Raw genomic sequence first — 115,343 nt, 5'->3', positions numbered from 1 at the left:
GTTAACTTAATAAAATATAGCACGCTTGAGTCTAAGCGAAAAATGCTTCCTAATCAAGTTTACAAACAAGTATTTCAGTTTAGTGATACCATTAATACGCCTTTTTTTAAAGGTAGAGTCTTGTTAAATGGAAATCCGATAAACTTTAATAAACCCTATTACGTTCAGTTTAAAAGTTTTTTTTCAACAGTAAAGCGTTACCAGAATATTGATATTAGAACTGAATCTAAAGGTTCTTCTATCATTAACTTGAGCCTTACAGGTCAAAATAAGGCTGAATTAGTAGATTATCTCAACACAACTGTTAAAGTTTTAAGTCAGGATGCTCTAGAACGGAAAAACTTATTTGCCACTAAAACAATCCGATTTGTTGATAGTATTTTGACTGAAAAGTCTAAAGAACTGTCGGATGTAGAAAGAGAGTTAAATCAATTTAAAATTGAAAATGATATTATTGATTTAACAGAAGAGAGTGCCAATTTAAAATCGAAACTAAGAGAATACGATAACGAGATTATTGCACTTGAACGCCAATTAGATTATTATGATGATCTCGAAACCTACCTAGTTAAACGCACCGATTATTCTAATTTGCCAGCACCTTCAGTCGCTGGGATTGAAGAATCTAGCATTAGTGAGGCAGTCGGGAAAATTGTTGAATTATCATTAAAAAGAGGAAGTTATAGTTATGGCTTAAAATCTAAAATGCCTAATTTCGCTGATATCGATCGAAACATTGATGCATTAAAACGGGTGATTCTTGAAAACTTGAGCTCTTCTAGAAATTTACTACGTAAACAGCGTCGAGATTTGCAAACTAAAATTGCACAGATAGAAGCTGAAGTCCGTGAATTACCTAAAGACCAGCAAGAATTGCTAAAAATAGAGCGACGCTTCCAAATCAGTCAAAATACTTATACTATTTTCCTTCAAAAAAGGAATGAAGCAAGTCTGATTAAAGCGGCTAATGTCAGTGACATTAAAATTATTGATGAAGCCAAAGATACTGGTGGTGGTAAAATTGGCCCCAACACCCAGCTTAATTATGTTATGGCTATCTTGTTAGGTTCACTAATTCCTTTAGTTTTTGTATTTATAATTGTTTTGTTAGATAACAAGATATCAAACCCAACTGATATCGAGAAGTTATCACAAATCCCGGTTATTGGCTTAATTGGTAAAAGTACGCTGGACTCTAATCTTGCTGTTTTAAGTAAACCTAGATCTTCAATTTCAGAAAGCTTTAGAGGTATTCGCGCGAGTTTACAATTTTTATATAAGCAACAAAAGTCTTCAGATCAAACCACTAAAACCACCTTAGTTACCTCATCTGTTAGTGGTGAAGGAAAAACTTTTACGGCCATCAATTTAGCTTCAGTGTTTGCTTTGAGTGGTAAAAAAACCATTTTGGTAGGTTTAGATTTACGTAAACCTAAAATTTTTGATGACTTCAATTTAACGAATGATACAGGCGTTGTAAATTATCTGATAGGGCAAAAGTCTCTTGATGAAGTTATTCAACAGACAGATTTTGATAACTTTGATTTATTAGTCTCTGGTCCGGTCCCACCAAACCCTTCAGAATTATTAATGGGTGAAACAATGGATGCTTTTATCGATGAACTTAAAAAGCGTTATGACCATATCGTACTTGATACACCGCCAATAGGTCTTGTTTCAGATGCTGTTAATCTTTTTAAATATAGCGATGCCAATTTGTACCTTGTGCGCCAAAACTATACCAAAAATGGCATGCTAGGTTTAATCAACGAGAAGTACCAAAAAGGCGAAGTAAGCAATATTAGTTTTGTACTTAATTACTTTGAGCATAAAGCCAAATATGGCTACGGCTATGGTTACGGTTATGGCTACGGCTACGGTTATGGTGGTTATGGTTATGGGCGTTATGGCAACGGCTATCATGAGCTCGAAAAAACCTATTCTTGGCGTAAAAAAATTAAGCGAAAAATTAAAAAACGTCTCCGAAAACTATTTAAATAAAATTAACCAAAATGAAAAAACAACCCTGTATTGCAATTATTGGCTTAGGCTATGTCGGTTTACCTTTGGCGGTAGCTTTTGCTGAACAATTTAAAGTTATTGGTTTTGATATTAATAAAGCACGTGTAGATGAGTTAAACCAAGGTCACGATCATACTTTAGAAGTTGAAGATCACTTGTTGCAATCGGTTTTGAAAGAAGATGAAATAAGTGGTTTAACTATTACCGCTTCGGCTGAAGTTTTATCACAAGCAGACATTCATATCGTTACCGTACCTACACCAACTGATAAAAATAGACAACCTGTTTTAACACCACTCATCAAGGCTAGTGAAACCATTGGTCAAGTTCTTAAAAAAGGAGATATTGTGGTTTATGAGTCTACCGTTTATCCTGGTGTAACCGAAGAAGTTTGTGTGCCAGTGCTTGAACAATCTTCTGGTTTAGTATTTAATACCGATTTTTATGCTGGCTATTCACCTGAGCGCATTAATCCAGGTGATAAAACCCATACCGTTACTAAAATTTTAAAAGTTACCTCAGGTTCAACGCCAGAGGTTGCCCAATACATCGATCATCTTTATGCTAAAGTGATTACTGCAGGTACTCACTTAGCGCCAAGCATTAAAGTTGCTGAAGCCGCTAAAGTGATCGAAAATTCACAACGAGATATCAATATTGCTTTTGTTAATGAACTTTCAAAAATATTTAGACTCTTAGATATAGATACTGATGATGTTCTAGAAGCGGCTGCAACAAAGTGGAATTTTATAAAATACACACCAGGTTTAGTTGGTGGACATTGCATCGGTGTAGATCCTTATTATTTAGCTCAAAAAGCAATAGAAGTTGGTTACAATCCTGAAATTATTTTATCTGGCCGACGAATGAATGATGGTATGGGGCGTTATGTTGCCTCTGAAGTGATTAAACTCATGCTCAATAAAGAAGCTAAGGTTAAAAATGGAAAAGCTTTAGTTTTAGGGATTACATTTAAAGAAAACTGTCCTGATACCCGAAATACTAAAGCCATTGATGTGATAGAGGAGTTGAAGGCCTACAACATGCAAGTTGATGTTTGTGATCCTTGGGCTGATAAAGCAGAAGTGAAGTCATTATTTGATATTGATTTACTTAGACTAGATGAAGTTTCATCAACTTATGATGCGGTTGTTCTAGCGGTTTCACATCAGCAATTTTTAGAGCTTGATTTGTCAAATTATCAAAACAAAAACTCTGTTTTATTCGATGTTAAATCTTGCTTGCCTAAAGCGCAGGTGGATGGTCGTTTATAAGCCTTTTTAACAAGATTATATTTTAAAAAAGAGAACATTTGTTGATGTTCTCTTTTTTTATTTTGACGCTTTTTGCCTTTATATACGCTTTTTGTTTTAATACTTAAGCCATACTTAAGCTATACTTAAAGTATGACTTAGCTATGCTTAAGTGTCAACTTCCATTTGCTGTTTATAGTGACATTTCAAAAGCTTGGATCTTTTAAAATACAACTTAACGAAAATGCAAATCCTCAAAAAGCCGTAAGCTATAAGCCGAAAGCCATAATCCAACTCTACTCTTCACGATTCACTGACAACAGACAACCGATTTTACTATTACACTATTATTCAACTACACCATTACATCATTACACGAATCTACAAAAAGCTATATGCTATAAGCCGTAAAAGCCTTAAGTAAAAAATCTTAGAGTCTAGAGCGTAGTGCTTAGAGCTAACAAGCCGATTCACGGTTCACTGATAACAGTCAACAGTCTACAGTCTACAGTCAACAGAAAACACCTTTTTAGCTCCAGTCAACTAGTCAACCATTCACTGAAAACCGATAACCGATTTTACTATTATACTATTATTCCATTACACGACTCACAGCTCACGCTTCACTATTCACGAATCACTGATAACAGTCAACAGTCTACAGTCTACAGTCAACAGAAAACACCTTTTTAGCTCCAGTCAACTAGTCAACCATTCACTGAAAACCGCTTAACCCAAAATAAGATTTTTGCGTTTCATAAATAAAACTTAATTTTACCCTCCAATCTAAATGACTACAAGTGAGTAAAGAACCTTCAACCGTTGCAGAGCAGCAAGACTGGCTCTATGAAATAAGTCCGCATAAACCTTTGCTTGATTTCAATTTTAAAGAAATTTGGCGTTACCGCGATTTGTTGATTTTGTTTGTAAAACGTGACATTGTTACGGTCTATAAACAAACCATCTTGGGACCTTTGTGGTTTTTAATTCAGCCGCTGTTTACCTCGGTTATTTTTACCTTAATTTTTAATAATGTGGCCAATGTAAGTACAGGTTCGGTGCCTAATTTTTTATTTAACCTCGCTGGTATTTCAGCTTGGGGCTATTTTAAACAGTGCTTAACGGGTTCTTCAGGAACTTTTACTAAAAATGCGAACATCTTTGGGAAGGTTTATTTTCCGCGGGTGATTATGCCGCTATCCATCACCATTTCAAATTTAGTGAAGTTCGGGATTCAGCTGAGTATCTTTGTGGGCTTTTATGTATTTTATGTGAGTTCGGGCGCTTCAGTTAGTCCTAATAGTAACTTACTGCTGTTTCCGGTTTATGTGTTAATGATGGCCTTATCTGGTTTAGGTTTAGGGATGATTATTTCCGCCTTCACCACAAAGTATCGTGATTTAACCCAATTATTAACTTTTGCTGTGCAATTGTTGATGTACCTTTCGGCAGTGCCGTTTCCGATGAGTAAAGTAAAGAATGATTTACCTGAATATTACTGGGCATTTAAATATAATCCGTTGGCACAAATTATTGAAGGTTTTCGTTATATGACGATGGACGTTGGCTTATTTTCTTGGCTGAGTTTTGGTTATGCCTTAGGTTTTTCAGTCGTGGTCTTTCTTGTCGGTTTGGTGATTTTTAACCGGACTGAGAAGAGTTTTATTGATACGGTTTAGTGTAATGGAAGAATGGTGTAATGGTGGAGTTGAGAAGTGGTTTAATGGTGTAATGGTTGAATGGTGTAGTGGTTTAATTGTGTAATTTTGTTATGGAATATTGGTGCTAAAAATTCGATTCTATCTATTTTTCAGGCTCGAGCTGTTCATCTTTGTTTGAGGTTCGAGCGGAGTCGAGAACCAGTAATCAATGAAATAGATAAATCAATAAAAAATAAAGTATAGTCAGAATAAGTGTAGATTATGGGACATAAAGATTTGGATGTATGGAAAGAGTCGATGGTTTTGGTCAAGATGATTTATAAAATGAGTTCTCAGTTTCCGAAATCTGAAGCATATGGATTAACTTCACAGTTAAGAAGAGCTGCTGTTTCGATACCTACTAATATTGCTGAAGGTAGTGCTAGAAATGGCTTAAAAGAACTTCATCAATTTATTGGAATTGCAATGGGTTCAGCAAGTGAAGTGGATACCCTTGTCATCATTGCTAAAAATTTAGATTATACTGCAAATGATATTGAGCCTATTGAAAAACAATTAAATTTGGTTAGAAAATTATTAATAGGTTACAAAAAATATATTAAAACGAAGATTTGAAGATGGTTGAGTTGAAGAATAGTGTAATAGAGTAATAGAAGATTTGTGTAGTGGAGGAATAGTAGAATGGAGGAATGGTAGAATGGAGTAGTAGTGTAGTAGTGTAATGGAATAATTGAGTAATAGAGGAATAGTCTGATAGTGTAATGGAAGAATGGTATAATTGTGTAATGGAAAAATGCAGAAATTGTAGAGAAAAAAATAGTAATTGATTGATCATGGAGAAAGAAAATTTATCTTACCACTACACCACTACACCACTACACCACTACACCACTACACCACTACACCACTACACCACTATACCACTAAACCACTATACTACACTGAAAAGAAATAATGATGAGTAAAACAATACTAACCGCTAAAAACATCTCTAAACAATACCGCTTAGGTTTGGTAGGGACGGGCACTTTGGGTCACGACCTCAACCGTTGGTGGCACCGCGTACGCGGGAAAGATGATCCATACTTGAAAATTGGCGCTGAAAACGACCGCTCTAAAAAAGCTGAAAGCGACTATGTTTGGGCCTTGCGGGATATCAATTTTGATGTGCAAGAAGGCGAAGTTCTGGGGATTATTGGGAAGAACGGCGCCGGTAAATCAACCTTATTAAAAATTTTATCGCGGGTCACCATGCCCACCACAGGTAGCATTAAAACCAAAGGCCGTATTGCTTCACTGCTAGAAGTAGGTACTGGCTTTCACCCAGAACTCACAGGAAGAGAAAATATTTACCTCAATGGTGCTATTTTAGGCATGACCAAAAGTGAAATTAAAGCCAAGGAAGACGAGATTATTGACTTCTCCGGTTGTGCCATGTATGTAGATACACCTGTGAAGCGGTATTCTTCCGGAATGCGTGTACGTTTAGCCTTTGCGGTGGCGGCGCATTTAGAACCTGATATTTTAGTGGTTGATGAAGTTTTAGCCGTAGGCGATGCCGAATTCCAAAAAAAAGCAATTGGTAAAATGAAAGACATTTCTGGCACTGGCGGTCGCACGGTCTTATTTGTGAGTCATAATATGGCAGCTGTGAAGAGTTTATGTACAAGAGGCGTTGTGCTTGAAAATGGGACTTCTGTATTTGAAGGGACAGCGGAGGAAAGTGTGGATTATTATTTGTCGAGTTCTAAAAAAGAGAGGTTTAAAAAATTAAAAGATAGAGAAGATAGAACAGGAGGGAATATTTTTAAGTTTACAGATATTCAAATTAACTCTGAGAATAAGAAAGAATTAAAAAATTTACTTTCTGGTGAAAAGTACTATTTTAAGATAGGGTTTACTTCAAAAAAAGATATTAAAAAAGTTGCTTTTAGATTACGATTTATAGATTCCAACCAGAATATTAGATTTTTATGTAATAATTTTTTTCAAGATGATTTTTTTGACATTAAACATACGATGAACGATTACATTATTCTTGAGATACCTAATTTTCCTCTACCAATAGGCGAATATAATATTCAATTAAGCTGTTTTTACGAAAACGGCATACTTGATGATATTGAACAAGCTTTTGAATTTACGGTAGTTGGTGGTGATTTTTATTCAACTGGCAGAGAACAAATATCAAAAGAAGGCGTTTTAATTGATTACAAATTTTCAAGATATGATAGTTAATCATAAGTATAAGTTCATCTTTATTAAGACCCAAAAAACAGCGAGTACCACACTAGAAATCGCTTTGAGTCAATTATGTGATGAAAACGATATCATCACGCCTATAACTTCTTCTGATGAAGAGTATCGCAAAAAATTAGGTTATCAGAGTGCAATTAATTACAACATACCTTTTTCTAAATACAACAAAAAAGATTTCTTAAAATTTTTATGTACAGGAAAGAGAAAGCGATTTTACAATCATATGTCATCTTCTGAGATTAAAAGGTACCTAGGTAAAGATATCTATGATAGTTATTATAAGTTTTGTTTTGAGCGTAACCCATATGATAAATTAGTTTCTTTGTTTTATCATCATGGTGGTTTTCAAAAATATAGTTCTTTATTAGAGTTTATTAATAAAGGAGAACTTGAAATTATTAAAGGATTTGATCAATATACTATAGGAAAAAATATTGCTGTTGATGACATTTTTAAATTTGAAAACTTAGATGAATCTATTATGATAATTTCTGATAAGTTAAATTTAGATAATCCATTAAAGTTGCCACCTAAAAAATTAAAATCTCAATTTAGAGAAAAAAATACACACTATAGCAAATTAATTAATCAACAAGTTAAAAGAAAAATTGACATTATTTGGGCTCGAGAATTAAAAATGATGAACTATGATTTTTAATTTTTTTAAAAAAGACTTATTGAAAGTTTATTCGCATCCAAGGTCTGGGACACATTTTTTAGAAGCTTTTTTAGCTAAAAATTTTTATCAAGATAAAGATCTGTCTTTAGATCAAGTTGCTTGGGGACATTGGTCTAACCGCAAAGTTAAAGAAGATGGTAATTCTTACGGGAAACTTTTTGGGCATCATTTCTTCCCTAGTATTAAGAATTTTAAAAGTCCAGGTATTTATATAATTAGAGATGGTAGAGCAGTAGCCTATTCAATTTGGAAAACACCTAATTTTTTACATAAAGATATTGATGAAACCATTTCATTTTCAGATTTTTTAAACACACCATTAGATTGGACAGGCAGCCCATCTAAAAAAACAAATGAAAAGCTTACCATTTTTGAGCATTGGGCTAAACACTGTGATGAATGGATTAAATTTTCAGAGCAAGAAAAAAAAATATTGATTGTACATTATGAAGACTTAATAAAAAATCCGTACAAAACATATTTAAAAATTAAAAGGTTTAATTTTAAGTTTAAACCAAAATTATCAAAATCTAAGTTAAATATTATAAAAAAGCCTACAGGATTGTTACCTAATAAAGCTAAAGTTAATTCTTGGTCAGGGCAATACACCGAATCTGAACTTAAATTGTTCAAAGAATACATAAATATCAATTCTACTTTAGTTAAATATTATGGCTGAAGAGACAAAAGACATATTACTTTTTAAAAAAGGGAGTGATGTAATAGTTATAACATTTGGAGGTATAAAAATGGGTATAGGCATGCCAAGATTTGAATTTAAAAATATACTTATAAAATATAATTGTGATCAAGCTTTTATAATAGACCCCAATCAATCATGGTATCAAGACGGTATAAATTCAAAGCCTAATTTTGAAAGCTTGAAATCCGAGATTGAAAATATAATTAGAGATTATAAAAAAGTTATATTCATAGGTAACTCAATGGGTGGTTTTGCCGCAATTATGTTTGGTGCTTTGTTAAATGTTGATCGAGTTATATCATTTTCTCCACAAACATTTATATCTAGATACAGAAGAGCGTATTATGGTGATAAACGTTGGTCTGACCAGATAAATAGTATTGTATCAAAAAATTATTTAAATCTTAAAAGACTTCTATTAAAAACAAAGTCAAAAAATAGTACTATTTATTCAATTTATTATTCCACAACCGATAAATTGGATAAAATTCATTCAGAAAGGCTAAGTAAATTAAAATCATGTAATCTTTATTCTTACAGTTTTGGTGGTCATAATCTCGTAAAATCATTAAAAGATAAAGGCATATTAACTGAAATCCTTAATGAAAATTTACTTTAAACTCAAATCCTTTCCTCAAATTTCAGAAACTTTTATTGTTTCTAATTTGGTATATGCCAAGCAAAAAGGTTTTAATATTAAGATTTATACTGATAAGTATTTGGGTTTAGAAAACTCTTCACAAGCCCAACTTTTAAAAACCAATCATATAGAAGAAGATCTTGTACAACCTTTTCATTTTTCAAAAAATAAATTCAAGAAACTTGTACAAATTGGTTTGGCCTTGTTAAATTTTAAAATTCTTCGTTCAATCTATCCTTATTACAAACTCAAACGGAAAAAAAACTTATCGCCTTTAGCCACCTTAATTCAGTATAAAAATTTTAAAAAAGGTCTTCTGCACGTCCATTTTAATAATGCTTTGTACCCAACAATAGTACAGCTTTCCAAAATAAAATATATGAACCCTAAATGTATCGTTACCTATCATGGTTACGATGCTTTTTTAGATACACAACAAAGCTTTCAATCGAAATACGCAGAATTTTATAAAAAGCACGTAGTGGCGGTTACCACTAACTCCAATTATTTAAAGCAAGAAGTCATAAAACTTGGTGTAGAAGCATCTCTTATTCATGTGATTCCTATTGGGATAGATGTTAATCAATTTAAAGGACAAGTTAAAACCATCAATAGCAATTCAGAAATTCAGCTCATCACCGTCGGGCGTTTAGTGCAATTAAAAGGACAAATTTATGCCGTTAGAGCAGTAAAAGAATTAATTAGTCTTGGCTATAACATTAAATACACTTTAATAGGTGAAGGTAATTACAGGCCTATTTTAGAAGCTGAGGTAAAGAAACTCAATTTATGCGAACACGTCATTTTTGAAGGTTCAAAATCACAAGATGAAATTATTTCATATTTACAAGACTCAGATGTATTTATGATGCCATCAACTTATGATGATGTAAATGGTAGGCGAGAAGCCTTTGGTTTAGTGTCTTTAGAAGCACAAGCGTCTGGTTTACCAGTTATTGGCTTTCAATCAGGTGGTTTTCCAGATACGATTGTTGAAGGTGAAACAGGTTATGCTGTAGAAGATCGCAATCACATTGCATTAGCAGAAAAAGTAAAATACATAATCGAAAATAAAGACGTCTATCAGACAATGTCAAGTGCTGCTATTGAACATGCATCAACATTTGATTTTAAACATACCACACACAAATATTTAGATTTATATAGAAAATATGGTGAGTAGTCTTTAATTAATAGTCAACAGTCCCTAGTCTACAGTCTATAGTCCACAGACTTTAATTGAAAGTCAAGAAAAGAGTTTTAACGACTCACTCGCGACGAATCACGCTTCACTAATCACGGTTAACTGAAAACTGAAAACCGATTTTACTACTACACCACTATACGATTACACTATTACACAATTCACGAATCACGATTCACTGAAAACAGATTTTACTACTACACCACTATACGATTACACTATTACACTATTATTCGACTATACTATTATTCCATTACACTATTCACGAATCACGATTCACTGAAAACTGAAAACCGATTTTACTACTACACCACTATACGATTACACTATTACACAATTCACAATTCACGACTCACTGAAAACTGAAAACCGATTTTACTACTACACCACTATACGATTACACTATTACACAATTCACGAATCACTGAAAACCGACAAACGATTTTACTACTACACCACTATACGATTACACTATTACACTATTATTCGACTATACTATTATTCCATTACACAATTCACGAATCACGCTTCACTGAAAACTGAAAACCGATTTTACTACTACACCACTATACGATTACACTATTACACAATTCACGAATCACGATTCACTGAAAACTGAAAACCGATTTTACTACTACACCACTATACGATTACACTATTACACAATTTACGATTCACGACTCACTGAAAACTGAAAACCGATTTTACTATTACACAATTACACCATTATACCATTACACAATTTATGAATCACGATTCACTGAAAATCGACAACAGACATCCGACAACCGATTTTACTATTATTCGACTACACAATTACACCATTTCACAAATCACGAATCACTGAAAACCGACAAACGATTTTACTACTACACCACTATACGATTACACTATTACACTATTCACGAATCACGATTCACTGAAAACTGAAAACCGATTTTACTACTACACCACTATACGATTACACTATTACACAATTTACGATTCACGACTCACTGAAAATCGACAACAGACATCCGACAATGGATTTTACTATTATTCGACTACAATTACACTATTAAAACATTACACGATTTATGAATCACGATTCACTGAAAACTGACAACTGACTATGAATGTCCTTTCATTTTTTAGTTCACCTTAGTCGTAGTTGTGTTAAGTGTTCATGAATCTCGTTCCTCGATTTCCATTGATGAAAAAACGAAACAAATCCCGAAGCATCGGGACTAGGCTTATGAAAACTAAGCTAAATTTATAGTTCGGCTTCTAAATTTCAGAAACTCATTCCATTTTACAAATGGAACTCAAACAGTCTGAAATTTCACGAACCCATCACGTCAAATTTTACGCTGATTTTTCAGTAGGCCGTTTTAAGGTTTAAGTTGTGTTGTGGTTTTAGAGCTTAATTAAATGAATACACAAAAAATGAGAATCTGCGAATGTGCAAATAACCGACGTCTCGCGTATATGGTTTGTGGTGGGGGAAAACAACCGCTCGACTTTCTGATTAAACTTTTAATTTTTTAAAATACTATAATTTTCGTTTCAGTACAAATCAGCCATAAATATATACGCTGTTGTACCACGCACTTTTATCCTTTGTGTTCTAAGAAGTCAGTAAAGTTCATGATTTTAGTTCTCTCAATTTTCTTTAAAACTAATAAATCATTATCTCCAGTTATTAGGTAATCAGCTTTAGAGTCAATCGATAGATTAAGCAAAAAATTATCTTTTTCGTCACGACAAATTTTGATGTCAGATTTTACTTTTACCAGTTTTCCATATTGGTCAAAATAGTCAAGAATTTTCTCAATATCATTTTTTGAAAAATATTTTTTGAATTTAGGTCGATTTACTACTTCTACAAATTCACTTATTAATTCATCTGAAAAAATTAACGTAATCTTATTGTTTTCAATCAGTTTGTCAATAGAATTGAATTTTTTTGATATGAGAAAGCTAATCCAAAGATTCGTATCTAGGATTATTTTTTTACTTCTCATATCGCGAACTTCTCACTTTCTCAACTTCGTCAGTTATTTCGTCAAGTGTAATTTCATCAGATGATTTGGATCTAAGTTTTTGTAGAAAATCTGAAAAGTCAGATTTATTTTTAGTTTTATTAATCTTTATCAAATTCAAGTCAGCTAAATTTCTTAGTAGCTTTTTCGCCTTTGGATTAAGTATATCAATTTGTATCGTTTCCATTTAGAATTTTTTTTATAAAATTAAGGAATTTAATTCAATTGCGGAATTTTTTCAGTATGTAGTACAACAGCCGCTAAATGATAATCGACAACTGTAAACAGACTAAAATTCTAGGTTTAACATCGAGCGGAGTCGAGATGTCTTTTTTGCTACATGCTGATCACTATCGTGATGCACTTTGGCAAAAGCCACAGGTATTTCTTGAAATTAGTCGGCTAAGTTTATATTGATGTTTTTAGTTAAGTATAAGCACTTCGGCTTCGCTCAGTGCCAGCGAACCAGAACCCATCACGTCAAATTTTACGCTGATTTTTCAGTAGGCCGTTTTGGGTTTAAGTTGTGTTGAGGTTTTGGATTAACTAGAACAGAGAACTATTACACAACTATACCATTATTCCATTACACGATTCACTATTCACTATTCACGGTTCTCTGATACCGATTCACGTTTAACTGATAACTAATTAATTTCTTTTCATTTTGCCTTGACGCAATCCCGAAGTTTCGGGAGAAACAATCCCGCCCCGATGTTTCGGGACTCGGGACTAGGCTGACGATACAAAATCTAAATTGTAGGTTCATTGGCTAAATTTTAGAAACTCGACTTCTTTCATCAGTCTCAAACAGTCTAAAATTAAACACCAATTTCGCTGTCAATTTTACGCTTTCGTCTCGATAGGCCGTTTTAAGATTTAAGTTGTGTTGAGGTTTTAGAAGAATTAAATAAAATGCGAATCTGCGAATAAGTAAAAAAGCCTAAAGTCTATTGCCTAAAGCTTTGAGCTAACAAAAGAATTACGAATCACTGGTTACTGATAACTGAAGACAGAAAACAGAAAACCGATTTTACTACTACACCACTATACGATTACACTATTACACAATTCACGATTCACGACTCACTGAAAACCGACAACCGACAATCGATTTTACTGTTACACAATTACACCACGAAACAAGTTGATTGCCGATATATATAGAAGTATGGGGCTTATAGAAAAATATGGCTCAGGCATAAAGCGTATTATTAATTATTGTTCTGAAGCAGGACTGCCAAAGCCCAATTTTCAAAACCAAAGCAATGGTTTTTTAGTTAAGATATATGGTAAAAAAACAGAAAATGTCATAGAAAATGTCATAGAAAATGTCGTAGAAAATGTCGCAGAAAATGAAAAAAAGATAGTGGAGTTTATCAGAAGTAACCCCAAATACTCTGCCAAGCAAATGTCAGGTTTACTGGGTCTTACACAAAAAACTGTGCAAAGATACCTCAAGGAACTGCAATACAAAAACATAATCAAAAGAATCGGCCCCGCTAATGGTGGCTATTGGCAAATCAATAAAAAAAAGGCTTAACCAAATGAACAAGTTTAAACTTAGAGCAGGAAACCGTTGCCAGTTAACCCATAACCGAAAACAGGAAACCGAAAACCGTCAACAGACATCCGACAACCGATTTTACTGTTACACAATTACACCATTATTCTATTACACGATTTACGACTCACGATTTACTAATCACTGAAGACCGACAACTGAAGACTATTACAAGGAATTTTTATAGGTATTTTTATAGGTATTTTGTGTTTGGATTCTTTTTGTTTGCAAATAAGGAAACAATTTCAACTGAATTTTTATTGATTCTATAATAAAGGTTATTATGCTTTTCAATAACAGCTTTTCGGATGTGTTTTTTATGAAGTGATTCTGGAAATAGTTCAGGCATTTTTGAAATGAGTTCAACTGTATGATCTAGTTTAGCGGCAAAGGCCTTCAACTCTTTTTCAGACCAGTTGTTTTCTAGGTATTCAGTAGTTTCTTTAAGTTCGGCTATGGCATTTTCAGTCCATAGTATTTTATAACCACTTTTCATAAATTCCCTTCACTTTTGAGTGAGAGGTTAATTTTTTATGGTTAGCTTCTTGAATTCCTTTTTCAATGGACGCTCTTTCATCTGCTGAAATTTCGTTCCACCACTCTGCTTTTTCTTTTTCTCTCAACTTCATTAATTGGTCAATCAAAGAAGTATCGTTCAATGTAGATAACCATTGAATGAGTTCAATTTTTTTATGTTCTAAGCTTAAATCCATAGCATCAAATTTACAAAATTAAATTAGTTGTAAGATTTTAATGATCTGTTTTAACTATTTTGGATGCTATAACAAGCTAAACTAGTTCTATACTTTTTTGTTTAAAAATTGAACTGTAAAATTAACATCAATTGAGAAGATAAAACTGATTTTATTATGATTTGATTGTATGATTTTACAACTCAACATTCACTATTCATTGAAAGCTGAGAACAGACAACTGAAAACAGAAAACCGATTTTACTACTACACCACTATACGATTACACTATTACACAATTCACAATTCACGACTCACTGACAACTGATAACAGACATCCGACAACCGATTTTACTATTACACAACTATACTATTATACCATTACACAATTTACGATTCACGCTTCACTGATAACTATTAACTGAAATTTTTGTAATATTGCGTTAACTAACCAAACCATACACATGCGAGAACAACCACTGGTCTCAATTATTATTCCGACTTATAATCGCGCACATCTCATTGGCGAGACGCTGGATTCTGTATTAGCACAAACCTACCACAATTGGGAATGCATTGTGGTTGATGATGGCTCAACCGATCATACAGATGAAGTTGTAGGAGCGTATGTAAAAAAAGATGCACGGTTTAAATATTATCACCGACCTGAAGAACACTTGCCAGGTGGGAATGGCGCGCGGAACTATGGGTTTAAAATGAGTCAAGGGGAATATGTGAATTGGTTGGATAGTGATGATTTATTTTCTCCATATTTTTTATCAAATAAAGAACTTGAGTTTTTAAACGGGAATTTTGATGCTATTGTTTCCCTGAGTCAAACTTTTAATAAAATTTCTGGAGATGGTTCAATTTTGTGGAATATTCTACCTGATAATAAAGATCAATTACAATTAAATAACTTAGTAAATGATTTTCTGAAACAAAATATGCTATGGCCACCGATAGCAATAGTTTGGAAAAAAACGTTTTTCTATAAAAAAAAGGAGCTATGGAATGAACATTTGAAATCTTGGCAAGACTGGGAATTCCATATTAAAATGCTCTTAGAAAAACCAAGTCTTCATTTTAAATCTTGTGATATTGATACCTTTTATCGCATTGATAGTAGCGATAAAATTTCAACTAAGGCAAAGGATAAACAATTTTTCATAAATCTTAAAAAAAGTATTGACGCTGTTATTTCACTCATAAAAAGTAAAGCTTTAATAGTTACTTTCTCTTCTGAAATTAAGAATCTCATCGCAAGGGTATTAATAAGGCTGCCAATTCAAAATGGCTACTATAACTTTTCACTACTAAGTGCTTTAAAGTATACATTTACCTTAAAATCTTTATTTCCTATAAAATCATTTATTTTAGAATTAGCTAGACAATATTTTATCTTTAGAAAAATAAGCAGTTTTCTTTATCAACCTTACAAAGAAAAAATCAAGTTTGATACTACATTTATGAAATTAACCAAAGAGAATTTAAAATAATGAACGGTATTTCAGTCATTATATGTTGCTATAATTCAGAACAAAGAATTAAACCAACGCTTGAGCACCTTAACTTACAGCAAACTAATTTTCCATGGGAGTTGATTATTGTTGATAATAATTGTTCAGATAAAACGGTACAAACAGTTAACGACTGTATACAACAAATGCATCAACTTAATGGGCGTACAAGCATTGTTAAAGAAAGTAAGCCAGGTTTAAATTATGCTAGATCAAGAGGTGCAAATACAGCAAAATATGATTTAATTCTATTCTGCGATGATGACAATTGGTTGAATGAAAGTTACCTTCAAAAAGCTTATGATTTCCTTAGTGATAATCCTGACTTCGGGATTGTGGGTGGAAACGGAGTAGAAAAGTGTGAAATTGACCCACCAAAATGGTTTGATAAGCATAAATCGATCTACGCAATAGGCTGTAGGAAAGATGGTGATGTGTCTAATGTGTATGGCGCTGGTATGTTATTACATAAAAAATTTATTGAAGGTGCTTGTTTTTCTATGTCAGATCGAAAAGGAAATTCCTTAGCATCAGGAGGCGATTCAGAAATTTGCCAAATAGTTCGAAAAAAGGGATTTAAGATTAGGCAATTATGCAGTAATACATTTTATCACTATCTTCCTAAAGAACGCTTAACTTATTCTTATATTATGCGTATGGCAAGAGCTTCTGGAAAAACCAAAGCAGAGTTATATTTACTTAATAATCCAAAATGGAAAGGATTAGGTTATCGCTTTAAAACAGATATATTATTACTTATCACTAAACTTTTTAAAAGTGACTTTTTTAGTTTTAAATATGCACTTAATCGCACAACAAGTTATTGGACCACAAGATTTTTAAAAAATTAAACCAATGAAAAAAATTCTCCTATTCTCACCATTATGTAAACCTAAAAAGGTACTAGAAGTTACGTTACCTTCTATGCTAAAACAGTTACCTGATGGCTTTAAGATAGATGTGCTCTTTTATAACGATAACAACACCAAAGAAGCAGAAGATTATGTAGACAGTTTGCACCAACCCGACCATAATATAATTGTAGAAAAAAATTGGATAGATTCTACCTCAAGCTATAAAAAGCACAATTGGACAGAAGAAAAAGTTGACCGAATTATTTTTATAAAAAATAAAGCCATTACACTAGCTAAAGAAAACAAGTATGATGTCTTATTTTTAGTCGATGCAGACTTGGTATTAAATCCTAATACACTTGCTCACTTAAATACACTTAACAAAGATTTCGTATTTGAATTGTTTTGGACTTTATTTACTGATCAAACCTTCGTAAAGCCTAATTGCTGGGATGTGCATTCTTGGTCTTATACTAACCCAAACACCATTCTTCAGCTACAAAATCCTGGTACTTATAAAGTTGGTGCAGGTGGCGCTTGTACATTAATCTCTAAAAAAGCGCTCGATGCTGGCGTTAATTTTTCAAGAATATCTAATTTAGGTTTTAATGGTGAAGATCGGCATATCTGTACCCGAGCTGAATGTTTAGGTTTCGATATTTTTATCGATACTCATTATCCAGCTTATCACATTCATAATCCAAAAAATGTTGATGAAGCAAGAAGTTGGTATAAAAATGGCGCCAAGCGAGACTTTTTTGATGCTTGGTTAGGTAAAGATTGGGAAAATAAGGTTAACCAATTATGTGCCAAAAAAGAAAAGTATAAGCCAAAAACAAAGATAGAGTTGTACCGCACTGCATTGTATAAAGCAAAACAAGCTTATAAAAACTATCTAAGATATAATTCAATCTAAATGAAAATTCTCATCTGTTTTGGCACTCGCCCAGAAGCCATAAAAATGGCACCTTTGGTAAAAAGATGTAAAGAAAATCAAGCAGTTGAAACTTTGGTTTGTGTAACAGCACAACATCGGGAAATGCTAGACCAAGTCCTAGACTTTTTTCAAATCATACCTGATATTGATTTGAATTTAATGCAAGCCAATCAAACTTTAAACCAATTAAGTGCTCGAATAATTTCTACCATAGATGAGGTGCTTTTAAAAGAGCAACCCGATTGGGTTTTGGTGCATGGTGACACTACAACCTCCAGCATGGTGGCTTTAGCCGCTTTTCATCGAGGAATTAGGGTTGGTCACGTTGAGGCTGGTTTAAGAACTTACAATAAATATTCGCCCTTTCCTGAAGAAATCAATCGGCAACTCACAGGTAGAATTGCTAATGCCCATTTTGCGCCAACCCAAAAGGCTTACGATTGTTTGATAAATGAAGGTGTTAAAAAAGAAGAATGTATTATTACGGGAAATACAGTGGTAGATGCATTGCAATGGGGACTTAATATCACCAAACACAATGAGCCCAAAGAACTAGAGCAAATTTTAAATAAAATTGAGATAGGCCAAAAAATAATCTTAGTTACAGGGCATCGAAGAGAAAATTTTGGGGATGGCTTTATACAACTCTGTAAGGCTTTAGCTCAGCTAGCCAAACGCTCAGATGTTGAAATTTTATATCCTGTACATCTAAATCCCAATGTAAAAGATGTTGTGCAACAAGGGCTTGGCAACTTACCAAATATACACCTTATAGCTCCTGTAAGTTATCCTGTGATGATTGGCTTACTTAAAGCCTGTGATTTAATTATTTCTGATTCAGGTGGCATTCAAGAAGAAGCGCCAAGTTTAGGTAAAATGGTATTAGTTACTAGAGCAACTTCCGAGCGCATGGAAGGCATTGAGCAAGGTTTTGCTGAGTTAGTTGGTACAGATGCACCTAAAATTATTAGTAAAGCAACGCAATACCTAGATCAACCTAAAACTTTAAGCAAAGAACAAAACCCTTATGGGGCAGGAAAAGCAGCTGAGCAAATTTTAAATTTTTTACTGAAGAAATGAGTAATCAAGTAAAGAAAATCCTTATGCTGATTGAAAGCATCAACCCCAACGATTCAAGCGGTGTTAAAGGTCGTTTAGCCTTAATTCATAACTTAATTAAAATTGGGCATGAAGTTAAAGTGCTGCACTTAGATCAAAACTATACAGAACAACCAAGCTTTAAAACTGAAGTAGTCAAGCGGTATAAAACTTCTAAATATTATTGGTTAAGCAAACTCAATACTTTTTTAAAGAAATTTGGGATTAAGCTTAATCAACGAGTAGAAGCTAAACTAGGTTTTTCATTTTCTCATTTTGAAGATGTTAATCGATTTAAAAAATCACTACAACAAGAACATCCTGAAGCTTACGATATTGTACTTACTTGTAGCAAAGCAGCCAGTTTTAGGCCGCATAAAGCCGTATTAGAAAGTCCTCGATGGCATAGCAAATGGTACGCTTATATTCATGACCCATATCCGATGTATGCTTATCCTAGGCCTTATGATTGGGCTGAGCCTGGATCTTTACAAAAAAGAGCGTTTTTTTTAGAATTATATGCCAAGGCAGCTAAATTAGTTTACCCAAGTGAATTGCTTGCCCAATGGATGGAATCATATTACCCCAATAATGAGCATAAGCGCTTAATTATACCACATCAAATTACAACCCATTTAAAAACCAATAATCACAACACAATTAAGTTACCATCTTTTTTTGATGAAAATAATTTTAACTTGTTACATGCGGGTAGCTTAATGAAACAGAGGCCACCTTTTGTTTTGATGAAGGCTTTTAATAAGTTTTTAAGTAATAACTCATCAGCAAAAGAAAATGCTAGATTAATATTTATTGGTGGAGCTTTCGAAGGACATAAAAATAAAATGCATGTTTTAAAAAATGACAACATCATCAATCACGATGCTTATATACAATTTAATATTGTTTTTCAACTTCAGAAATTAGCAAGTGTTAATGTAGTTATTGAAGCCGATACTTGGTTGAGTCCATTTTTACCTGGTAAAATACCACATTTAGTAGTGGCTAATAAGCCCATTTTACATATAGGGCCAACAACTAGTGAAACAATGCGTTTGCTAGGTAAAAACCATGAACTCCATACGCCAAATAATGAAAAAAGTATAAACTGTTTAGCAAAAAAAATTGAAGCCATGTATAAGCTTTGGGAAACCGAACAAGAGCTAGTATTAAATCGAAAAGATTTAGAAAACTATTTAATGAATTTAAGCTTATAGATAAAAACAGGTCGAATTATTAATTTTAAATTGACAGTTGATATAAAAGATGAATTTTTTATTAAAAATTGAAGTTTGAAAATTAGCATTTTATACGCTTATCGAAATAGAGAAAAACAACGTATTGAAAACTCGTTGAAGTCACTAGTAAACCAAAATGAAAGTAACTTTGAAGTGGTCTTTGTTGATTATGGTAGTGATGATGCTTTCGCAACTCGTATTCAAAAGGTAATTGAAGGTTTTTCTTTTGCTTCCTATCATTATATGGCACATCCAGGTTTGTTGTGGAATAAAAGTAAAGCGCTTAATTATGCCGCTTCAAAAGCCAAAGGAGAATTTGTTTTTGTAGCTGATGTCGATATTTGTTTTGATATTAACGCCGTCAGTAAGATGACTAACCTTGCAAAAGCCAATATGTTTTCACTTTTCAAGCTCTCATATCTTAAACAAGAAATAACTCAACAAGAGATTACTAAAGGGAAATTTAATGCAAATCAAATCAAGCATCACGGTGATGTTAATGGTATGGTTTTGGTGAGTAGAGAAAACTTTTTGAGGATTGAAGGTTACGATGAATTTTATCACTTTTACGGTTCTGAAGATATCGATTTTTACGAGCGTTTAAAAAATGCGGGAATACAAAAAGAGAAAAATTCAGACACCTTGTTTTTTCATCAATGGCATCCCATTTATAATGCAATTAATGACGCTGTTTTAGAAGTTACTCCCAGGTTTTTTAATATTAAAAAAATAAATCAGCAGCATTTTTTGTTTCAGCAAAAGCAAAAAGCGGTAAAACCTATTTTACATCAAAAAATAAATCAATATACTTGGGAGAAAAACAATCAACTCCTTACAAGTGATGCTACAAAAAGTATAATAATCAACAATGACCATGCAAAAGTTTGGCACTTATTTAAAGTAGTGCTTCCTACGCTTAAAAAAGATATTGTTCATATAAGAATTGAAGATGATAATTACTTTTCTTCATTGAAGTATCGCCTAAAAAAGCAATTAAAGAAACCAGACCGCTTACCAATGCCAATGAAAGCGGTAAACGATTTAATGCTTGAAGAAATCGTATTGAAGTATAGGCATCATAATTACACCTTTAAAATAGGGGAAGACTTGAAATCAATAACTCTTATAATTCAATTGTAAAAATGGCTTTAAGAACAGTTCAAAAAAAAATAGAACGCCAATACTTTAATTGGAAGATTGAATTAAAGCCAGAACAAAACATTTTGTTTTTCGGAGATCCTCGTGGTGGTACCACTTGGATGGGAGAGACTTTATCTCAGCTGTTCGATTTACCTCTTTTGTGGGAACCCATGCTAGCTCGTAAAGACTCAAGATTTTCAAAATTTAATTTTGCTGCAAGACCATATTTGCCAGAAGATTTAAATGAGCAAGCTATTAAAAAGGCATTTTCAGATTTGTTTGACGGTAAAAATATAGACCATTGGGAAATACAGCATACAACGCCAAAAAAGCTTGCAAAAAGAAAAGCTGCTTTAATTAAATTTACTAGGGGCAATATGTTATTACCCTACCTAACGGCCAATTTTCACTTTGAAAAAAAACCAATTTACATGTTACGTAATCCGTTTGCGGTTGTAGCATCCCAATTAAAGCATTTTGGTTGGCAAAATATGCATCCTCGATTTCAAATTCCTAGACCACCATACAATCAATTACATCAGCCACATCATAAATTTCTTAAAACTTTAAATACTAAACATGAAGTACTTTTGGCACATTGGGTTATCGCCAATCAATATGTATTAAATCACCCAAGGAATAATATAGATTGGATTAGTATTAATTACGAAGAGACTTTAAAAAATCCTCAAGATATACTCCAACATGTTTTTAAACGTTGGTGTATCTCAGAAATCGATTTTAGTCAAGTTAATTTTTCCAAAAAAAGCAGGACAAGCCTTACAAAGAAAGAAGTCACTATTGATGAACAACTATCGAACTGGAAAAAGTCATTTACGTCTAAAGAAATCAACCAAATGGAAAACGTACTTAACTACTTTAATTTTAGATATGCAGACGACTAACCAACTTATCAAGAAGAAACTGGGGCTTTACAAATTAAAACGAAATTTGATTGTCAAATCAAATAAAGTAGTCGTCAATCAAAATATAGTCATGTTTCATACAGGGCGATGCGGAAGTACCGTTTTAGGTAAAACACTCAACCAACACCCTAAAATAACATGGGATGGCGAGCCATTTGAGCCCTACATGAATAAAGATAAATTTATAGATAACTTTAAATCGGTGATTGTTAATTCAAGAACTAGAAAAGTAGCACCTAATTCTATAATTGCGATAAAGCATCTAGACCAGTTGCACTTAGGCTCACATTGTTTAAATATGACAAAAGCTGAAGTTATCGAGAAAGCACAACAGCTTAAAGGTCCTAAATTTATTTTGTTAGAACGAAAAAACTATTTAAGGCGAGCCGTGTCTGCTGAAGTAGCCAGAACTAAAAAGCAATGGCATTCTAAGAAACAAGACCATTATAAAACATCAAAAATTAAACTAGACGTAGAAAATTTTAAAACAGGCCATACATTTCAGCCATTAATTAGCTTGTTTAATTCTATGGAAGAAAGCTATAAAATACTTAAAAATGAACTTGCTAGCATAGATTATTTAGACTTAACCTATGAAGATGACATATCTGAATCGCCTTTAAAAGCAACCAACAAAGTAATTAAATTTTTAAATTTAGGTCAATTTGATGCAAAAGTTACTTTGAAAAAAACTAATCCAAAACCACTGTCTGAAATAATAACAAATTACAACGAGGTCTGTAATTACTTTAAAGGGACAAAATATGAATGGATGTTAGAGTGAAATTGTTTATTTAAACCGCTACAAAATATTTTAGATGATTAATAAATTAATCAAAAAGGTAATATTTAAAATTATACTATACTTATCAAATAACAGCATTCGTGTTTTTATTTATAAACATTATTTTAAATACGATATAGGTGCAAATGTTAAAATAGGTAAATCTGTTATTAATTGTAAAAAAGTTACTTTAGAAGATGATGTAATTATTGGGGATGCAAATTTTATCAGTTGTAGAAGCTTAACTTTACTCAACAAATCAAGAATACTAAGCCATAATACAATTATAGGTGGTTCTAATTTAAAAATGGGAGAAAATTCTAGAATAATTTATAACCACAAAATAGATTTAGCAAATGAAGTAAGTATTGGTGAAAATTCATGGTTAGCAGGAGATTATAGTCAAATTTGGACACATGGTTCATTAAAGACTAAATTAGGAAAAGATTTATCAGTGAATATAGGCAATAATGTATATTTGGGTTCTGGCGTGTTAATTGCTCCTGGTGTAAAGATTAATTCCAATAATTTAGTTGGTCTTGGTAGCGTAGTATTATCATCCATCAAAGAACAATCATGTGTAGTTTCAGGAAATCCTGCCAAAATTGTGAAAGAAAATGTGAATTGGAGAGAGAATTGGTAAAAATCAAAAAACAATAAGATATAATATTTATAAGATAATTTACTTATGCCAAAAAGAAAAATCTGCGTAGTAGTCACTGCTCGACCATCCTATTCCAGAATTAAAACCGCTCTAAAAGCCATCCAAAAGCATCCTGATTTAGAATTGCAATTAGTGGTAGCGGCTTCGGCTTTATTAGAACGCTACGGCACAGCGGTTAATTATATCAAAGCCGATGGTTTTCATATCGATGCCAAAGTCTTTAATGTATTAGAAGGCGAAAATCTCACAGCTGCCGCCAAAACCACAGGCATTGGTATTTTAGAGTTATCAAGTGTATTCGAAAACCTACAGCCCGATATTGTAGTTACTGTCGCTGATCGATTTGAAACCATGGCAACGGCCATTGCTGCTTCCTATATGAATATTCCTTTAGCCCATATCCAAGGCGGTGAAGTAACCGGCAACATCGACGAGAAAGTGCGCCATAGCATTACCAAATTAGCCGATTATCATTTAGTCGCTTCAAAAGATGCGGAAGAACGTGTACTTCAATTAGGAGAAGAACAAAACTCAGTGTTCAATACAGGTTGTCCTTCCATCGATTTAGCCAAAGAAGTTCAGGGGCTCAACCAACTGAGTTTTGAACCCTATAAAACATATGGCGGTGTAGGAGCGCAACCTGATTTAAGTCAATCTTATTGGGTCGTAATGCAGCATCCAGTGACTAACGAATACCAAAACTCACGAAAACATGTAGAAACCACTTTAGAGGCGATTCGCCAGCAAACCGATGTTCCTGTGTTGTGGTTTTGGCCAAATGTAGATGCAGGTTCAGACGGTACATCTTCAGGTATTCGCGCTTTTAGAGAAAAACACGACTTAAGTCACGTCCATTTTTTTAAAAACATGCAAGGCAATGATTTCTTAAACTTACTGGATCAATCTAAGGGTCTAATCGGTAATTCTTCCGTAGGAATAAGAGAGTGCGCTTATTTAGGAGTTCCAGTTATTAATATTGGGAGTCGCCAAAATCGACGTCAACGCGGTAAAAATGTAATTGATGTAGATTACAGCACAAAATCCATAACCGAAGCCATGCAACAAATTGAAAAGCAACCTAGACCAACATCTACAAATATTTATGGCAATGGAGAAGCTGGTAAAAAAATAGCTGAGGTTTTAACACAAGTAGAGTTGAAGTTTCATAAGACGATAGTGTATTAGTAATTTAGTCGTCAGTCGTCAGTCGTCAGTCGTCAGTCGTCAGTCGTCAGTTGTCTGTAGACCGAAGACAGTAGACCGAAGACAGTTGACAAAAGAAAGAAAATGGATTACAAGAAATTAAATGTTTGGAAAGAGTCGATTGAATTAGTTAAACAGATTTATTTAGTAACGGCGAATTTTCCAAAAGAAGAGAAATATGGATTGATAAGTCAATTAAGACGTGCATCTGTTTCAATTCCATCTAATATAGCTGAAGGTAATAGTCGGAGCTCAGACAGAGATTATAAAAGATTTGTCGAAATAGCATACGGTTCTGCATTAGAACTAGAAACTCAATTAATAATATCTGTTGAATTAAAGTTTATTGATGAAAATAATGAGATTTTTAGTCAACTAGAACAGGTTAAAAAACTTTTATCAGGGTTTATTAAATATCTCAAGAAATAAGTTTAAAATTGATAGTCCACAGTCCACAGTTGTCAGTCCACAGTTGTCAGTCGACAGTCGACAGTGGACAGTGGACAAGACCAAAGACAGTAGACAGTGGATAGTAGACAGTAGACAGTTGTCAGTCGACAGTAGACCAAAGACAGAAGACTAAAATTAGACAATAGTCAACGAGTAATTGATATAAAAAGATATGCATCACAACCATTCAAACATCACCGATCACGCTTCACCCAAAATCCTCGCAATAATTCCCGCTCGTGGTGGAAGCAAAGGTGTACCTCGGAAAAACATCAAGGAACTAGGAGGAAAGCCTTTATTAGCGTACACGGCAGAAGCAGCTTTAACTTCAAGTTTAATTACCAAAGTCATTTTATCTACTGAAGACGAAGAAATTATGCAAGTTGGTAAAACACTCGGATTAGAGGTGCCTTTTCAACGTCCAGATGACTTGGCGAAAGATCAATCAGGTAGTTTAGGAGTAGTGCAGCATGCGGTTCAATACTTTGAAAAACAAGGAGAATTTTTTGATGCAGTTATTCTGTTACAAGTAACTTCACCTTTTAGAGAAAGAGGCTTTATCGATCAAGCGCTTGAAAAATTTATTACTTCAAAAGCTGATGCTTTAATAAGTGTGTTGCCGGTACCACATGAATATAATCCGCATTGGGTGTTTGAAACCGACCAGCATCACAACTTGCAAATTGCCACAGGCGAAAAGCAAATCATCAAACGTCGACAAGACTTGCCTAAGGCTTATTTTAGAGATGGTAGTATTTATATTACCAAAACTGAAGTCATTAAACAAGGCAGTTTTTTTGGAGAAAAATTGAGTTTTATAGAATCTAATCCTCAAAAATATGTCAATATTGATACTTTAGACGATTGGAAAAAAGCAGAAGAAATGCTAAAAGAAATTTAGATGTTTATCGAATTGACATTTTAGGTTTAAATAACAGGTGAATTTATTCAAAAAGTAAGCACACATCATATCATCAAATTTGATGGCATCATTTCAAAAGAAGATAAATTTATAGGTATTACGGCTCTAGTTATCAAAAACATATTTAAATTTGTAAACAACAAACCAATCATTTATGTGTGGAATATCTGGTATTATAGGACCAAAAGCCACTAAACTTAACATCCGTAAAATGACTGAAATTATGCACCATAGAGGTCATGATTCCATTCAGCATTTTCAACAAAATGGAATAGCTTTAGGTCATAATAGATTATCTATTATTGACTTAAAAAATGCTTCAAACCAACCTTTTCAAAGAAATAATAACCCTTGGGTATTGGTTTACAACGGTGAAATTTACAATTACGTAGAGTTAAGGGAAGAGTTGATGCTTGAAGGTTATACTTTTGATACACAATCTGATACAGAAGTATTGTATCAAGCATTCTTATTTTGGGGTGAAGATTGTTTAAACCGATTAAATGGCATGTTTGCTTTTGCTTTTTGGAACACACAAAGCAAAGAATTGTTTGCAGCAAGAGACCGTTTTGGTGTAAAACCTCTCTATTATTTTCAAGACCAAGATAACTTTATTTTTGCTAGTGAAATTAAAGCAATAAGGCAATTAGTAGATGTTAATCTGAGTGAAGAACGAATGGCCAATTATTTAACTTTCGGGAGTTATGGAATGCTTAATGAAAGTTTTTTTGATTCAGTTCACCAATTAGCTGGCGGCCATTTGTTGAAGTTAAAAGGTCATAAATTACAGATCAAGCGATGGTATAATTTTGTAACAAGAGTAAAACAACAACTCAAACAAAATGAAACTATTGACGATGCAACGGCTAAGAAGGAGTATATAAAACTGCTTCAAGACAGTATTAATTTACGTTTTAGAGCTGATGTGCCAGTTGGTTTTACGTTGAGTGGTGGTGTAGACTCATCTTTATTATTAGCCCTAGTCAACCAACGTGAAGATGCAAGTGAAATAAAAGCCTTTACCTTTTACACAGGCGATGAAGGCTACGATGAATTGCCCTGGGTTGAGCAAATGGTTTTAAAGACAAAAACACAACTAGAAAAGGTACTTTTAAAATCAGAGGAAGTCAATCAACGGCATCACCAGATTGCCAAAATTCAAGACGAACCTTATGGTGGTATACCAACCATAGCTTATGCAAAAGTGTTTGAATCAATAGCAAGGAGAGGTATAAAAGTAGTTTTAGATGGTCAAGGCATGGATGAAGCTTGGGCAGGATATGATTATTATCAAAATAACTCGAATAGCACCATTCAAGGACAATCTAGCGTCAGTCCTTTTAAAACCAATATTTTATCAGAATCTTTTCTAGCTAAAGCCGAAAAGCCAAATTATCCACAACCTTTTGAAGATGATTTACTGAATAAGCAATACAGAGATTTGTTTTACACTAAAATCCCGAGAGCATTACGTTTTAATGATCGGGTTTCAATGGCATCTACCACCGAATTGCGAGAGCCATTTTTAGATTACCGCTTGGTCGAATTTGCATTTTCATTGCCTAAGCATCATAAAATTAGAGGCGGGCAAGGGAAATATTTATTACGCGAAATATTAAAGACCTATAGCAAAGATGTGGCATTTGCGCCAAAACGACCTTTGCAAACGCCTCAACGCGAATGGTTAGCAGAAGAGTTGAAATCTCTGGTTGAAAACGCTATCGCTAACATAGAATGCAGTAGCTTAGCAAATTTATTGAATATCTCACAACTCAAAGAAGAATGGCATAAGTATCAGCATGGAGACCAAGAATCGAGTTTTCATATATGGCAGTGGATAAGCCTTAGTAAACTAGTTGAAAATGAATAAAAAGATACTCCTTATAACTCCTGATGGTGTTGGATTAAAAAACTTTGGGTATTCAGAAATTACGCATTTTTTGGATAATGAAGGTATTCAAGTAGTATTCTGGAATTCAACTCCTTTTAATTTTAATAAATTGGGGCTTACATCAATAAAATTATCGAATACATTCCCAAGTAAAGCCGACTTGTTAAAAAGAGCAAAAATTGAAATTGAGTTAGATGATTTTAGTAAACGCTTTAGAACTGATGTATTTCAAACTTATAAGTTTCCTTTTAAAACAAGGAGTTTAAAGGCTTTTATTAAAAAAGTGGTTATTGGGACTTATAAACTTAAGTATAAAAATCGTCGTTATAAAATACAAAATCAAATCAATACAATTATTCTAAACTCATTAGCCTATAAAGACGCTTTTAAAAAGCTTTCAGATGAAAAGCCTGATCTTTTGTTTTGCTCTAATCAGCGTGCCTCTAATTGCATAGCACCTATTTTAGCTGCTAAAAACCTAAATATTCCTACTGCTTGTTTTATTTTTTCATGGGATAATTTACCCAAGGCAACTAAGATTATAGATACAGATTATTACTTTGTTTGGAGCGATTTCATGAAAAATGAATTACTTCAGTATTATCAACATATTAAAGAGCATCAAATTAAAATTGTAGGCACACCTCAATTTGAATATCATTATGCAACTAATCAAAGTGATTTAGAAGCATTTAGAAAAAAATACAATTTATCAATAGATACAAAATATATTCTTTTTTCAGGAGATGATATTACAACAAGTCCTAAGGATGAAGAGTTTTTAGAATCTGTTTGCCAATCAATTAAAGAATTAAACAAGAGAAGTGCTTATAAATTGAGAGTTTTGTTTAGAAGATGTCCTGTAGATTTTTCAAATCGTTATGATGAAATACTGAAGATTTACTCGGATATATTAATTGAGGTAAAACCAATATGGAATAAACAAGGTGAAATGTGGAACACCGTTCTGCCAACTAAAGCAGATGCTAAGCAATTAGCCTTATCAATAAAAGTATCTGATTTGGTCATTAATTTAGGGTCTTCAATGGTATTTGATGCTGTTTGTCATAATAAACCTTGTGCTTACATTAACTTTAACCCTAAAGGTATTGATTTAAGTAAATGGTCTGTTAAAAAAATCTATAATTTTATTCACTTTCAATCCATGCCAAACAAAGACGCAGTGATATGGTTAAATTCCAAAGAAGAAATCTCAGATAAAATTTTAGAAGGACTCAATAATCCTAAAAAATATGTTGAAAACGCCCAAAAATGGTTTGAGGTTATTAATCAACAGCCAGCCAGTCAAGCCTCAGAACGCATTGTGAAGGCGATTAATCAGATAATTAGTACTTGAGAATTTTAAGTAAAGTATTTGAATTCATAAATTCAATATAACAATGAAAATAGCTTATCTCACACCAGAGTATCCACACCCACAATGTAATCATTCTGCAGGTATTGGGACAAGCATCTATAATTTAGGCAACGCTTTAATAAATCTCGGGCATGAAGTACGTGTATTGGTTTATGGGCAAGACCAAGATGAGGTATTTTCAGATAATGGCATTATTTTACAAAAAATAAAGAATGTAAAAGTAAAAGGCATATCCCGTTGGCTGACACAAAAAAAGATCGAAAAAATCATCAATGTTCTGTATGCGGATAATAAAATTGACCTTGTGGAGTCGATTGATTGGGGTGGTATCACGTCGTTCATTCAACCTAAAAAATGCCCCATAGTCATAAAACTACATGGTAGCGATACCTATTTTTGTAAACTCGAAACGCGGCATCTAAAAAAGAAAAATTATTACCATGAAAAACGAGCCTTAAAAAAAGCAGATGCCCATCTAGCGGTGAGTGACTTTGTAGCCCAAAAAACCAATCATTTTTTTGGGCTTGATTTGAATTTTACAACGGTCTATAATGGAATTGATTTAACTTCATTTAAAGAAATATCTATAAATGAAACGTCTGATCAACTCCTTTATGTTGGCACATTAATAAGAAAAAAAGGGGTACTCGATTTGGCACATATATTTAATGAAGTGGTCAAACTTCAACCCAAGGCAGAATTAGTTTTAATTGGTAGTGACGCCAGCGATATACGTACTGGTCAAGCGTCTACTTGGAAATTAATGACCGAAATTTTTTCTGAACAAGCCCTAAAAAATGTACACTACCAAGGGAAAGTAGCTTATGATGAAGTAAAAACTTACATTGCTAAAGCCAGTGTATGTGTATTCCCTTCTTATGCTGAAGCTTTTCCAGTCAGTTGGCTAGAAGCCATGGCGATGAAAAAGGCCATAGTAGCCTCAAATATCGGATGGGCGAAAGAAGTCATTGAAAATGGGAGTGAAGGCTTTTTGATTCACCCTTCAGATCATCAACTTTTTGCTGAAAAAATTAATACACTATTAATTAATCAACCTTTAAGAAAAAAACAAGGCCGACAAGCGCAAGAAAAAATAATTAAAGACTTTTCTCATACAGTGATTGCTCAAAAGAATTTAGATTTTTACAATTCAATTATAGAAAATCAACATGATTAAACTTGTTCACGATACTTCTAATGTCATATCTTGTCAATCAGACAGAAAGGTGTTATCTGTTTATCATCAAAAACCTTTAGTCCAGACGTTTTTTGAAATTGCAAAAGACTATCCTGATGAGCTATTGATTTGGGTACATCAAGATATTCATCAAAATTTAAATACCGAGTCTTTTGATGAGATATTTCATCATAAACGCATCATGGCTAGTTATTCAGATGTTCAATATTTACCTGAATCTATCGGATATGTTGAGCAAAGCCCGTTTATCAATGTTAATCTTGAAGTAAAATACCCGACTTGGCGGATGCATCAAAATGTGGGCGGTATTAACACTGCGGTCGTGAATAAGTTAGAACCCTTTATTAAAAGGCATAAAAACCTCAATTATATTCTGCATAGTATAGCCAAACTGGCTCAGCCTCAAGGTTTGTTATGTTATTCGCATCCTAAATTACTAAAACCTGTTAAAAAGCTTCAAACTTTACAAAACCAAAAAACCAACACCTCAGAAGTGTTTAGCTTTGTAGCTCAACATTACAAATGGGTATGGAAGCATCTTTTGCTCTTAAACTTAACGATATACGAATCTAAATTTAATCTTTGGGCATGGTTAAAAAGTTTGTTTTTATCGCAAATCAAAGTTAAATCATCACTCTTAAATTCAGTTTCATTACCTGAACTAAAGCCATTCAATAAATCTAAAATTCAGCTTGATGTGATTATCCCTACAATTGGGCGAAAAAAATATTTATATGATGTGCTGAAAGACTTATCAAAACAGTCGTTACTACCCCAAAATGTTATTATAATCGAACAAAATCCTGATCCAGAGACCCAGAGTGAACTTGACTATTTGGTGTCAGAACAATGGCCTTTTAAAATCACACACCGATTTATACATCAAACAGGCGCCTGCAATGCCCGAAATATGGCTTTAGATTTAGTAAAGTCTGAATGGGTGTTTTTAGCAGATGATGATGTTAGAATAGAATCAGATTACTTACTCAATTCAATAGAGTTAATGAGGCAATTAGATTGCCAGGTTCTAGTCACAGAATGTTTAAGAGATGATGATGTTAGCCAAAAAATTGATTTCAAATCATGGCCAACATTTGGTTCCGGTACTAGTATTTTAAAGTTTGAAGTAATTAAAACTATTAAATTTAATATGTCTTATGAGAATGGATTTGGAGAAGATGTTGATTTTGGTATGCAGATCAGGAATCTTGGTTATGACGTATTATTTAGTTCAAAGACAAAGCTTAAGCACCTTAAAGCTCCCGTAGGTGGATTTAGAACCAAGCCAAAATTACCATGGGGAAACGAAAAGCCTTTGCCAAAACCATCCCCAACTGTATTACTTTCAAAAATTTTACACAACAGCGAGCCCCAAGTTTATGGTTATAAAACACTATTATTTTTAAATACATTAAAATCGAAAGGATTGATACATTTCTTTTCTCACCTTAGTTATTTCAAAAAAGCTTGGAGTACGAGTTTACGCTGGTCTACTATTTTAAATAAAAAACCTCAATGAAGTTAAGTTTAATCATCTGTACCTACAAAAGGGCTGAACCTTTATTAAGACTTTTGGACTCAGTTAAAGTGCAAAGTTATTTACCCGATGAGATATTAATCATTGACGGTTCACCAGATGATGATACTAAGCACGCACTTAATAAAATTAACTTAAAAGAATTAAATTATTACAAAGTTAAGCCTGAACAACGTGGCTTAACCAAACAACGTAATATTGGCATTGAGTTGTGTGATAAAAAAGCGCAGATTATCGCCTTTTTGGATGATGATATCATTCTTTACCCTGATTATTTTAAAAACTTGCTGGCTACTTACAGTACTCAAGATGATGCCATAGCTGTTGGTGGTTATATCGTGAATGAAGTTAAATGGTTAAAAGAATCTTTAGTACAAGATTCAGCAAATTATTTTTGCTTTGATCAATATTGTAGAAAAGAAAGTAGTCGATTTCGATTTAGATCAAAATTTCGGCTTGCCCCAAATAGACCACCAGCTCATCTGCCAAAATTTTCGCATGGTAGGAGTGTAGGCTTTTTACCACCTTCGGGGAAAATTTATGCTGTTGAACAATTTATGGGTGGCGTTTCTTCTTATAAAAAAGAAGTGTTTAAGAAACTTCAATTTTCTAGCTATTTTGAAGGTTATGGGTTGTATGAAGATGCCGATTTTTGTTTTAGATTGCGTAAGTTGGGACAACTTTATGTCAACACAGCTGCTCAATGTGAGCACCATCACCATCCGTCGGGACGGCCTAATCAATTTCAATACGGGCAAATGGTGGTTAAAAACGGTTGGTATGTGTGGCGTTTACGCTGGCCTAATCCTGGGTTTAAAAATGTACTAAAATGGCATGCTAATGTATTATTGCTAGCATTTCTCAGATTTTTAAATGCGTTTACCACAGCCAACAAAAAACAAGCCTTCACCGAAAGTTGCGGTCGCTTTTGGGCTTGGTTAAAATTGTGGTTTGTTAAACCTAAAATAGAAAGATGACTTTCCTAATCATTTCACATACCAATCATTATAAAGTCAACGATCAACTTTATGCCTACGCGCCTTACGTCCGTGAGATTAATTTATGGTTGAAGCATGTAGACCAGGTTAATATTGTCGCGCCAGTATCGAATAACTATGATAAAAACATCAATTTAGCCTATCAACACAGCACTATTTCTATAGATGAAGTACCAGCATTCTCCTTAATTGGATTAAAAGAGAAAATAAATACCCTAAAAAAACTACCTAAAATTTTAAGGGTACTTTACAAAGCCATGAAACAGGCGGATCATATTCACCTACGCTGTCCTGGCAATATGGGCTTGTTGGGCTGTTTGGTTCAAATATTATTTCCCAAAACACCTAAGACAGCAAAATATGCTGGAAATTGGGATCCGAAGTCACAGCAACCTTGGAGTTACAAATTGCAAAAATGGATTTTAAGTAATACTAGGCTGACTAAAAACATGCAGGTATTGGTTTATGGGCAATGGTTAAATCAAACAAAAAACATCAAACCATTTTTTACTGCAACTTATAACGATAGTGAAAAAGAACCTTTATATGTTAGAAATTATACCAAACCTTGGCATTTTTGTTTTGTAGGGAGTTTGTCTAAGGGCAAACGACCACAGCTGGCATTGGAATTAGTCAATAAGCTGAGACAAAAAGGAATGGATGCCGTTATACATTTTTACGGTGATGGCGAATTAAAAACTTCTCTCAATGAAGACCTTCAACAACTCAACGCTCAAGACTGGGCATTTGTATATGGTAATCAACCCAAAGACGTCGTTAAAAAGGCTTTGAAATATTCTCATTTTTTGATTTTATCCAGTCAATCTGAAGGCTGGCCTAAAGTAGTAGCTGAAGCCATGTTTTGGGGTTGTATACCTATAGTTACTCCAATTTCATGTGTGCCTTGGATGCTTGGTGATGGTCAGCGCGGTATTTTAATAGATAGTCAAAATATCGATCAAACCTTAAAGCAGCTACTTGCTTTTAAAAAGACCCCAAAAAGCTTAGAGCAATTATCAACCAATGCAGCCGAATGGTCACGAAATTATACTCTAGACAAGTTTGAAGATGAAATACGTAAATTATTATAAATAAGACAGTCGACAGTCCGCAGTCCACAGTCCACAGTCCACAGTTGACAGTCGACAGAAGACAGTCGACGGAAGACAAACGACAGATGACAAAAGAGAGAAAATGGATTACAAGAAATTAAATGTTTGGAAAGAATCAATTGAATTAGTCAAGCTGATTTATCAAGTCACTGCTATTTTTCCTAATGATGAAAGATACGGTTTGATCACTCAACTAAGACGTGCATCAGTTTCAATTCCATCTAACACTTGACCTGTGAAATAAATTTAAAGCCGTATGAAAGATTTCTTTTACGTTTTAAAAAACTTTTGTCAGGATTTATTAAATATCTTAAGAAATAAGTTTAAAATTGATAGTCCGCAGTTTACAGTCCACAGTTTACAGTCCACAGTTGACTGTAGACCGAAGACAATCGACAGATGACAGAAGACTGATAACAGAAGACAGACAACAGAAGACAGACAACAGAAGACAGAACAATGAAACAAAATCAACACCAACCCATTCGTGTTTTGCAAATCATCGACTCCTTAGAAGCTGGTGGTGGTGAACGTATGGCTGTTAATTTAGCCAATGCGCTTCATCAAAAAGTTGATTTTTCTGGCTTAATTGCCACCCGTAAAGAAGGCTTGTTAAAGGCTGAAATTAACCATCTAGATCATTATTTATATGTAAATAAACGGCGTTCTGTAGATTTTAAAGCCCTCAGTTTAGCAATGCAGTTTATCAAGAAGTACCAAATTACCCATTTACACGCCCATAGCACTTCATTTTTTTTTGCAACTTTACTTAAAATCAGAAAGCCAAAGTTAAAACTGATTTGGCACGATCATCATGGTAATCGGCCTAACGAAAAAAATCAGAATAATGCGACTATAAAATTATTTTCAGCTTTCTTTAATCATGTTATTACATGTAGTCAACCCCTTGAAAATTGGGCTAAAGAAAAGCTTCTGTGCAAAAAAGTGACTTTAATTAGCAATTTTGTATCAAATTCAAGTATACCTACAAGAATACATCATTCAAAAGAATACATCGTTTCAGTTGCTAACTTACGAGCCCCTAAAGATCATTTTACGCTTATTAATGCATTTGAAATTATTTCTAGACAATTTGATATTGAACTTTTACTAGTTGGTGATGATCGCCAAGACGATTATTCAAAAAAAATAAAACAACAGATAGTCAAAAAGAATCTTAATAATAGAGTTTATGTATTAGGTCAGCAATCAAATGTAGCAGCCTACATTAAAAATGCAAAAACCGCTGTATTATCATCAAAAATTGAAGGCTTGCCAATGGCACTCCTAGAATATGCCATGGCTCAAAAACCTGTGGTAGTTACCGATGTTGGCCAATGCGCTTCGGTAGTGGGTGATTTTGCAAAAGTAGTTCAACCGGGCGACCCCAATGCGCTAGCGGCAGCGCTAAAATCTTATTTAGCTCATCCTCAAGAAGCAAAAAAAGACGCAGAGTTGCTTCATAAAAAAGTAATTTCAGAGTATGGTGAAATAGCCATTATTAATCAAATCATTAAGATTTATGAAAAGCTATAAGCAAGGTAACGCGATAAGATTGGCAATCATTTCTAAAATCAGTAATATTGTAGATCATTAACTTGATTTTGCACCAATTAAGCTTTGAAGAATCAAAAGATTTTAAAGAAAATTAATAATAAAATAATGACAACACAAGCCTCGCTTTATACCATCGCTGAAATAGGTCAAGCCCATGAAGGGAGTTTAGGCATGCTATATGCATATATTGATGCTTTAGCTGAAATCGGTGTTAATGCGGTTAAATTTCAAACGCATGTGGCACATGCAGAAAGCAGTATATACGAACCTTTTCGGGTTCAATTTTCTAAACAAGATACCACGCGTTATGAGTATTGGGAGCGCATGTCATTTACACCAGAGCAGTGGAAAGCTATCGGTAATTACACGAAATCTAAAGGGCTTGATTTCATTAGCAGTCCCTTTTCTAACGCAGCAGTTGATATTTTAGAGGAAGCTAATGTCGATGTTTATAAAATTGGAAGTGGAGAAGTAACCAACCTTTTACTGCTTGAAAAAATAGCTCAAACTCAAAAGCCTGTCATTATTTCTAGCGGGATGAGTTCTTACCAAGAACTCGATGATGCCGTTCAATTTCTTTTAGGAAGGAAAGCTAATGTAAGTATTTTACAATGTACAACCGCTTATCCGACACAACCTGAGCAATATGGATTAAATGTAATTACAGAGCTTCAAAAGCGCTATCCGAATTTAAAAATTGGTTTCTCAGATCATTCAGGTTCCTTATCTGCAGGTTTAGCAGCCATCACCTTGGGCGCTGAAATTTTAGAGTTTCATGTGGTGTTTCATAAAAAAATGTTTGGCCCAGATGTTAAAGCATCCTTAACCCTAGAGGAAACAAAAGATTTGGTTGATTGCGGGAAAGAAATCATCACCGCACTAAACAATCCGATTGATAAAAAAAGCAACCATCAATTTACTGATTTAAAATCAATTTTTGAAAAGTCACTGGCGGTTAATAAAGATTTACCGAAAGGTCATAGCATTCAATTTGAAGATTTAGAAGCCAAAAAACCAAAAGGCTACGGCATTGATGCCTCAAGCTATCAAGCTATTATAGGTAAAAAATTACTTAAAGACATGAAAGCCTGGGCATTTTTAACAGACGACGATATCAAGAATTAATGCAAAGAAGACTCACAAAACGCCTCAAGCGACCCACTGAAATCCCGTATTTAAACGCTTTGATTTTTCATGTGGTACTGGGGTTTGCGATTTACCTCGTTAAATCCTTGGCAACGCTTTACTTTCTAGGCATATTAGTTTATTTTATTTTCAAAATCCTTCGAAACGCTAAAGATAAATATGTCGTTTTAGAAGCAGCTGCTTACATTACCGCCGCTGAGGTCTTTTTAAGAATGACAGACGGTGCTTTTTTACATGAAACAGGTAAGTACTCGGTCATTGTATTTATGTTATTGGGCATGTTCCTTCATGGTTTTAAACGAAAGGCGCTTATTTTTGTAGTCTATTTAGCCTTGTTATTACCTGCTGTTTATGTCACTTATGTTGATTTGCCTTTTGGCATGAATTTTCGAAAAAACATTTTATTTAATTTTTCAGGACCTCTATCGCTTGCAGCAAGCGCTTTATTCTGTTATGATTTAAAAATTAAGCTAAGCAGATTTTTAAAGATATTAGACTTAATGTTGCTGCCCATCATACTCATGACAGTCTATATTATCTTTTATGCGCCTGACTTATCTAAAGTCGTTACCAATGCAGATGCAAGTTTTGGGGCATCTGGCGGTTTTGGCCCTAATCAAGTCTCTACCGCTTTAGGAATAGGTTTATTTATCGGTTTAGTACGTTTTATTATGCCACATAAAAATAAGTTAGTTCAGCTAATCGTTCTTGGTAGTATACCTTTAATTGCTATGCGTGCTTTAGCGACTTTATCTAGAGGTGGTGTTTTTACCGCTTTGCTCATGTTTATTGCTTTTTTAGGCATATATTTTTGGTATGCGCCTATTAAATTAAAATCAAAGTCGTTTGTTAAACTTGCGCTCATTGTGGGTGTTGGAATAGTCGTGTGGACCGCTACTGTTGTATCAACCGGAGGTTTAGTTGCAAAAAAATATGCTAACGAGCAAGTTTCTGGTGAATCACGTGGTGATGTTACCACAGGTCGTGTTGAAATTGCCAATGCTGAATTTGAAATTTTTTCAGATCAACCTTTCTTAGGTTCTGGCGTTGGAATGAGTAAAGTAGCTAGATTAGAGTTGGTTGGTGATAAAGCGGCCTCACATAATGAAATTACACGAATGATTTCAGAGCATGGTTTATTAGGGATTATAGCACTTTTATTATTACTGCTTGTACCAGCTTTTAAATTCTTAAAACAGCCTAAAAATTTATTTATTATACCACTTATTGTCTTTTGGGGAGCAACGATTAATCATTCTGCTATGCGAATTGCTGCACCAGGATTTATCTATGGTTTAGCCTTGATAAGCATACAATATAAAGCGAAACGCTCAAACATTAAAAAGGGCATAAAAAAGAAATCCTTGAACAAGCCAAATACAATTGTAACTCATGTCTAAGTCCATTCTTTATTTAGGAAACCAACTTTCAAAAAAAGGTAAGACACCGACTTCAGTAGAAACGCTTGGACGCTTTTTAGAAAATGAAGGATTTACAGTCTTTAAGGCATCGTCTAAACAGAACCAACTTCATAGGTTGCTAGACATGTGGAAGTCAATTATAAGACTTCAGAAAAAAATTGATGTTGTTTTTATTGATACTTATAGTACGCTTGGCTTCTGGTTTTCTTATTCTTGCGGGTTGCTATGTCAATTTTTAAATTTAAGTTATGTTCCTATCCTAAGAGGCGGTGATTTACCAAAACGCTTGGCGAAAAACCCCAAACTTTGTCATCAGCTTTTTAACAATGCTAAAATTAATGTGGCGCCATCAGGCTATTTAATGCATCACTTTGAACAAGCGGGCTACACAAATTTAGTTTTTATCCCCAATACCATTGCTTTAAATCATTATGATTTTAAACAACGTGAACGCCTTAAACCAAATCTGCTTTGGGTACGTTCATTCGCAGAAATCTATCATCCACTTTTAGCCTTAAAAGTTCTCAAAGCACTTTTAAAGCGTTTTCCAGATGCAAAACTAAGTATGGTCGGACCCTTTAAAGACGATAGTATTCAAACTTGTCGTGCCTATGCCGAGAAACATAATTTACCAGTGACCTTTACTGGAGGCATGCCTAAAGCAGATTGGTTGGCTTATGCCCAAGATTTTGATGTGTTCATTAACACGACAAATGTTGATAATACGCCAGTAAGTGTCATTGAAGCCATGGCTTTAGGTCTGCCTGTTGTGAGCACCAATGTTGGCGGTTTACCTTTCTTATTAAAAGATCAAAAAGATGCTTTATTGGTGCCTCCTGATCATCCAGAAGCCATGTGTGAAGCCATAAAACAATTACTTAAAAAGCCTGAACTAACGCATTTACTTAGCCGTCAAGGTCGCCAAAAAGTTGAAGCTTTTGATTGGCAAGTGGTTAAACAACAGTGGTTTGAGGTGATTAGTGAATCGTGAATCGTTATCCGTGACTGGTTGACTAGTTGACTGGTGCTGAAAATGTGTTATCGGTTATCTGTTGTCGGTTTTCAGTGAGCCGTGAAGCGTGAATCGGCTAGTTAGTTCTAAGCTTTAAGCATTGGGCTTTAGGCATTTTTGCTTATAGCTTATGGCTTACAGCTTACAGCAGTTTTTGGGTCATGAGCTATCAGTTGCCAATAATTCGTGAATAGTGAAGCCTAGAGTTGGATTATGGCTTACGGTATATAGCTTATAGCTTTTTCGCAGATTAACGTATTTGCTTAATGGTGTAATAGTGTCATGATGAAGTGGAAGAGTAGTTTTATGACTTTGTTCCACGAAGCATTTCTCGTTTTCCAGGTGGTCCTGCTAAGCGTTCAACTTGAAAGCCTAATTCTTCAAGATTTCGGCGGACTTGACCTTTAGCGCAATAGGTCACAAAAATACCTTGGGGTGTAAGTGCGTCGTAGAATTTTTTTAAGATATTAATTTCCCAAAGTTTTGGCTGTACACGTGGCCCGAAAGCATCATAAAATATAATATCTGCCCAGTTAGATTCGTTTATTTCACTAAATTTTCGATGAATTTTCTCAAGTGTGAATAATGAATGAACCTCAATAGGCAAGTCCCACTCAGCTTGATGAAGCTTCTTAAATTCAGGTTCAATATCACCAAAGGCAGAAGAGAAATTAAGCTGTTCCATTTCGTTTTTGGTAATCGGGTAAGCTTCTATTGATTTATAGTGAACTTTTAAGGTGTTTTGTGTTGCCCAAACTAAAGTCATTAAAGCATTTAAACCTGTTCCAAATCCGGCCTCCAAAACATTAATTTTAGAGATGCTTTCTTGCTTAGCGTAGTAATTTAAGCCCATTTCCTCAAACACATGTCGGGCTTCTTGAATGGCACCGTGCTTAGAGTGGTAGTGTTCATCCCATTCAGGAATATGAAGACTATTTGAGCCATCAGCTGTGGTGATAATTTTACGTTTTAGCATATTGTAAAGCTAAAAAAACCGCTAAGCGATAAGCAAAGCGGCTGTGTTTAAAATTAAGTTTGATTACTTCATCTGGTACTTTACACCAGAAGCCATAAAGGCTAAAGTTGATTTAGGTTCAGTAATCGCAGCAATTTCATCTTCAGATTTACCCGCATCCTCAGCCATGTGTCGTTGTTCTTCTACACTCACATTTTCAACATAAGCTTTACCATTAACCACGGCAGTTTCGCCAGCGCTATCTTTTGGGACAAAAAAAGCATAATCCTTAAATTTAACGAAAGCTTCTTCTTGTTCGCCAATGGCTAAGCGCATCCAGCATCCTTTCTTCTTACAAACTGAATTAACTTTAGCCTCAAATTTGACTTGTAATGTATCGCCTGGAGTTAAGTTATTGTAGAGCTCAAAGATTTCAGTAGAACTTTTAACTTCAGTGAGTTCAAAATCTTCACCAAAAGTAGTTTGGTTTTGTAAGCTTAATTCTTTAGAAGACTCATCAACACCTTCTTTACTTTCTTTTCCAGTTGAAGTTTCTACCTCACTAGCCTTCTGTTCACTTTCAGCTGAAGATGAAGAATTTTGTTGACAAGCGCTTAATGCTATTAAAATTGATAATAAAACTGCTTTTTTCATGATAATAATCTAATTTATTTGCCTTAATTTAGGACAAAGTTAATAATATGTCGATTTAAATCATCAGCAAATTTAGTACATTTGCAAAAAATAAGATGACATGGACGCAAAAACTTCTATTTTAGATATTCAAACAGTTGCAAAGACTAGAATTAATGAAGTCGATTTTGATAACTTACAATTTGGAAAACAGTATGCTGACCATATGATGTACTGTGATTTTATTGATGGTGAATGGCAGCAACCTAAAATTGTACCTTATGGTCCGATGACGTTTCAACCTTCGGCTAAAGTTTTTCATTACGGTCAAGCGGTGTTTGAAGGGATGAAAGCTTTTAAAGATGATGATGATCAGGTTTGGTTATTTAGACCAGAAGAAAATTTTAAACGAATTAATCTTTCAAGCCAACGAATGGCGATTCCTGAATTTCCAAAAGATTATTTTTTCGAAAGTTTAAATACCTTATTAGAACTTGATAAAGATTGGGTTAAAAAAGGTAAGGGTAACTCTTTATATATTCGTCCTTTTGCGATAGCTACCGAGGCTGGTGTGTCTGCTTCTGAAGCCAATGAGTACCGTTTTATGATTATTACTTGTCCAGCTCAAGCCTATTATAACAAACCAGTAAAAGTTGTTTTTGCTCAAGAATATAGCCGTGCTGCTGATGGCGGTGTAGGGTTTGCTAAAGCTGCGGGTAATTATGGCGCGCAATTTTATCCAACTAAACTTGCTAAAGAAAAAGGCTTAGATCAAATTATTTGGACTGATGCTAGTTCGCATGAGTATTTAGAAGAAGCGGGTACCATGAATATCTTTTTTAGAATTGGAAATCAATTATTAACAGCTCCAACTAACGACCGTATTTTAGATGGTGTAACGCGAAAAAGTATCATTCAACTGGCCAAAGATGAAGGTGTTGAGGTAATTGTTGATCGGGTATCTGTAAAGCAAATTGTAGAAGCCGCTAAGTCTGGTGAATTAAAAGAAATTTTTGGTGCTGGTACAGCTGCTACTGTTGTTCGTGTTGAAGGTTTTGAGCATGATGGTGTTTATCACGATCTTCCTGAAGTCGAACAGCCTTATGCCACTCATTTTAAAAATAAACTACAAGATATTCAATATAATCGTGCTGATGATGCCCATCAATGGCGTTATAAGGTTTAAGTTTATAGTTGTTAGTTGTCGGTTAGCGGTTGTCAGTGAGTTGTTAACCGTGAATAGTGTAATGGTATAGTCGTGTAATAGTAAAATCGGTTCTCGTTTTTCTGTTGTCGGTTTTCTGTAATCAGTGATTCGTGATTCATTTTATTAGCTCTAAGCTTTAAGCAATAGGCTTTAGGCCTTTTTAGCTTACGGCTTATGGCTTATAGCATATAGCAATAATCTGTTCTCAGTTATCAGTTATCAGTTTTCTGTTGTCGGTTAGCAGTGATCTATTTTCTAAAATCTGTGATCTAATATCTGTGACCAGTGATTCGTGAATTCGTTTTGTTAGCTCTAAGCTTTAAGCAGTAGGCTTTAGGCTATTTTGCTTACGGCTTATAGCTTATAGCAGTTATGTGTTGTCAGTGTTTCGTGATTCGTTAATTTACTTATACCAACCTCGCTAATTTTAAAAACTAAATAGGGAGATACTTAGGGGATACTTAGGGGATGCCTAGGCCATACTTAATTCAATCAGTACTGATTTTTTGTAAGCCTCCGATAGGACCTTATGGTTTAAGATTTCCTGAAATTAGTCCCAAGACTTCGGGGTTGTTTCGTTTTCAAGGAAGATGAAAGAAAGAATTAATGCAGTCTTTGATCTATAGTCTTTAATCTGAAGTCTATATTCTATCGACTAAGCTTTATTTACCAGCTACAAAGTACTATTTGCAAGTTAATTGTGTAATCTTAATTTTCTAATTCAAAATTCAAAACTTTTAATCACCCACTACAGACTACTCAAACCTATTGGAGTTAAAGTTGCTTATATTGAGTCAAGACAACGAAGAGTCGAGAACACTAGCATAATTCAAACTTCGATTAGAATCTCTTGTTAAATCGTTTTTAAAACCAGTTCGTTAGCTTGGTTTAATCACTACTTTTATGAAAACAAAAATAATGAAAGTTTTAATTACAGGCGCCACAGGTTTGGTCGGTCAAGAATTGGTCAAACAATTTCATGCTGCTGATATTATGGTGCATTATTTATCGACCTCTCGTGATAAACTTGAAAATCTTGAATTATATAAAGGCTTTTATTGGAATCCTTCTACAGCTGAAATTGATGAAAAAGCATTCGAAGGCGTGACACATCTTATTAACTTAGCAGGTGCTAGTGTTGCTAAATCTTGGACGCCAAGTCATAAACGCGCCATTATTAATAGTCGCATAAATAGTTTAGATTTACTTCATAAAACTTTATCTAAACTTGATCATCAAGTAGAGCATTTCACTTCTGCGAGCGCCATCGGAATTTATAAAAGTGATTTTACAGTATTGCATGATGAATTTTCAGAAGAATTAGGGGATGATTTTTTAGCGCAAGTGGTTAAACAGTGGGAAGAAAAGGCCGAAGCCATTGAAGGGCTTGGTATTGATGTAGCTTTAGTTAGAATAGGCATTGTGTTATCTAAATCAGGCGGTGCTTTAGAAAAAATAAAATCTCCTGTTCAAAACTTTATCGGAGCGCCTTTAGCTTCAGGTTTACAATGGCAGTCTTGGATACACCTTAAAGATGTTGCTGCTATCTTTAAACATGTTGCTCAACAACATTTGGTTGGGACGTATAATGCTGTTGCACCTAACCCAACAACAAATAAAAAAATGACACAACAAATAGCTGAATGCCTTAGTAAACCTTTGTTTTTGCCTAATGTTCCAGCGTTTGTTTTAAAGTTAGCTTTAGGTGAACGTGCTACTTTAGTTTTATCCAGTCAACGTGTTAGCGCTGAACGTATTATTTCAACTGGTTTTGAATTCGATTTCTCTAAGCTTGAACCAGCCTTAAAAGATGTACTTTAGCAGTTTGAACCACGAAAATTTAAATATTTGTCAATTTCAGTTGTTAGCTATATCTCGTTAAATTTGATAAGTCTTAAAATTAAACCTATATTTATAAGATTAAATTTGCTTTGAGTTTACTTTCAAAGTAATTAGATGTTTAAAATTTTATTTTATCAGTATCTAAAGTGAAAAATTCATTTATCATTTTAAGCTTTTTAATTAGCGGATTTATGCAAGCACAACATTCCTACTTAGCCTTAGGCGATTCGTATACCATCGGTGAGTTAGTTGAATTAAAAAACTCTTGGCCACACCAGTTAGTCCAACGTCTTCAAACAGATGGTTTAAAAGTTGAAAACCCAAAAATTATTGCAGTGACGGGTTGGCGTACTGATGAACTTTTAGAGGCTATTAAAAAAGAACACATAAATCCTAATTCATTTGATGTGGTTTCTTTATTGATTGGTGTGAATAATCAATATCAGGGCAAGCCATTTCAGCAGTATGAAGTTGAATTCAAACAGCTTCTCGAAAAAGCGATAAGTATTTCAAAACAAGGGTCACAAGGCGTATTTGTAGTCGGAATTCCTGACTATAGTTCTACTAAATTTGCCATTGATGCGGGTAAACCTAATATTAAATCAGACTTAAAGGCTTATAATGCCTACGCGCAACAAGTTTGTAAAGCTTATAATGTCCCTTTTTATGATATTTTAGAGTTGGCACATGAGCTTAATAAGTCGCCTAAAATGTTAGCCAAAGATCAGTTGCACCCTAGCCAACTTCAATACACAGAATGGGTTAACTATTTCTATGAGGACGTTTATAATTATTTGAAGAAATTACCACAAGATGAATGAAGACTTTATTCATTACCTCTGGCGATTCAAGAAAATTCCAGTTTTAAATCTTCAGACTGTTAATGGTGAAACGGTTGAAGTAATTAAATTTGGGAATTACAACCAATCGCATTCAGGACCAGATTTTAAAGAAGCTATAATTAGATTAGGTCCTCAAACTTGGGCTGGTCAAGTAGAAATGCATATCAAGTCATCAGATTGGTATGCGCACCAACACGAAGTCGATTCAGCCTATGATAATGTAATTTTACATGTGGTTTGGGAGCATGACGTTGATGTGTTTCAAAAAGACCAATCGGTTTTGCCGACGCTTCAATTAAAAGATTTTGTTTCTAAGGACCTAGTTAAAGCTTATAAAGACTTTATGCAGCGCCCCCAAAAATTTATTCTTTGTGAAACTTCAGTTGGGCAACTAAATTCGCTTGATATTCAATTTTGGTTAGAGCGTTTATATATTGAGCGTTTATCAAGAAAATCACAACCCATTTTTGCTTACATTCAACAAACCAAGCAGCATTGGGATCAAATTTGCTTTATGCAACTAGCCAAAAGTTTTGGTTTAAAAGCGAATGCTGAGGTCTTTGAAGCTGTTGCACAATCAATAAACTTCAAACTTATTTTACAATACCAAAGTCAATTAGACCATCTAGAAGCCCTGTTGATGGGGCAAGCTAATTTATTGAAGATTGAGTGTGAAGACCACTATTATAATCATTTGCAGAAAATTTATAAATTTTTACAATCAAAGCACGAGCTTAAACCAGTTGGCTTCAAAGCAGAATTTTTTAGGTTAAGACCAGCTAATTTTCCAAGCATTCGTTTAGCGCAATTAGCAGGTTTGTTACATCAAAATGCAGGTTTGGCCAACCAACTTTTAAAAGTTAAACGACTCGCCGATTTAAAATCAATATTTACAATAGAAGTATCAACTTATTGGAAAACGCATTACAATTTTGGGAAGGAAAGCAAGCCGACAGCAAAGCAACTCAGTGCCGGTTTTGTTCAGCTTTGCGCCATAAATGCTATTATTCCATTGCAGTTTGCTTATTATCAATTTAAGCAAACACTAGACTTCGAGGCACAAATACTAGCTTTAGTGCGCAGTCTTAATCCTGAACACAATAGCATTATAAAAAGATTTAAGGCTATTGGTTTTGAAGATCAAATCAGTAGTGCTTTAGAAACCCAAGCCTTATTAACGTTAAAAAAGGACTATTGCGACCAAAAACGCTGTCTAAATTGTAATTTTGGAATTAAATTAATGCAACAATGACTCTAGTTAAGCAGCTTCGATTTTTCTTTGAGCGTCACGGTTTCTACGTCAGTACACGCTTAGCTGACCGACTTGGAATGAAAGTTAAATCGGTGCGTTTATTTTTTATTTACGCTTCATTTGCCACTTTTGGTGCTGGTTTTGTGATGTATTTAACCTTGGCTTTTTGGTTGAAATTGAAAGATTTAGTTTACACCAAGCGCACGTCAGTATTTGATTTGTAGGTTTTAATCAGTTCGCTTATTTTATATTAATCATATACATGGTTTTATTAATACCTAAATTATAATTGAAGTTGTATCAACAAATTCTTAACATAAGCTTTATAAACTCCTATTTTTTGTAGACTAATTCAAACATTTTTATATATTGCGGTGTCTTTTTAATCAAAATGCAAACTCCATGATTTATAGAAATTTATTGGTATTATTTAGCTTCTTGTTAAGTTTTGCCAATTATGCCCAAGAACTTAAGGTAACCCCCAAAGCCATTAACCCATCTGATGAAATTAATGATGGGCAAATTGAATTAAAAGTTACAGGTGGCGAAATGCCTTACAGTTACAAGTGGTCTAATGAAGAAACACCACTGTCCTCAAGTGTTTCCTCGGGTTTAGTTGAAGGTAAGCCTTATACAATTATTGTCTCTGATGCATCAGGATTGTCTAAAACAGTAACCGTAGAAATACCTTCAGAATCTATTACAGAACATTTCAACTCCACTTTTAAACCCATTGTAGACCAAATGGGTTCTGTTTTGTTTTGGGATCCATTTGCAGCCATTGGTATTTATGACCCTGTTGTTTATGCCAATAAAAAAATCATGTTTGCACCAGGCTGGAGTGCGGAAACCACTAATAAGTTTGTTTTAAAAAAATGGTTAGTCGAAAAAAATGCACATGTTGATAAAGGCCAAGATATTGCGGTAATTTCACGTGGTGACTTAGGTGATGTCACCGTAAAAGCAGAAGCCTCAGGTCAAATTAAATATATAGTTGATGAAGGTGCTTCCATTTTTAATCCTGAAAATCCTGAGGATGTAATTCAACAAAATGCGCATAAATTTGGTAGTATTATTTATGATGAACCAGTTGCTTTGTTACATCCCAATGGTGATCAACAAACCAAAGGAATTCCTTTTATTGTAGTTTGGTTAATTTTAGGAGCTGCCTTTTTTACATTCAGAATGGGCTTTATTAATGTTAGAGGTTTTAAACATGCCCTACAATTAGCTAAAGGTAAATTTGATGACCCTAAAGCGCCAGGCCGTATCACTCATTTTCAAGCATTATCTACAGCTGTTTCTGCAACTGTTGGTTTAGGTAATATAGCTGGTGTTGCAGTAGCTATATCTTTAGGTGGTGCAGGCGCAACTTTTTGGATGATTTTAGCAGGTTTGCTTGGTATGTCTTCGAAGTTTGTGGAATGTACCTTAGGTGTTAAATACAGATTCATCAATAAAGAAGGTCGAATTTTTGGTGGTCCGATGAATTATTTGCGTTATGGTTTAGAAAAGAAAAACCTCAGTAAGTTAGGTAAGGTTCTAGCAGGTTTATTTGCTATACTTGCCATTGGTGCTTCTTTTGGTGGCGGTAATATGTTTCAAGCGAATCAGTCATTTGCCATACTATCTGAACAAATCCCTTTTTTACAAGGTAATGGTTTTGCTTTCGGTGTCTTTTTAGCGGTATTAGTTGGTGTGGTAATTATTGGAGGTATTAATTCTATTGCTAACGTTACAGGAAAAGTTGTTCCTGTCATGGCCGCTGTTTACGTTTTAGGTGCATTAGTTGTTATCGGTATAAATATTCAAAATATTGGTCCTGCCTTTAGTGCCATTATCGACGGCGCATTTTCTCCAAGTGCTTTAAAAGGTGGGTTTATAGGTGTTCTAATTGTAGGTTTTCAACGAGCAGCATTCTCTAATGAAGCTGGTGTAGGTTCTGCAGCTATTGCTCACTCAGCTGCAAAAACCAATCATCCGCCTTCTGAAGGTTTTGTGGCTTTACTTGAACCTTTTATAGATACTGTTGTGGTGTGTACACTAACCGCTTTAGTTTTAATTTTTACAGGCATGCATGAAGTTGAAGGTGTTTCAGGTGTTGAATTAACGACTAATGCATTTGGTAGTGTTATTTCTTGGTTTCCTTATGTGTTGGCTTTAGCTGTATTTTTATTCGCATTTTCAACAATGATTTCTTGGTCTTATTATGGTATGAGAGCTTGGTCTTATGTGTTTGGCCGTGGTAAAAAAACAGAATTAGCATATAAAATCCTGTTCTTATTATTTGTTATTGTAGGGGCTTCGGTAAGTTTAGGCGCCGTACTTGATTTCTCAGATATGATGATTTTAGCGATGTCGTTCCCTAATATTATAGGATTATATATTTTATCTGGCGAAGTAAGAAAAGATTTAAGAAACTATGTAGCCGATTTAAAAGCAGGAAAATTGTTTAGTAGAGACGCGAGATAATACTTTAAATTATGAAACCTCAAAAATCCCAATTGGTCTGGACAACATCTGATCGAGTTGGGATTTTTGCGTTATTAATCCTTATCGGTGGATTAATTACTGGAGTGTATTTTGCTAAACAAAGTAAAAATTCTTCTGATTTTACAATTGATGAACCTGCACATCAAAATATACTTCAAATTGTAGATTCGTTAAAAAATAAACAAAATCAGCAAAAATCTTTCAAAATATATCCGTTTAATCCTAATTTTATAACCGATTATAAAGCTTATTCTTTAAAAATGCCAACAGAAGCCTTTGATAAATTACAAGCTTACAGAAATAAGGGGCAATGGATTAATTCAAAAGCCGATTTTAAAAAGGTAACTGGCGTTAGCGATGATTGGATGAAAACTTATTCAGGGTATTTTAAATTTCCAGATTGGGTTATAGAGCAACAGCAAAAGCAAATAGACCATCAAAAGCTTGCTGAAAAAGAATTAAGTTTTGATGAAAAAAAAGATTTGAACTTAGCAAATATTGAAGATTTAATAAAAATTAAAGGGGTTGGTGATTATTATGCCAAAAAAATCATCCAGAGGCGTGAACGTTTAAACGGCTTTAGAGGTGATGTTCAGTTAAAGGATGTTTATGGTTTAAGTTATGAAGTTGAAAACGAAATTATGAAATATTACACCGTAAAAACTTCAACTAAAAATAAATTAATTGATATTAATACAGCTTCTATCATTCAACTTCAGCAAATTCCATACTTTGATTACGAATTGGCTAGAAAAATATTCAACTTTATAAAGTTAAGAGAAGGGATTTCAAGTTTTGATGAACTTAATAAGATTAAAGATTTTCCGACTTATAAAATTCCACAATTAAAATTATACTTAAATATACAGTAATTTATGAACACATTATACTTTACAGAAGAGCACGAATTATTTAGAGAAAGTTTGAGAGATTTCTTACAAAAAGAAGTTGTGCCTCACCTTGAAAAATGGGAGAAAGAAGGAACAATAGAACGTTTTATCTGGGAGAAATTTGGAGAAATGGGCTATTTTGGTGTTGCTTATCCTGAAAAATACGGTGGTATGGACTTAGATTTGTTTTACACCGTAATCCTTTTAGAAGAATTGCAACGGATAAATTCCGGTGGATTTGCTGCGGCAATTTGGGCACATGCTTATTTAGCCATGACGCACCTAAATAAAGAAGGTAGCGAGGCTATTAAAGAAAAATACTTGACTAAATCAATTTCCGGTGAAATGATAGGTTGTTTATGTATTACCGAGCCCTTTGGAGGTTCTGATGTAGCAGCTATGCGAACTACTGCCGAAGAGACTGAAGATGGCTTTGTACTTAACGGCTCAAAAACATTTATTACAAACGGCGTATATTCAGATTATTTAGTTGTAGCAGCCAAAACGGCTCCAGAATTAGGCGGAAAAGGGATTAGCATATTTATTGTTGATCGTGACACACCTGGGATTAATGCCACAAAACTTAATAAATTAGGCTGGAGAGCTTCAGATACGGCTGAAATTTCATTTGACAATGTAAAAATTCCAAAGTCACATATAATGGGAGAAAAGAACATGGGTTTCCCGTATATTATGCAGCATTTTGCTTTAGAGCGCCTTATTATGGGTGTTAATGCTCATGCTAGAGCTGAGTATGCAATTGAATACACCTTACAATACATGAGTGAGCGCGAAGCTTTTGGAAAATCAATCAATCAGTTTCAAGCCTTACGCCATCGTTTAGTGGAGCATGCAACTGAAGTCGAAGTCAGTAAGACTTTTAATTATAACACTACCAAGCGCTTGGATGCCGGTGAGTATGTTGTAAAAGAAGCTACAATGTCTAAATTGAAATCTACTAAAGTTGCTGATGAAGTTATTTATGATTGCCTTCAATTTTTAGGCGGTTATGGTTACATTGAAGAGTACCCACTTGCACGAATGTCTAGAGACAGTCGATTAGGGCCTATTGGTGGTGGAACTTCAGAAATTTTAAAGGAAATTTTATCAAAAATGATTATCGATCAAAAAAACTATAAGCCTGCGACCTAAATTTTTTTTATTTATATTTAATACGACATCCAATAGTTTTCTATTGGATGTTGTTTTTTTGGTTAATTTTATAGTTTTACTAAAAAAATGCTGAATCAGTTTTTTGAATACTTAGAGTTTGAGAAAAAATATGCCAAACACACGTTGACGGCATACAGGTCTGACTTGAGCGCTTATGCCAAATTTCTAAAAACCGAATTTGATATAGATCAGCTTTCCTTGGTAAGTTATTCTTTAATTCGCTCATGGATCATTCATTTATCTGAGGCAAACTACTCAACAGTATCTATTAATCGAAAACTAACTGCAGTTAAAGCCTACTATAACTTTTTGTTGAAGCTAGGAGAGATAACTGTAAACCCAATGCAAAAGCATAAATCCTTAAAACAATCAAAAAAGCAACAGCTCGCTTTTAGTAAAGCTGAAGTTTCTGTAGTAATGAAAGTTTTTGATACTTCAACTTTTTCAGGAATACGCGACCAATTAGTTGTTGACATTTTATACCAAACGGGAATACGGCGTCAAGAACTTTTAAATTTAGACAGATCATCAATAGACTTCAATTCAGGTCAATTAAAAATATTAGGAAAACGTAATAAAGAGCGCTATATACCAATTAAGCCAAGTCTTACTAATTTGATTAATGATTATATGCAGGTTTTAAAAGATGAATCAGTAAAAAGTAATAAATTAATATTGACTAATACCTATCAAGCCGCTTATCCTAATCTTATTTACCGTATCGTTCAATCCTATTTTAAACGTGTATCTGCAAAACAAAAATGCAGTCCGCACATTATCCGTCACTCATTTGCTACCCATTTATTAGAAAACGGTGCCGATTTAATAGCAATTAAAGAGTTGATGGGGCATAGTAGTTTGGCCTCAACACAGCATTATACAAAGACAAATATGTCGCGTTTAAAAACAATAATTAATACCAAGCATCCAAGGTCAAAAAAGGATAAATAAAATTATTTAAAAAAACTCAGAAAAATATTTTTTTGATATTAATAAAGATTATATATTTGCCACCCGTTAAACAAATGTTGTTTGATATATTGAAATTGCCGATGTAGCTCAGCTGGCTAGAGCAGCTGATTTGTAATCAGCAGGTCGTGGGTTCGAGTCCCTCCATCGGCTCTCAATTTAAAATTGGGGAGATACTCAAGCGGTCAACGAGGACAGACTGTAAATCTGTTGCCCTAGGCTTCGTAGGTTCGAATCCTACTCTCCCCACAACTAAGTCGGTATGACTAATTTATTTAAGCGGGAGTAGCTCAGTTGGTAGAGCGTCAGCCTTCCAAGCTGAATGTCGCCAGTTCGAACCTGGTCTCCCGCTCTAAATAATTAGCCGACGTAGCTCAGGGGTAGAGCGTTTCCTTGGTAAGGAAGAGGCCACGGGTTCAAATCCCGTCGTTGGCTCTTTTAAGTCTCAAAACATAAGTTTTGAAGACTTTTTGTGGTTAATAAATTTGAACACTATATATAAACTAAGATTATTAAATAATTACTACTATGGCAAAGGAAAATTTTGATCGTTCCAAACCGCACTTAAATATAGGTACGCTTGGTCACGTCGATCACGGAAAAACAACATTAACTGCAGCTATTACAAAAGTACTTGCTGACAAAGGTTATTCAGAAGCTAGTGCTTTTGATCAAATTGATAATGCTCCTGAAGAAAAAGAAAGAGGTATTACAATTAACTCTTCTCATGTTGAGTATGCAACTAAAGAACGTCACTACGCTCACGTTGACTGTCCGGGTCACGCCGATTATGTTAAAAACATGGTAACTGGTGCAGCGCAGATGGATGGTGCTATTTTAGTTGTTGCTGCAACTGATGGTCCGATGCCTCAAACTCGCGAGCATATTCTATTGGGTCGTCAAGTTGGTATCCCTAAAATTGTAGTTTTCTTGAATAAAGTTGACTTGGTTGATGATGAAGAATTGTTAGAGCTTGTAGAAATGGAAGTTAGAGATTTACTTTCTTTTTATGAGTATGATGGTGATAATGCGCCAGTAATTTCAGGTTCTGCTTTAGGTGCTTTAGACGGTGATGATAAATGGGCTGATAAAGTGATGGAATTGATGGATGCTGTTGATTCTTGGATTGAGCAGCCGGAAAGAGATGTTGATAAAGCATTTTTAATGCCAATTGAAGACGTGTTCTCAATTACTGGTCGTGGTACTGTAGCTACTGGTCGTATTGAGACAGGTGTTGCTAATACTGGTGATGCTGTTGAAATTATTGGTATGGGTGCTGACAAACTTAAATCTACAATTACTGGAGTTGAAATGTTCCGTAAGATACTAGATAGAGGAGAGGCTGGAGATAACGTTGGAATCTTGTTGAGAGGTATTGAGAAGACTCAAATTTCAAGAGGTATGGTTATCACAACTCCTGGTTCAGTAACGCCGCACGCCAAATTTAAAGCTGAGGTTTATATCCTTAAAAAAGAAGAAGGTGGACGTCACACGCCATTCCATAACAACTATAGACCACAATTTTATGTGCGTACAACAGATGTAACGGGAACAATTTCTTTACCTGATGGTGTTGAGATGGTTATGCCTGGTGATAACTTAACAATTACAGTTGAATTATTGCAACCTATCGCTCTAAATGATGGTCTCCGTTTTGCGATCAGAGAAGGTGGTAGAACTGTTGGTGCTGGTCAAGTTACTCAAATTTTAGACTAGTTTTAAAATATATTTTATACATAATTAAGGTGTCTTCGTGGCACCTTAATTTTTTTGTTTAATATTGTTTTGTATTCGGAAAAAAATTAGTTTCTTTGCAAACCAATAATTTACGGGTTTAGCTCAGTTGGTAGAGCACTGGTCTCCAAAACCAGGTGTCGGGAGTTCGAGCCTCTCAACCCGTGCAAATCTTAATAGAGATGGCAAATATTAAATCTTACGTATCAAGTTCATATGATGAGCTTAAAAATCATGTTACTTGGCCTACTAACGCTGAAGCTCAGCGTTTGATGGTTGTGGTCGCTGTTTTTTCTGTTTTGTTCTCTCTCGCAATTTGGGGTGTAGATGAGCTTTTTAGTGCAGTAATAGCACAGTATTTCAATTGGGTAAAATTTTAATCAATGGCTGAAACTAGCTTAAAAAAATGGTATGTTGTAAGATCAATTAGTGGGTCTGAAAACAAAGTCAAAGATTATATTGAAAAGGAAATATCTCAACAAGGTCTTAGTGATTATGTTGATGATATTTTAGTTCCTACTGAAAAAGTTGTTCAGATTAGGAATGGTAAAAAAATTAATAAGGAAAAGGTTTACTTTCCTGGTTATATCATGGTTCAGGCTAATTTGGAAGGTGAGGTTCCTCATGTTATTAAAAACGTCAATGGCGTTATCGGTTTTTTAGGTGAGACTAAAGGAGGCGATCCTGTACCTTTGCGTAAATCTGAAGTTAATCGTCTGCTAGGTAAGGTTGATGAGTTGTCTGTTCAAAAAGAAACTGTTGCAATTCCTTATTCACAAGGAGAGACGATTAAAGTTATTGATGGTCCTTTTAATAGTTTCACAGGGACTATTGAAAAAGTAAATGAAGAGAAGAGAAAACTGCAAGTTATGGTTAAGATTTTTGGTCGTAAAACACCTGTAGAGCTTAGCTACATGCAAGTCGAAAAAATATAAGTGTTACACAATATAAATTTACAGGCAATATTGCTTCCCTCTGTCTGTAATAATTTTTAAATTAACAAAAAATGGCAAAAGAAGTAAGTAAAGTAGTTAAGCTCCAAGTTCGAGGAGGTGCTGCTAATCCATCGCCACCTGTTGGTCCTGCTTTAGGTGCTGCCGGTGTTAATATCATGGAATTCTGTAAGCAATTCAATGGTAGAACACAAGATAAAGCTGGTAAAGTATTACCAGTTGTAATAACAGTTTATAAGGATAAGTCTTTTGATTTTGTTATCAAAACTCCTCCGGCAGCTGTTCAATTACTTGAAGCAGCTAAGCAAAAAAAAGGATCAGGAGAGCCGAATAGGCTTAAAATTTCTGCAGTAACTTGGGATCAAATTAAAGTTATCGCTGAAGATAAAATGCAAGACCTCAATGCTTTTACTGTAGAGTCAGCTATGAAAATGGTTGCTGGTACTGCGCGATCTATGGGTATAACGGTTAAAGGTGATGCACCTTTCTAAAACTAATTGAAGATGGCAAAAGTTACAAAAAAGAGAAAAGAAGCATTAAGCAAAATAGATCAATCATCTACTTATACAGTTGCGCAAGCATCTGAATTATTGAAAGATGTTGTGTCTGCTAATTTTGATGAGTCAGTTGAGTTAGCGGTAAAGCTTAATGTCGATCCAAGAAAGGCTAACCAAATGGTTAGAGGTGTTGTTACCTTGCCTCACGGTACAGGTAAAGAAACTAAGGTTTTAGCCTTAGTTACACCAGATAAAGAACAAGAAGCAAAAGACGCCGGTGCCGATTTTGTGGGTCTAGATGAGTATCTAGATAAAATTAAAAATGGCTGGACGGATGTAGATGTTATTGTTACTATGCCAAGTGTTATGGGTAAATTAGGCCCTTTAGGTCGTGTTTTAGGTCCACGTGGACTTATGCCAAACCCAAAAACTGGTACAGTTACAATGGATGTTGCTAAAGCTGTTTCAGATGTTAAGGCTGGTAAAATCGATTTTAAAGTTGATAAGTCCGGTATTGTTCATGCAGCAATAGGAAAAGCTTCATTTACAGCAGACAAACTTGCTGGTAACGCAAGAGAACTATTAACTACACTAGTAAAACTTAAGCCTCAGGTGGTTAAAGGTGTGTATATGCAAAGTATTCACATTACTGCAACTATGAGTCCGAGTATTCAAATTGATACAAAAAGATTTACTGAGCAATAATTTAAGTTATGACAAGAGAAGAAAAAGCAAAAGTAATAGAAGATATTACTGGACATTTAGCTGAAGCGCCAAGTATTTATTTGGCTGATATATCAGGTTTAAATGCTGGAACTACTTCAGATCTTAGACGTGCTTGTTTTAAAGCTGACGTTAAATTGATGGTAGTTAAAAACACGCTTTTGGCTAAAGCGATGGAAAGCTCAGATAAAGAATTTGGTGAGTTACCTTCTATATTGAAAGGTAATACATCGATTTTATTATCTCAAACTGGAAATGCTCCAGCTAAGGTTATTAAAAACTTTAGAAAGAAAATTGATAAGCCTATATTGAAAGGGGCTTTTGTAGATGAAGCAATTTATGTTGGTGACGATTATTTAGATACACTTGTTAATATCAAGTCTAAAGAAGAAGTTATTGGCGATATTGTTTCATTATTACAATCACCTGCTAAAAATGTTATTTCTGCACTTAAATCAGGTGGAAGTAAATTATCAGGTATTTTAGAAACACTTTCAGAAAAACCAGAATAAATAAATACACTAATTACTAATTATATTTTTTAAAACGATAGAAAATGGCAGATTTAAAAGAATTCGCAGAACAGTTAGTTAACTTAACAGTAAAAGAAGTAAACGAGTTAGCTGATATTTTAAAAGAAGAGTATGGCATCGAGCCTGCTGCAGCAGCTGTTGCAGTAGCTGGTGGTGCTGCTGGTGGTGGAGAAGAAGCCGCTGAAGAGCAAACAGAATTTGACGTTATCCTTAAAGCACCAGGTGGTTCTAAATTAGCAGTTGTAAAACTTGTTAAAGAATTAACAGGTCAAGGATTAAAAGACGCTAAAGCATTAGTTGATGGTGCGCCAGCTCCAGTTAAAGAAGGTGTTTCTAAAGACGAGGCTGAAGCATTAAAAGCTCAATTAGAAGAAGCAGGAGCTGAAGTAGAACTTAAGTAATTAAGTTTTATTTAAATTATACGGTTTAGGCCTCAGATTAAGCATCTGTAGGTCTAAACCATTTTGCGTATCTATACGTTTAGTGTTTTTAAACACAGTTTATATTAGTTAATTTTGCTTATTTAAGCATTAAATTCTTTCTTTAGATGTTAGCATTGCAAAACAATCGTATCAGTTTTTCATCGGTCAATCAACCTGATTACCCTGATTTTCTTGATATACAAGTCAAATCTTTCCAAGATTTTTTTCAACTTGAAACAAAACCAGAAGAAAGATCTAATGAAGGTTTGTACAATACCTTCATGGAAAACTTTCCTATTACCGACACAAGAAATCAATTTGTGTTAGAATTTTTAGACTATTTTGTAGATCCACCGCGTTATTCTATACAAGAGTGTATCGAAAGAGGTCTAACCTATAGTGTGCCGCTAAAGGCAAGATTAAAATTATATTGTACAGATCCTGAACATGAAGATTTTGAAACTATTGTTCAAGATGTTTATTTAGGAACAATTCCTTACATGACACCTAGTGGTACCTTTGTTATCAATGGTGCTGAACGAGTTGTTGTTTCACAATTACATCGTTCTCCAGGTGTGTTTTTTGGTCAATCATTTCATGCCAATGGAACTAAATTATATTCTGCACGAGTAATCCCTTTTAAAGGTTCGTGGATTGAGTTTGCAACTGACATTAATAGTGTTATGTATGCATACATTGATAGAAAGAAAAAACTCCCTGTAACAACGCTTTTCAGAGCGATTGGTTATGAGAGAGATAAAGACATTCTTGAAATCTTTGATCTTGCTGAAGAAGTCAAAGTTTCAAAAACAGGTTTAAAAAAATATTTAGGTCGAAAGCTAGCTGCTAGAGTATTAAATACTTGGTACGAAGATTTTGTTGATGAAGATACAGGTGAAGTCGTCTCAATAGAACGTAACGAAATTGTACTCGATCGTGATACCATTTTAGAAAAAGACCATATTGAGGAAATAGTAGAAACAGGTTCTAAAACCATTCTATTACATAAAGAAGATAATTCTACTGGAGACTATGCTATTATTTATAATACGCTTCAGAAAGATCCTACAAATTCAGAAAAAGAGGCTGTAGAACATATATATCGTCAATTAAGAAATGCTGAACCGCCTGATGAAGAAACGGCTAGAGGTATTATTGATAAGTTATTCTTTAGTGATCAACGTTATAACTTAGGTGAAGTTGGCCGTTACAGAATGAACAAAAAATTAGGTCTTGACATTAGTATGGATAGCAAAGTTCTAACTAATGAAGACATCATTACAATTATTAAATATTTAATTGAATTAGTCAATTCAAAAGCTGAAGTAGATGATATAGATCACTTATCTAATCGTCGTGTTAGAACTGTTGGAGAACAATTATCTCAGCAATTCGGTGTTGGCTTGGCACGTATGGCAAGAACAATTCGTGAGCGTATGAATGTACGTGATAATGAAGTTTTTACGCCAATAGATTTAATAAATGCGAAGACATTATCTTCTGTTATAAACTCATTTTTTGGGACTAACCAATTGTCTCAATTTATGGACCAAACAAATCCAATAGCTGAGTTAACTAATAAAAGACGTCTTTCAGCTCTTGGGCCTGGTGGACTTTCAAGAGAACGTGCTGGTTTCGAGGTGCGTGATGTTCACTACACACATTATGGTCGTTTGTGTCCAATTGAAACACCAGAGGGACCAAACATTGGTTTAATTTCATCTTTATCGGTTTACGGTAAAATTAACAATATGGGTTTCATTGAAACACCTTATCGTAAAGTTGAAAATGGAAAAATAGACTTTGATTCAAATCCACTTTACCTTTCTGCTGAAGAAGAAGAAGGTAAATTAATTGCCCAAGCTAACATCCCACTAAAAGATGACGGTACTATCAATTCAGATAAGGTTATTGCTCGTATGGAAGGCGATTTCCCAGTGATAGATCCTAAAGAAGTTCATTATGTAGATGTTGCACCAAACCAAATTTCATCAATTTCAGCTTCTTTAATTCCGTTTTTAGAGCATGATGATGCCAACCGTGCTTTGATGGGTTCTAACATGATGCGTCAAGCTGTACCTTTATTAAGAGTAGATTCTCCTATAGTTGGTACAGGCTTAGAAAGAAGAGTAGCACAAGATTCTCGTGTCTTGATTAATGCTGAAGGTGATGGTGTTGTAGAGTATGTTGATGCAAGAGAAATCACCATAAAATATGATCGATCTGAGAACGATCGACTAGTGAGTTTTGATTCTGATTCTAAAACTTACGAGTTAATCAAATTTAGAAAAACTAATCAAGGTACATCTATCAATCTTAAACCAATTGTTGAAGTTGGTGACCGTGTTTCTAAAGGTCAGGTGCTTTGTCAAGGTTATGCGACCGAAAAAGGTGAGCTTGCGCTTGGACGTAACATGAAAGTTGCTTTCATGCCTTGGAAAGGTTATAATTTTGAGGATGCTATTGTAATTTCTGAAAAAGTTGTAAGAGATGATATTCTAACTTCAATTCATATCGATGAATATTCACTTGAGGTAAGAGACACAAAGCTTGGTAATGAAGAGTTAACAAGTGACATTCCAAATGTTTCTGAAGAGGCTACTAAAGACCTTGATGAACATGGTATGATTCGCATCGGTGCTGAAATTAAACCTGGTGATATCCTGATTGGTAAAATAACACCTAAAGGTGAGAGTGATCCAACACCAGAAGAAAAATTACTTCGCGCTATTTTTGGTGATAAGGCAGGTGATGTTAAAGATGCATCTTTAAAAGCCTCACCTTCATTAAATGGTGTTGTAATTGATAAAAAATTATTTTCTAGAGCAGTTAAAGATAAGCGTAAACGTGCTCAAGACAAACAAGAAATTGAAAAGCTTGAAGCTAAATACGAAGTTAAATTTGAAGAACTTCGTAATGTTTTAATTGACAAGCTCTTTTCAATAGTAGGTGGTAAAACATCGCAAGGTGTACAAAATGACCTTGGTGAAGATGTCCTTCCTAAAGGGAAAAAGTACACGCAAAAAATGCTTAATTCTGTTGAAGATTTTACGCATTTAACTAAAGGTACTTGGACAACTGATGAAGATTTAAATGCTTTAGTTGCTGACCTTTTACATAATTATAAAATTAAGCAAAACGACCTTCAAGGTAACTTGCGTCGTGAGAAATTTACCATCACCGTTGGTGATGAATTACCTTCTGGAATTTTAAAATTAGCCAAAATTTATGTTGCCAAAAAGCGTAAGCTAAAAGTTGGTGATAAAATGGCAGGTCGTCACGGTAATAAAGGTATCGTCGCCAAAATTGTACGTCAAGAAGATATGCCTTTCTTAGACGACGGTACACCAGTTGATATTGTACTTAATCCATTAGGTGTACCATCACGTATGAATATTGGTCAGATTTATGAAACTGTTCTTGGATGGGCTGGACAAAAATTAGATAAAAAGTTTGCTACGCCAATTTTTGATGGCGCAACTATTGATCAAATAAATGAATTGACTGATAAAGCTGAGATTCCAAGATATGGGCATACTTATCTTTATGACGGTGGAACTGGTGAGCGTTTTGATCAACCAGCAACTGTTGGTGTGATTTACATGCTTAAACTTGGTCACATGATTGAAGACAAAATGCATGCACGTTCAATTGGTCCTTACTCTTTAATTACGCAGCAACCACTTGGTGGTAAAGCTCAATTTGGTGGTCAGCGTTTCGGTGAAATGGAAGTTTGGGCACTTGAAGCTTATGGAGCATCTAGTACACTTCGAGAAATTTTAACGGTCAAGTCTGACGATGTTATTGGTAGAGCTAAAACTTACGAAGCTATCGTAAAAGGTGAACCAATGCCAGAACCAGGATTGCCAGAGTCATTTAATGTATTAATGCATGAATTAAAAGGTCTTGGTTTAGATATTAAACTAGAAGAATAATAACAATTATAAATTGTTAGGTATATAAATATTTTTGAATAATTCTTTAGCAACTTGTATTATGACAAGAAATAATGAAAAGAATACACAACCGAGATTTAATAAAATCTCTATAGGTTTAGCATCACCAGAAAGCATATTATCTGCTTCAAGAGGTGAAGTTTTAAAACCTGAAACTATTAACTACAGAACACACAAGCCAGAACGAGATGGTTTATTTTGTGAACGTATTTTTGGTCCTGTAAAAGACTACGAATGTGCTTGTGGGAAATATAAGCGAATTCGCTATAAAGGCATTGTTTGTGACCGTTGTGGTGTTGAAGTTACTGAGAAAAAAGTACGTCGAGACCGCGTTGGCCACATTAATTTAGTGGTTCCAGTAGCACATATCTGGTATTTTAGATCTTTGCCAAATAAAATAGGTTACCTCTTAGGAATTCCTTCTAAAAAGTTAGACATGATTATCTATTACGAACGTTACGTCGTAATTCAATCAGGGATTGCTAAAAAAGAAGATGGCGAAGAACTTAAAAAAATGGATTTCTTAACTGAAGAAGAGTATTTAGATATTCTAGAAACACTTCCTCAGGAAAATCAGTATTTAGATGATGATGACCCTAATAAGTTCATCGCAAAAATGGGAGCTGAATGTCTTCTTGAAATCTTAAAAAGAATCGATTTAGATGAATTATCTTACGATTTAAGACATAAAGCTAACAACGAAACGTCTAAACAACGTAAAACAGAAGCACTTAAACGCCTACAAGTAGTTGAAGCCTTAAGAGATTCAAAAAATAACCGCGATAATAATCCAGAATGGATGATTATGAAAGCCATTCCGGTTATTCCACCTGAATTAAGACCTTTAGTTCCATTAGATGGTGGCCGTTTTGCTACTTCAGATTTAAATGATTTATACAGACGTGTCATTATACGTAATAATCGTTTAAAGCGTTTAATGGAAATTAAAGCACCAGAAGTTATTTTACGTAATGAAAAACGTATGTTACAAGAATCTGTAGATTCATTATTTGATAACACACGTAAATCTTCTGCCGTAAAAACAGACTCTAATAGACCACTAAAATCTTTATCAGATTCTTTAAAAGGTAAACAAGGTCGTTTTAGACAAAACCTACTAGGTAAGCGAGTTGATTATTCTGCACGTTCAGTTATTGTTGTTGGTCCTGAAATGAAGATGTATGAATGTGGTCTTCCTAAAGACATGGCTGCTGAACTTTACAAGCCATTTATTATTAGAAAGTTAATAGAACGTGGAATTGTAAAGACAGTAAAATCAGCTAAAAAAATAATTGATAAAAAAGAGCCAGTAGTTTGGGATATTCTTGAAAATGTACTTAAAGGTCATCCTGTACTACTAAACCGTGCACCAACACTTCACCGTTTAGGTATTCAGGCTTTTCAACCAAAATTAATAGAAGGTAAAGCAATTCAACTTCACCCATTAGTTTGTACGGCCTTTAATGCCGATTTTGATGGTGACCAAATGGCTGTTCACTTACCGCTAGGTCCTGAGGCTATTTTAGAGGCGCAATTATTGATGTTAGCATCTCATAACATTCTTAACCCAGCTAATGGATCGCCAATTACAGTTCCATCTCAAGATATGGTTCTTGGTTTATATTATATGACAAAACCTCGAACATCAACTAATGATCATACGGTTAAAGGCGAAGGTTTAACTTTTTATTCAGATGAGGAAGTTGAAATCGCTTACAACGAAAAAAGAGTTGATTTAAATGCTGTGATTAAAATTCGTGCTAAGGACTTCAATGAGTCTGGAGAATTAGTCAACCAAATTATTGAAACAACAGTTGGTAGAGTTTTATTTAATCAAGCTGTACCTGAACAAATTGGTTTCATTAATGATGTGATGACTAAAAAAGCCTTAAGAGATGTAATTGGTAAGGTTTTAAAGCACACTTCAGTTCCTGAAACAGCAGATTTCTTAGATAGCATTAAAGATTTAGGCTATAATTTTGCTTTTAGAGGTGGTTTGTCATTCTCATTAGGAGATATTATTATCCCTAAAGAAAAACTTGAAATGATTGCTGAAGCCGAAGGTCAAGTTGAAGGTGTAACAGGTAATTATAACATGGGTCTAATCACCAATAATGAGCGTTACAACCAAGTTATTGATATTTGGACAGCAACCAATGCTAATTTGACCGAATTAGCTATGAAACGAATTCGTGAAGACCAACAAGGTTTCAACTCAGTTTTCATGATGCTTGATTCTGGTGCAAGGGGTTCTAAAGAACAAATTCGCCAGTTAACAGGTATGCGAGGTCTGATGGCTAAACCTAAGAAATCAACTTCAGCAGGTGGTGAAATTATTGAAAACCCAATTCTATCTAACTTTAAAGAAGGTCTTTCAATTTTAGAATATTTTATTTCAACTCACGGTGCGCGTAAAGGTCTTGCCGATACCGCGCTAAAAACAGCTGATGCAGGTTATCTAACACGTCGACTCGTAGATGTATCTCAAGATGTCATTGTAAGAGAAGAAGATTGTGGTACTTTAAGAGGAATTGAGGTTCAAGCCTTGAAGAAAAATGAAGAAATTGTTGAATCTTTAGGTGAACGTATTAAAGGTAGAACTGCTTTAAATGATATCATAGACCCAATTTCACAAGAACTTTTAGCTGAAGCTGGAGAAGAAATTAGTGATGATGTTGCTGATAAAATTGAAGCTTCTGCTTTAAACTCTGTTGAAGTAAGATCACCATTAACTTGTGAAGCAAAACAAGGTATTTGCGTTAAATGTTATGGTCGAAATCTATCGACTAACAAAACAGTTCAAAGAGGTGAAGCTGTCGGTGTTGTCGCTGCACAATCAATCGGTGAGCCAGGAACACAGTTAACGCTTAGAACATTCCACGTAGGTGGTATTGCAGGTAACATATCTGAAGAAAACAAGCTTGAAGCTAAATTTGATGGTATTGCTGAAATTGAAGATCTCAAAACCGTTAAAGGTGAAGACAGTGAAGGTAAACCAGCAGATATTGTTATTTCAAGAACTTCAGAAGTTAAAATTGTAGATAAAAAGTCAGGTATTGCCTTAAGTTCTAACGTAATTCCTTATGGTTCACAAATCTTTATTAAACCTGGTAAAAAGGTAACTAAAGGTGATGTGATTTGTAAATGGGATCCTTACAACGGCGTTATTATTTCTGAATTTGCTGGTCAAATTGAGTTTGAAAACATTACACAAGGACTCACTTATGAAGTAGAAAGTGATGAACAAACTGGTTTCCAGGAAAAAGTAATCATCGAATCTAAGAATAAACGTAAGATACCAACACTTCATATTAAAGATAATACTGGAGAGACCATAAGATCTTACAACTTACCTGTTGGTGCCCATTTAATGGTTGATGATGAAGAGAAAATTAAAATTGGTAAGATTTTAGTTAAAATCCCAAGAAAATCATCAAAAGCTGGTGATATAACAGGTGGCTTACCAAGGTTAACTGAACTTTTTGAAGCTCGAAACCCTTCTAATCCAGCTGTTGTAAGCGAAATTGATGGTGTTGTTTCATTTGGTAAAATTAAGCGTGGTAACCGCGAAATAATCGTTGAATCTAAACTAGGTGAAATTAAAAAGTATCTTGTGAAGCTTTCTAATCAAATTCTTGTTCAAGAAAACGATTATGTTCGTGCAGGTATGCCACTTTCAGATGGTTCTGTTACACCAGAAGATATATTGAATATCAAAGGCCCAAGTGCTGTTCAACAATATTTAGTTAATGAAGTTCAAGAAGTCTATCGTTTACAAGGTGTACAAATTAATGATAAACACTTTGAAGTTGTCGTAAGACAAATGATGCAAAAAGTGAAAATACAAGATCCAGGTGATACTATTTTCCTTGAAAACCAATTGGTTCATAAACAGGACTTTATTAATGAAAATGACAATATGTTTGGTAAGCGCGTTGTTGAAGAATCAGGTGACAGTGTTAATTTGAAACCAGGACAAATTGTAACGCTTCGTGAACTTAGAGATGAAAATTCTCAATTAAAGCGTGAAGATAAGCAATTGGTTTCAGCACGAGAAGTTGAGCCGGCTACTGCGAAACCTATTTTACAAGGTATTACCAGAGCATCTCTTCAAACTAAGTCATTTATATCCGCAGCATCATTCCAAGAGACAACTAAAGTCTTAAATGAGGCAGCAGTAAGTGGTAAAGTAGATAAATTAGAAGGCTTGAAAGAGAATGTTATTGTAGGTCACAAAATACCTGCAGGTACTGGTCTTCGTGAATTTGATGATATTATTGTTGGCTCTAAAGAAGAGTTGACCGAAATGATGCATCAAAATCAAGAAGTAAATGTTAACTATAATTAAAAATTAAGATATGAGTGAAACTAATGATAAACAAAAGCTAAATATTCAAATTGATGAAGATACTGCCCAAGGCATTTATAGCAATCTGGTAATTGTTAATCACTCACCAACTGAATTTGTATTAGATTATGTTAACGTAATGCCAGGAACACCAAAGAGTAAGGTACGTTCAAGAGTTATTTTAACACCGCAACACGCTAAACGATTACTTAAAGCATTAAATGATAATATTTTAAAGTATGAAAAGCGTCACGGTAAAATTCAAGAACAAGAAAAGCCTAACATCCCTTTAAATTTTGGTCCAACTGGCGAAGCTTAAAACAATTTTAATATATAAATACAAGCCTGTGAGTTTTACTCATAGGCTTTTTTTTTGATAAGCGTGACAATTTGACATAAGCGCTAATATGGCAATGCATTTGACATATATATTCTACTAAATTTTAGGTCATGAAAAAAGAACAAGATATTATTAAAGATACAGATAAAAACGAAAAGGTACAAGAATCATCAAAAGCAAGCAATACCTCAAATGATGAAACTTCTAAAGAACAATCTGAAGAAAATCACGAAGGCACTGCTTTAGATGAGCAAGATATTTCCGAAGAGAAGTCCACAAATAAAGATAAAGAAGAAAAAGAGGAATTGTCTGAAACTGAAAAGCTTCAACTAGCGTTAGACACTGAAAAAGATAAGCATCTTCGTCTTTTTGCTGAGTTCGAAAACTACAAGCGTAGAACAAGTAAGGAGCGTCTTGAGTTGTTTAAAACAGCAGGACAAGAAGTCATACAATCTTTATTGCCTGTCCTTGATGATTTTGATCGAGCCATAAAAGAACTCGAAAAGTCAACCGATAAAGATTCATTTTCTGGTGTAGAGTTAATCAATAATAAATTGAGAGAAACTTTGAAATCAAAAGGTCTTGAACCTATGAATGTAAAAGCTGGTGATGTGTTTGATGCAGACTTACATGAAGCAATCACTCAAATATCGGCACCTTCAGAAGATATGAAAGGCAAAATTATTGATGTGGTTGAACGTGGATATACCTTAGGTGATAAAATCATTCGATATCCAAAAGTTGTTACAGGTAAATAATTTAAGCAATCGCGTCTTTATTAAAAGAACAAAGCTTTAAAATAAAGCCTTTGAAATAAAAAAATAATTACAATGAAAGAAGATTACTACGATATTTTAGGCATTTCTAAAAATGCGACTCAAGCTGAAATTAAAAAAGCTTATCGCAAACTTGCCATTAAATATCATCCAGATAAAAATCCAGATGACTCAGAAGCCGAAGAAATGTTTAAAAAAGCAGCTGAAGCTTATGAAGTTCTAGGAAATGAAGAGAAACGTCAAAAATATGATCAATTTGGCCATAGTGCCTTTGACGGCTCAGGCGGCTTCGGCGGTGGCGGAGGCATGAATATGGATGACATCTTTAGCCAATTTGGAGATATATTCGGTGGCGGTGGATTTTCTGGTTTTGGTGGCTTTGGCGGCGGTGGTCGTCGGCAGTCGAAAGGGAGTAATTTACGCATTCGTGTAAAACTCACTATTGAGGAGGTAGCTAATGGCGTTGAAAAGAAAATTAAAGTTTCTCGTAAAAAGAAGCCTTCAGATACAACTTATAAAACTTGCTCTACTTGTAATGGTACAGGGCAAGTTACTAAAATTCAAAACACAATTTTAGGTCGTATGCAGACTTCCGCACCTTGCTCTGCTTGTGGTGGCTCTGGAAAAATGATTGACAATAAAGGTAAAGGAACAGATGCTCATGGTCTAAAATTAGAACAAGAATTAGTGTCAATTAAAATTCCAGCTGGTGTAGAAGACGGAATGCAACTCAAAGTTTCAGGCAAAGGAAATGAACCTGTTGGTGATGGTATTAGTGGAGATTTACTTGTTTTAATTGAAGTTCAAGAGCATGAAAATTTAAAACGTGACGGTAACAACCTTCATTACGATTTGTATTTAAGTTTTTCTGATGTTGCATTGGGTACTTCAAAAGATATTGATACAGTAACTGGTAAAGTGCGTATTAAAATTGAGCCTGGGACGCAAAGTGGTAAAATTTTACGATTAAGAAATAAAGGTTTGCCAAGTATCAACTCATACGGAAATGGCGATTTATTAGTTCATGTTAATGTTTGGACTCCAAAAGAACTTACTAAAGAGCAAAAGAATTTCTTTCAATCTATGAAAGATGATTCAAATTTTGCGCCTAACCCTGAAAAATCCGATAAATCCTTTTTTGAAAAAGTAAAAGATATGTTCTCGTAACTGCTTTAACAAAAAATTATATATATTTGAACACTGCTTATTTTAATAAGTAGTGTTTTCTTTTTCATAGCATTTTTTCCCATTCGTTTTTTAACGGATGGGTTTTTAGTTTTGAGCAATGCTGAATTATTTTACGAATCATTTATTGTTTTTTTCTTCGGTTGGTTTTACCTTGCTTAAAATACTTTATGAAAGGATTTAAGGTGAAATAGACGTTTATATTAAATCCGTAAAGAAATTAACCAAAACCATACTTATGTCAAAATTATTAATAGCAGAAGATGAAGCGAGTATTAGACGTGTATTAACAAAAATATTGACAGAAGAAGATCAGTCTTTTGAGATTATTGAAGCTGAAGACGGTGAACAAGCCTGTAAAATCCTTGAGAGTGAAAGCATTGACTTATTACTTTGTGATATTAAAATGCCAAAAAAAGATGGTGTTGAAGTTTTACAATTTATAAAAAGTAATTCGATTGATTTACCAGTTATTATGATTTCAGGACATGGTGATATTGATACAGCTGTAGAAACAATGCGTCAAGGCGCGTTTGATTATATTTCAAAACCACCAGACCTTAATCGATTATTGAATGCTGTTCGTATTGCATTGAAACATGATCAACTTCATAAAGAAAATAAAACCCTGAAGAAAAAAGTAAGTAAAACTTACGAAATGATCGGTGAAGCGTCTGCGATTGCTGAAATTAAGTCTATGATAGATAAGGTTGCTCCAACGGCTGCTCGAGTTTTAATTACAGGTGAAAATGGAACCGGAAAAGAATTGGTGGCTCATTGGTTACATGAAAAAAGCGAAAGGAATAAAAAGCCTTTTATTGAAGTTAATTGTGCAGCAATTCCTTCTGAATTGATAGAAAGCGAGTTATTTGGTCATGTTAAAGGTGCTTTTACATCTGCTAATAAAGACCGTGCAGGTAAATTTGAAGCTGCCAATGGTGGTACTTTATTTCTAGATGAAATAGGAGATATGAGCCTTCAAGCACAAGCTAAAGTATTGCGGGCACTTCAAGAACAGAAGATTCAACGGATAGGAAGTGATAAAGATGTCAAGGTTGATGTTCGTGTCATTGCAGCAACTAATAAAAATTTAAAAGAAGAAATTAAAGCCTCAAAATTTAGAGAAGATTTATACCATAGATTAGCTGTTATTCTTATCAAAGTACCATCTTTAAAAGAACGTATTGTTGATGTTGATTTATTAGCGAATCACTTTTTAAGTTTAATCGCTAGAGAACAAGGTATTAAACCAAAGTCAATTACTAAAGATGCTCTTGAAGAACTAAAACAACACGATTGGCCAGGAAATATTCGAGAGTTTAGAAATGTGATTGAACGGCTCACTATCTTAGGAAAATCAACTATAGATGCTGAAGATATTAAAACCTATCTTTAATTTTTTTCAGGTGTATACTTCATAAAGTACATTGTATCACCGCTGGGATGTGGCCATTCTTTTAAAAGTTTAAAACCATACCTTCTATAGGCAATACTTACTCGTCTTATACGTGTTTCTGCATAAATAGGTAGTTGTTTTTCTTTAGCAATGCTAAACATGATGTCTTTCATTTTGTAAGCCGTTTTCTTATCGGTAACACCACGCGCATCTTCTAAAATACCCCAAAACCAGCAATATAAATAGCTACCTGAATTTGGGCGCTGTTGTTTGACAAACTTTTGGGTTTTAAGTGCTTTAAGTCCTTTTTTAAGACCAGTAACATTTAAGGCAAGTTTCAAATCGCCCAGAAGTTCACTCCAAAAACCTTCAGTATGGCCGTTTTCTTCAAAAAAAATTGCGATGCCGCTATCGTCATCACAAGTGATTAAGGCATCACGCTTAATCGCCTTTTCGACCATATGTTTAGCGAGGTAATTAAAACGCTCATCTTTTTTATGGTCGTCTTTAACAACTTCCATAGAAGTTGGGATTTCTTTTAAAAGTGTAGCGACGTTTTTTATGATACGATCTTTATTCAAAATGAACTAATTTAGATCTACAAAATTAGCATAAGTAATTTAAACAAGCTAGAGAAGATTAAAAACCTCAAATTCTTTTTTTAAGCATCAACTAATGTCTAATTTTGCAGGCTAAAATTTTTAGCTTGCAACTTCAACTTTATACAAAAGAATTTAAGCAAAACCTTATCATTGCCATGCCAGTAATGTTAGGTCAACTTGGTCATGTATTAGTTGGATTTGTAGACAACGTTATGATTGGTAAATTAGGCCCAGCGCCATTGGCTGCTGTATCTCTTGGGAATACTGTGTTGTATTTTGCATTATTTTTGGGTATAGGTTTCAGTTTTGCAATTACACCTCTCATTGCTGAGGCTGATGGTGAAAATGATCAACTCAAAGGGCGATTTTATTTTCAGCATGGTTTGGTGATGTGTACGTTTATTGGTATTTTATTATTTGGATTATTGTTATTAACTAAACCTATTTTATATCATCTTAATCAACCAAATGAAGTAGTAGAGTTAGCTATTCCTTATCTAAATATTGTTGCTTTTTCAATGATACCTTTAATGGTTTTTCAAGGGTTTAAACAATTTGCTGACGGTTTATCCCTCACAAAATACGCCATGTACGCAACGATTGCTTCTAATTTAGTTAATGTATTATTTAATTACTTATTAATTTATGGTATTTGGTTTTTTCCAAGACTTGAACTTGAAGGTGCGGCGATTGGCACTTTAATTTCTCGTGTATTCATGTTAGTTTTATTGTATTTTATTTTAAAAAATCGCCCCAAATTGAAATCTTATTTTGTGCTTATTAAGCGCTCATTAAGTAAACAAGTGTTTAAGCGTCTTATAAATTTAGGATTTCCAACAGCTTTACAAATGTTGTTTGAAGGCGGCATTTTTACAGCATCGGTAATTTTAGCGGGCACCTTAGGTACAGAAGCTCAGGCAGCTAATCAAATAGCTTTAAATTTAGTCTCTATGACATTTATGATCGCAGTTGGTTTAGGTGTTACAGCTACAATTAGAGTTGCTAACCAAAAAGGTAAGCGTGATTACTTCAACCTGAGACGTATTGCCAACTCTATTTTTATACAAACCTTTTTAATTGCAAGCTTATTTACGATTGGCTTTATTCTTTTAAAATCATTTCTGCCAACGTTATATATTGATGAGCAGGAAGTAATCACCTTAGCTGCACAATTACTTGTAATCGCAGCCATTTTTCAATTAAGTGATGGATTACAAGTCGCATTTTTAGGTGCTTTACGCGGGTTGCAAGATGTCAAAATTCCAACTTTGATTTGTTTTATAGCTTATTGGATTATTGGTTTTCCTATTTCGTTTATATTAGGTCAAGCAGACCAGTTTGCTAGTGTAGGAATTTGGTTAGGCTTGTTAGCGGGTCTTACAACTTCGGCAATAATGTTATATATTCGTTTTAATTATTTAACTAATTCTAGTAAAGGAAAATACACACAGGCTTATGAAACTACCTAGGTTTATATTAGGTGATAATACCGATTTTAAGGATTCTATTTTTATAATTCATACTGAATTTCCTAGGTTTATCATCGATTTAAAAGACGACCAGATTGAATGGTTAGAAGATGTAGACGTAGAAAATGAAGAAGAATTTACCGAAGAAACAAACACGCTAATTAAAGAAGCTTCTGAATTTTACGATCGTGAGGTGCAACGCTATCAAGCTAACTAATTATGGAAACAATAATTACGTTTGATGAACAATTATTTATTTACCTGAACAACTTAGGTTCTAGAACTTGGGATTGGTTATGGTTGCTCATCACCGAAAAAGAAATGTCTTACCCGCTTTACGCTGTTTTATTATTTTTATGTTATAAAACATTTGGTGTTAAAGGCTTATTATCAGTTATAATAACGGTTGCTTTAATGATAGCAACAACCGATCAGTTGGCCAATTTATTTAAAGATACTTTTATGCGGCCAAGACCTTGCAATGAAGATTTTATGATGCAAGCGCGTTTTATATCTAAGCGTTGCGGTGTTTACGGCTTCTTTTCAGGTCATGCGGTTAGTACATTCGCCGTAACTTTCTTTATTGGTAAATTACTAAAACCTTACTATAAATATGCATTTTCAGGTTTATTAGTTTGGTGTATTTTAGTGGCTTACTCCAGGATTTATGTAGGCGTACATTATCCTGCCGATGTTATGGTTGGCGCATTATTTGGTATAATAATTGGGACTTTGTACTACAAGCTCAATTTGTGGTTTCAGAAGAAGTATCTCAATCTAACTTAGTTTTGTAGTATTTCAGTAAATCATTTGCAGCCTCAAAAGCTGTAGTTTGTTTGGCTTCGATTTTTTTGAGTTCACTTTCTAAAGCTTTTTTTATAGTTGGATTAGCATAAAACTCGCGTTTTAATTGGTCTTCAATACTTTGGTGTAGCCAATACTTATTCTGCGCTAAGCGATTAAGTTCAAAGTGATGATTTGCTTTAACATGCGCTATAAATTTTGATATAAGTTGCCAAGTTTTATCAATTCCTTTTTTCTTTAAAGCGCTAGTAAGTAAAACCTTAGGCGTCCAGTGATTATCTTTTGGAGGATACATGTGTAAGGCTCTATTAAACTCAACTTTTGCTCTTTTAGCTGCATCAAGATTTTGTCCATCAGCTTTGTTAATTACAATTGCGTCAGCCATTTCAATGATACCACGTTTAATTCCTTGGAGTTCATCACCGGCACCAGCTAATTTTAATAGTAAAAAGAAGTCTGTCATGCTGTGTACTGCAGTTTCACTTTGCCCAACGCCAACAGTTTCAATTAAAATAATATCATAACCAGCAGCTTCACATAAAATAATACTTTCTCTTGTTTTACGAGCAACGCCACCAAGTGAAGTGCCAGATGCAGTTGGTCTAATAAAAGCATTAGATGATTGAACAAGTTTCTCCATTCGGGTTTTGTCGCCTAAAATGCTACCGTTTGATACAGAGCTTGATGGGTCAACTGCTAACACAGCTACTTTGTGCCCTTTATTAATTAAGTGTAATCCCAAGCTTTCTATAAATGTACTTTTTCCAACACCAGGAACACCAGTAATTCCTATTCTAATTGCGTCTCCAGCATGTGGTAAGCATGCTTCGATAAGTTGCTTAACTTGGGCTTGATGTTTATTGTTTTGGCTTTCAATTAAGGTGATGGCACGACTTAAAGCTGTTGAATTTCCACTACGTAAATCTTCGCTTAATTTCTTTAGGTCTACTTTTTTCCGACGTAAAGCCTTTATGCGTTCTGCGGAAGATTGGCTCAGGTGTTTCTGGGATGAATTATCAACTTCACCTAAAGCTGAATGTGATGTGTCTGGTTTTTTCAAATAATTGAAGTTTAATACAAATTTATGAATTCATTTTTTTAAAGTTGAAGCTTCAGCCTTACATTTAAACTAAAATTTATTTATGGATACTTTATATACAGCAAAAGCAATTGCAAGCGGTGGCCGAAAAGGCCACGTTAAAACCGATGATGGAATTATTGATCTGAATCTCGAAATGCCAAAAGCTATGGGCGGCAGTGGCGAAGATGGTGTTAATCCTGAGCAGCTTTTTGGCTCAGCCTATGCAGCATGTTTTGGAAGTGCACTAGAAGCCGTTGCTAAAGAAAATAATAAAGATTTAGGTGATTTTAGCGTTACGGCACATATAAGTATTGGTAAAACCGATGAAGGCGATTTTCAACTTGCAGCAATTATTGATGGCTATTTACCAGGTGTTGACTCAGTTGAAACTGGCGAAATGCTGATGAATCAGGCACATGTAATTTGTCCTTTTTCGAGAGCCACACGTGATAACATCGATGTTACTTTAAATTTACTTTTAGACGAATAAATTAAATATTTACTAATAAATAATTACCCCGAAATTCGGGGTTTTTTTAATGAAAAAATTTCAACAATTTTTAAGTCAATTAACTGCAGGATTCACACCAATCATAGACACAAAATTTGAAAGGCAAGATTATGGTTTAATAGATTTGTCAATTAATCAATCTATAAATTTAGAGCATAAGCCTGTACAAAAAACGCAGGCTTTTATTAATCAATTTTTAAAGCAAACTAATAAAACAATTGCGTTTGGAGGCTATTTAGAACAACGTGACTTATATAAAAGGAGTCCGCATTTTACAAATAATCTACGCGATATACATATTGGTCTAGATATTTGGTGTCCAGCAAATACAGCAGTTATTTCTCCACTAGATGCGGTTGTGCACAGTTTTAAGGATAATCATGATCTTGGAGATTATGGACCAACCATTATCTTGCAGCACGATTTTGAAGCGGAAACTTTTTATACACTTTATGGGCATTTGAGTCGTAAAAGCCTAGAAAATTTACAAGTAGGACAACCCATTACAAAGGCTTCTGTCTTTGCTGAAATTGGCTCTGCTGAAGTTAATGGAAGTTACGCTCCACATTTGCATTTTCAAATAATTCGAGACATTGGAGATCGTTTTGGCGATTTTCCTGGTGTTTGCTCTAAAGCTAAGCTTAAGCATTTTTCAAATAATTGTCCAGATCCTAACTTGTTGCTGAAGATTTATTAAAATACAGTCTTTAATGTTTACTTTTGTATAACAAATTTAACTTATGTTATCACTCAACATTAAAAATGAAACCTCTAGGCTTAAAGCCGTCATATTAGGCATCGCCAATTCTAACGGACCAACACCAAGCATTGAAGAGGCCTATGATCCTAAGTCTAAAATGCATATTGAAAATGGAACTTATCCGATTGAAGCAGACATGATTTCTGAAATGGATGAAGTTGCTCAAGTTTTAAAAAAATATGATGTCCATGTTTTTAGACCTCAATTAATACAAAACTATAATCAAATATTTTCAAGAGACATTGGATTTGTAATTGACGATAAATTTATAAGAGCTAATATTTTACCTGATCGCGAACAAGAAATTGAAGCAATTCATCATATAATTGATCAAATTGATCCTGAAAAGGTGGTTGTTCTTCCAGAGCATTGTCATATAGAAGGTGGAGATGTGATGCCTCACGGAGATTTCATTTTTGTAGGCACTTATTTAGGTGAAGATTATTCTTCATTCATTACAGCCCGAACAAATACTGAAGCGGTTGCTGCTCTACAAGAGTTATTTCCGCATAAAACTGTTAAAGCATTCAATTTGCGCAAAAATAATGATGACCCAAAAGAAAACGCTTTGCATTTAGATTGTTGCTTTCAGCCTGTTGGTTCTAAATATGCGATTATTCATGAAAATGGATTTTTAAATCCAGATGATTTCAATTGGTTAGTACAATTTTTTAGAGAAGAAAATGTTTTTAAAATTGATAAAGATGAAATGTTTAATATGACAAGTAATATTTTTTCAATAGCTGAAGACGTCGTCATTTCAGACAAAAGATTTAGCCGTTTAAACCAATGGTTAACCGAAAGAAACATTACTGTTGAAACTGTAAATTACAAAGAAATAGCAAAACAAGAAGGCTTGTTGCGATGCTCAACATTACCCTTAATACGAGAATAATATGTCACAAATTACCAATACTGTTTTAATGATTAGGCCTGTTAAATTCAGAATGAATGAAGAAACAGCCGTCAATAATTATTTTCAAAAAAGCACACAAGAACTAGAAGCAACAGTTAATCAAAAAGCCCAATCTGAGTTTGATCATTTTGTCGAACTGCTTAAAGGCAAAGGAATTAATGTGATTGTTCTTGAGGATATTGAAGCACAAGATACACCAGATTCTATTTTTCCAAACAATTGGATTTCGTTTCATGCTAATGGCGATATAGCGCTTTATCCCATGTTTGCTGAAAATAGAAGAAGAGAAAGACGACCTGATATTTTAGAGCAAATTGAGGCTCACGGTTTTAAAATTAATAATGTTGTTGATTATACATCTGCTGAAGATGATGAAGTTTTTTTAGAAGGGACTGGAAGTTTAATTTTAGACCGAGAAAACCGAAAAGCTTATTGTGCCATTTCTCCAAGAGCTTCTGAAGACTTATTAATTGAATTTTGTGAGGATTTTGAGTTTACGCCAATTATGTTTGAAGCCAATCAAACGGTTAACGAAAAGAGATTACCTATTTATCATACTAATGTGATGATGTGTATAGCTGAAGACTTTGCAGTCATTTGTCTTGACAGCATTGATGATGCGAAAGAAAAAAAGATGGTGACAAAGAGTTTAAAGCAAGACCAAAAAGAAATCATAAATATCAGCGAAGCTCAAATGCATCAATTTGCCGGTAATATGCTGCAAGTGAAGGGTAAAAATGACAATAGTTATTTAATTATGAGCCAAACTGCTTATAATAGTTTGCGCCAAGATCAGATTGAAGCTATTGAAAAGTACACAAACATATTATATGCTAATCTTGAAACTATTGAAAAACACGGTGGCGGAAGCGCACGCTGCATGTTAGCTGAAGTATTTAATCCTAAAGCTTAAATTATCTTTTCTAAGATAATTAAATATAAATAAAAAACCCTGAAGTTGATTCAGGGTTTTTTATATCAAGAAGTTGAGCTTTAATTGGCTACTTCACTGGTAAACTTTATACGGTATAGCCTAAGTTCTTCTTCATCATAATCACCTTCAAATTCTTCTAGCGCATCATCAATACTATCAGACTCAGCGTCAAGAAAGTATTCATGAATTTCTTCTTGTTGTTCTTCATCAAGAATATCATCTATCCAATAGGAAATATTAAGTTTTGTTCCGCTGAAAACAATAGCTTCCATTTCTTTAATAAACTCTTCCATCTCCATACCTTTCGATTGTGCAATGTCAGGTAATGGTAATTTTCTGTCAACATTTTGAATAATATAGAGCTTATTACCACTATTTGCCCCAGTTGATTTCACCACTAAATCGTCTGGTCTAATAATGTCGTTATCTTCAACGTAATTGCTAATAAAATTAATAAATTCTTTTCCGTATTTTTTTGCTTTCCCTTCACCGACACCATGAATATTGGTCAATTCTTCTAAAGTAATAGGATATTTAAGTGCCATATCTTCAATAGAAGGATCTTGAAAAACAACAAATGGCGGTACATCTTTTTTTCTAGCCACTTTTTTACGAAGATCTTTAAGTTGTTTTAAAAGTTTATCGTCACTTCCAGCTGCTTTTTTGGGTGCTTGTGGATGGTCATCGTAAAACGTGTGATCTTCTGTCATCATAAATGATGATGGTTTTTTCAGGAAATCTTCACCTTTTTCAGTGAGTTTAACTACGCCATAACTTTCGATATCTTTGCGAAGCATACCATCGACAATAACTTGCCTTAGTAATGCCATCCAGTAATTTTTGTCTTTGTTTTTGCCCTTTCCAAAATTGGCTTGCTGGTCGGTTTTATGAGATTTAATTAAAGCATTGGTTTTTCCAATTAGTGTTTGCACAACATCTTTAGGTTTGTAAATGCTTCCAGTTGCTTTAATTGTTTCAAGTAATAAAATGACTTCATCTTTGGCTTCAATCTTAGATTTAGGATAACGTACATTATCATCCATATCACCACCATCACCTGTTTCATTATCAAATTCTTCGCCAAAATAGTGTAGGATAAATTTTCGTCGAGAAACAGAACTTTCGGCAAAAGCAACAACTTCCTGTAATAAAGCGTGACCGATTTCTTGTTCAGCCACGGGTTTACCACTCATGAATTTTTCTAGTTTTTCAATATCTTTATAGCTGTAAAATGCAAGACAATGGCCTTCGCCACCATCACGTCCAGCACGTCCAGTTTCCTGATAATAACTTTCAATACTTTTTGGGATATCATTATGGATAACAAATCTTACATCAGGTTTGTCAATGCCCATGCCAAAGGCAATTGTTGCCACAACTACATCAATATCTTCCATTAGAAACATGTCTTGATGTTTGCTTCGGGTTTTGGCGTCTAAACCAGCGTGATAAGGAATTGCCTTAATGCCGTTAACTTGTAAAGTTTGTGAAAGTTGTTCAACGCGCTTTCTACTCAAGCAATAAATAATACCACTTTTACCTTCATTTTGCTTTACAAATTTTATGATTTCAGAATCAACTTGTGCTGTTTTTGGCCTAATTTCATAATATAAGTTGGGTCTATTAAATGAAGCTTTAAAAGTTTTGGCTTCAGGAATGCCAAGATTTTTTAAGATGTCTTCTTGAACTTTAGGCGTAGCGGTTGCTGTAAGTCCAATAATAGGAATGTTATCACCTATTCTGCCAATGATTTTTTTTAAATTTCGATATTCTGGTCGAAAATCATGACCCCATTCAGAAATACAATGGGCTTCATCAATAGCTAAAAATGAAATATTTTCAGACTTTAAAAAATCGACATATTCATCTTTTGTTAAGGATTCTGGAGCAACATAAAGTAATTTTGTGATTCCATTTGAAATATCAGCCTTAACTTGTTTAACTTGAGTTTTGTTTAAGGAAGAATTTAATACGTGAGCTATACCATGATTTTCAGATATTCCTCTTAGAGCATCAACTTGATTTTTCATTAATGCTATTAAAGGCGATACTACAATGGCAGTTCCTTCTTTAATTAAAGCCGGTAACTGATAGCAAAGTGACTTTCCACCACCAGTTGGCATGATAACAAATGTATGATTATCTGCTAAAATACTTTTAATAACCTCTTCTTGTAAGCCTTTAAATTCATTAAAGCCAAAGTATTTTTTTAATTCTTTGTGTAAATTGTATTGTGCCAATTTAATATATAATATGATGTTTTATTTACCTTTGCATCTTTAAATATACGCAATTAATTCAATTTTACAAGTGCGTTTTAAATTTAGGAGATGTCTACATCAAATATACAAACTTTAGCAAAAGAAACAATTGAACTGCAAGCAAAAGCGATTGCAAATTTAGTAGAATCTGTAAATGATGATTTTGAGCAGGCAGTTAAGCTAATTTACAACTGTAAAGGTCGTGTTGTTATTACAGGGATTGGCAAAAGTGCCATCATAGCCAATAAAATTGTTGCTACGATGAATTCTACTGGAACACCTGCGATATTTATGCATGCAGCAGATGCCATTCATGGTGATTTGGGTAATATTCAGCAAGATGATGTTGTAATTTGTATTTCAAAAAGTGGTAATACGCCTGAAATTAAAGTGCTTATACCGTTGTTGAAAAATTTTAAAAATCCATTAATTGCCATTACGGGTAATAAAACTTCATTTTTAGGAACACAAGCCAATCACGTTTTAAATAGTTATGTTTCTAAAGAAGCTTGTCCAAATAACTTAGCGCCAACTACAAGCACAACAGCTCAATTAGTTATGGGTGATGCTTTGGCTGTAGCTTTATTGAATTTGCGCGGCTTTACAAGCCAGGACTTTGCGCGTTACCATCCTGGTGGTGCTTTAGGTAAAGCTTTGTATTTAAGAGTAAGCGATTTAATTGCTCAAAATGAAAAACCTCAAGTTTCTCCTGAAGCCTCTATAAAAGAAGTTATTGTAGAGATTTCTGAAAAAATGTTAGGCGTAACTGCAGTTATCGATAAAACTGAAGTTATTGGCGTCATTACAGATGGTGATTTAAGACGAATGTTAAAAAATAACGACGATTTTGCTCATCTTAAGGCAAAAGATATAATGAGCGCTTCACCTAAAACTATTTCACATGATGCCATGGCTGTAGATGCTTTAGAAGTTTTGGAAGCTAATGATATTTCTCAAATCATTGCCCTTAAAAATACCACTTATGCAGGCGTTGTTCATATTCATAACCTAGTTAAAGAAGGCATTATATAAATGGCAAAAAAGAAACAAAAAGACCCTGCAAATATGTCATTTTTAGATCATCTAGAAGATTTAAGGTGGCACCTAGTGCGTTCGGTTTTAGGTATATTGATTGCTGCGACCTTAGCTTTTATTTTTAAACAATTTATTTTTGACGTTATCATCTTTGGTCCAAAGCGTATCGACTTTTATACTTATCGTGTGCTTTGTGATATTGCCAGTTTTTTAGATTTTGAGCAAAGCTTTTGTTACGAAGAATTACCGTTTAGGATCCAAAGCCGAACCATGGCTGGACAATTTAGCGCCCATGTTTGGACGTCTATAACCGCTGGTTTTATAGTGGCTTTTCCTTATGTGATTTATCAGTTTTGGTCTTTTATTAAGCCTGCTTTACATTCTAATGAACAAAAAAATGCACGACTTTTTATTTTTTCATCCTCACTTTTATTTTTTTTGGGTGTTATTTTTGGCTACTACGTCATTACACCATTATCAATTAACTTTTTAGGTTCATACACAGTAAGTGAGCAAGTTTTTAATGATTTTGATTTAAGCAGTTACATTGGTTTACTAAGAGCTTCAGTTTTGGCTAGTGGTTTAATTTTTGAACTCCCAATTATTATTTACTTTCTAACTAAAGTTGGGCTAGTAACACCTCAATTCTTAAAAAAGAATCGAAAATACGCCTTGGTATTTATCTTAATTATTTCAGCTGTTATCACTCCGCCAGATATTGCTAGTCAGGTAATCGTATCAATTCCTGTGTTAATTTTATATGAAATTAGTATTTATATTTCAAAATTTGTCCTGAGAAAACAAAAGAAACAAAACCGTAAAACATCTTAAAAGAAACAAATAATGAATGATTTAGTTGATGAATTTGACGCTTACAGAGCGAAAATGAATGATAGAATTCTTAAGGATAACAATAAAGTCCTAAAACGAATTTTTAATTTAGATACCAATTCTTTTGCTGAAGGTGCATTAGATAAAAAAACGAAAGAATTACTTGGTTTAGTAGCATCTCTGGTTTTGAGATGTGATGACTGTGTGAAATACCATCTAGAGTCATCTTATAAATCTGGTTTTTCAAAAGAGCAGGTAGTTGAAGCTTTAAGTATTGGAACTTTAGTTGGAGGTACAATTGTGATTCCTCATCTTAGACGTGCTTATGAATATTGGGATGCCATAGAAGATAAATTTGGTCAAAACGAATAAGATGAAAAATTTAATTCCATTAATAGTTAGATTTATAATTTACGCTATAAGTATGCTTGGCGTAGCTTTAATCATACGTCACGATTTTAAAGACGCATTAATCTTAGAAGATTCAGCCATCGAAATTGCTCAAGAAACTTCTTTAGCAATTTCAATACTACTTTTAGGTTATTATGGTAAAACATCTAAAGCTTTTAAGATCTTTAACCTTTCTCTGGCAGGTGTTTTAGCTGTCCATTTTGTTCGAGAATTCGATTTCTGGCTTAACTATAATCTGTTCGATAAATCTTGGCAAGTTTTTGCCGGAGTATTTGTTTTGTTGACTCTATACTTAATGTTCAAGAACTTTAAGCAATTCGTAGCTGAATTAGTCGAGTTATCTAAAACCTATTCATTTGCCATTTTTTTAATTGGTTTTATCATGCTACACGTTTTTTCAAGATTATTTGGGAGCAAGAAGATATGGAATTGGTTGTTAGAACCAATGCATAACAGCTATATTAGTACAGTAAATGGAGAAAAATCAATTAGTTTAATCGATTTTGTGTATCCAGTTAAAACTGGCGCTCAAGAAGGTATTGAACTTTTAGCCTATACAATCATGTTTATCGGTGTAGTTGAAATATGTTTATACACTGTAAAAATTAGTAAACGCCATCAAAATTAATAGTTATGTCTCAAGAAGTTTCCACTTTAAAAGCTCAAAACCTTGTTAAATCTTATAAAGGCGTAAATGTTGTAAAAGGTGTTTCGTTAGAAGTAAGTCAAGGTGAAATTGTTGGTTTATTGGGACCTAATGGTGCAGGGAAAACAACATCATTTTATATGATTGTTGGCTTAATTAAGCCTAATGGTGGAAAGATTTTTTTAAATGATACCAATATTACAAAATTCCCGATGTACAAACGAGCTCAAAATGGAATCGGTTACTTGGCCCAAGAAGCTTCAATTTTCAGGAAATTAAGTATTGAAGACAATATCATGAGTGTTCTTGAACTGACCAGTTTAAATAAACAAGAACGCGAAGAAAAAATGGAAAGTTTAATAGATGAATTTGGCCTTAATCACATCAGAACAAACCGAGGTGATTTACTCTCTGGTGGCGAACGCCGACGAACTGAAATTGCTCGTGCTTTAGCAACTGATCCAAAATTTATTTTATTAGATGAACCTTTTGCCGGTGTAGATCCCGTTGCAGTTGAAGATATTCAGAAAATAGTTGCTCAACTTAAAAATAAAAATATAGGTATTTTAATTACCGATCATAATGTCCAAGAAACACTTGCTATTACCGATCATACCTATTTAATGTTTGAGGGTAAGATTTTAAAACACGGTATTCCTGAAGAACTCGCTGAAGATGAAATGGTGCGTAAAGTTTACCTAGGCCAAAACTTTGAGCTTAGAAAGAAAAAACTCTTTAGAGATTAAGTTTTTTTCTTTTGTTTTTTAGCCGCTGGAAACAAGATATTATTTAAAATCAAACGGTAACCAGGTGAGTTAGGATGTAGCTTAAGTTCAGTTTTTGGGTCACCGACCATATGTCTGTAATCTTCAGGATCATGACCGCCATAAAATGTAAAAAATCCTTTTCCTTTAATTCCATGAATGTAACGGGCTTCACCATTCACTTTATTTTTTCCCAGAACTAAAACATTAGATTTAATTTGATTTGGATTAAAAGCAGTGGTTTGTCCCATAAAACCTTTAACTAAAGCGGTATGGTTTTGGTTTAGCATTGTTGGAATGGGATCCCATTTAGCTGAATATTCATTTAAAGTGAAATAATCTTTTTGCATAGGGACTTTCCGTCTTGAAGTCATATCAATTGAAGAATACTCATAAACCATCGGGCTTTTTTCTAAAATGAAATCAGTAAAGGCAAATGTTTTTGAATAGTCTATTTTAGACTGATAGCCTGGATCACTTGGGTCACCATCAAACATAGGCTCACAGATGTCAACACCTTCAGCTGAAAGCGCGATATCAAACGAATCTGTTGCACTACACATCGCAAACATAAATCCACCACCAATGACATAATCTCTAATTTTTTTAGCCACAGCCAATTTTTCTTTAGAAACTTTGTTGTAGCCTAAAGATTTTGCTAAAACTTCAGCTTCTCGCTTAGCTTCAATATACCACGATTGTGCACGATAAGCGCGATAAAATTTTCCATATTGACCTGTAAAATCTTCATGATGTAAATGCAGCCAATCGTATAATAAAAGTTCATTTTCAAGAACATTTTTATCATAAATTGTTTCATAAGGAATTTCAGCATAAGTTAAAACCATGGTTACAGCATCATCCCAAGGTGCTTTGTCTGTTGGTGTATAGACAGCAATTTTAGGCGCTTTTTCAAGAATAACAGCCGATTTATTTTCAGAAGGACTATCAATGCTTTCAAGTAAGCCTTTTGCTTCAGTGTTTGAAATCACTTCAAAATCTACATTTCTGATGGTGCATTCTCGTTTTAAATCATCTGAATAACTTGTCAAGAATGAACCACCTCTGTGGTTCAGAAGCCATTGAACTTTTTGCTGTTGTTCTAATAGCCAATAAGTAATACCATAGGCTTTTAAATGATTACTCTGACTTTCATAATCCATCGGAATTAGGATGAAATTAGCCTTGGCGAATAAGCTAATTAACAATAAAAAAGAAGTCAGTTTAAGTTTCATAAAGCATTTTTAAAATGGCACTTCGTTGTCATCATCGGCATTTAAGTTAGGTGAATCATCACCAAAAACATCGTTAGAGTTGGGTAGGTGAGCAGTTGAAATTTGATCGTCGGTATTCATACTAGAACTAATTTCTTCTAATGGTGCGTCAAAGGTGTTGAGGTTTTCAAATTTACCAAGGTGACCGACAAATTTAAGTCTAATGTTATCAAGCCCACCATTTCTGTGTTTGGCAACAATAAATTCGGCTTGACCTTCAGTTGGTGTGGCATCATCGTCGTCCCATTCTTCGATACCATAATATTCAGGTCTAAATATAAAGGATACAATATCTGCATCTTGTTCAATTGCGCCAGATTCTCTTAAATCACTTAAAAGAGGTCTTTTGCTTCCACCTCGTGTTTCTACTGCACGTGATAACTGTGAAAGAGCAATTACTGGTACATCAAGTTCTTTAGCTAAAGCTTTTAAGTTTCTTGAAATGGTTGAAATTTCTTGTTCACGGTTTCCATTTTTATTGCTTGAGCCACCTGTCATAAGTTGAAGGTAGTCGATTACAATTAATTTAATACCATGTTGTGAAGATAAGCGTCTAGCCTTAGCTCGTAAATCAAAAATTGAAAGCGATGGTGTATCATCAATAAATAATGGTGCTTTTTCTAAAGATTTTACTTTAACATTGAGTAATTCCCATTCGTGTTGTTCAAGCTGACCAGTTCTAAGTTTTTCAGAAGATAGACTTGTTTCAGATGAAATTAAACGTGTAATTAATTGTACGGATGACATTTCTAAGGAAAAGAAAGCTACTGGAACGCCTTGACCAACAGCAATATTTCTAGCCATCGATAAGGTTAGAGCTGTTTTACCCATACCTGGACGTGCAGCAACTATAATTAAATCACTTGGTTGCCAGCCTGATGTTAATTTGTCTAAATCATTAAATCCAGATGGAATGCCACTCAAGCCTTCTTTATTTGAAATTTCTTCAATCCGCTTTTTGGCTTGCATGACTAATTGCTGAGCAGTCTCTGAAGATTTTTTGATATTACCTTGAGTAACTTCATATAACTTCGATTCTGCATGATCTAACAAATCAAACACGTCAGTTCCTTCATCGTAAGCTTCTTCTATGATTTCGTTTGAAATATGAATGAGGCTTCGTTGAATATATTTTTGTAAAATAATGCGGGCGTGATATTCAATATGAGCGGAGGAAGATACTTTTTGGGTGAGTTGAATGAGGTAATATTCGCCACCGCAAAGGCTTAACTTTTTTTCTTTCTTTAATTCATTTGCGACTGTTAACAAGTCAATTGCCTGACCTTGCTCAAATAAATATTTAATGGCTTCATAAATATGTTTATGCGCCTCTTTATAAAAAGCTTCTGGTTTTAAAATATCGATGGTTTCATCAACACCTTTTTTATCGATAAGCATCGCACCTAAAACAACTTCCTCAATATCAACAGCTTGAGGCGGAATTTTGCCACGCTGTAAGTTAATGACTTCTTGGTTTTGTTGAGATTTTGTTTGGCTTGATTTTATTTGTTCCATAAAACGAAAGTATGAAAATCTAATTTGTCAATACGTTAAAAGACTAGATTTGCTATTAACAAGTCATCAACAATTTGATTGTTAATAACTTAATAATTATGTTGACAACTAAAAAAAATCCGAAGTCATTTTTACTTCGGATTTATTAATCTCTATGTATGTCTCAAATTAGTCTTTATAAACACCGATGTTAACGTATTTTTCCATACGTTGATTTACTAAATCTTCGGCTGATAACTTTTTAAGTTCGCCGAATGTTTTGGTAATTGTATTAGCAACTGTTTTATAAGTTTTTTCTTGATCATTATGAGCGCCACCTAATGGCTCTTTAACAATTTGGTCTATAATTTTAAGGCGTTTCATGTCTTTGGCAGTTAATTTTAATGCCTCTGCAGCCGTTTGTTTATGTTCCCAACTACGCCATAAAATAGAAGAGCATGATTCAGGAGAAATTACTGAATACCATGTATTTTCAAGCATTAATATGCGGTCACCAACACCAATACCCAAAGCGCCACCACTTGCACCTTCACCTATTATAACTGAAATAATAGGAACTTGAAGCTGACTCATTTCAATAATATTACGAGCAATGGCTTCACCTTGACCGCGTTCTTCGGCTTCAAGACCCGGAAATGCGCCTGGCGTATCTATAAAAGTGACAACTGGGATATTGAATTTTTCAGCACTTTTCATCAATCTTAAGGCTTTACGGTAACCTTCTGGATTAGCCATGCCAAAATTACGGTACTGACGTGTTTTCGTGTTGTAGCCTTTCTGTTGTCCAATAAACATATAGGATTGGTTGCCAATTTTTCCTAAACCACCAATCATAGCTTTATCATCTCCATAGTTGCGGTCACCATGTAATTCTAAAAAAGTATCACCGCAAATGGCTTGAATATAGTTTAAAGTATAAGGTCTGTTAGGATGACGAGAAAGTTGGACACGTTGCCAAGCTGTAAGATTTTTATAAATATCTTTTTTTGTATCTTCTATCTTTTTTTCGAGTTGTTGGCAAGTTCCAGTGACATCAACATCGCTATCAGCACCGATTTTGCAGGCTTTTTCGTATTGTTCTTGGAGTTCTTTTATAGGCAACTCAAATTCTAAATATTCCATGATTTTTTATTTTAAAATCAGCAAACAAATATATGAAACCACTTTGAACTACCGCTACAAAAAGTAAAATCAAGTTACAAAATTAGTTATCGTTTTGCTTTTTGGAGTAAAATGATTGCTAAAATACTAAACGCAATATTTGAAAACCAGACGGCTAGGAATGGTGAAAATGTTGATTTTTCAGCAATTGTGCCAAATACTTTGTCTAAAAAAATGTAGGTGAAAGCGATCACAACACCAATTGCTAAATTAACGCCCATGCCACCTCGTCGCTTCATTGCAGAAACTGAAACAGCAATTATGGTAAGTATAAATGCAGAAACAGGAATGCTCCATCTTTTATAGGCCACAACTAAGTATGTATTTATAAGTCCAGAGCCTTTTTTGCGTTCTTTTTCTATAAACTCATTTAACTCTGCGTAGTTTAGCGTCTCAGCAATATAATTTACAGGTATTAAGGCTTCAAAATTGAATGGTAGAATGGTATCGAATGAATTTTTTTTGATAATTTGATCTTCACGTTCTCCAACTTTACGCATTACATAATTAGTTAACGTGTAAATTGAATCTTTGAATCTGAGACGTCTTGCGCTAATTTTAAATTTCAGCTTATTATCTTCAAAATGCTCTAAAGTGAAGTTACGTGCGATTTTATTTTCAGTTCTTAAATTAGCTGCATAAATAAATTCATTATCATTAACTTGGGTGTATATATCTTGTGTTTGTCTGACTTGCCTTCCTTTTTTTAAATAGGTGTATTTGAATTTGTTGTAGCCTTCACTAGCATTCGGGTACAAATACAAACTAAATGCTAGAGCTATTGTGCAGACAATTGTGGCGCCAATAATATAGGGTCTAAGAAATCTTGAAAACGAAACTCCAGAACTTAAAAATGCAATAATTTCGGTATTGTTAGCTAATTTTGAAGTAAACCAAATGACGGATAAAAATAGAAGTATTGGGAATAATAGGTTGGCAAAATAAATTGTAAAATCAAAATAATAAGTCAAAATGGCATCTAGTGGTGCTTCATTTTCGATCATATCATCAATTTTTTCAGATAAATCAATCACAATTCCAATTGGAATAAATAATAAAATGAGAACACCAAATGTGCCTAAATATCGTTTTAATATGTACCAATCAAGTATTTTCAATTTATAAACGTGTTGCCATATTTTTTACCATTTTTTCTTTCCATGGCTTAAATGTACCATCAATAATTTGTTGTCTGGCTTCGCGAACTAACCAAAGGTAAAAACCTAAATTATGAATACTTGCAATTTGAAGTCCTAATAGTTCTTTAACGCTAAAAAGATGGCGCAAGTATGCTTTAGAATATTCCGTATCAACCCAAGTGTAACCGTTAGCATCAATAGGAGAGAAGTCGTCTTCCCATTTTTTGTTTTTGATGTTGATGAAGCCATCGGCAGTAAACAACATACCGTTGCGCGCATTTCGAGTTGGCATTACGCAGTCAAACATATCAACACCTAAAGCAATATTTTCTAATAAATTAATGGGTGTCCCAACTCCCATCAAATAGCGCGGTTTGTCTTCTGGCAAAATGTTATTAACAACTTCGGTCATAGCATACATTTCATCATCAGGTTCACCAACTGATAAGCCGCCAATGGCGTTACCTTCAGCGCCAACGCCAGCAATATACTCTGCAGATTGCTGTCTTAAATCCTTATATGTACTGCCTTGAACAATCGGGAACAATGTTTGTTGATGGCCATATAAAGGCTCGGTTTCGTTAATGCGTTTAATGCAACGCTCTAACCAGCGATGCGTCATGTGCATGCTTCTTTTAGCATATTTATAGTCACATGGATATGGTGTACATTCATCAAAAGCCATAATAATATCAGCGCCAATTTCACGTTGAATATCCATGACATTTTCTGGTGTAAACCAGTGCATAGAACCATCAATATGAGACTTAAACTTCACACCTTCTTCTTTAATCTTTCTATTTGCAGAAAGTGAGTAAACTTGATAGCCACCACTATCGGTTAGGATGTTACGATCCCAGTTCATAAACTGATGTAAGCCACCAGCTTTTTTCAAGATTTCTGTACCAGGTCTTAAAAATAAATGATAAGTATTACCAAGTATGATATCGGGATTTATGGCTTCTCGAAGTTCTTTTTGGTGAATACCTTTAACCGTAGCTCTTGTGCCAACAGGCATAAAAATAGGCGTTTCTATTGTTCCGTGATCGGTTGTAATTGTTCCAGCACGAGCTTTTGAAAGTGGGTCTACTTTGAGTTTCTCAAATTTCATATTAAAATCAACTAAGCTGCAAATATAGGTAACTCTATTCTAAGAGCCTTTACTAAATTGAAATTGTAATTTTATTTAGTTTCAACAAATCAAACAAATTTGAGCTAGAAGTCTTTCATAAAAATAGTACTTTTGTACAACTTTTAATTTTATTATATAAATGTCTACAACACAACAACTTCAAGATTTTGTCACGCAAGTTAGACGTGATATTCTACGACAAGTACATCAGGTAAATTCAGGTCACCCAGGCGGATCGCTAGGTTGTGCAGAATTCTTTTCAGTTCTCTATCAAGAAATCATGAATTATTCAAAAGATTTTGATATGGATGGAAAAAATGAAGATCTCTTCTTTTTGTCTAATGGCCATATTTCACCTGTCTTTTACAGCGTTTTAGCCCGTTCTGGATTTTTTCCTGTTGAAGAATTACAAACATTTAGAAAAATTGACTCAAGATTACAAGGTCACCCAACAACGCATGAAGGTTTGCCTGGCGTCCGTATTGCATCAGGTTCATTAGGTCAAGGCTTGTCAGTAGCGATTGGCGCAGCTACCGCCAAAAAGCTTAATAATGATCATAGTATTGTTTATACATTACATGGTGATGGTGAATTGCAAGAAGGTCAAAACTGGGAAGCTATTATGTATGCAGCTGCTAATCATGTTGATAATTTAATAGCGACCGTAGATTATAACAAAAAACAAATTGATGGCTCTACAGATGATGTTTTAGCGCTTGGTGATTTAAAAGCAAAGTTTGAAGCCTTTGGCTGGAGCGTTCTAGAGTTAAAAGAAGGTAACGATATTGAAGCCATACAAGCTACACTTTCTTTAGCTAAATCTCAAACTGGAAACTTAAAGCCAATTGTTATTTTAATGGAAACGGAAATGGGTCATGGTGTTGATTTTATGATGGGTACACATGCTTGGCATGGTAAAGCGCCTAATGATGTTCAGTTAGAAAGTGCATTATCTCAAAACCCAGAAACTTTAGGTGACTATTAATTTTAAGGAAATATCATGAAAACATATACAAATAGCGGAAATATAGATACGAGATCTGGCTTTGGAGCTGGACTAGAAGTTTTAGGTCAACAAAATGAAAATGTAGTTGCTTTATGTGCTGATTTAACAGGTTCGTTAAAAATGGATGCTTTTAAAGCGAATCATCCAGAACGTTTTTTTCAAGTAGGAATTGCTGAGGCCAATATGATTGGTATTGCTGCAGGATTAACCATAGGCGGTAAAATTCCGTTTACAGGAACTTTCGCTAATTTTTCAACTGGCCGCGTTTATGATCAAATTAGACAATCGGTTGCCTACTCAGGTAAAAATGTAAAAATTTGTGCATCACATGCTGGTTTAACCCTAGGTGAAGACGGCGCAACACACCAAATCTTAGAAGATATTGGTTTGATGAAAATGTTACCAGGTATGACGGTTATTAATACTTGCGATTATAACCAAACTAAAGCAGCAACCATTGCTATTGCTGAGCATGACGGTCCTGTTTATTTACGCTTTGGAAGACCAAAAGTAGCCAATTTCACACCAGACGATCAAAATTTTGAGATTGGAAAAGCAGTACAATTAACTGAAGGTAAAGATGTAAGTATAATTGCGACAGGGCATTTAGTTTGGGAAGCACTAGAAGCGGCTAAGGCTTTAAACGAAGCTGGCATAAGTGCAGAAGTGATAAACATTCATACAATAAAGCCACTTGATGAAGACGCTATTTTAAAGTCGGTTGCGAAAACAAAATGTGTAGTTACCGCCGAAGAGCATAACTTTTTAGGTGGTTTAGGTGAAAGTGTTGCCAGAACCTTAACACAAAATCATCCAGTGCCTCAAGAGTTCGTTGCAACTGAAGATACATTTGGAGAAAGTGGAACACCTGCACAATTAATGGAAAAATACGGTTTAAATGCTGCCGCTATTATAGAGAAAGCTAAAGCTGTTATAGCTAGAAAATAACTAGCCTAGCATTATTAATTTTTATAAAGAGCCTTCAATTATGTTTGTAGGCTCTTTTTTTAGCTTGATAACGTTTTGGTGAAATTGTATAATATTTTTAAAACAGGGTGCGTTTTGTCTTCAGTAGGATTTAAAAAAACATCATCAAGATTTAAATCTTTTCGGCCAACAATACTTTTAATATGATTGTCTTCAACCTCTTTATAAGCCATAGACCAGTTTGTGAATTGTCTATTTTCAAGATAACCGTCATCTAAAAGTAATAAGTCATTATGTCTTGGGTCGTGCTTAATTTTTTTATAAACAAGATCAATTTCTTCATTAGGACCTTCAATGTATTGCACAAATTTTCCCTGAATTAATAATAAAACACCAGTAATTGCTAAGCGTTTATTTTTTTCTCTGATTTTGAATAAAAAATTTTCAACTTCAGTTTTGCTCATAACTTGAGTTTGCACACTCATATAGGAAACATAGCGTAAATTCATTCAGGAATAATTTTTTGAAATATATTAAAAAATTTCCAATTATATTATAAACTCATTTTTTTTGAAGTTGAAGATTTTAATAATCCTATTTTTGTGAAAAAATATTAAATGGAATTAAATCTTCATAAACCAATTTGCTTTTTCGACCTTGAAACTACAGGAATAAATATCACTAAAGATCGCATTGTCGAAATTTCTATCCTAAAAGTTTTTCCGAATCATAATAAAGAGTCTTACACATGGCGTGTTAATCCAGGTATTCCAATCCCGGCAGAAACAACTGCTGTTCATGGAATTAGCGATAAGGATGTTGAAAATGAACCTACTTTTAGTGAATTAGCACCTAAAATACAGCAATTACTCGAAGGTGCAGATTTAGCTGGCTATAATAGTAATCGATTCGACATTCCTCTGCTAGCTGAAGAAATGTTGCGCACTGAAATTGATTTTGATCTTGACAAGGTTAAAGCAATTGATGTGCAAACCATATTTCACAAGAAAGAAAAACGTACGCTTGAGGCAGCTTATAAATTTTACTGTAATAAAAACTTAGATGATGCCCATTCTGCTGAAGCTGATACCAATGCAACTTATGAAGTGCTAAAATCTCAACTTGACCGTTATCAAGATTTACAAAACGATACCAAATGGCTAGCTGAATTTAGTGCGCACAAAAAATTTGCAGATCTTGCAGGGTTTTTAGTATTTAATAAAAATGGAGAAGAAGTCTTTTCATTTGGTAAACACAAAGGCAAAAAAGCTGAAGATGTTTTAGAGCAAGAACCTGGTTACTTTGGCTGGATTCAGAATGCGGACTTTCCACGCTACACAAAAAAAATATTAACGCGTATTAAATTGAGAAAATTAGCGACCAAATAAACCACCTTAAAGCATGAAAATTATTTGTATAGGTCGTAACTATAATGACCATATTTCAGAATTAGGCAATCAAAAACTCGAAGCACCTGTTATTTTTTTAAAACCTGATTCTTCAGTTTTACCTAAAAATCAAGCCTTTTTCATACCAGAGTTTTCAAATAACATTCATTATGAGCTAGAACTTGTTGTTAAAATTAATCGACTCGGCAAACATATCGACCAAAAGTTTGCACACAAGTATTATCAGGAAATAGGTTTAGGAATCGATTTTACTGCTAGGGATTTGCAACAGCAATTAAAACAACAAGGTTTACCATGGGAAAAAGCTAAAGGTTTTGATGGTTCTTGTGTTTTAGGAAATCAATGGCTCGATAAGTCACAATTTGAAGATTTACAACAACTAAATTTCAGCTTATTAAAAAATAACCTAACGGTACAACAAGGAAATACCAGTCAAATGCTTTTTAGTGTAGATGAAATTATTGCAAACGTTTCTCAATATTTTACTTTAAAAATTGGTGATTTGATTTTTACTGGAACTCCAGCTGGTGTTGGTCCTGTTGAAGTTAATGATCATCTAAAAGCAAGTTTAGAAGGTCAACAATTAATAGATCTACGTATAAAGTAACATCATGAAAGCTGAGATAATAACTATAGGAGATGAAATTTTAATTGGTCAAATAATTGATACTAATTCTGCTTTTTTAGCAAAAGAATTGAATAAAATAGGAATTCAAGTCTACCAAATTTCATCAGTTCAAGATGAGCGCCTTCATATATTAAATGCTTTAGAAGAGGCTTCTAATCGCGCTGATGTAATTATAGTAACTGGTGGTTTAGGACCAACAAAAGACGATATTACTAAACACACATTTTGTGAGTTTTTTAATGATGAATTAAAACTTAACGAAGATGTATTAGCTCATGTAGAAGAACTTTTTAAAAAATATGTCAAAACGCCAATTTTAGAAGCTAATAAAACTCAGGCTATGTTACCAAAAACAGCTGAGGTTTTACACAATCAATATGGTACCGCGCCAGGAATGTGGTTTGATCAAGCGCAAAAAGTATTTATCTCTATGCCAGGTGTTCCGTTCGAAATGAAATCTATTTTCACTAATGAAGTTTTAGCTAAACTTCAAGATAAATACGAAACACCATTTATACTTCATAAAACTGTTTTAACTTATGGTTTAGGAGAAAGTGCAATTGCTGAAAATATAGCAGATTGGGAAGCCAATTTGCCAGATGTGATCAAGCTTGCTTATTTGCCAAGTTTAGGGCGTGTAAGGTTACGTTTGTCTGCTAAAGGTTTTAATCGGGAATATCTTGAAGAATCAATAAATCAAGCTGTAAAAGCTTTGTTTCCTTTAATTGGAGATATCATTAAAGGTTTTGAAGATGAGTTAAGTTTAGAAGAACAAATTGCCAAAAAACTTGTGAGTGACCAAAAAACGCTTGTAACTGCTGAAAGCTGTACAGGTGGTCGATTAGCAGCAGCTTTTACAGAAAAACCAGGTGCATCTCAATTTTACAAAGGCTCAATTGTAAGCTACGCAACTTCGGCGAAACATGATGTTTTAGGTATTTCTGAAAAAGTCATCAAGCAACACTCAGTTGTAAGTGCTGAAATTACAAGACAAATGGCACAGCGCTCACAACAATTGTTTAAAGCTGATTATGCTATTGCGACCACAGGAAATGCTGGTCCTGAAAAAGGTGACAGTGATGCTGAAATTGGCACCGTTTATATAGCAATAGCAACGCCAAATGGGGTTAAGGTTTTTGATTTTAATTTTGGGAATCATCGCGAACGCGTCACTCAAAAAGCGGTCAATAAATCTCTTGAGTTGTTATATAACGAGTTGTTTAATGTTAAATAAATTTTGAGTTATGTTATACGACGTAAAAACACCTAGAGAATATTTTGATAAGCTTGAAAATGACTGGAGAAAGGAGAAGCTTGTGTTGGTTTACGAAATGATTAAAAAAAATGGGCCCGACTTAATTGAAGGTATTGAATATAAAATGCTCTCATTTAAATATAACAAAAAAACAATTTTCAACTTAAATGTTCAAAAGGCTTATGTAAGTCTTTACGTTGGAACTATTCATAAAGTTAGTCATGCTCAAGAATTATTAAAAGATTTTGATTTAGGAAAAGGTTGTATTCGTATAAAAAAGAATGTTCAAATTCAGGAGACAGGACTTGAAGCATTTATTAAAAATAGCATTGTATTATGGATTAATGGTGGTAATACTGATTGTTGAAATCTTTTCTAAGAGTTGCACGTTAAATATTTCGTTGTAGATATCGAGTTGCAATTTAATATTAGCACATTAATAGTTAAAGTCTTTGATGAGCCATTGATTTTTGCATTAACCCTAATAGTCTGTGAAAATTGATATAACTACTTTTTCAAAACTCAACAACATTAATTACTCATTTCAAATCTATAAATTAATTAAATTTGGCAAAGTTTTATTTTGGCTAATTCAGAAAAAAGTCTTTAATTTGCATCCTGTTTTAAATAACACCTAAATACAAGTAAAAATGTCTAGAGTTTGTGAACTTACTGGTAAAAGAGCAATGACGGGAAACAATGTTTCTCATGCCTTAAATAGAACAAAAAGGAAATTTAGCGTTAACTTAGTTAAAAAACGTTTTTATATTCCTGAAGAAGATAAATGGATTACCCTTAAGGTAGCGACTTCTGCGTTAAAAACGATCAACAAAAAAGGAATTTCAGCAGTTTTAAAAGAGGCTAGAGCAAAAGGTTTCTTGAAAAAATAATTAGGCCATGGCAAAGAAAGGAAATAGAGTTCAAGTGATATTAGAATGTACCGAGCATAAAAATTCAGGCTTGTCTGGAACTTCTCGTTATGTTACGACTAAGAATAAAAGAAACACACCTGATAGATTAGAATTAAAGAAATTTAATCCTATCATGAAAAAAATGACAATTCACAAAGAAATTAAGTAGTTATGGCAAAGAAATCAGTCGCATCTATACAAACAGGTAGCAAACGTCTAACAAAAGCCATCAGAATGGTGAAATCACCTAAAACTGGTGCTTATGTATTTGAGGAGAAAATAATGAATCCAGAAAATGTAAATGATTACTTTAAAGCGAAGTAAGTTCATTACAATTCAATATAACAAAGCCGTTACAATTAAGTGACGGCTTTTTGTTTTTTCACTATATTTGCTAACTATTTTAATAATCACAGCTGTTAGCTCTAAACCATAATTAATATGGGATTTTTTAAAAATATATTCTCTAAAGACAAAAAAGAAAAGTTAAATGAAGGTCTTGAGAAATCTAAATCTTCTTTTTTTGGTAAACTATCTAAAGCCGTTGCAGGTAAGTCTAAAGTAGATGATGCAGTTTTAGATAATCTTGAAGAAGTTTTGATTTCTAGCGATGTTGGAGTGGCTACGACGATTAAAATAATAGACCGAATTCAAGAGCGTGTTTCTCGAGATAAATATTTAGGTACAGATGAACTTAATCAAATACTTCGCGAAGAAATTGCGGGTCTTTTAAGTGAACAAGAACATGGTAACTATGAATCTCTTTACATCCCAGAAGGCGTCAAACCATATGTGATTATGGTGGTAGGTGTTAATGGTGTAGGTAAAACAACTACTATTGGTAAATTAGCTCAACAATTCAAAAATCAAGGAAAAAAAGTAGTGTTAGGTGCAGGAGATACATTTAGAGCAGCCGCTATAGACCAACTTCAAATTTGGGCCGACCGCGTTGATGTACCTATTATTAAACAAAAGATGGGAAGCGATCCCGCATCTGTAGCTTTTGATACTGTTCAAAGTGCTGTTAAAAAAGATGCTGATGTTGTTATTTTAGATACTGCCGGTCGTTTACATAATAAAGTCAACCTGATGAACGAGTTGACGAAAATTAAACGTGTTATGCAAAAAGTTGTTGATGATGCGCCTCACGAAGTTCTACTTGTGTTAGATGGTTCAACTGGGCAAAATGCTTTTGAACAAGCCAAACAGTTTACCGCAGCGACTGAAGTTACGGCACTTGCCGTTACTAAATTAGATGGTACAGCCAAAGGTGGAGTTGTTATAGGTATAAGTGATCAGTTTAAAGTTCCTGTAAAATATATCGGTGTTGGCGAAGGTATTAATGATCTGCAAATTTTTAATAAATATGAATTTGTCGATTCGTTTTTCAATAAATAACTATGACCGAACAGAAACCATCTAAACCTTTTAGTAGTGAGCGCACTAAATTAACAATCACTAAAATCACAGCAATCTATGCAGGATTTTATTTCATTTTAAAATTATCTGCTATTTTTAATGGTGCTTGGGTTTTACCTAATTTAATCCTTACAATACCATTACTTGTACTTGGCTTAATTGCTTGGTATTTGCTTAAATCTGAACAAACCAATTGGTTTTTTGTCATCATTAGTATTTTAGTGATTTCGTCAATTCGATATTACGAGGCTGAAGCCGTGGTTTGGTTAAACTCAATTTTACAATAAATTTATATGCGCACAAAAACCCTTAAAAAGCACAAAATTAATGTGGTTACTTTAGGATGTAGTAAAAATATTTATGATTCTGAAGTACTAATGGGGCAACTCAAAGCCAATCAAAAAGAGGTTGTTCACGAGCAAGAAGGTGATGTAGTTGTTATTAACACTTGTGGTTTTATTGATAATGCTAAAGAGCAGTCTGTAAATACCATTCTTGACTTTGTTGAGCGTAAAGAAGCTGGAGAAGTCGAGAAAGTTTTTGTAACAGGTTGCTTATCTGAACGCTATAAACCAGATTTACAAAAAGAGATCCCTAACGTAGATCAATATTTTGGAACCACCGAATTACCAGCCTTATTAAAGGCACTCGGTGCAGATTATAAGCATGAGTTAATTGGCGAGCGCTTAACCACAACACCAAAAAACTATGCCTTTTTAAAGATTGCTGAAGGTTGTGATCGGCCATGCTCGTTTTGCGCAATACCATTAATGCGTGGCGGACACAAGTCTAAACCAATTGAAGAATTAGTTGAAGAAGCCACTAAACTGGCTTCAAATGGTGTTAAAGAATTAATTTTAATCGCCCAAGATTTAACCTATTACGGTTTAGATTTATACAAAAAAAGAAACTTAGCAGCCTTGCTTCAACAACTCGTAAAAGTTGAAGGTATTGAGTGGATTAGACTTCATTATGCTTTCCCTACTGGATTTCCAATTGATGTGCTTGATGTAATTAAAAATGAACCAAAAGTTTGTAACTATATAGATATTCCGCTTCAGCATATCTCAGACCATCTTTTAAAATCAATGCGGCGCGGTACCACTCACGAAAAAACAACTAATTTACTCTATAAGTTTCGTGAGAAAGTACCTAACATGGCTATTAGAACCACATTGATAGTTGGTTATCCTGGCGAAACAGAAGCTGATTTTGAAGAATTAAAGCAATGGGTTAAAGAAATGCGCTTCGAGCGTTTAGGCTGTTTTACGTATTCTCACGAAGAAAACACGCATGCTTATAGTCTTGAAGATGATGTGCCTGATGAAGTTAAAATGCAACGCGCTAATGAAATCATGGAAATACAATCGCAAATTTCATGGGAACTCAATCAAGAAAAAATAGGACAAGTATTTAAGTGCGTTTTTGACCGTAAAGAAGGTAATTATTTTGTTGGAAGAACTGAATTTGATTCACCAGATGTAGATAATGAAGTTCGTGTAGATGCTAGAAAATATTATCTGAAGTTAGGCGACTTTGCTCAAATTAAAATTACTCAAGCCGAAGATTTTGACTTATATGGCGAACCTATAGACTCAAGCAATTAACGATTAATTAGGAGCATTTTAACTTCTCTAGCTTATTTTTGTGTTGACTTAAAGGCATATATTATGGTAGACTGTTTAAAATATCGAGACACCAATCATTTTTCAGAATTGGTTTATAATTATGTAGAACAATCACCAGATTTTAAAGCGTTTATTTCAAATTTTCCAAGTATTGAAGCTTTTAAAGTACAATTAGAATCTAAATCTAAGAACTTTAATCAAAAAAATCGTCAAGTTCTAAACAAAGTGCTTCAAAACGATTATAGTTCAATCGATGCATCACAACAGACTTTAACTAATATTGAAAACCTAAAGTTAGAGAATACATTTACAGTTACAACTGGCCATCAGCTTAATTTATTTACTGGTCCACTGTATTTTTTTTACAAAATCATTTCGACCATAAATTTGTGCCAAGAACTTTCTGAAGCGTACCCTGAACAAAATTTTGTGCCATTGTATTGGATGGCTTCAGAAGATCATGATTTTGACGAAATCAATTTTTTTAATTTTAAACGTAAAAAAGTAAGTTGGAAAAGTGAACAAAATGGTCCCGTAGGTGAGTTTTCAACTTCTTCAATAGATGAGTTTTTGAATCAGTTATCAGAATTATTTGGAAATCATAAAAATGCCGAAGATTTATTAAATTTATTCCAACAAGCTTATGTTGGCCATGATAATTTAGCAGATGCACATTTTTATTTAGTTAATACCTTATTCACTAAATACGGTTTAGTGGTTTTAAAACCAAATCATCCTCAATTAAAGCATTGTTTTAAAAGTTATATTAAAAATGAATTGCTTGATCAAACAGCGCATCAACATGTGCTTTTACAATCAGAAAACTTGAAAGAAAAGGGATACAATATTCAAGTTAATCCCCGCGAAATTAATTTATTTTATATTGAAAAAGGCATCCGTGAGCGTATTGTTAAACACGACGGTCATTATCATGTTTTAGAAACGCAACTTAAGTTTTCTGAAACTGAAATACTTCAACTAGTAGATGAGCACCCTGAACGTTTTTCGCCAAATGTGATTATGAGACCGCTATATCAAGAGGTTATTCTTCCAAATTTATGTTATATTGGTGGTGGCGGAGAGTTAGCCTATTGGCTTCAATTAAAATCTTTTTTCGACTCACAACAAATTACTTTCCCATTGCTTTTACTTCGTAATTCAGTTTTACTTTACTCAGATAAAACAGCAAAAAAATTAAAACAACTTAACTTGAGCATTCAAGATTTATTTCTAAGCCAGGCAGATTTAACCGAGAAGATTGTAAAAAAAGAATCTGAAATCGAAATTGATTTTTCTGAACAAATTCAATATTTAAAACAACAATTTTCAAGTTTGTATAGAACTGCTTTATTAACTGATGCTTCTTTTGAAGGTGCTGTTGCTGCTCAAGAGCAAAAACAAATCAATGGACTAAAGCATTTAGAAAAACGATTGCTTAAAGCTCAAAAGCGGAAGTTGAGCGACCACTTAAAAAGAGCTGTTTCATTACAAGATATGTTGTTTCCGAACGGTGGCTTACAAGAACGCTACCTTAATTTTAGCGAAGTTTATGTAGATACTGGCAAAGATTTTATACAAGTTTTGAAAGATCAACTAAAGCCTTTGAGCGGAAAATTTACTGCAATAGAACTTGATATTTACCATATTGAAAATTAATTATTCGACTTCAGTTTGCTTATAGATTCAGTTGAAGTTAAACAGATTACCCTCATAAGTTAAACATTAATAAAACACACTCATGAAAAGTATGCACTCCATAGATCTAGAAACTGTAGAAATGACGCTAGATATCATGAAATATGCCATTAATAGAATCTCTAATACGTCTCCAGATCTTAGTAAGCCAAAAAAAGAAGAAGAGCTTTTAAAATTAGTAGGCGAAACTGTTACTGAAAAAGGAATTGGAGGCGAAGAGGCATTCCGACTTTTTAAAGATGTGTTGGTTAAAGCATCTGTACCAGTAGATCATCCACGACATTTAGCCTTTGTTCCGGCAGCGCCAACACGAGCAGCCATTTTATTCGATTTGGTAACATCGGCAGCCAGTATTCATGGTGCCTATTGGATGACAGGCGGTGGCGGAATTTTTTGTGAAAATCAAGCTATGAAATGGTTAGTGTCTCTAACTGGATTACCAGAAAATGCATTTGGCGTATTTACAAGTGGAGGCACAGCAGCCAATCTTTCGGCTATGATTGCTGCAAGAGAATACTGGCGAACCTTAGATGATCAAAACAAAAGTTTAAAGGCTTTAGTGATTACTTCAATGGGAGCACACTCATCTGTAAAATCCATGGCAAAAGTAATTGATGCAGATATTATTACAGTTGACGATCATGAAGAGCATAAGCTCACTGGTGAAGCTTTGCAAAACACAATTTCTACTTTATCTGAGTTTGACCGTAAGCGTTTATTTGCGGTTGTAGCAACTGGAGGCACTACTAATGCAGGAATAATAGACGAGCTAGACCATATTGCTGAAATTTGTAAAACCGAAAAACTTTGGTTTCATGTCGATGCTGCGTATGGCGGTGGCGCTTTGGCAGCACCATCAGTTAGGCCGTTGTTTAAAGGTATTGAAAAAGCTGATAGCATTACGATTGATCCTCATAAATGGATGTTTTCTCCCTATGATTGTGGAGCGGTAATTTATAAGAATATGGAGTTAGCTAGAAATGCACATTCGCAAAAAGGGTCTTATCTCGATATTTTTAAAGATGAAGGTGCACAAGGATTTAACCCGTCAGATTATCAAATACAACTGACAAGGCGACTTCGCGGATTACCGCTTTGGTATTCTTTAGCCATGCATGGTACTAAAAAATATACAGAAGCTATTGAGCGTGGATTGAGCTTAGCGCAGAATGCAGCAAAACAAATTGAACAAATGCCGCATGTTGAATTAATTAGAGAACCAGGCCTATCATGTGTCTTGTTTAAAAGAATTGGCTGGACGCCAGAAGATTATCGAGATTGGACTTATAAAAATCATGATGAAGGTTTTGCTTTAGTTACCCCAACGAAATGGATAACTAATTCAACTAATGAAACCTGCGCTCGTTTTTGTTTTATTAACCCTGATACAACTGAAAAAGATATTGAAGATATTTTAAAGACAATGTTATAACTTTTAAGATATAAAATTAAAAAACCCTGAATTCCAATTCAGGGTTTTTAACCAAGTCTCATTTAAAAACTAATTTTTAATAGGAATTTCTAAGTACACATTATCCCAGCCCATTAATAAATTAGCGCCATTGTCCGTAGGTCTAAATGTGATCGAGAAATTTTCAACTGTAGCTGCTGTTTCATTTGTTTTGACTTCAGTTCTCATAACATCATTAGATTGATCATATTTGTAGGCGCCCCAAACATTAATATCTTTATTTAAAATGATTGTCCAATTCTTTTCATTTGGTATGGTATATAATGTATAAGTTCCAGCACCGACTTTATTACCATTAAATTCAACATCATCATAAAATGTAATCTCGGTAGCTTCATTGGCTCCTGTACGCCAAATTTTTCCATAAGGTACTAACTCTCCAAAAATTTCACGTCCTTTCTTTTGTGGTCTTGAATAAATCACACGTGCAAGAGATGAATTATCATTATTTCGAGCAATCACAGCATCCATTGGACTCTTATCTAAATCACTGAAATCTTGGGCTTGTAAAGGATTTATGAATAAGAGAATTATAATAAACAAACTTAAAACATATTTCATAATATTAACTTTTAAAAGATTTGTTCAAATTTAGGGTAGCTGGCAGTAAAAAAGTGTTAAAAACAACAATTATTATTCTAAAACAAATCATAATTTAAGCCTATAAAATAATCGAAAAAACCACTTGGTTTGTTTATATTTGTGAGTCATTTTAAATAATTATTATGAGTGAAGACATAAAAAAGCATAATTATTCTGCCGATAGTATTCAGGCGCTTGAAGGAATGGAGCATGTTAGAATGAGACCTTCAATGTATATTGGAGATGTTGGTACTAGAGGTTTACATCATCTAGTATATGAAGTCGTCGATAATTCTATTGACGAAGCCATGGCAGGTCATTGTGATAAAATTGATGTCACTATTAATGAAGATGGTTCTGTTACCACAGTTGATAACGGTCGAGGTATCCCTATAGACATACACAAAAAAGAAGGTGTTTCAGCCTTGCAAGTTGTTATGACTAAAATAGGTGCTGGTGGTAAATTCGATAAAGACTCATATAAAGTTTCAGGTGGTTTACATGGTGTTGGTGTGTCAGTAGTTAATGCACTTTCATCTAACGCTCATGTAAAAGTTTACAAAGATGGTCAAATTTGGGAACAAGAGTATGAACGCGGTAAAGCGATGTATCCTGTAAAGCCAACTGGAGAAACACAACTTAATGGAACTGAAGTTACCTTTAAACCTGACCTTGAAATATTTCAAGAAACCATAGACTATAACTATGATACGCTATCTAAGCGTTTGCGTGAGCTAGCGTTTTTAAATAAAGGTATTAAAATAAGTATCACTGATCGTCGAAAGAAAACTGAAGACGGCGAATTTGTTCATAAAGCATTTCATTCTGATGAAGGTTTGAAAGAGTTTATCAGATTTTTAGATGAATCACGAGAACCTCTAATTGGTGATGTGATTTCAATGGAAGGTGAAAAAAATGATATTCCTGTTGAAGTTGCTATGATTTATAATAATTCATATGCAGAAAATCTATACTCATACGTTAATAACATTAACACTCATGAAGGCGGAACGCATTTATCAGGGTTTAGACGCGGGTTGACGTCAACTTTAAAAAAGTATGCTGATCAATCCGGCATGCTTGATAAGTTGAAGTTTGAAATTACAGGAGACGATTTTAGAGAAGGCTTAACAGCTATTGTTTCTGTTAAAGTGGCTCATCCTCAGTTTGAAGGTCAAACCAAAACTAAACTAGGTAATAGAGAAGTAACATCGGCAGTTTCCCAAGCTGTTTCAGAAATGCTTGATATTTACCTTGAAGAAAACCCTAACGATGCTAAGACCATTGTCCAAAAAGTAATTCTAGCAGCACAAGCTCGCCATGCCGCTAAAAAAGCACGTGAAATGGTGCAGCGTAAAACGGTGATGAGCGGTGGCGGTTTGCCTGGAAAGCTATCAGATTGTGCAGAAGAAGATCCTGAAAAATGTGAAGTTTTTCTTGTCGAGGGTGACTCGGCAGGTGGTACAGCTAAACAAGGACGTGACCGAAATTTTCAAGCTATTTTACCACTTCGTGGTAAAATTTTAAATGTTGAAAAAGCCATGCAGCATCGCGTTTTTGAAAATGAAGAAATTAGAAATATTTACACAGCTTTAGGTGTTACAGTTGGTACTGAAGATGACTCTAAAGCACTTAATTTATCAAAATTAAGGTATCATAAAATAGTGATCATGTGTGATGCAGACGTTGATGGTAGTCATATTGCTACTTTAATATTGACCTTTTTCTACCGTTATATGAAAGAACTTATTGAGGCTGCTCACGTTTATATTGCAACGCCACCACTTTACTTGATCAAAAAAGGAAGCAAAAAGCGTTATGCCTGGAATGAGAAAGAAAGAAATGAAATAGCCAACGAATATAAAAGTGGCGTTTCAGTTCAGCGTTACAAAGGTTTAGGAGAAATGAATGCTGAACAACTTTGGGATACGACTATGAATCCCGAAAATAGAATTTTACGAAAAGTAACTATCGATAATTCTGCAGAAGCAGATCGAATTTTCTCAATGCTCATGGGTGACGAAGTTCCACCAAGGCGTGAGTTTATAGAAGAAAATGCTGTTTATGCTAAAATCGATGCATAAATTTTAATTATGAAATCTTTATTTTTTACTTGTCTGTTTAGTATTTCAGTCGTATTGACAACTTCAGCGCAAGACGAAGTTATCAGTTTTTTAGCTTCTGGTGTTGAAGATGCGCAAACTTTCACGCAAGACTACATGTCACCATCAACCGATGCGTTAATTAATGGGTTAACTAGTAATTGGTATAATTCTGGTCAAGTAAAAAATACATTAGGTTTCGAAATTTCAATTATCGGTAACGCATCTTTAACCACTTCAGATCAAAAATCTTTTAATTTAAATACTGCTGATTATTCGAATATTAGTTTTAAAAATGGTCAAAGTAGTCAAATGGTAGCAACGGTTTTGGGTGAAAATGATCCAGATGTTACTATGCTTATCAATGGAACCAATGGTAATCTAGAGTTTGATTTACCTCAAGGCCTAGCTTCAGAAGGAATAGATTTTGTTCCATCTGCATTTATTCAAGCTTCAGTTGGTTTGCCTTTACATACTGAGGTGAAGTTTAGGTTTTTACCAGAAGTCAATGAAGAAGATATTAGATCAAGTCTTTACGGTCTTGGTTTACAACACGAGTTTACTAAATGGATTCCTTTTTTGAAAGAATTGCCACTAGCTATTTCTGGTTTTGTAGGTTATACCAACTTCAAAGGGCAAGCAAATTTAACGGATGTTTCACCATTTGTGATTAATTATGATGATCAACTTTTAGATGTTGAGGTTAATTCTTGGCATGTGGCCGCTATCGCTTCAACTAAGTGGAAAACCTTTAATTTTTATTCAAGTTTAGGTTTTATTTCAGGTGATGCAACCACAGCATTAAAAGGGACTTATGAGTTTAATGATGCTTCTCAAGATATCATCGATTTAGGTCAATTTAAAGACCCTTTTGAAGTTACTTCTTCAGTAGACTCAATGAAAGCTTTAATAGGTGCAAAACTGAAACTTGGTTTTTTTAGAATTAATGCAGAATATAGTTTTCAGCAGTTTAACACCGCAAGTCTTGCAATAAATTTTGGAATTAAATAAATATTAATATAAATCAATTAAACATGAAAGTAACAGTAGTTGGAGCAGGAGCAGTTGGCGCGAGTTGTGCAGAATACATTGCAATTAAAAATTTCGCTTCGGAAGTTGTGATTTTAGATATTAAAGAAGATTACGCCGAAGGCAAAGCTATGGATTTAATGCAAACCGCAACATTAAATGGCTTTGATACAAAAATTGTAGGTAGCACAAACGATTATGATAAAACAGCTAATAGTGACATCGCAGTTATAACAAGTGGTATTCCAAGAAAACCAGGTATGACTCGTGAGGAATTAATCGGTATTAATGCTGGAATTGTTAAGGATGTAGCTACTAAAATTGTTGAACAATCACCAAATGTAACTCTAATTGTTGTTAGCAACCCAATGGATACAATGACTTACCTTGCTCATCAGGTTATTGACTTACCGAAACATAAAATTATTGGAATGGGCGGCGCTTTAGACAGTGCTCGTTTTAAATATAGATTAAGTGAAGCTTTAGATTGTCCAGCTTCAGACGTTCAAGGTATGGTGATTGGCGGACATAGTGATAAAGGTATGGTACCATTAACAAGCTTAGCTACTCGTAATAGCGTTCGTGTAACCGAATTTTTAAGCGAAAATCGCTTACAACAAGTAGCTGAAGACACAAAAGTAGGTGGTGCAACATTAACTAAAATGCTTGGAACAAGTGCTTGGTATGCGCCTGGAGCAGCCGTTTCTTCTTTGGTACAGTCAATTGCTTGTGATCAGAAAAAAATGTTCCCATGCTCAACCTTATTAGACGGTGAATATGGCTTAAATGACTTATGTATTGGTGTTCCTGTTGTTTTAGGGAAAAATGGGATAGAAAAAATTGTAGAATTAAACCTAACGGAAGCCGAACTTAATAAACTTAAAGAAAGTGCTGAAGGTGTTAAAAAAACTAATCAGCTTTTAGAACTTTAAACAAATATGTCCTACTCAAAGCCCGAATTAATTACAATTCGGGTTTTTTTATGTTGTTTCAAGTTGTCTTAAATTATCTTTAAAAAAATAATTGCCATTTCTATATCGAAACCCTATATTTGTCCGATTTTAGAATAAGCTCATTAATAAATTAAATAATGCAAAACAAAGGATTAATAAAATTGTTTGCAATTTTATTCGGTTTGGTAAGTATTTACCAATTATCGTTTACATTTATTGCTAACAATGTTGAAAGTAAAGCAGAAGAATTTGCAAAATCAAGTATCTCTGAATCTGTTGAAAACTATGCAGAAAAACGAGATGTTAAAGTTCAAAATTATCTAGACTCTATTGCAGCTGAACCTGTCTTTGCAGGCATAACCTATGCAACTGCAAAGCAAAAAGAACTCAATAAAGGTCTTGACCTTAAAGGTGGTATAAATGTGATTTTACAAATTTCTGTACCAGATTTATTAAGAGGTTTAGCAAATAACTCAAAAGATCCTAAATTTAATAAAGCACTTCAAGAAGCTTCTCAAGCTAGAGCTAATAGTCAAGACACATATTTAGAGCTTTTCTTTCAAGCTTTCAATAATATTGAAGGCGCATCTTTAGCTTCTCCAAATGTTTTTGGTACTAGAGCCTTAGCTGATGAGATTGATATTGATATGACTAACAATCAAGTGCAACCAATTATTAAGCGCAAAATTAACGAGAGTATTACTTCGGCTTTCGAGGTGTTGAGAGAGCGTATTGATAAATTTGGTGTTACACAACCTAACATTCAGCGCCTTGGTGAATCAGGGAGAATCCTTGTTGAATTGCCAGGAGCTAAAGACATAAGCCGAATAAAAAACTTACTTCAAAGTACAGCTCAATTAGAATTTTGGGATGTTTATCAAGCTAGAGAGTTTCAGCAGTTTATAGTTGAAGCAGATCAAGTTGTTGCTAATGCATTAGATGTTGAAGATGAAGAGGTAAAAGACTCAACTTCAACTGAAACTGAAGATTTAGATGAGCTTTTGTCCTCTTCTGAAGATTCAACAGATGTTTCAAAAACTAATCCATTCTTGAGTTTAGTTCAAAATGTTGGCCCTGGTCAAGGTCCTGTATTAGCTACTTTTGCGATTAAAGACACTGCAGAAGTTAATTCATATTTGAAGATGCCTCAGGTGAGAAACCTTATTCCAGCAGATAAAAAATATGTAAAATTTGCGTGGGGAAAACCCGTGAATGATAGTGAGTTAATTGATTTATATGCTATAAAAGGCAACCGTAATGATGAGCCTCAGCTAAGCGGTTCTGTAATTACAGATGCTCAACAAACTTATGATCAAGTTGGTCGAGTTGCAGTAAGCATGCAAATGGACGGCCGAGGCGCTAAAATTTGGGGAAATATGACTGGTCGTGCCTCTCAGCAAGGTACTCAAATAGCAATTGTTCTTGATAATACAGTATATTCTGCACCAGGTGTTTCGTCTGGAGCTATTACTGGTGGGCGAAGTGAAATTACAGGTGATTTCAGCATTCAAGAAGGTCAAGATTTAGCTAATGTTCTTAGAGCTGGTAAGCTTCCTGCCTCTGCAGATATTGTTCAAAGTGAAATCGTAGGACCGTCATTAGGTCAAGAAGCGATTGATAGCGGTATAAACTCGTTTATTATTGCTTTAGTTTTAGTTCTTATTTGGATGATTGTTTACTATGGTAAAGCAGGACTTTATGCAGATATAGCACTTGTAGTAAATATCTTATTTATATTCGGTGTGCTTTCAGGAATAGGCGCGGTACTAACTTTACCAGGTATTGCAGGTATTGTTCTAACAATAGGTATATCAGTTGATGCGAACGTACTTATTTTTGAGCGTATTCGCGAAGAAATACAACGTGGTAAAACACAAGTTGATGCCATTAAGGATGGTTTTCAAAGTGCTTTGTCGTCTATTCTTGATGCCAATGTTACTACAGGTTTAACAGGTATTATTTTACTTACATTAGGTACAGGACCTATTAAAGGTTTTGCAACTACATTGTTAATTGGTATTTTAACTTCTTTATTTACAGCAATTTTCATTACACGTTTATTGATAGACGGTGGTGGTAAAAAAGGTAAATCATTACCGTTTTCAACAGGATTGACTAAAAATCTATTTAAAAATATAGATATTGAATTTTTGAAAAAACGTAAAGTAACTTATATCATATCTGCTGCTCTAATTATTTTAAGTGTTGGTTCGCTATTTGTTAATGGCTTAAATCAAGGTGTTGATTTTGTTGGTGGAAGAACTTATACGGTTCGTTTTGATCAAAATGTTAATCCAACTGAATTAGAACAAGAGTTAGTTGCAGTTTTAGGTAGTGCTGAAGCTAAAACTTACGGTTCAAATAACCAATTAAAGGTAACCACTAATTATAAAATTGATACACAAGGCTCTGAAATTGATACAGAGATTCAGCAAAAAATGTATCAAGCTTTAAAAAGTTATCTTCCAGAAGGCACTAATTATGATGCTTTTACTGTTGAAGGTGGAGATACTGAAACTGAAAAATTTGGTGTAATGTCTGCTATTAAAGTAGGACCAACGATTGCAAACGATATTAAAACTGCTTCTTTTTATGCCATATTCGGTTCATTATTTGTGGTCTTCTTATATATTTTAATACGTTTTAGACGTTGGCAGTTTAGTTTAGGTGCGGTTGCTGCTGTTGCTCATGACGTTTTGATTGTTCTTGGAGCGTTCTCGTTACTATATGGATTAATGCCATTTAGTCTTGAAATTGATCAAGCCTTTATTGCTGCAATCTTAACCGTTATCGGTTACTCTCTTAATGATACTGTAGTAGTGTTTGATAGAATTCGAGAGTACTTTAATGAGCATACATCTTGGAATATGCAAAAAGTCATCGATAAGTCGGTTAGTAGTACCATAAGCCGAACTATAAATACCTCGCTAACTACTTTAGTTGTTTTAATTGCCATCTTTATTTTTGGTGGTGATAGTATCCGTGGCTTTATGTTCGCATTAATTATAGGTGTTGTTGTAGGTACTTATTCATCGGTCTTCATTGCAACGCCTGTAATGTTTGACACGGTTAAGAAAAAAGGGATTGACTTAACTGATAAATCTAAAAAAGACGAAGAACTAGAGAGCGAAAACGCCTAACTGTTTAAAATTATTCCCATAAAAAAGTCCAACAACATTTGTTGGGCTTTTTTATTTTAGTTAATAGACCTGAACTTATTGTTATGTCTTTAAGTTTTTGAGCTACATAATATCTTTTAGGTTACACTAAAAGTTTAATTATTAACCAATCATTTAAACTAATTATTAAGTGAATTACTTTAAATGGGTGTTAGTTGAGATAATTAAGATTTTATTTTAAGTAAACAACACTTCACTTTAATAAAATGGGTACTTTATCTTCAACACATTATTAGTATTAGTGTTATGGTTTTGTTATTGGTACTTCAAACAAATAACTCCATAGAAAAATTATTTATTAGATTGCTTATTGGCGATAATCATAATTACAATACCGATTCCTAACATTGGTAAACTTAATATTTGGCCAGTATTAATTAACCAATCTGCCCGCTCTGGTACTTGTGGCTCCTTAACAAATTCAACCACAAAACGAATACTCCACATTAATGTGAAAAATAACCCAAATAAAAATCCCTTTTTTGCCTTTAGTTTTGTGTTATGAAATAAAAACCATAACAAGCCAAATAATATCAGGTAACCTGCTGCTTCATAAAGTTGAGCTGGATGACGAGGGAAGTCTTCACCTAATTTTTTGAAAATAACACCAAAGCTACTGTTGGTAGGCTCACCAATAATTTCAGAATTTAAAAAGTTACCAATCCGCACAAACATACCGCCTATAGAAATCGGTAAGATGACGCGGTCTAAAATCCATGCAATATGTTTGTGAATTACTTTTTTACTGTATAAGTACATAGCAATTGCAATTCCAATAGTTGCGCCGTGACTTGCTAGGCCTTGGAAACCTGTAAATTGAATTTCAGGAACAAACTGAAATGGTAATAGTATCGAAAGCGGATCTTGAGTAATTAACTCAGGTTGATAAAAAATAACATGACCTAACCTTGCTCCTAAAAGTGTTGCAATTACGGTGTACATAAATAGGGAATCAAGGTATTTTATATCAATACCTTCTTTCTGATAGATATGTTTCATGATATACCAACCAAGCGAAAAGGCAATTAAAAACATTAGGCTATAATACCTGATTGTAAAAAAGCCCAAGTCAATGCCAAGGGAAGGATCCCAAGTGATAGCATGTATCATTTTTGTTGTTTTTTTGTATTATTCTCAGGAACTGGATCGTATCCAGAATCGCCCCAAGGATGACATTTTGAAATTCTAGTTAAGGACAAATATAAACCTTTTACTAAACCATGTGTTTTTAGGGCTTGTTTTGAATAGTGTGAACAAGTTGGCGCAAAACGGCAATTAGAACCAAAAATCGGAGATAAAAAAATTTGATAAATTTTGATAATTATTAAAAAGGGTGCTATTAAAACTCGTTGAAGCATGTGTTAATTAGTCATGTTAAAAACAGTACCATCTTTAGTGTCCTTTAGCTCTATATTTTCAGCAAGTAATTGATCTCTTATTAAATCAGCTGTCTTAAAATCTTTATCTGCTCTTGCCTTATTTCTAAGTTCGATTAAAATTTCGACCAAGCCGTCTATATGTTTAGATGTGTTGCCAGCATTTTCATGTTTTATATTCTGTAAGGGCTTAAGCCCTAAAACATCAAAAGTGAAATCTTGCATTGTTTTTTGTAATAACTTTTTATCACTTTCTGTAATTTGAGCTTTTTCAGCTTTTACATTATTGATAAATTTCACAGCTTCAAACAAATGTGCTATCAAGACAGGACTATTGAAGTCGTCATTCATGGCTTTGTAACAATTAGATTTCCACTTGGAAACTTCAATAGTAGACGAATTACTTGTCTCTAAATATTCTATACTTTGTATAGCTTCTAGTAACTTAATATAGGCTTTCTCAGCGGCTTGTAAAGCTTCATCTGAAAAGTCTAAAACACTTCTGTAGTTGGCCTGAAGCATAAAAAACCGAGCTACACTTGGCGCATAAGCTTTAGATAGATTTTTATTTTCGCCGGTAAAAAGTTCGCGAGGTAAAATGTTGTTACCTGTGCTTTTGGCCATTTTTTTGCCATTTAAAGTAAGCATATTAGCGTGCATCCAATAGTTTACAGGATCTTTGCCAGAGACGGCTTTACCTTGCGCAATTTCGCATTCGTGGTGTGGGAATTTCAAATCCATTCCGCCACCATGAATATCAAAGCTATCACCAAGATATTTACTACTCATTACGGTACACTCTAGATGCCAACCAGGAAAGCCAACTCCCCAAGGCGAAGGCCAGCGCATAATGTGTTGTGGTTCAGCTTTTTTCCATAGGGCAAAATCTTGTGGATTTTTCTTTTCAGATTGTCCAGTTAGTGTTCGTGTGTTTGCGATGAGTTCTTCAATTTTACGACCGCTTAAAATGCCATAATGGTTTTCTTTATTATATTTAATAACATCAAAATATACATTGCCGTTAACTTCATAGGCTAGACCACGATCAATTATAGTTTTTATAGCTTCAATTTGTTCTACGATATGGCCAGTTGCCGTAGGTTCAATACTAGGCGCATAGTTGTTAAAAAGTCTAAGAATATCATGAAAGTCGACGGTGTATTTTTGAACAATTTCCATCGGTTCTAACTCTTCTAGCCGTGCTTTTTTAGCTATGCGGTCTTCGCCTTCTTCAGCATCATTTTCTAAATGACCAGCATCAGTAATGTTACGGACATACCTAACTTTATAGCCTAAATGTTTAAGGTAACGGTAAACTAAATCAAATGATATAAATGTTCTACAATTCCCAAGATGAACGTTGTTATATACTGTAGGACCGCAAACATACATGCCAACGTGACCTTCAACAATTGGTTTAAATAGCTCCTTTTCGCCAGAAAGTGAATTGTAAATTTTCAACTCTTGAGATTCGTATAACTTCATCTTTAGGTTTTAAAATTTTGTCTCTAGTTTAATATAATCAAGAAATTCTTTCTTAGTTGTTTCATTTTTAAATTTACCGCCAAATTCACTTGTGACAGTGCTACTCTCTATATCACTAATTCCTCTACTGTTAACGCAAAGATGTTTAGCATCTATCACACAGGCTACATCTTCAGTGTTTAAGGCTTCTTGCATTTCTTTGACAATTTGCATTGTTAAGCGTTCTTGAACTTGAGGTCTTTTTGAATAGTAATTGACAATACGGTTCATTTTAGATAAACCAATGACTTTACCGGTTGAAATGTAGGCAACATGTGCGCGACCAACAATTGGTAATAAATGATGTTCGCAAGTAGAATAAACAGTAATGTTTTTTTCTACCAGCATCTCACCGTACTTATACTTGTTATCAAAAGTAGAAGCTTTCGGTTTGTTGTCAGGATGTAGTCCTGAAAAAATTTCATTCACGAACATTTTAGCCACACGCTTAGGCGTACCACGAAGGCTATCGTCAGTTAAATCCATTCCTAGTATGTCAAGAATTGAATTGACATGTGATTCAATTTGTTCTATTTTAGTATCATTAGAAATTGAAAAAGCATCTTTTCTAATAGGGTTTTCAGTTGAAGTTGCTACGTGATTATCACCTATATCTTCAATAAAATCTGTGTTTTTATCTTTACTCATTTCGCTTTTGTATGTAATTGGCAAAGATAGTCTTTTTAAGAATTTGAGCTCAATAGATGGCTTGTTACTTCAATCTCAACTATCAAATTAACGTGAATTTCACAAAAATATAGCATTTTTATGATTTTTGTTTAGTTAATCTTTAACAAAGTCTTATTTTTAACCCATTAAAATTTTCTGGATTATGAACTTTAACAAATTACTCGTTTTAATTGCGCTGTTTTTTTCAAACTTTATCATAGCACAAGACTTCGATATGGTAGATGGGCAGACAGTCAACACCGATCAAGGTAATTTTTTTGATCCAGGTGGTGATGCTGCTTCTGTCGATCAAGGCACATACACTTACACAATATGTCCAGAAAGTAATGGTTTTTTTTCCACAATATCATTTTCAGAATTTTTATTAGGACCGCATACGCTAACAATATATGACGGCGACTCAGATGCAGCACCAGTCCTTGCAAGTTATACAGGAAGTATAGACGGTGACGGTCCAGTTTCTGGTCAATTATTATCGGCAACAGACGCCACGCCAACAGGTTGCTTAACTTTTGTGCTTGAAGCATCCAACAGTAACCCAGCATTTACAGGTTGGATTGCTGAAATTGGCACTCAGCCTGGTTGTATTCCAGATGCACCAGAGCTTGTGAACACAGACAATATAGTTAACGTTCAAAATGATCCAGTTTATCAAGCAGATAATATTGACTATATCGTCTATTTTAATGAGCAATTTTCACTAACAGCGGTTGCTGAATTTCAAGATAATTTTGCCCAAGAAACAGCTACTTATAATTGGAATTTTGGTGACGGTACGACCTTACAAGGGACAACAAATGCATCTTTTCAAAATGAAGTTTCACACCAATATGGAGAGCTTTGTGACTTTACAGTTAGTTTAGATTTAAGTGACGGTTATAACTGTGATCGGGATAATTTAAGCTTTACAGTTAGGGTTATATTAAACCCTAATAGTAGTCCAGGTTCAGTAAACTTAGATGCTGGTGAAGATGTAAGAATTTGTGAAGACCCAGGCACACCAGTAACTGTTAATTTAGAAGCTTCTTATTTAGATGTTAAAGAATCTACGGCTTACGCTGTACAAGATATTAGTTCTGAATATCCTTCAAACCTGCCTTATATTTTCGACCCATGTTATGGTTCAGAGTCTAATGTGTTTACAGAATTAAACGCAGACGATGACTGGTCTAGCGTGTTAACTTTGCCATACGAAGTTAATTTTTTTGGAAACTGTTATGATGATGTTATTATAACAGATAACGGTGCAGTTACCTTTGATATTGCAGGGACTGGACAAGGATCTGAACGTTATACACCTGGAGGTTATGCAGGTTGGAGTTATAATCAGGGCATACCAGCAGATGGTGGTGGAGATGAGCCACCATTTATTAATGCTATTTTTGGTGTGATGCAAGATTTATTTCCTGGAGCATCACCAGCAGATTATTCAATCAACTTTGGGTTTTTAGAGAGTCAAGATGGTAAAAGTGACCGTTTTGTTTTTAATATTTTTAACACTTCGCAATATGGCTGTACAGATCAATTGCAAACCTCACAAATAATATTATACCAAACCACCAATGTGATAGAAGTCTATGTGCAAAATAAAGATATTTGTAGCTGGAATGGAGGTAGCTCAGTAATTGGTATTCAAAATCAAGATGCTAATTTAGCTTATGTAGCACCAGGTAGAAATGCAGGTGGCGCCTCATGGCAAGCACAAAATGAAGCTTGGCGTTTTATTCCAGATGGTGGTAATAGCATTACAACCTTTAGATGGTTAGATGAAAACGGTAACGTGGTTAGTGCGTCTGAAAATTTTAGCCCGCAAGTCACTCAAAACCGTGTATTTACAGCTGAAGTTACTTATAATGACGGTTGTAATATCACAACCCTTACTGATGAAGTTGAAGTGATTTACGAAAGTGATATTGAATTAACCTTAGATCCAGATGCGTATTATCCTTGTGAAGGTGAAGAACTTTTACTTGAAGCTGAAGTTATAGAAAACAATAGCGTTGTTGTAAATTACGAATGGTTTAGAATAGATGAAAATGGCAACATGACAGCAATTCCAGATTCAAACTCTCGTTTTTTGAACGTTTCGGAGTCAGGAACTTACATGATTAATGCTATCGGTGGTAATTGCGATTTAACAGCTAGTGCTGAAGTGATTTATCTTGAAGGCTTTGACGCTGAAGATCCTGAAGATATTATCTTATGTAATTATGAACAGCCCACCTACGACTTAACAACTATAGGCGGCTTTGATTCAATATCAGGTTTTGATGTAACCTATTATGACGATTATGATGCAGGTACAGGAACACTAAGTAACCCAATAAATGATCCTCAAAATTATCCGTTGAATGGGCCAACTAATCAGTATGATATCTATGTTGAGTTAGCTAATCAAACCAACACAACTTGTACAAATATTGCCTCCTTTAACATTATACTTTATGAGGCTTCAGCAGGTTCTTCTGGTTATACCGTAGGCGATGTTTGTATCAGTGAAGGTGACACTGAAGTTATTGATCTAACGGATGGTGGTTCTAATACTTCAATAGCACTTAATGGTCAGTCATCTAGTGATTATACAGTGACCTATTATTCTGCTAATCCACAAACTTCCCCTGAATCAGATATTGCTGATCCTGAAAATTATGAAATTAACACGACAGATAATTTAGGCCCTAACACCATTTGGGTATCTGTTGATAATGTTAACTCCAGTTTTTGCAATGCCCAAGCTAATTTTACATTTAATGTTAATTTGGCACCTAGCATAACTGGAGAAGATTCTGTTTTTCAGTCGTGTGAAGGCGCTACCTTAAACTTAAATGAAGATTATGCAGACCTGTTTAATAATAATAGTACTTCTGTGCCTACCAATGTTTTATTCTATTATTCTTTAAATGATGCTGAGGCAGATAACCCAATAACTGATCCTACAGCTGTTATATTTACACCAGATACTAATGAGCAACAGGAGTTTTTTGTAAAAATTCTTAACACCAATTCTTCTTGTGAGTCAGATATTATCAGTTTTATAATTGAGAATGATCCGCCTGAAGTTGGAAGCACATCAGATTTAGAACAATGTGGTGATTTCACTCAAACTCAAACATTTGATTTAACTCAAAATGAAGCAGATATAATAGATAATCAATCAGGAAGTTTTGTGATTGAATATTTTACTACACAAGCAGATGCTGAAGCAGGGACAAATTCTATTTCAGATCAAGGCCTTGATATTACAGATTATTCTCCAATTAATTCTGAGCAAGATATTTTTGTTAGAATAGAAGACAGTTCAAATGAGTTCTGCTTTGCTGTAGGTAGTTTTAAGCTGATTCTGAACGAAGTTGAAGTCTCATCAGTTCAAGATTTAGAATCTTGCATAGATCCAGTTACTGGCGTAGCTGAATTTGATTTAACCCAAAATACAGATTTAGCATTCGGTGAAGATCAAGATGAAACGACACATGCAGTCCGTTATTTAGATGCTTCTAATAATGAGATAAG

At 34.2% G+C, this 115,343-nt stretch carries 107 protein-coding genes and 5 tRNA genes (1 of these 112 running past the window's edge); 92 read left to right on the top strand and 20 right to left on the bottom strand.

Annotation, left to right across the window (positions count from 1 at the left end; all coding sequences use genetic code 11):
* The 10 genes from BUB82_RS09450 to BUB82_RS09410 form a co-directional block, all read left to right on the top strand.
* Nucleotides 1-2,001, top strand: the 3' portion of a protein-coding gene (locus tag BUB82_RS09450) for a GumC family protein (RefSeq protein ID WP_073193372.1). 507 nt of this gene lie to the left of the window's left edge; only the last 2,001 of its 2,508 coding nucleotides appear in the window; its start codon lies off the left edge, out of view; it ends in the stop codon at nucleotides 1,999-2,001.
* Between the two features lie 11 nt (nucleotides 2,002-2,012).
* Nucleotides 2,013-3,296 carry a nucleotide sugar dehydrogenase gene (locus tag BUB82_RS09445; protein WP_073193371.1) on the top strand — a complete coding sequence of 428 codons (1,284 nt, stop codon included), beginning with the start codon at nucleotides 2,013-2,015 and terminating at the stop codon, nucleotides 3,294-3,296.
* Between the two features lie 779 nt (nucleotides 3,297-4,075).
* Nucleotides 4,076-4,954, top strand: coding sequence for an ABC transporter permease (locus BUB82_RS09440; protein WP_073193370.1), 879 nt, complete (start codon nucleotides 4,076-4,078; stop codon nucleotides 4,952-4,954).
* A 243-nt stretch (nucleotides 4,955-5,197) separates the two neighbouring features.
* Nucleotides 5,198-5,551 (top strand): four helix bundle protein, encoded by a 354-nt coding sequence (locus BUB82_RS09435; RefSeq protein WP_073193369.1) that lies wholly within the window; start codon nucleotides 5,198-5,200, stop codon nucleotides 5,549-5,551.
* Between the two features lie 208 nt (nucleotides 5,552-5,759).
* Entirely contained in the window at nucleotides 5,760-5,891 is a 132-nt protein-coding gene (locus BUB82_RS11900) for a hypothetical protein (protein WP_262501845.1), read from the top strand.
* Between the two features lie 2 nt (nucleotides 5,892-5,893).
* Nucleotides 5,894-7,174, top strand: a complete 1,281-nt coding sequence (locus tag BUB82_RS09430) for an ABC transporter ATP-binding protein (protein WP_143185673.1) — start codon at nucleotides 5,894-5,896, stop codon at nucleotides 7,172-7,174.
* The gene (locus BUB82_RS09425; RefSeq protein ID WP_073193367.1) at nucleotides 7,164-7,853 is read left to right on the top strand and encodes a sulfotransferase family 2 domain-containing protein; all 690 of its coding nucleotides are present in this window, start codon (nucleotides 7,164-7,166) and stop codon (nucleotides 7,851-7,853) included. The genes BUB82_RS09430 and BUB82_RS09425 overlap by 11 nt, the downstream gene beginning before the upstream one ends.
* The gene (locus BUB82_RS09420; protein WP_073193366.1) at nucleotides 7,843-8,553 is read left to right on the top strand and encodes a sulfotransferase domain-containing protein; all 711 of its coding nucleotides are present in this window, start codon (nucleotides 7,843-7,845) and stop codon (nucleotides 8,551-8,553) included. Before BUB82_RS09425 ends, BUB82_RS09420 begins: the two co-directional genes overlap by 11 nt.
* On the top strand, nucleotides 8,546-9,196 hold the full coding sequence (locus tag BUB82_RS09415; RefSeq protein WP_073193365.1) for a YqiA/YcfP family alpha/beta fold hydrolase: 651 nt from the start codon (nucleotides 8,546-8,548) through the stop codon (nucleotides 9,194-9,196). The genes BUB82_RS09420 and BUB82_RS09415 overlap by 8 nt, the downstream gene beginning before the upstream one ends.
* A complete protein-coding gene (locus tag BUB82_RS09410) occupies nucleotides 9,180-10,400 on the top strand; it encodes a glycosyltransferase family 4 protein (RefSeq protein WP_073193364.1) in 1,221 nt (406 codons plus the stop codon). The genes BUB82_RS09415 and BUB82_RS09410 overlap by 17 nt, the downstream gene beginning before the upstream one ends.
* Before the next feature lie 1,613 nt (nucleotides 10,401-12,013).
* On the opposite strand, the gene BUB82_RS09405 is transcribed toward BUB82_RS09410, so the two are convergent.
* Nucleotides 12,014-12,424, bottom strand: a complete 411-nt coding sequence (locus BUB82_RS09405; protein ID WP_073193363.1) for a putative toxin-antitoxin system toxin component, PIN family — start codon at nucleotides 12,422-12,424, stop codon at nucleotides 12,014-12,016.
* On the bottom strand, nucleotides 12,414-12,629 hold the full coding sequence (locus BUB82_RS09400) for a hypothetical protein (protein ID WP_073193362.1): 216 nt from the start codon (nucleotides 12,627-12,629) through the stop codon (nucleotides 12,414-12,416). The genes BUB82_RS09405 and BUB82_RS09400 overlap by 11 nt, the downstream gene beginning before the upstream one ends.
* Nucleotides 12,630-13,571: 942 nt before the next feature.
* Here BUB82_RS09400 and BUB82_RS09395 point away from each other — a divergent pair.
* Nucleotides 13,572-13,985 (top strand): ATP-binding protein, encoded by a 414-nt coding sequence (locus BUB82_RS09395; RefSeq protein ID WP_262501846.1) that lies wholly within the window; start codon nucleotides 13,572-13,574, stop codon nucleotides 13,983-13,985.
* 214 nt (nucleotides 13,986-14,199) lie between these two features.
* Here the strand turns inward: BUB82_RS09395 and BUB82_RS09390 are convergent, their stop codons facing one another.
* Entirely contained in the window at nucleotides 14,200-14,502 is a 303-nt protein-coding gene (locus BUB82_RS09390; protein ID WP_073193360.1) for a type II toxin-antitoxin system RelE/ParE family toxin, read from the bottom strand.
* The gene (locus tag BUB82_RS09385) at nucleotides 14,486-14,719 is read right to left on the bottom strand and encodes a hypothetical protein (protein ID WP_073193359.1); all 234 of its coding nucleotides are present in this window, start codon (nucleotides 14,717-14,719) and stop codon (nucleotides 14,486-14,488) included. The genes BUB82_RS09390 and BUB82_RS09385 overlap by 17 nt, the downstream gene beginning before the upstream one ends.
* Nucleotides 14,720-15,162: 443 nt before the next feature.
* On the opposite strand from BUB82_RS09385, the gene BUB82_RS09380 reads away from it, so the two are divergent.
* The 23 genes from BUB82_RS09380 to BUB82_RS09270 all read left to right on the top strand — a co-directional run bounded on the left by BUB82_RS09380 (nucleotide 15,163) and on the right by BUB82_RS09270 (nucleotide 39,663).
* A complete protein-coding gene (locus tag BUB82_RS09380; RefSeq protein ID WP_073193358.1) occupies nucleotides 15,163-16,197 on the top strand; it encodes a glycosyltransferase family 2 protein in 1,035 nt (344 codons plus the stop codon).
* Nucleotides 16,197-17,069 carry a glycosyltransferase gene (locus BUB82_RS09375; RefSeq protein ID WP_073193357.1) on the top strand — a complete coding sequence of 291 codons (873 nt, stop codon included), beginning with the start codon at nucleotides 16,197-16,199 and terminating at the stop codon, nucleotides 17,067-17,069. Before BUB82_RS09380 ends, BUB82_RS09375 begins: the two co-directional genes overlap by 1 nt.
* Before the next feature lie 4 nt (nucleotides 17,070-17,073).
* Complete coding sequence (locus tag BUB82_RS09370) at nucleotides 17,074-17,988, top strand: glycosyltransferase family 2 protein (protein ID WP_073193356.1); 915 nt, start codon at nucleotides 17,074-17,076, stop codon at nucleotides 17,986-17,988.
* Nucleotides 17,989-19,089 carry a non-hydrolyzing UDP-N-acetylglucosamine 2-epimerase gene (gene wecB, locus BUB82_RS09365; protein ID WP_073193355.1) on the top strand — a complete coding sequence of 367 codons (1,101 nt, stop codon included), beginning with the start codon at nucleotides 17,989-17,991 and terminating at the stop codon, nucleotides 19,087-19,089. It begins immediately after the preceding gene.
* Nucleotides 19,086-20,324: a glycosyltransferase family protein gene (locus BUB82_RS09360; RefSeq protein WP_073193354.1), complete on the top strand. Its 1,239-nt coding sequence runs from the start codon at nucleotides 19,086-19,088 to the stop codon at nucleotides 20,322-20,324. The genes wecB and BUB82_RS09360 overlap by 4 nt, the downstream gene beginning before the upstream one ends.
* Before the next feature lie 75 nt (nucleotides 20,325-20,399).
* Nucleotides 20,400-21,485 (top strand): glycosyltransferase family 2 protein, encoded by a 1,086-nt coding sequence (locus BUB82_RS09355; RefSeq protein ID WP_083574508.1) that lies wholly within the window; start codon nucleotides 20,400-20,402, stop codon nucleotides 21,483-21,485.
* A gap of 2 nt (nucleotides 21,486-21,487) precedes the next feature.
* Nucleotides 21,488-22,390 carry a sulfotransferase domain-containing protein gene (locus BUB82_RS09350; protein WP_073193353.1) on the top strand — a complete coding sequence of 301 codons (903 nt, stop codon included), beginning with the start codon at nucleotides 21,488-21,490 and terminating at the stop codon, nucleotides 22,388-22,390.
* The gene (locus BUB82_RS09345) at nucleotides 22,377-23,195 is read left to right on the top strand and encodes a hypothetical protein (RefSeq protein ID WP_143185672.1); all 819 of its coding nucleotides are present in this window, start codon (nucleotides 22,377-22,379) and stop codon (nucleotides 23,193-23,195) included. The genes BUB82_RS09350 and BUB82_RS09345 overlap by 14 nt, the downstream gene beginning before the upstream one ends.
* Nucleotides 23,196-23,229: 34 nt before the next feature.
* Entirely contained in the window at nucleotides 23,230-23,838 is a 609-nt protein-coding gene (locus BUB82_RS09340; RefSeq protein WP_073193351.1) for an acyltransferase, read from the top strand.
* Nucleotides 23,839-23,883: 45 nt separating this feature from the next.
* The gene (neuC, locus tag BUB82_RS09335) at nucleotides 23,884-25,044 is read left to right on the top strand and encodes a UDP-N-acetylglucosamine 2-epimerase (RefSeq protein WP_073193350.1); all 1,161 of its coding nucleotides are present in this window, start codon (nucleotides 23,884-23,886) and stop codon (nucleotides 25,042-25,044) included.
* A gap of 102 nt (nucleotides 25,045-25,146) precedes the next feature.
* Complete coding sequence (locus BUB82_RS09330; RefSeq protein WP_073193349.1) at nucleotides 25,147-25,491, top strand: four helix bundle protein; 345 nt, start codon at nucleotides 25,147-25,149, stop codon at nucleotides 25,489-25,491.
* A gap of 193 nt (nucleotides 25,492-25,684) precedes the next feature.
* Complete coding sequence (locus tag BUB82_RS09325; RefSeq protein ID WP_073193348.1) at nucleotides 25,685-26,413, top strand: acylneuraminate cytidylyltransferase family protein; 729 nt, start codon at nucleotides 25,685-25,687, stop codon at nucleotides 26,411-26,413.
* Nucleotides 26,414-26,588: 175 nt separating this feature from the next.
* Nucleotides 26,589-28,304 (top strand): asparagine synthase (glutamine-hydrolyzing), encoded by a 1,716-nt coding sequence (gene asnB / locus BUB82_RS09320; protein WP_073193347.1) that lies wholly within the window; start codon nucleotides 26,589-26,591, stop codon nucleotides 28,302-28,304.
* A complete protein-coding gene (locus BUB82_RS09315) occupies nucleotides 28,297-29,682 on the top strand; it encodes a glycosyltransferase family protein (RefSeq protein WP_073193346.1) in 1,386 nt (461 codons plus the stop codon). Before asnB ends, BUB82_RS09315 begins: the two co-directional genes overlap by 8 nt.
* A gap of 43 nt (nucleotides 29,683-29,725) precedes the next feature.
* Nucleotides 29,726-30,880, top strand: coding sequence for a glycosyltransferase family 4 protein (locus BUB82_RS09310; protein WP_073193345.1), 1,155 nt, complete (start codon nucleotides 29,726-29,728; stop codon nucleotides 30,878-30,880).
* Nucleotides 30,873-32,420, top strand: coding sequence for a glycosyltransferase family 2 protein (locus BUB82_RS09305; RefSeq protein ID WP_073193344.1), 1,548 nt, complete (start codon nucleotides 30,873-30,875; stop codon nucleotides 32,418-32,420). The genes BUB82_RS09310 and BUB82_RS09305 overlap by 8 nt, the downstream gene beginning before the upstream one ends.
* Nucleotides 32,417-33,415 (top strand): glycosyltransferase family 2 protein, encoded by a 999-nt coding sequence (locus tag BUB82_RS09300; protein ID WP_073193343.1) that lies wholly within the window; start codon nucleotides 32,417-32,419, stop codon nucleotides 33,413-33,415. Before BUB82_RS09305 ends, BUB82_RS09300 begins: the two co-directional genes overlap by 4 nt.
* Nucleotides 33,412-34,527 (top strand): glycosyltransferase, encoded by a 1,116-nt coding sequence (locus BUB82_RS09295; RefSeq protein WP_073193342.1) that lies wholly within the window; start codon nucleotides 33,412-33,414, stop codon nucleotides 34,525-34,527. Before BUB82_RS09300 ends, BUB82_RS09295 begins: the two co-directional genes overlap by 4 nt.
* A gap of 103 nt (nucleotides 34,528-34,630) precedes the next feature.
* Nucleotides 34,631-34,780: a four helix bundle protein gene (locus BUB82_RS09290; RefSeq protein ID WP_083574507.1), complete on the top strand. Its 150-nt coding sequence runs from the start codon at nucleotides 34,631-34,633 to the stop codon at nucleotides 34,778-34,780.
* 227 nt (nucleotides 34,781-35,007) lie between these two features.
* Nucleotides 35,008-36,084, top strand: coding sequence for a glycosyltransferase (locus BUB82_RS09285; protein ID WP_083574506.1), 1,077 nt, complete (start codon nucleotides 35,008-35,010; stop codon nucleotides 36,082-36,084).
* 126 nt (nucleotides 36,085-36,210) lie between these two features.
* Nucleotides 36,211-37,230: an N-acetylneuraminate synthase family protein gene (locus BUB82_RS09280; protein ID WP_073193380.1), complete on the top strand. Its 1,020-nt coding sequence runs from the start codon at nucleotides 36,211-36,213 to the stop codon at nucleotides 37,228-37,230.
* Nucleotides 37,230-38,651: an O-antigen ligase family protein gene (locus BUB82_RS09275; RefSeq protein WP_073193341.1), complete on the top strand. Its 1,422-nt coding sequence runs from the start codon at nucleotides 37,230-37,232 to the stop codon at nucleotides 38,649-38,651. The genes BUB82_RS09280 and BUB82_RS09275 overlap by 1 nt, the downstream gene beginning before the upstream one ends.
* A complete protein-coding gene (locus BUB82_RS09270) occupies nucleotides 38,644-39,663 on the top strand; it encodes a glycosyltransferase family 4 protein (RefSeq protein ID WP_073193340.1) in 1,020 nt (339 codons plus the stop codon). The genes BUB82_RS09275 and BUB82_RS09270 overlap by 8 nt, the downstream gene beginning before the upstream one ends.
* Nucleotides 39,664-39,988: 325 nt before the next feature.
* Here BUB82_RS09270 and mnmD read toward each other — a convergent pair whose 3' ends face one another.
* Nucleotides 39,989-40,660 carry a tRNA (5-methylaminomethyl-2-thiouridine)(34)-methyltransferase MnmC2 gene (gene mnmD / locus BUB82_RS09265; RefSeq protein WP_073193339.1) on the bottom strand — a complete coding sequence of 224 codons (672 nt, stop codon included), beginning with the start codon at nucleotides 40,658-40,660 and terminating at the stop codon, nucleotides 39,989-39,991.
* Between the two features lie 63 nt (nucleotides 40,661-40,723).
* Nucleotides 40,724-41,293, bottom strand: coding sequence for a DUF4920 domain-containing protein (locus tag BUB82_RS09260; protein ID WP_073193338.1), 570 nt, complete (start codon nucleotides 41,291-41,293; stop codon nucleotides 40,724-40,726).
* Nucleotides 41,294-41,393: 100 nt separating this feature from the next.
* On the opposite strand from BUB82_RS09260, the gene BUB82_RS09255 reads away from it, so the two are divergent.
* The 27 genes from BUB82_RS09255 (at nucleotide 41,394) to BUB82_RS09125 (ending at nucleotide 68,803) form a co-directional block, all read left to right on the top strand.
* On the top strand, nucleotides 41,394-42,458 hold the full coding sequence (locus tag BUB82_RS09255; RefSeq protein WP_073193337.1) for a branched-chain amino acid aminotransferase: 1,065 nt from the start codon (nucleotides 41,394-41,396) through the stop codon (nucleotides 42,456-42,458).
* Nucleotides 42,459-43,382: 924 nt separating this feature from the next.
* Nucleotides 43,383-44,300 (top strand): TIGR01777 family oxidoreductase, encoded by a 918-nt coding sequence (locus BUB82_RS09250; RefSeq protein WP_317041056.1) that lies wholly within the window; start codon nucleotides 43,383-43,385, stop codon nucleotides 44,298-44,300.
* A gap of 212 nt (nucleotides 44,301-44,512) precedes the next feature.
* Nucleotides 44,513-45,142, top strand: coding sequence for an SGNH/GDSL hydrolase family protein (locus BUB82_RS09245; RefSeq protein ID WP_073193378.1), 630 nt, complete (start codon nucleotides 44,513-44,515; stop codon nucleotides 45,140-45,142).
* Nucleotides 45,135-46,415: a DUF2851 family protein gene (locus tag BUB82_RS09240; RefSeq protein WP_073193336.1), complete on the top strand. Its 1,281-nt coding sequence runs from the start codon at nucleotides 45,135-45,137 to the stop codon at nucleotides 46,413-46,415. The genes BUB82_RS09245 and BUB82_RS09240 overlap by 8 nt, the downstream gene beginning before the upstream one ends.
* The gene (locus BUB82_RS09235; RefSeq protein ID WP_073193335.1) at nucleotides 46,412-46,639 is read left to right on the top strand and encodes a PspC family transcriptional regulator; all 228 of its coding nucleotides are present in this window, start codon (nucleotides 46,412-46,414) and stop codon (nucleotides 46,637-46,639) included. Before BUB82_RS09240 ends, BUB82_RS09235 begins: the two co-directional genes overlap by 4 nt.
* Before the next feature lie 178 nt (nucleotides 46,640-46,817).
* Nucleotides 46,818-48,887 (top strand): amino acid carrier protein, encoded by a 2,070-nt coding sequence (locus BUB82_RS09230; RefSeq protein ID WP_143185671.1) that lies wholly within the window; start codon nucleotides 46,818-46,820, stop codon nucleotides 48,885-48,887.
* Nucleotides 48,888-48,898: 11 nt separating this feature from the next.
* The gene (locus tag BUB82_RS09225) at nucleotides 48,899-49,780 is read left to right on the top strand and encodes a ComEA family DNA-binding protein (protein WP_073193334.1); all 882 of its coding nucleotides are present in this window, start codon (nucleotides 48,899-48,901) and stop codon (nucleotides 49,778-49,780) included.
* A 3-nt stretch (nucleotides 49,781-49,783) separates the two neighbouring features.
* The gene (locus BUB82_RS09220; RefSeq protein WP_073193333.1) at nucleotides 49,784-50,950 is read left to right on the top strand and encodes an acyl-CoA dehydrogenase family protein; all 1,167 of its coding nucleotides are present in this window, start codon (nucleotides 49,784-49,786) and stop codon (nucleotides 50,948-50,950) included.
* 87 nt (nucleotides 50,951-51,037) lie between these two features.
* Complete coding sequence (locus BUB82_RS09215; RefSeq protein WP_073193332.1) at nucleotides 51,038-51,922, top strand: tyrosine-type recombinase/integrase; 885 nt, start codon at nucleotides 51,038-51,040, stop codon at nucleotides 51,920-51,922.
* Nucleotides 51,923-52,019: 97 nt separating this feature from the next.
* A tRNA-Thr gene (locus BUB82_RS09210) sits at nucleotides 52,020-52,093 on the top strand.
* Nucleotides 52,094-52,107: 14 nt separating this feature from the next.
* Nucleotides 52,108-52,189: transfer RNA gene (locus BUB82_RS09205), tRNA-Tyr, on the top strand.
* Between the two features lie 30 nt (nucleotides 52,190-52,219).
* Nucleotides 52,220-52,292, top strand: a tRNA-Gly gene (locus BUB82_RS09200).
* Between the two features lie 11 nt (nucleotides 52,293-52,303).
* A tRNA-Thr gene (locus tag BUB82_RS09195) sits at nucleotides 52,304-52,375 on the top strand.
* A gap of 93 nt (nucleotides 52,376-52,468) precedes the next feature.
* Nucleotides 52,469-53,656, top strand: a complete 1,188-nt coding sequence (gene tuf / locus BUB82_RS09190; protein WP_073193331.1) for an elongation factor Tu — start codon at nucleotides 52,469-52,471, stop codon at nucleotides 53,654-53,656.
* 112 nt (nucleotides 53,657-53,768) lie between these two features.
* Nucleotides 53,769-53,841 (top strand) — tRNA-Trp (locus BUB82_RS09185).
* Nucleotides 53,842-53,856: 15 nt separating this feature from the next.
* Complete coding sequence (secE, locus tag BUB82_RS09180; protein ID WP_073193330.1) at nucleotides 53,857-54,054, top strand: preprotein translocase subunit SecE; 198 nt, start codon at nucleotides 53,857-53,859, stop codon at nucleotides 54,052-54,054.
* 3 nt (nucleotides 54,055-54,057) lie between these two features.
* Nucleotides 54,058-54,609, top strand: a complete 552-nt coding sequence (gene nusG, locus BUB82_RS09175; RefSeq protein ID WP_073193329.1) for a transcription termination/antitermination protein NusG — start codon at nucleotides 54,058-54,060, stop codon at nucleotides 54,607-54,609.
* Nucleotides 54,610-54,680: 71 nt separating this feature from the next.
* On the top strand, nucleotides 54,681-55,118 hold the full coding sequence (gene rplK / locus BUB82_RS09170) for a 50S ribosomal protein L11 (protein WP_073193328.1): 438 nt from the start codon (nucleotides 54,681-54,683) through the stop codon (nucleotides 55,116-55,118).
* Between the two features lie 12 nt (nucleotides 55,119-55,130).
* Entirely contained in the window at nucleotides 55,131-55,829 is a 699-nt protein-coding gene (gene rplA, locus BUB82_RS09165; protein ID WP_073193327.1) for a 50S ribosomal protein L1, read from the top strand.
* A gap of 8 nt (nucleotides 55,830-55,837) precedes the next feature.
* Nucleotides 55,838-56,359 carry a 50S ribosomal protein L10 gene (rplJ, locus tag BUB82_RS09160; RefSeq protein WP_073193326.1) on the top strand — a complete coding sequence of 174 codons (522 nt, stop codon included), beginning with the start codon at nucleotides 55,838-55,840 and terminating at the stop codon, nucleotides 56,357-56,359.
* A gap of 44 nt (nucleotides 56,360-56,403) precedes the next feature.
* Nucleotides 56,404-56,781 carry a 50S ribosomal protein L7/L12 gene (gene rplL / locus BUB82_RS09155; RefSeq protein ID WP_073193325.1) on the top strand — a complete coding sequence of 126 codons (378 nt, stop codon included), beginning with the start codon at nucleotides 56,404-56,406 and terminating at the stop codon, nucleotides 56,779-56,781.
* Nucleotides 56,782-56,927: 146 nt separating this feature from the next.
* Nucleotides 56,928-60,737, top strand: a complete 3,810-nt coding sequence (rpoB, locus tag BUB82_RS09150) for a DNA-directed RNA polymerase subunit beta (RefSeq protein ID WP_073193324.1) — start codon at nucleotides 56,928-56,930, stop codon at nucleotides 60,735-60,737.
* 61 nt (nucleotides 60,738-60,798) lie between these two features.
* Nucleotides 60,799-65,106 (top strand): DNA-directed RNA polymerase subunit beta', encoded by a 4,308-nt coding sequence (gene rpoC, locus BUB82_RS09145; RefSeq protein WP_073193323.1) that lies wholly within the window; start codon nucleotides 60,799-60,801, stop codon nucleotides 65,104-65,106.
* 10 nt (nucleotides 65,107-65,116) lie between these two features.
* Nucleotides 65,117-65,425 carry a DUF3467 domain-containing protein gene (locus BUB82_RS09140; protein ID WP_073193322.1) on the top strand — a complete coding sequence of 103 codons (309 nt, stop codon included), beginning with the start codon at nucleotides 65,117-65,119 and terminating at the stop codon, nucleotides 65,423-65,425.
* A 131-nt stretch (nucleotides 65,426-65,556) separates the two neighbouring features.
* Nucleotides 65,557-66,204, top strand: coding sequence for a nucleotide exchange factor GrpE (locus tag BUB82_RS09135; protein ID WP_083574505.1), 648 nt, complete (start codon nucleotides 65,557-65,559; stop codon nucleotides 66,202-66,204).
* 72 nt (nucleotides 66,205-66,276) lie between these two features.
* Complete coding sequence (dnaJ, locus tag BUB82_RS09130) at nucleotides 66,277-67,389, top strand: molecular chaperone DnaJ (RefSeq protein WP_073193321.1); 1,113 nt, start codon at nucleotides 66,277-66,279, stop codon at nucleotides 67,387-67,389.
* Between the two features lie 256 nt (nucleotides 67,390-67,645).
* A complete protein-coding gene (locus BUB82_RS09125; protein ID WP_073193320.1) occupies nucleotides 67,646-68,803 on the top strand; it encodes a sigma-54-dependent transcriptional regulator in 1,158 nt (385 codons plus the stop codon).
* Here BUB82_RS09125 and BUB82_RS09120 read toward each other — a convergent pair.
* Nucleotides 68,800-69,384, bottom strand: a complete 585-nt coding sequence (locus BUB82_RS09120) for a hypothetical protein (RefSeq protein ID WP_073193319.1) — start codon at nucleotides 69,382-69,384, stop codon at nucleotides 68,800-68,802. The two genes, BUB82_RS09125 and BUB82_RS09120, sit on opposite strands and share 4 nt — an antisense overlap.
* Before the next feature lie 125 nt (nucleotides 69,385-69,509).
* Between BUB82_RS09120 and BUB82_RS09115 the strand changes: the two genes are divergently transcribed.
* From BUB82_RS09115 to BUB82_RS09105, 3 genes are read left to right on the top strand one after another with little or no spacing between them, the layout of a single operon-like run.
* Nucleotides 69,510-70,874 (top strand): MATE family efflux transporter, encoded by a 1,365-nt coding sequence (locus BUB82_RS09115; protein WP_073193318.1) that lies wholly within the window; start codon nucleotides 69,510-69,512, stop codon nucleotides 70,872-70,874.
* Complete coding sequence (locus BUB82_RS09110) at nucleotides 70,861-71,091, top strand: hypothetical protein (protein ID WP_073193317.1); 231 nt, start codon at nucleotides 70,861-70,863, stop codon at nucleotides 71,089-71,091. Before BUB82_RS09115 ends, BUB82_RS09110 begins: the two co-directional genes overlap by 14 nt.
* A gap of 2 nt (nucleotides 71,092-71,093) precedes the next feature.
* Entirely contained in the window at nucleotides 71,094-71,660 is a 567-nt protein-coding gene (locus BUB82_RS09105) for a phosphatase PAP2 family protein (RefSeq protein WP_317041055.1), read from the top strand.
* On the opposite strand, the gene meaB is transcribed toward BUB82_RS09105, so the two are convergent.
* Nucleotides 71,647-72,738, bottom strand: coding sequence for a methylmalonyl Co-A mutase-associated GTPase MeaB (meaB, locus tag BUB82_RS09100; RefSeq protein ID WP_073193315.1), 1,092 nt, complete (start codon nucleotides 72,736-72,738; stop codon nucleotides 71,647-71,649). The two genes, BUB82_RS09105 and meaB, sit on opposite strands and share 14 nt — an antisense overlap.
* 82 nt (nucleotides 72,739-72,820) lie before the next feature.
* Here meaB and BUB82_RS09095 point away from each other — a divergent pair, with 82 nt between their 5' ends.
* The 4 genes from BUB82_RS09095 to ctlX are packed head-to-tail and all read left to right on the top strand — an operon-like array spanning nucleotide 72,821 to nucleotide 75,859.
* On the top strand, nucleotides 72,821-73,249 hold the full coding sequence (locus BUB82_RS09095; RefSeq protein WP_073193314.1) for an organic hydroperoxide resistance protein: 429 nt from the start codon (nucleotides 72,821-72,823) through the stop codon (nucleotides 73,247-73,249).
* A gap of 49 nt (nucleotides 73,250-73,298) precedes the next feature.
* Nucleotides 73,299-73,967, top strand: coding sequence for a peptidoglycan DD-metalloendopeptidase family protein (locus tag BUB82_RS09090; RefSeq protein ID WP_073193313.1), 669 nt, complete (start codon nucleotides 73,299-73,301; stop codon nucleotides 73,965-73,967).
* A gap of 43 nt (nucleotides 73,968-74,010) precedes the next feature.
* Nucleotides 74,011-74,925: a dimethylarginine dimethylaminohydrolase family protein gene (locus BUB82_RS09085; protein WP_073193312.1), complete on the top strand. Its 915-nt coding sequence runs from the start codon at nucleotides 74,011-74,013 to the stop codon at nucleotides 74,923-74,925.
* A gap of 1 nt (nucleotide 74,926) precedes the next feature.
* Nucleotides 74,927-75,859, top strand: a complete 933-nt coding sequence (ctlX, locus tag BUB82_RS09080; RefSeq protein ID WP_073193311.1) for a citrulline utilization hydrolase CtlX — start codon at nucleotides 74,927-74,929, stop codon at nucleotides 75,857-75,859.
* Between the two features lie 80 nt (nucleotides 75,860-75,939).
* Here the strand turns inward: ctlX and recQ are convergent, their stop codons facing one another.
* On the bottom strand, nucleotides 75,940-78,120 hold the full coding sequence (recQ, locus tag BUB82_RS09075; protein WP_073193310.1) for a DNA helicase RecQ: 2,181 nt from the start codon (nucleotides 78,118-78,120) through the stop codon (nucleotides 75,940-75,942).
* A 90-nt stretch (nucleotides 78,121-78,210) separates the two neighbouring features.
* On the opposite strand from recQ, the gene BUB82_RS09070 reads away from it, so the two are divergent.
* From BUB82_RS09070 to lptB, 5 genes are read left to right on the top strand one after another with little or no spacing between them, the layout of a single operon-like run.
* Complete coding sequence (locus tag BUB82_RS09070; RefSeq protein WP_073193309.1) at nucleotides 78,211-79,173, top strand: KpsF/GutQ family sugar-phosphate isomerase; 963 nt, start codon at nucleotides 78,211-78,213, stop codon at nucleotides 79,171-79,173.
* Nucleotides 79,174-80,007, top strand: coding sequence for a twin-arginine translocase subunit TatC (gene tatC / locus BUB82_RS09065; RefSeq protein ID WP_073193308.1), 834 nt, complete (start codon nucleotides 79,174-79,176; stop codon nucleotides 80,005-80,007). It begins immediately after the preceding gene.
* Between the two features lie 12 nt (nucleotides 80,008-80,019).
* Nucleotides 80,020-80,379: a carboxymuconolactone decarboxylase family protein gene (locus tag BUB82_RS09060; RefSeq protein ID WP_073193307.1), complete on the top strand. Its 360-nt coding sequence runs from the start codon at nucleotides 80,020-80,022 to the stop codon at nucleotides 80,377-80,379.
* Between the two features lies 1 nt (nucleotide 80,380).
* Nucleotides 80,381-81,046, top strand: coding sequence for a hypothetical protein (locus tag BUB82_RS09055; RefSeq protein ID WP_073193306.1), 666 nt, complete (start codon nucleotides 80,381-80,383; stop codon nucleotides 81,044-81,046).
* A gap of 5 nt (nucleotides 81,047-81,051) precedes the next feature.
* Nucleotides 81,052-81,810, top strand: a complete 759-nt coding sequence (gene lptB, locus BUB82_RS09050; RefSeq protein WP_073193305.1) for an LPS export ABC transporter ATP-binding protein — start codon at nucleotides 81,052-81,054, stop codon at nucleotides 81,808-81,810.
* Here the strand turns inward: lptB and BUB82_RS09045 are convergent.
* The 5 genes from BUB82_RS09045 to tgt all read right to left on the bottom strand — a co-directional run bounded on the left by BUB82_RS09045 (nucleotide 81,807) and on the right by tgt (nucleotide 88,028).
* A complete protein-coding gene (locus BUB82_RS09045; protein ID WP_073193304.1) occupies nucleotides 81,807-83,063 on the bottom strand; it encodes an asparagine synthetase B in 1,257 nt (418 codons plus the stop codon). The two genes, lptB and BUB82_RS09045, sit on opposite strands and share 4 nt — an antisense overlap.
* A 9-nt stretch (nucleotides 83,064-83,072) precedes the next feature.
* On the bottom strand, nucleotides 83,073-84,617 hold the full coding sequence (gene dnaB / locus BUB82_RS09040) for a replicative DNA helicase (RefSeq protein WP_073193303.1): 1,545 nt from the start codon (nucleotides 84,615-84,617) through the stop codon (nucleotides 83,073-83,075).
* Nucleotides 84,618-84,785: 168 nt separating this feature from the next.
* On the bottom strand, nucleotides 84,786-85,739 hold the full coding sequence (locus BUB82_RS09035; RefSeq protein ID WP_073193302.1) for an acetyl-CoA carboxylase carboxyltransferase subunit alpha: 954 nt from the start codon (nucleotides 85,737-85,739) through the stop codon (nucleotides 84,786-84,788).
* A gap of 86 nt (nucleotides 85,740-85,825) precedes the next feature.
* Nucleotides 85,826-86,896 (bottom strand): LptF/LptG family permease, encoded by a 1,071-nt coding sequence (locus BUB82_RS09030; RefSeq protein ID WP_073193301.1) that lies wholly within the window; start codon nucleotides 86,894-86,896, stop codon nucleotides 85,826-85,828.
* Nucleotide 86,897: 1 nt separating this feature from the next.
* Entirely contained in the window at nucleotides 86,898-88,028 is a 1,131-nt protein-coding gene (tgt, locus tag BUB82_RS09025) for a tRNA guanosine(34) transglycosylase Tgt (protein ID WP_073193300.1), read from the bottom strand.
* Nucleotides 88,029-88,188: 160 nt separating this feature from the next.
* On the opposite strand from tgt, the gene BUB82_RS09020 reads away from it, so the two are divergent.
* Both BUB82_RS09020 and BUB82_RS09015 read left to right on the top strand, forming a co-directional pair.
* Nucleotides 88,189-89,034 (top strand): transketolase, encoded by an 846-nt coding sequence (locus BUB82_RS09020; protein ID WP_073193299.1) that lies wholly within the window; start codon nucleotides 88,189-88,191, stop codon nucleotides 89,032-89,034.
* A 15-nt stretch (nucleotides 89,035-89,049) separates the two neighbouring features.
* The gene (locus tag BUB82_RS09015) at nucleotides 89,050-90,003 is read left to right on the top strand and encodes a transketolase family protein (RefSeq protein ID WP_073193298.1); all 954 of its coding nucleotides are present in this window, start codon (nucleotides 89,050-89,052) and stop codon (nucleotides 90,001-90,003) included.
* A 59-nt stretch (nucleotides 90,004-90,062) separates the two neighbouring features.
* Here the strand turns inward: BUB82_RS09015 and BUB82_RS09010 are convergent, their stop codons facing one another.
* A complete protein-coding gene (locus BUB82_RS09010) occupies nucleotides 90,063-90,491 on the bottom strand; it encodes a BLUF domain-containing protein (RefSeq protein ID WP_073193297.1) in 429 nt (142 codons plus the stop codon).
* Between the two features lie 108 nt (nucleotides 90,492-90,599).
* On the opposite strand from BUB82_RS09010, the gene BUB82_RS09005 reads away from it, so the two are divergent.
* From BUB82_RS09005 to BUB82_RS08950, 12 genes are all read left to right on the top strand, one after another.
* Nucleotides 90,600-91,370 carry a 3'-5' exonuclease gene (locus BUB82_RS09005; protein WP_073193296.1) on the top strand — a complete coding sequence of 257 codons (771 nt, stop codon included), beginning with the start codon at nucleotides 90,600-90,602 and terminating at the stop codon, nucleotides 91,368-91,370.
* A 13-nt stretch (nucleotides 91,371-91,383) separates the two neighbouring features.
* Nucleotides 91,384-91,998 (top strand): fumarylacetoacetate hydrolase family protein, encoded by a 615-nt coding sequence (locus BUB82_RS09000; protein WP_073193295.1) that lies wholly within the window; start codon nucleotides 91,384-91,386, stop codon nucleotides 91,996-91,998.
* A gap of 4 nt (nucleotides 91,999-92,002) precedes the next feature.
* The gene (locus BUB82_RS08995; protein ID WP_073193294.1) at nucleotides 92,003-93,253 is read left to right on the top strand and encodes a competence/damage-inducible protein A; all 1,251 of its coding nucleotides are present in this window, start codon (nucleotides 92,003-92,005) and stop codon (nucleotides 93,251-93,253) included.
* Between the two features lie 10 nt (nucleotides 93,254-93,263).
* Nucleotides 93,264-93,641: an iron chaperone gene (locus BUB82_RS08990; protein WP_073193293.1), complete on the top strand. Its 378-nt coding sequence runs from the start codon at nucleotides 93,264-93,266 to the stop codon at nucleotides 93,639-93,641.
* Nucleotides 93,642-93,924: 283 nt separating this feature from the next.
* Nucleotides 93,925-94,164, top strand: a complete 240-nt coding sequence (gene rpmB / locus BUB82_RS08985; protein WP_073193292.1) for a 50S ribosomal protein L28 — start codon at nucleotides 93,925-93,927, stop codon at nucleotides 94,162-94,164.
* Between the two features lie 7 nt (nucleotides 94,165-94,171).
* On the top strand, nucleotides 94,172-94,354 hold the full coding sequence (gene rpmG / locus BUB82_RS08980; protein ID WP_073193291.1) for a 50S ribosomal protein L33: 183 nt from the start codon (nucleotides 94,172-94,174) through the stop codon (nucleotides 94,352-94,354).
* 2 nt (nucleotides 94,355-94,356) lie between these two features.
* Nucleotides 94,357-94,509, top strand: coding sequence for a DUF4295 domain-containing protein (locus BUB82_RS08975; RefSeq protein WP_073193290.1), 153 nt, complete (start codon nucleotides 94,357-94,359; stop codon nucleotides 94,507-94,509).
* Between the two features lie 117 nt (nucleotides 94,510-94,626).
* Nucleotides 94,627-95,583 carry a signal recognition particle-docking protein FtsY gene (gene ftsY, locus BUB82_RS08970; protein WP_073193289.1) on the top strand — a complete coding sequence of 319 codons (957 nt, stop codon included), beginning with the start codon at nucleotides 94,627-94,629 and terminating at the stop codon, nucleotides 95,581-95,583.
* Between the two features lie 2 nt (nucleotides 95,584-95,585).
* Complete coding sequence (locus tag BUB82_RS08965) at nucleotides 95,586-95,891, top strand: hypothetical protein (RefSeq protein ID WP_073193288.1); 306 nt, start codon at nucleotides 95,586-95,588, stop codon at nucleotides 95,889-95,891.
* Nucleotides 95,892-95,897: 6 nt separating this feature from the next.
* A complete protein-coding gene (rimO, locus tag BUB82_RS08960) occupies nucleotides 95,898-97,211 on the top strand; it encodes a 30S ribosomal protein S12 methylthiotransferase RimO (RefSeq protein ID WP_073193287.1) in 1,314 nt (437 codons plus the stop codon).
* A gap of 63 nt (nucleotides 97,212-97,274) precedes the next feature.
* Nucleotides 97,275-98,888 carry a bacillithiol biosynthesis cysteine-adding enzyme BshC gene (gene bshC / locus BUB82_RS08955; RefSeq protein ID WP_073193286.1) on the top strand — a complete coding sequence of 538 codons (1,614 nt, stop codon included), beginning with the start codon at nucleotides 97,275-97,277 and terminating at the stop codon, nucleotides 98,886-98,888.
* Nucleotides 98,889-98,970: 82 nt separating this feature from the next.
* Nucleotides 98,971-100,359, top strand: coding sequence for a pyridoxal phosphate-dependent decarboxylase family protein (locus BUB82_RS08950; protein ID WP_073193285.1), 1,389 nt, complete (start codon nucleotides 98,971-98,973; stop codon nucleotides 100,357-100,359).
* A 69-nt stretch (nucleotides 100,360-100,428) separates the two neighbouring features.
* Here the strand turns inward: BUB82_RS08950 and BUB82_RS08945 are convergent, their stop codons facing one another.
* Nucleotides 100,429-100,959, bottom strand: coding sequence for a DUF2911 domain-containing protein (locus tag BUB82_RS08945; RefSeq protein ID WP_073193284.1), 531 nt, complete (start codon nucleotides 100,957-100,959; stop codon nucleotides 100,429-100,431).
* A gap of 164 nt (nucleotides 100,960-101,123) precedes the next feature.
* On the opposite strand from BUB82_RS08945, the gene gyrB reads away from it, so the two are divergent.
* From gyrB to secDF, 4 genes are all read left to right on the top strand, one after another.
* Complete coding sequence (gene gyrB / locus BUB82_RS08940) at nucleotides 101,124-103,064, top strand: DNA topoisomerase (ATP-hydrolyzing) subunit B (protein WP_073193283.1); 1,941 nt, start codon at nucleotides 101,124-101,126, stop codon at nucleotides 103,062-103,064.
* Nucleotides 103,065-103,073: 9 nt separating this feature from the next.
* Nucleotides 103,074-104,093, top strand: a complete 1,020-nt coding sequence (locus BUB82_RS08935; protein WP_073193282.1) for a DUF6588 family protein — start codon at nucleotides 103,074-103,076, stop codon at nucleotides 104,091-104,093.
* 23 nt (nucleotides 104,094-104,116) lie between these two features.
* Nucleotides 104,117-105,043: a malate dehydrogenase gene (locus BUB82_RS08930; RefSeq protein ID WP_073193281.1), complete on the top strand. Its 927-nt coding sequence runs from the start codon at nucleotides 104,117-104,119 to the stop codon at nucleotides 105,041-105,043.
* 158 nt (nucleotides 105,044-105,201) lie between these two features.
* Complete coding sequence (secDF, locus tag BUB82_RS08925) at nucleotides 105,202-108,204, top strand: protein translocase subunit SecDF (protein WP_073193280.1); 3,003 nt, start codon at nucleotides 105,202-105,204, stop codon at nucleotides 108,202-108,204.
* 330 nt (nucleotides 108,205-108,534) lie between these two features.
* On the opposite strand, the gene lgt is transcribed toward secDF, so the two are convergent.
* Genes lgt through folE form a run of 4 tightly spaced genes read right to left on the bottom strand, consistent with a single transcriptional unit; the run spans nucleotide 108,535 to nucleotide 111,791 of the window.
* The gene (gene lgt / locus BUB82_RS08920; RefSeq protein ID WP_073193279.1) at nucleotides 108,535-109,353 is read right to left on the bottom strand and encodes a prolipoprotein diacylglyceryl transferase; all 819 of its coding nucleotides are present in this window, start codon (nucleotides 109,351-109,353) and stop codon (nucleotides 108,535-108,537) included.
* Nucleotides 109,350-109,601, bottom strand: a complete 252-nt coding sequence (gene yidD, locus BUB82_RS08915; RefSeq protein ID WP_073193278.1) for a membrane protein insertion efficiency factor YidD — start codon at nucleotides 109,599-109,601, stop codon at nucleotides 109,350-109,352. The genes lgt and yidD overlap by 4 nt, the downstream gene beginning before the upstream one ends.
* Before the next feature lie 3 nt (nucleotides 109,602-109,604).
* Nucleotides 109,605-111,104, bottom strand: a complete 1,500-nt coding sequence (gene cysS, locus BUB82_RS08910) for a cysteine--tRNA ligase (protein WP_073193277.1) — start codon at nucleotides 111,102-111,104, stop codon at nucleotides 109,605-109,607.
* A 9-nt stretch (nucleotides 111,105-111,113) separates the two neighbouring features.
* A complete protein-coding gene (gene folE / locus BUB82_RS08905) occupies nucleotides 111,114-111,791 on the bottom strand; it encodes a GTP cyclohydrolase I FolE (protein ID WP_073193276.1) in 678 nt (225 codons plus the stop codon).
* Between the two features lie 184 nt (nucleotides 111,792-111,975).
* Here folE and BUB82_RS08900 point away from each other — a divergent pair.
* Nucleotides 111,976-115,343: PKD domain-containing protein (locus BUB82_RS08900; RefSeq protein ID WP_234949779.1), on the top strand; the 3,368-nt coding region annotated here is incomplete at its 3' end.

Source organism: Psychroflexus salarius, assembly GCF_900129035.1.
In the GTDB taxonomy this organism is placed as follows: Bacteria; Bacteroidota; Bacteroidia; order Flavobacteriales; family Flavobacteriaceae; genus Psychroflexus; species Psychroflexus salarius.
This window is presented reverse-complemented; position numbering and strand designations above follow the sequence as displayed.

Bases quoted from the DNA above. Each gene is read 5' to 3' on its own strand.
- BUB82_RS09445 (WP_073193371.1), top strand. From the start codon at position 2,013: ATGAAAAAACAACCCTGTATTGCAATTATTGGCTTAGGCTATGTCGGT.
- BUB82_RS09435 (WP_073193369.1), top strand. From the start codon at position 5,198: ATGGGACATAAAGATTTGGATGTATGGAAAGAGTCGATGGTTTTGGTC.
- BUB82_RS09430 (WP_143185673.1), top strand. From the start codon at position 5,894: ATGAGTAAAACAATACTAACCGCTAAAAACATCTCTAAACAATACCGC.
- BUB82_RS09425 (WP_073193367.1), top strand. From the start codon at position 7,164: ATGATAGTTAATCATAAGTATAAGTTCATCTTTATTAAGACCCAAAAA.
- BUB82_RS09420 (WP_073193366.1), top strand. From the start codon at position 7,843: ATGATTTTTAATTTTTTTAAAAAAGACTTATTGAAAGTTTATTCGCAT.
- BUB82_RS09415 (WP_073193365.1), top strand. From the start codon at position 8,546: ATGGCTGAAGAGACAAAAGACATATTACTTTTTAAAAAAGGGAGTGAT.
- BUB82_RS09410 (WP_073193364.1), top strand. From the start codon at position 9,180: ATGAAAATTTACTTTAAACTCAAATCCTTTCCTCAAATTTCAGAAACT.
- BUB82_RS09405 (WP_073193363.1), bottom strand. From the start codon at position 12,424: ATGAGAAGTAAAAAAATAATCCTAGATACGAATCTTTGGATTAGCTTT.
- BUB82_RS09400 (WP_073193362.1), bottom strand. From the start codon at position 12,629: ATGGAAACGATACAAATTGATATACTTAATCCAAAGGCGAAAAAGCTA.
- BUB82_RS09390 (WP_073193360.1), bottom strand. From the start codon at position 14,502: ATGAAAAGTGGTTATAAAATACTATGGACTGAAAATGCCATAGCCGAA.
- BUB82_RS09385 (WP_073193359.1), bottom strand. From the start codon at position 14,719: ATGGATTTAAGCTTAGAACATAAAAAAATTGAACTCATTCAATGGTTA.
- BUB82_RS09380 (WP_073193358.1), top strand. From the start codon at position 15,163: ATGCGAGAACAACCACTGGTCTCAATTATTATTCCGACTTATAATCGC.
- BUB82_RS09375 (WP_073193357.1), top strand. From the start codon at position 16,197: ATGAACGGTATTTCAGTCATTATATGTTGCTATAATTCAGAACAAAGA.
- BUB82_RS09370 (WP_073193356.1), top strand. From the start codon at position 17,074: ATGAAAAAAATTCTCCTATTCTCACCATTATGTAAACCTAAAAAGGTA.
- wecB (WP_073193355.1), top strand. From the start codon at position 17,989: ATGAAAATTCTCATCTGTTTTGGCACTCGCCCAGAAGCCATAAAAATG.
- BUB82_RS09360 (WP_073193354.1), top strand. From the start codon at position 19,086: ATGAGTAATCAAGTAAAGAAAATCCTTATGCTGATTGAAAGCATCAAC.
- BUB82_RS09350 (WP_073193353.1), top strand. From the start codon at position 21,488: ATGGCTTTAAGAACAGTTCAAAAAAAAATAGAACGCCAATACTTTAAT.
- BUB82_RS09345 (WP_143185672.1), top strand. From the start codon at position 22,377: ATGCAGACGACTAACCAACTTATCAAGAAGAAACTGGGGCTTTACAAA.
- BUB82_RS09340 (WP_073193351.1), top strand. From the start codon at position 23,230: ATGATTAATAAATTAATCAAAAAGGTAATATTTAAAATTATACTATAC.
- neuC (WP_073193350.1), top strand. From the start codon at position 23,884: ATGCCAAAAAGAAAAATCTGCGTAGTAGTCACTGCTCGACCATCCTAT.
- BUB82_RS09330 (WP_073193349.1), top strand. From the start codon at position 25,147: ATGGATTACAAGAAATTAAATGTTTGGAAAGAGTCGATTGAATTAGTT.
- BUB82_RS09325 (WP_073193348.1), top strand. From the start codon at position 25,685: ATGCATCACAACCATTCAAACATCACCGATCACGCTTCACCCAAAATC.
- asnB (WP_073193347.1), top strand. From the start codon at position 26,589: ATGTGTGGAATATCTGGTATTATAGGACCAAAAGCCACTAAACTTAAC.
- BUB82_RS09315 (WP_073193346.1), top strand. From the start codon at position 28,297: ATGAATAAAAAGATACTCCTTATAACTCCTGATGGTGTTGGATTAAAA.
- BUB82_RS09310 (WP_073193345.1), top strand. From the start codon at position 29,726: ATGAAAATAGCTTATCTCACACCAGAGTATCCACACCCACAATGTAAT.
- BUB82_RS09305 (WP_073193344.1), top strand. From the start codon at position 30,873: ATGATTAAACTTGTTCACGATACTTCTAATGTCATATCTTGTCAATCA.
- BUB82_RS09300 (WP_073193343.1), top strand. From the start codon at position 32,417: ATGAAGTTAAGTTTAATCATCTGTACCTACAAAAGGGCTGAACCTTTA.
- BUB82_RS09295 (WP_073193342.1), top strand. From the start codon at position 33,412: ATGACTTTCCTAATCATTTCACATACCAATCATTATAAAGTCAACGAT.
- BUB82_RS09290 (WP_083574507.1), top strand. From the start codon at position 34,631: ATGGATTACAAGAAATTAAATGTTTGGAAAGAATCAATTGAATTAGTC.
- BUB82_RS09285 (WP_083574506.1), top strand. From the start codon at position 35,008: ATGAAACAAAATCAACACCAACCCATTCGTGTTTTGCAAATCATCGAC.
- BUB82_RS09280 (WP_073193380.1), top strand. From the start codon at position 36,211: ATGACAACACAAGCCTCGCTTTATACCATCGCTGAAATAGGTCAAGCC.
- BUB82_RS09275 (WP_073193341.1), top strand. From the start codon at position 37,230: ATGCAAAGAAGACTCACAAAACGCCTCAAGCGACCCACTGAAATCCCG.
- BUB82_RS09270 (WP_073193340.1), top strand. From the start codon at position 38,644: ATGTCTAAGTCCATTCTTTATTTAGGAAACCAACTTTCAAAAAAAGGT.
- mnmD (WP_073193339.1), bottom strand. From the start codon at position 40,660: ATGCTAAAACGTAAAATTATCACCACAGCTGATGGCTCAAATAGTCTT.
- BUB82_RS09260 (WP_073193338.1), bottom strand. From the start codon at position 41,293: ATGAAAAAAGCAGTTTTATTATCAATTTTAATAGCATTAAGCGCTTGT.
- BUB82_RS09255 (WP_073193337.1), top strand. From the start codon at position 41,394: ATGGACGCAAAAACTTCTATTTTAGATATTCAAACAGTTGCAAAGACT.
- BUB82_RS09250 (WP_317041056.1), top strand. From the start codon at position 43,383: ATGAAAACAAAAATAATGAAAGTTTTAATTACAGGCGCCACAGGTTTG.
- BUB82_RS09245 (WP_073193378.1), top strand. From the start codon at position 44,513: ATGCAAGCACAACATTCCTACTTAGCCTTAGGCGATTCGTATACCATC.
- BUB82_RS09240 (WP_073193336.1), top strand. From the start codon at position 45,135: ATGAATGAAGACTTTATTCATTACCTCTGGCGATTCAAGAAAATTCCA.
- BUB82_RS09235 (WP_073193335.1), top strand. From the start codon at position 46,412: ATGACTCTAGTTAAGCAGCTTCGATTTTTCTTTGAGCGTCACGGTTTC.
- BUB82_RS09230 (WP_143185671.1), top strand. From the start codon at position 46,818: ATGATTTATAGAAATTTATTGGTATTATTTAGCTTCTTGTTAAGTTTT.
- BUB82_RS09225 (WP_073193334.1), top strand. From the start codon at position 48,899: ATGAAACCTCAAAAATCCCAATTGGTCTGGACAACATCTGATCGAGTT.
- BUB82_RS09220 (WP_073193333.1), top strand. From the start codon at position 49,784: ATGAACACATTATACTTTACAGAAGAGCACGAATTATTTAGAGAAAGT.
- BUB82_RS09215 (WP_073193332.1), top strand. From the start codon at position 51,038: ATGCTGAATCAGTTTTTTGAATACTTAGAGTTTGAGAAAAAATATGCC.
- tuf (WP_073193331.1), top strand. From the start codon at position 52,469: ATGGCAAAGGAAAATTTTGATCGTTCCAAACCGCACTTAAATATAGGT.
- secE (WP_073193330.1), top strand. From the start codon at position 53,857: ATGGCAAATATTAAATCTTACGTATCAAGTTCATATGATGAGCTTAAA.
- nusG (WP_073193329.1), top strand. From the start codon at position 54,058: ATGGCTGAAACTAGCTTAAAAAAATGGTATGTTGTAAGATCAATTAGT.
- rplK (WP_073193328.1), top strand. From the start codon at position 54,681: ATGGCAAAAGAAGTAAGTAAAGTAGTTAAGCTCCAAGTTCGAGGAGGT.
- rplA (WP_073193327.1), top strand. From the start codon at position 55,131: ATGGCAAAAGTTACAAAAAAGAGAAAAGAAGCATTAAGCAAAATAGAT.
- rplJ (WP_073193326.1), top strand. From the start codon at position 55,838: ATGACAAGAGAAGAAAAAGCAAAAGTAATAGAAGATATTACTGGACAT.
- rplL (WP_073193325.1), top strand. From the start codon at position 56,404: ATGGCAGATTTAAAAGAATTCGCAGAACAGTTAGTTAACTTAACAGTA.
- rpoB (WP_073193324.1), top strand. From the start codon at position 56,928: ATGTTAGCATTGCAAAACAATCGTATCAGTTTTTCATCGGTCAATCAA.
- rpoC (WP_073193323.1), top strand. From the start codon at position 60,799: ATGACAAGAAATAATGAAAAGAATACACAACCGAGATTTAATAAAATC.
- BUB82_RS09140 (WP_073193322.1), top strand. From the start codon at position 65,117: ATGAGTGAAACTAATGATAAACAAAAGCTAAATATTCAAATTGATGAA.
- BUB82_RS09135 (WP_083574505.1), top strand. From the start codon at position 65,557: ATGAAAAAAGAACAAGATATTATTAAAGATACAGATAAAAACGAAAAG.
- dnaJ (WP_073193321.1), top strand. From the start codon at position 66,277: ATGAAAGAAGATTACTACGATATTTTAGGCATTTCTAAAAATGCGACT.
- BUB82_RS09125 (WP_073193320.1), top strand. From the start codon at position 67,646: ATGTCAAAATTATTAATAGCAGAAGATGAAGCGAGTATTAGACGTGTA.
- BUB82_RS09110 (WP_073193317.1), top strand. From the start codon at position 70,861: ATGAAACTACCTAGGTTTATATTAGGTGATAATACCGATTTTAAGGAT.
- BUB82_RS09105 (WP_317041055.1), top strand. From the start codon at position 71,094: ATGGAAACAATAATTACGTTTGATGAACAATTATTTATTTACCTGAAC.
- BUB82_RS09095 (WP_073193314.1), top strand. From the start codon at position 72,821: ATGGATACTTTATATACAGCAAAAGCAATTGCAAGCGGTGGCCGAAAA.
- BUB82_RS09090 (WP_073193313.1), top strand. From the start codon at position 73,299: ATGAAAAAATTTCAACAATTTTTAAGTCAATTAACTGCAGGATTCACA.
- BUB82_RS09085 (WP_073193312.1), top strand. From the start codon at position 74,011: ATGTTATCACTCAACATTAAAAATGAAACCTCTAGGCTTAAAGCCGTC.
- ctlX (WP_073193311.1), top strand. From the start codon at position 74,927: ATGTCACAAATTACCAATACTGTTTTAATGATTAGGCCTGTTAAATTC.
- BUB82_RS09070 (WP_073193309.1), top strand. From the start codon at position 78,211: ATGTCTACATCAAATATACAAACTTTAGCAAAAGAAACAATTGAACTG.
- tatC (WP_073193308.1), top strand. From the start codon at position 79,174: ATGGCAAAAAAGAAACAAAAAGACCCTGCAAATATGTCATTTTTAGAT.
- BUB82_RS09060 (WP_073193307.1), top strand. From the start codon at position 80,020: ATGAATGATTTAGTTGATGAATTTGACGCTTACAGAGCGAAAATGAAT.
- BUB82_RS09055 (WP_073193306.1), top strand. From the start codon at position 80,381: ATGAAAAATTTAATTCCATTAATAGTTAGATTTATAATTTACGCTATA.
- lptB (WP_073193305.1), top strand. From the start codon at position 81,052: ATGTCTCAAGAAGTTTCCACTTTAAAAGCTCAAAACCTTGTTAAATCT.
- BUB82_RS09045 (WP_073193304.1), bottom strand. From the start codon at position 83,063: ATGAAACTTAAACTGACTTCTTTTTTATTGTTAATTAGCTTATTCGCC.
- dnaB (WP_073193303.1), bottom strand. From the start codon at position 84,617: ATGGAACAAATAAAATCAAGCCAAACAAAATCTCAACAAAACCAAGAA.
- BUB82_RS09035 (WP_073193302.1), bottom strand. From the start codon at position 85,739: ATGGAATATTTAGAATTTGAGTTGCCTATAAAAGAACTCCAAGAACAA.
- tgt (WP_073193300.1), bottom strand. From the start codon at position 88,028: ATGAAATTTGAGAAACTCAAAGTAGACCCACTTTCAAAAGCTCGTGCT.
- BUB82_RS09020 (WP_073193299.1), top strand. From the start codon at position 88,189: ATGTCTACAACACAACAACTTCAAGATTTTGTCACGCAAGTTAGACGT.
- BUB82_RS09015 (WP_073193298.1), top strand. From the start codon at position 89,050: ATGAAAACATATACAAATAGCGGAAATATAGATACGAGATCTGGCTTT.
- BUB82_RS09010 (WP_073193297.1), bottom strand. From the start codon at position 90,491: ATGAATTTACGCTATGTTTCCTATATGAGTGTGCAAACTCAAGTTATG.
- BUB82_RS09005 (WP_073193296.1), top strand. From the start codon at position 90,600: ATGGAATTAAATCTTCATAAACCAATTTGCTTTTTCGACCTTGAAACT.
- BUB82_RS09000 (WP_073193295.1), top strand. From the start codon at position 91,384: ATGAAAATTATTTGTATAGGTCGTAACTATAATGACCATATTTCAGAA.
- BUB82_RS08995 (WP_073193294.1), top strand. From the start codon at position 92,003: ATGAAAGCTGAGATAATAACTATAGGAGATGAAATTTTAATTGGTCAA.
- BUB82_RS08990 (WP_073193293.1), top strand. From the start codon at position 93,264: ATGTTATACGACGTAAAAACACCTAGAGAATATTTTGATAAGCTTGAA.
- rpmB (WP_073193292.1), top strand. From the start codon at position 93,925: ATGTCTAGAGTTTGTGAACTTACTGGTAAAAGAGCAATGACGGGAAAC.
- rpmG (WP_073193291.1), top strand. From the start codon at position 94,172: ATGGCAAAGAAAGGAAATAGAGTTCAAGTGATATTAGAATGTACCGAG.
- BUB82_RS08975 (WP_073193290.1), top strand. From the start codon at position 94,357: ATGGCAAAGAAATCAGTCGCATCTATACAAACAGGTAGCAAACGTCTA.
- ftsY (WP_073193289.1), top strand. From the start codon at position 94,627: ATGGGATTTTTTAAAAATATATTCTCTAAAGACAAAAAAGAAAAGTTA.
- BUB82_RS08965 (WP_073193288.1), top strand. From the start codon at position 95,586: ATGACCGAACAGAAACCATCTAAACCTTTTAGTAGTGAGCGCACTAAA.
- rimO (WP_073193287.1), top strand. From the start codon at position 95,898: ATGCGCACAAAAACCCTTAAAAAGCACAAAATTAATGTGGTTACTTTA.
- bshC (WP_073193286.1), top strand. From the start codon at position 97,275: ATGGTAGACTGTTTAAAATATCGAGACACCAATCATTTTTCAGAATTG.
- BUB82_RS08950 (WP_073193285.1), top strand. From the start codon at position 98,971: ATGAAAAGTATGCACTCCATAGATCTAGAAACTGTAGAAATGACGCTA.
- BUB82_RS08945 (WP_073193284.1), bottom strand. From the start codon at position 100,959: ATGAAATATGTTTTAAGTTTGTTTATTATAATTCTCTTATTCATAAAT.
- gyrB (WP_073193283.1), top strand. From the start codon at position 101,124: ATGAGTGAAGACATAAAAAAGCATAATTATTCTGCCGATAGTATTCAG.
- BUB82_RS08935 (WP_073193282.1), top strand. From the start codon at position 103,074: ATGAAATCTTTATTTTTTACTTGTCTGTTTAGTATTTCAGTCGTATTG.
- BUB82_RS08930 (WP_073193281.1), top strand. From the start codon at position 104,117: ATGAAAGTAACAGTAGTTGGAGCAGGAGCAGTTGGCGCGAGTTGTGCA.
- secDF (WP_073193280.1), top strand. From the start codon at position 105,202: ATGCAAAACAAAGGATTAATAAAATTGTTTGCAATTTTATTCGGTTTG.
- lgt (WP_073193279.1), bottom strand. From the start codon at position 109,353: ATGATACATGCTATCACTTGGGATCCTTCCCTTGGCATTGACTTGGGC.
- yidD (WP_073193278.1), bottom strand. From the start codon at position 109,601: ATGCTTCAACGAGTTTTAATAGCACCCTTTTTAATAATTATCAAAATT.
- cysS (WP_073193277.1), bottom strand. From the start codon at position 111,104: ATGAAGTTATACGAATCTCAAGAGTTGAAAATTTACAATTCACTTTCT.
- folE (WP_073193276.1), bottom strand. From the start codon at position 111,791: ATGAGTAAAGATAAAAACACAGATTTTATTGAAGATATAGGTGATAAT.